At 66.4% G+C, this 112,505-nt stretch carries 105 protein-coding genes, 1 tRNA gene, 1 other RNA gene, 1 pseudogene and 1 riboswitch (2 of these 109 only partly in view); of the genes and pseudogenes, 56 read left to right on the top strand and 52 right to left on the bottom strand.

Translation table 11 applies throughout. From position 1 onward, the window contains the following. The 7 genes in view from uxaC to LFT44_RS02990 are tightly spaced (at most 6 nt apart) and all read right to left on the bottom strand, a layout consistent with a single transcriptional unit that may run on beyond the window. On the bottom strand, positions 1-370 hold the beginning of the coding sequence (gene uxaC, locus LFT44_RS03020) for a glucuronate isomerase (RefSeq protein WP_236801020.1). Its footprint begins 1,034 nt before the window's first position; only the first 370 of its 1,404 coding nucleotides appear in the window; its start codon is at positions 368-370; its stop codon lies beyond the left edge, outside the window. A 2-nt stretch (positions 371-372) separates the two neighbouring features. Next, positions 373-1,278 carry a sugar phosphate isomerase/epimerase family protein gene (locus LFT44_RS03015; protein ID WP_236801019.1) on the bottom strand — a complete coding sequence of 302 codons (906 nt, stop codon included), beginning with the start codon at positions 1,276-1,278 and terminating at the stop codon, positions 373-375. A 4-nt stretch (positions 1,279-1,282) separates the two neighbouring features. Further along, the gene (locus LFT44_RS03010) at positions 1,283-2,443 is read right to left on the bottom strand and encodes a Gfo/Idh/MocA family protein (RefSeq protein WP_236801018.1); all 1,161 of its coding nucleotides are present in this window, start codon (positions 2,441-2,443) and stop codon (positions 1,283-1,285) included. Continuing rightward, positions 2,440-3,288, bottom strand: coding sequence for a sugar phosphate isomerase/epimerase family protein (locus LFT44_RS03005; protein ID WP_236801017.1), 849 nt, complete (start codon positions 3,286-3,288; stop codon positions 2,440-2,442). Before LFT44_RS03005 ends, LFT44_RS03010 begins: the two co-directional genes overlap by 4 nt. Positions 3,289-3,290: 2 nt before the next feature. Further along, positions 3,291-4,214, bottom strand: coding sequence for a carbohydrate ABC transporter permease (locus LFT44_RS03000; RefSeq protein ID WP_236801016.1), 924 nt, complete (start codon positions 4,212-4,214; stop codon positions 3,291-3,293). Next, positions 4,211-5,221 (bottom strand): carbohydrate ABC transporter permease, encoded by a 1,011-nt coding sequence (locus LFT44_RS02995; protein ID WP_236801015.1) that lies wholly within the window; start codon positions 5,219-5,221, stop codon positions 4,211-4,213. The genes LFT44_RS03000 and LFT44_RS02995 overlap by 4 nt, the downstream gene beginning before the upstream one ends. 6 nt (positions 5,222-5,227) lie before the next feature. Beyond that, positions 5,228-6,589: an ABC transporter substrate-binding protein gene (locus tag LFT44_RS02990; RefSeq protein ID WP_236801013.1), complete on the bottom strand. Its 1,362-nt coding sequence runs from the start codon at positions 6,587-6,589 to the stop codon at positions 5,228-5,230. A 220-nt stretch (positions 6,590-6,809) separates the two neighbouring features. Between LFT44_RS02990 and LFT44_RS02985 the strand changes: the two genes are divergently transcribed. Next, positions 6,810-7,862 carry a LacI family DNA-binding transcriptional regulator gene (locus tag LFT44_RS02985; RefSeq protein ID WP_442863762.1) on the top strand — a complete coding sequence of 351 codons (1,053 nt, stop codon included), beginning with the start codon at positions 6,810-6,812 and terminating at the stop codon, positions 7,860-7,862. Between the two features lie 277 nt (positions 7,863-8,139). Continuing rightward, positions 8,140-8,676 carry a hypothetical protein gene (locus LFT44_RS02980; RefSeq protein ID WP_236801011.1) on the top strand — a complete coding sequence of 179 codons (537 nt, stop codon included), beginning with the start codon at positions 8,140-8,142 and terminating at the stop codon, positions 8,674-8,676. A 102-nt stretch (positions 8,677-8,778) separates the two neighbouring features. Here LFT44_RS02980 and LFT44_RS02975 read toward each other — a convergent pair whose 3' ends face one another. Both LFT44_RS02975 and LFT44_RS02970 read right to left on the bottom strand, forming a co-directional pair. Next, positions 8,779-9,558, bottom strand: coding sequence for an SDR family NAD(P)-dependent oxidoreductase (locus tag LFT44_RS02975; protein WP_236801010.1), 780 nt, complete (start codon positions 9,556-9,558; stop codon positions 8,779-8,781). A 92-nt stretch (positions 9,559-9,650) separates the two neighbouring features. Then, the gene (locus LFT44_RS02970) at positions 9,651-9,998 is read right to left on the bottom strand and encodes a hypothetical protein (RefSeq protein WP_236801009.1); all 348 of its coding nucleotides are present in this window, start codon (positions 9,996-9,998) and stop codon (positions 9,651-9,653) included. A gap of 213 nt (positions 9,999-10,211) precedes the next feature. On the opposite strand from LFT44_RS02970, the gene LFT44_RS02965 reads away from it, so the two are divergent. Both LFT44_RS02965 and LFT44_RS02960 read left to right on the top strand, forming a co-directional pair. Beyond that, positions 10,212-10,433, top strand: coding sequence for a hypothetical protein (locus LFT44_RS02965; protein WP_236802777.1), 222 nt, complete (start codon positions 10,212-10,214; stop codon positions 10,431-10,433). A gap of 162 nt (positions 10,434-10,595) precedes the next feature. Beyond that, positions 10,596-11,258 carry a DUF4232 domain-containing protein gene (locus tag LFT44_RS02960; RefSeq protein WP_236801008.1) on the top strand — a complete coding sequence of 221 codons (663 nt, stop codon included), beginning with the start codon at positions 10,596-10,598 and terminating at the stop codon, positions 11,256-11,258. A 132-nt stretch (positions 11,259-11,390) separates the two neighbouring features. Here LFT44_RS02960 and LFT44_RS02955 read toward each other — a convergent pair whose 3' ends face one another. Then, the gene (locus tag LFT44_RS02955; protein WP_442863761.1) at positions 11,391-11,864 is read right to left on the bottom strand and encodes a DUF4383 domain-containing protein; all 474 of its coding nucleotides are present in this window, start codon (positions 11,862-11,864) and stop codon (positions 11,391-11,393) included. A 192-nt stretch (positions 11,865-12,056) separates the two neighbouring features. Here LFT44_RS02955 and LFT44_RS02950 point away from each other — a divergent pair, with 192 nt between their 5' ends. From LFT44_RS02950 to LFT44_RS02940, 3 genes are read left to right on the top strand one after another with little or no spacing between them, the layout of a single operon-like run. After that, positions 12,057-13,622, top strand: coding sequence for an FAD-dependent oxidoreductase (locus LFT44_RS02950; protein ID WP_236801007.1), 1,566 nt, complete (start codon positions 12,057-12,059; stop codon positions 13,620-13,622). A 44-nt stretch (positions 13,623-13,666) separates the two neighbouring features. Then, positions 13,667-18,787, top strand: a complete 5,121-nt coding sequence (locus LFT44_RS02945) for a DNA glycosylase AlkZ-like family protein (RefSeq protein ID WP_236801006.1) — start codon at positions 13,667-13,669, stop codon at positions 18,785-18,787. After that, complete coding sequence (locus LFT44_RS02940) at positions 18,780-19,610, top strand: Fpg/Nei family DNA glycosylase (RefSeq protein WP_236801004.1); 831 nt, start codon at positions 18,780-18,782, stop codon at positions 19,608-19,610. The genes LFT44_RS02945 and LFT44_RS02940 overlap by 8 nt, the downstream gene beginning before the upstream one ends. Before the next feature lie 19 nt (positions 19,611-19,629). Here LFT44_RS02940 and yczE read toward each other — a convergent pair whose 3' ends face one another. Next, positions 19,630-20,250: a membrane protein YczE gene (gene yczE, locus LFT44_RS02935; protein WP_236801003.1), complete on the bottom strand. Its 621-nt coding sequence runs from the start codon at positions 20,248-20,250 to the stop codon at positions 19,630-19,632. Positions 20,251-20,310: 60 nt separating this feature from the next. Here yczE and yczR point away from each other — a divergent pair, with 60 nt between their 5' ends. Further along, complete coding sequence (gene yczR / locus LFT44_RS02930; RefSeq protein ID WP_236801002.1) at positions 20,311-21,819, top strand: MocR-like transcription factor YczR; 1,509 nt, start codon at positions 20,311-20,313, stop codon at positions 21,817-21,819. A 155-nt stretch (positions 21,820-21,974) separates the two neighbouring features. Then, a complete protein-coding gene (locus LFT44_RS02925; RefSeq protein WP_236802775.1) occupies positions 21,975-22,943 on the top strand; it encodes an RluA family pseudouridine synthase in 969 nt (322 codons plus the stop codon). A 15-nt stretch (positions 22,944-22,958) separates the two neighbouring features. On the opposite strand, the gene LFT44_RS02920 is transcribed toward LFT44_RS02925, so the two are convergent. After that, on the bottom strand, positions 22,959-23,483 hold the full coding sequence (locus tag LFT44_RS02920; RefSeq protein WP_236801001.1) for an O-acetyl-ADP-ribose deacetylase: 525 nt from the start codon (positions 23,481-23,483) through the stop codon (positions 22,959-22,961). Positions 23,484-23,517: 34 nt separating this feature from the next. On the opposite strand from LFT44_RS02920, the gene LFT44_RS02915 reads away from it, so the two are divergent. Beyond that, a complete protein-coding gene (locus tag LFT44_RS02915) occupies positions 23,518-24,141 on the top strand; it encodes a DedA family protein (RefSeq protein ID WP_236801000.1) in 624 nt (207 codons plus the stop codon). Here the strand turns inward: LFT44_RS02915 and LFT44_RS02910 are convergent. The 4 genes from LFT44_RS02910 to LFT44_RS02895 all read right to left on the bottom strand — a co-directional run bounded on the left by LFT44_RS02910 (position 24,138) and on the right by LFT44_RS02895 (position 28,632). After that, complete coding sequence (locus tag LFT44_RS02910) at positions 24,138-24,443, bottom strand: hypothetical protein (RefSeq protein ID WP_236800999.1); 306 nt, start codon at positions 24,441-24,443, stop codon at positions 24,138-24,140. The two genes, LFT44_RS02915 and LFT44_RS02910, sit on opposite strands and share 4 nt — an antisense overlap. A gap of 34 nt (positions 24,444-24,477) precedes the next feature. Next, positions 24,478-27,285 carry a phosphoenolpyruvate carboxylase gene (ppc, locus tag LFT44_RS02905; protein WP_236800998.1) on the bottom strand — a complete coding sequence of 936 codons (2,808 nt, stop codon included), beginning with the start codon at positions 27,283-27,285 and terminating at the stop codon, positions 24,478-24,480. Positions 27,286-27,364: 79 nt separating this feature from the next. After that, positions 27,365-27,937: a hypothetical protein gene (locus tag LFT44_RS02900; RefSeq protein WP_236800997.1), complete on the bottom strand. Its 573-nt coding sequence runs from the start codon at positions 27,935-27,937 to the stop codon at positions 27,365-27,367. A gap of 8 nt (positions 27,938-27,945) precedes the next feature. Beyond that, positions 27,946-28,632 carry an NADPH-dependent F420 reductase gene (locus LFT44_RS02895; protein WP_236800996.1) on the bottom strand — a complete coding sequence of 229 codons (687 nt, stop codon included), beginning with the start codon at positions 28,630-28,632 and terminating at the stop codon, positions 27,946-27,948. A gap of 103 nt (positions 28,633-28,735) precedes the next feature. On the opposite strand from LFT44_RS02895, the gene LFT44_RS02890 reads away from it, so the two are divergent. Further along, positions 28,736-29,608: a DUF1684 domain-containing protein gene (locus tag LFT44_RS02890; protein WP_236800995.1), complete on the top strand. Its 873-nt coding sequence runs from the start codon at positions 28,736-28,738 to the stop codon at positions 29,606-29,608. Between the two features lie 13 nt (positions 29,609-29,621). Here LFT44_RS02890 and LFT44_RS02885 read toward each other — a convergent pair whose 3' ends face one another. Then, complete coding sequence (locus LFT44_RS02885; protein ID WP_236800994.1) at positions 29,622-30,827, bottom strand: acyl-CoA dehydrogenase family protein; 1,206 nt, start codon at positions 30,825-30,827, stop codon at positions 29,622-29,624. Further along, on the bottom strand, positions 30,824-31,618 hold the full coding sequence (locus tag LFT44_RS02880) for a 3-hydroxyacyl-CoA dehydrogenase (RefSeq protein ID WP_236800993.1): 795 nt from the start codon (positions 31,616-31,618) through the stop codon (positions 30,824-30,826). Before LFT44_RS02880 ends, LFT44_RS02885 begins: the two co-directional genes overlap by 4 nt. A gap of 144 nt (positions 31,619-31,762) precedes the next feature. Between LFT44_RS02880 and LFT44_RS02875 the strand changes: the two genes are divergently transcribed. After that, positions 31,763-33,043 carry a glycoside hydrolase family 76 protein gene (locus LFT44_RS02875; RefSeq protein WP_236800992.1) on the top strand — a complete coding sequence of 427 codons (1,281 nt, stop codon included), beginning with the start codon at positions 31,763-31,765 and terminating at the stop codon, positions 33,041-33,043. Here the strand turns inward: LFT44_RS02875 and LFT44_RS02870 are convergent. Further along, complete coding sequence (locus LFT44_RS02870) at positions 33,040-33,642, bottom strand: YdeI/OmpD-associated family protein (protein ID WP_236800990.1); 603 nt, start codon at positions 33,640-33,642, stop codon at positions 33,040-33,042. The two genes, LFT44_RS02875 and LFT44_RS02870, sit on opposite strands and share 4 nt — an antisense overlap. A 106-nt stretch (positions 33,643-33,748) precedes the next feature. Here LFT44_RS02870 and LFT44_RS02865 point away from each other — a divergent pair, with 106 nt between their 5' ends. The 7 genes from LFT44_RS02865 (at position 33,749) to LFT44_RS02835 (ending at position 40,207) form a co-directional block, all read left to right on the top strand. Further along, positions 33,749-34,495, top strand: a complete 747-nt coding sequence (locus tag LFT44_RS02865) for a VOC family protein (protein WP_236800988.1) — start codon at positions 33,749-33,751, stop codon at positions 34,493-34,495. Between the two features lie 9 nt (positions 34,496-34,504). Continuing rightward, positions 34,505-35,044 (top strand): NUDIX hydrolase family protein, encoded by a 540-nt coding sequence (locus tag LFT44_RS02860; protein ID WP_236800987.1) that lies wholly within the window; start codon positions 34,505-34,507, stop codon positions 35,042-35,044. 88 nt (positions 35,045-35,132) lie between these two features. Further along, on the top strand, positions 35,133-36,164 hold the full coding sequence (locus tag LFT44_RS02855) for a DUF6707 family protein (protein ID WP_236800985.1): 1,032 nt from the start codon (positions 35,133-35,135) through the stop codon (positions 36,162-36,164). Positions 36,165-36,236: 72 nt separating this feature from the next. Next, a complete protein-coding gene (locus LFT44_RS02850) occupies positions 36,237-36,965 on the top strand; it encodes an SRPBCC family protein (RefSeq protein ID WP_236800984.1) in 729 nt (242 codons plus the stop codon). A 70-nt stretch (positions 36,966-37,035) separates the two neighbouring features. Then, a complete protein-coding gene (tgt, locus tag LFT44_RS02845) occupies positions 37,036-38,322 on the top strand; it encodes a tRNA guanosine(34) transglycosylase Tgt (RefSeq protein WP_236800983.1) in 1,287 nt (428 codons plus the stop codon). A 35-nt stretch (positions 38,323-38,357) separates the two neighbouring features. Next, positions 38,358-39,116 carry a dienelactone hydrolase family protein gene (locus LFT44_RS02840; RefSeq protein WP_236800982.1) on the top strand — a complete coding sequence of 253 codons (759 nt, stop codon included), beginning with the start codon at positions 38,358-38,360 and terminating at the stop codon, positions 39,114-39,116. 155 nt (positions 39,117-39,271) lie between these two features. Beyond that, positions 39,272-40,207: a hypothetical protein gene (locus LFT44_RS02835; protein WP_236800981.1), complete on the top strand. Its 936-nt coding sequence runs from the start codon at positions 39,272-39,274 to the stop codon at positions 40,205-40,207. A 121-nt stretch (positions 40,208-40,328) separates the two neighbouring features. Here LFT44_RS02835 and LFT44_RS02830 read toward each other — a convergent pair whose 3' ends face one another. Continuing rightward, on the bottom strand, positions 40,329-41,090 hold the full coding sequence (locus LFT44_RS02830; RefSeq protein ID WP_236800980.1) for a queuosine precursor transporter: 762 nt from the start codon (positions 41,088-41,090) through the stop codon (positions 40,329-40,331). Positions 41,091-41,286: 196 nt separating this feature from the next. On the opposite strand from LFT44_RS02830, the gene LFT44_RS02825 reads away from it, so the two are divergent. The 3 genes from LFT44_RS02825 (at position 41,287) to LFT44_RS02815 (ending at position 43,841) form a co-directional block, all read left to right on the top strand. Then, on the top strand, positions 41,287-41,943 hold the full coding sequence (locus tag LFT44_RS02825; protein ID WP_236800979.1) for a TetR/AcrR family transcriptional regulator: 657 nt from the start codon (positions 41,287-41,289) through the stop codon (positions 41,941-41,943). Between the two features lie 26 nt (positions 41,944-41,969). Next, on the top strand, positions 41,970-42,881 hold the full coding sequence (locus tag LFT44_RS02820) for a TIGR01777 family oxidoreductase (RefSeq protein WP_236800977.1): 912 nt from the start codon (positions 41,970-41,972) through the stop codon (positions 42,879-42,881). Between the two features lie 102 nt (positions 42,882-42,983). Further along, positions 42,984-43,841 carry a hydroxymethylpyrimidine/phosphomethylpyrimidine kinase gene (locus LFT44_RS02815; protein WP_236800976.1) on the top strand — a complete coding sequence of 286 codons (858 nt, stop codon included), beginning with the start codon at positions 42,984-42,986 and terminating at the stop codon, positions 43,839-43,841. 110 nt (positions 43,842-43,951) lie between these two features. Here LFT44_RS02815 and LFT44_RS02810 read toward each other — a convergent pair whose 3' ends face one another. Together LFT44_RS02810 and LFT44_RS02805 are read right to left on the bottom strand one after the other, a co-directional pair. Next, positions 43,952-45,700, bottom strand: coding sequence for a pyruvate dehydrogenase (locus tag LFT44_RS02810; protein ID WP_236800975.1), 1,749 nt, complete (start codon positions 45,698-45,700; stop codon positions 43,952-43,954). Positions 45,701-45,887: 187 nt separating this feature from the next. After that, positions 45,888-47,279, bottom strand: a complete 1,392-nt coding sequence (locus tag LFT44_RS02805; protein WP_236800974.1) for an MFS transporter — start codon at positions 47,277-47,279, stop codon at positions 45,888-45,890. A gap of 239 nt (positions 47,280-47,518) precedes the next feature. Here LFT44_RS02805 and LFT44_RS02800 point away from each other — a divergent pair, with 239 nt between their 5' ends. From LFT44_RS02800 to LFT44_RS02790, 3 genes are all read left to right on the top strand, one after another. Further along, a complete protein-coding gene (locus LFT44_RS02800; protein WP_236800973.1) occupies positions 47,519-48,190 on the top strand; it encodes a response regulator transcription factor in 672 nt (223 codons plus the stop codon). Beyond that, the gene (locus LFT44_RS02795; RefSeq protein WP_236800972.1) at positions 48,187-49,638 is read left to right on the top strand and encodes a sensor histidine kinase; all 1,452 of its coding nucleotides are present in this window, start codon (positions 48,187-48,189) and stop codon (positions 49,636-49,638) included. Before LFT44_RS02800 ends, LFT44_RS02795 begins: the two co-directional genes overlap by 4 nt. Before the next feature lie 73 nt (positions 49,639-49,711). After that, positions 49,712-50,665 (top strand): TAXI family TRAP transporter solute-binding subunit, encoded by a 954-nt coding sequence (locus tag LFT44_RS02790; RefSeq protein ID WP_236802774.1) that lies wholly within the window; start codon positions 49,712-49,714, stop codon positions 50,663-50,665. Positions 50,666-50,904: 239 nt separating this feature from the next. Here the strand turns inward: LFT44_RS02790 and LFT44_RS02785 are convergent, their stop codons facing one another. Next, entirely contained in the window at positions 50,905-52,416 is a 1,512-nt protein-coding gene (locus tag LFT44_RS02785) for a helix-turn-helix transcriptional regulator (RefSeq protein ID WP_236800970.1), read from the bottom strand. A gap of 149 nt (positions 52,417-52,565) precedes the next feature. Here LFT44_RS02785 and aceA point away from each other — a divergent pair, with 149 nt between their 5' ends. After that, complete coding sequence (aceA, locus tag LFT44_RS02780) at positions 52,566-53,882, top strand: isocitrate lyase (RefSeq protein ID WP_236800968.1); 1,317 nt, start codon at positions 52,566-52,568, stop codon at positions 53,880-53,882. A 250-nt stretch (positions 53,883-54,132) separates the two neighbouring features. Beyond that, positions 54,133-55,785: a malate synthase A gene (gene aceB, locus LFT44_RS02775; RefSeq protein ID WP_236800967.1), complete on the top strand. Its 1,653-nt coding sequence runs from the start codon at positions 54,133-54,135 to the stop codon at positions 55,783-55,785. Positions 55,786-55,983: 198 nt separating this feature from the next. On the opposite strand, the gene LFT44_RS02770 is transcribed toward aceB, so the two are convergent. Continuing rightward, the gene (locus LFT44_RS02770; protein ID WP_236800966.1) at positions 55,984-57,177 is read right to left on the bottom strand and encodes an MFS transporter; all 1,194 of its coding nucleotides are present in this window, start codon (positions 57,175-57,177) and stop codon (positions 55,984-55,986) included. A gap of 143 nt (positions 57,178-57,320) precedes the next feature. Here LFT44_RS02770 and LFT44_RS02765 point away from each other — a divergent pair, with 143 nt between their 5' ends. Together LFT44_RS02765 and LFT44_RS02760 are read left to right on the top strand one after the other, a co-directional pair. Beyond that, positions 57,321-58,280: a D-2-hydroxyacid dehydrogenase family protein gene (locus LFT44_RS02765; RefSeq protein ID WP_236800965.1), complete on the top strand. Its 960-nt coding sequence runs from the start codon at positions 57,321-57,323 to the stop codon at positions 58,278-58,280. Between the two features lie 14 nt (positions 58,281-58,294). Continuing rightward, positions 58,295-58,828, top strand: coding sequence for a GNAT family N-acetyltransferase (locus LFT44_RS02760; RefSeq protein WP_236800964.1), 534 nt, complete (start codon positions 58,295-58,297; stop codon positions 58,826-58,828). Positions 58,829-58,835: 7 nt separating this feature from the next. Here LFT44_RS02760 and LFT44_RS02755 read toward each other — a convergent pair whose 3' ends face one another. Together LFT44_RS02755 and LFT44_RS02750 are read right to left on the bottom strand one after the other, a co-directional pair. Beyond that, positions 58,836-61,016 carry an amylo-alpha-1,6-glucosidase gene (locus LFT44_RS02755; protein ID WP_236800963.1) on the bottom strand — a complete coding sequence of 727 codons (2,181 nt, stop codon included), beginning with the start codon at positions 61,014-61,016 and terminating at the stop codon, positions 58,836-58,838. 58 nt (positions 61,017-61,074) lie between these two features. Continuing rightward, entirely contained in the window at positions 61,075-62,136 is a 1,062-nt protein-coding gene (locus LFT44_RS02750) for a glycosyltransferase family 4 protein (RefSeq protein WP_236800962.1), read from the bottom strand. 224 nt (positions 62,137-62,360) lie between these two features. Here LFT44_RS02750 and LFT44_RS02745 point away from each other — a divergent pair, with 224 nt between their 5' ends. Then, positions 62,361-63,059 (top strand): DsbA family oxidoreductase, encoded by a 699-nt coding sequence (locus LFT44_RS02745; RefSeq protein WP_236800960.1) that lies wholly within the window; start codon positions 62,361-62,363, stop codon positions 63,057-63,059. Positions 63,060-63,094: 35 nt separating this feature from the next. After that, the gene (locus LFT44_RS02740; RefSeq protein WP_236800959.1) at positions 63,095-63,745 is read left to right on the top strand and encodes a TetR/AcrR family transcriptional regulator; all 651 of its coding nucleotides are present in this window, start codon (positions 63,095-63,097) and stop codon (positions 63,743-63,745) included. Between the two features lie 46 nt (positions 63,746-63,791). On the opposite strand, the gene LFT44_RS02735 is transcribed toward LFT44_RS02740, so the two are convergent. Then, positions 63,792-64,454, bottom strand: coding sequence for a LytR C-terminal domain-containing protein (locus LFT44_RS02735; RefSeq protein WP_236800958.1), 663 nt, complete (start codon positions 64,452-64,454; stop codon positions 63,792-63,794). Continuing rightward, positions 64,447-64,746, bottom strand: a complete 300-nt coding sequence (locus LFT44_RS02730) for a type II toxin-antitoxin system VapB family antitoxin (RefSeq protein ID WP_181422479.1) — start codon at positions 64,744-64,746, stop codon at positions 64,447-64,449. The genes LFT44_RS02735 and LFT44_RS02730 overlap by 8 nt, the downstream gene beginning before the upstream one ends. Positions 64,747-64,889: 143 nt before the next feature. Between LFT44_RS02730 and LFT44_RS02725 the strand changes: the two are divergent. Together LFT44_RS02725 and LFT44_RS02720 are read left to right on the top strand one after the other, a co-directional pair. Beyond that, a pseudogene (locus LFT44_RS02725) lies at positions 64,890-65,820 on the top strand (hypothetical protein). A gap of 94 nt (positions 65,821-65,914) precedes the next feature. Next, positions 65,915-67,540: a stealth family protein gene (locus tag LFT44_RS02720; RefSeq protein ID WP_373462145.1), complete on the top strand. Its 1,626-nt coding sequence runs from the start codon at positions 65,915-65,917 to the stop codon at positions 67,538-67,540. Between the two features lie 64 nt (positions 67,541-67,604). Here LFT44_RS02720 and LFT44_RS02715 read toward each other — a convergent pair whose 3' ends face one another. From LFT44_RS02715 to LFT44_RS02705, 3 genes are all read right to left on the bottom strand, one after another. Next, positions 67,605-68,534 (bottom strand): phosphodiesterase, encoded by a 930-nt coding sequence (locus tag LFT44_RS02715; protein WP_236800956.1) that lies wholly within the window; start codon positions 68,532-68,534, stop codon positions 67,605-67,607. 159 nt (positions 68,535-68,693) lie between these two features. After that, positions 68,694-69,188, bottom strand: a complete 495-nt coding sequence (locus tag LFT44_RS02710; RefSeq protein WP_236800955.1) for a glutathione peroxidase — start codon at positions 69,186-69,188, stop codon at positions 68,694-68,696. Between the two features lie 70 nt (positions 69,189-69,258). Continuing rightward, positions 69,259-70,974: a M23 family metallopeptidase gene (locus LFT44_RS02705; protein ID WP_236800954.1), complete on the bottom strand. Its 1,716-nt coding sequence runs from the start codon at positions 70,972-70,974 to the stop codon at positions 69,259-69,261. Positions 70,975-71,162: 188 nt separating this feature from the next. Between LFT44_RS02705 and LFT44_RS02700 the strand changes: the two genes are divergently transcribed. Further along, entirely contained in the window at positions 71,163-72,098 is a 936-nt protein-coding gene (locus tag LFT44_RS02700; protein WP_236800953.1) for an oxygenase MpaB family protein, read from the top strand. Positions 72,099-72,212: 114 nt separating this feature from the next. On the opposite strand, the gene LFT44_RS02695 is transcribed toward LFT44_RS02700, so the two are convergent. Then, a tRNA-Ser gene (locus LFT44_RS02695) sits at positions 72,213-72,297 on the bottom strand. Between the two features lie 331 nt (positions 72,298-72,628). On the opposite strand from LFT44_RS02695, the gene LFT44_RS02690 reads away from it, so the two are divergent. From LFT44_RS02690 to LFT44_RS02670, 5 genes are all read left to right on the top strand, one after another. Next, positions 72,629-72,952 carry a hypothetical protein gene (locus LFT44_RS02690; RefSeq protein WP_236800952.1) on the top strand — a complete coding sequence of 108 codons (324 nt, stop codon included), beginning with the start codon at positions 72,629-72,631 and terminating at the stop codon, positions 72,950-72,952. Positions 72,953-72,997: 45 nt separating this feature from the next. Beyond that, positions 72,998-73,094, top strand: an RNA gene (gene ffs / locus LFT44_RS02685) — signal recognition particle sRNA small type. A 21-nt stretch (positions 73,095-73,115) separates the two neighbouring features. Then, positions 73,116-76,643, top strand: coding sequence for a DNA polymerase III subunit gamma and tau (locus LFT44_RS02680; RefSeq protein WP_442863760.1), 3,528 nt, complete (start codon positions 73,116-73,118; stop codon positions 76,641-76,643). Positions 76,644-76,719: 76 nt separating this feature from the next. After that, positions 76,720-77,319 (top strand): recombination mediator RecR, encoded by a 600-nt coding sequence (gene recR, locus LFT44_RS02675; RefSeq protein ID WP_236800949.1) that lies wholly within the window; start codon positions 76,720-76,722, stop codon positions 77,317-77,319. Positions 77,320-77,530: 211 nt separating this feature from the next. After that, positions 77,531-78,889 carry an aspartate kinase gene (locus LFT44_RS02670; RefSeq protein ID WP_236800948.1) on the top strand — a complete coding sequence of 453 codons (1,359 nt, stop codon included), beginning with the start codon at positions 77,531-77,533 and terminating at the stop codon, positions 78,887-78,889. A gap of 111 nt (positions 78,890-79,000) precedes the next feature. Here the strand turns inward: LFT44_RS02670 and LFT44_RS02665 are convergent, their stop codons facing one another. Together LFT44_RS02665 and LFT44_RS02660 are read right to left on the bottom strand one after the other, a co-directional pair. Next, complete coding sequence (locus LFT44_RS02665; protein ID WP_236800947.1) at positions 79,001-79,216, bottom strand: hypothetical protein; 216 nt, start codon at positions 79,214-79,216, stop codon at positions 79,001-79,003. Positions 79,217-79,333: 117 nt separating this feature from the next. After that, a complete protein-coding gene (locus tag LFT44_RS02660; protein ID WP_236800946.1) occupies positions 79,334-79,576 on the bottom strand; it encodes a hypothetical protein in 243 nt (80 codons plus the stop codon). A gap of 77 nt (positions 79,577-79,653) precedes the next feature. Here LFT44_RS02660 and LFT44_RS02655 point away from each other — a divergent pair, with 77 nt between their 5' ends. The 4 genes from LFT44_RS02655 to LFT44_RS02640 all read left to right on the top strand — a co-directional run bounded on the left by LFT44_RS02655 (position 79,654) and on the right by LFT44_RS02640 (position 82,035). Continuing rightward, positions 79,654-80,139, top strand: a complete 486-nt coding sequence (locus tag LFT44_RS02655) for a MarR family winged helix-turn-helix transcriptional regulator (RefSeq protein ID WP_236800945.1) — start codon at positions 79,654-79,656, stop codon at positions 80,137-80,139. An 87-nt stretch (positions 80,140-80,226) separates the two neighbouring features. Continuing rightward, positions 80,227-80,796, top strand: a complete 570-nt coding sequence (locus tag LFT44_RS02650; RefSeq protein ID WP_236800944.1) for an SSI family serine proteinase inhibitor — start codon at positions 80,227-80,229, stop codon at positions 80,794-80,796. Beyond that, a complete protein-coding gene (locus LFT44_RS02645; RefSeq protein WP_236800942.1) occupies positions 80,753-81,706 on the top strand; it encodes a 3-methyladenine DNA glycosylase in 954 nt (317 codons plus the stop codon). Before LFT44_RS02650 ends, LFT44_RS02645 begins: the two co-directional genes overlap by 44 nt. Next, a complete protein-coding gene (locus LFT44_RS02640; RefSeq protein ID WP_236800941.1) occupies positions 81,703-82,035 on the top strand; it encodes a serine protease inhibitor in 333 nt (110 codons plus the stop codon). The genes LFT44_RS02645 and LFT44_RS02640 overlap by 4 nt, the downstream gene beginning before the upstream one ends. Positions 82,036-82,124: 89 nt before the next feature. On the opposite strand, the gene LFT44_RS02635 is transcribed toward LFT44_RS02640, so the two are convergent. Both LFT44_RS02635 and LFT44_RS02630 read right to left on the bottom strand, forming a co-directional pair. After that, positions 82,125-85,232, bottom strand: coding sequence for a S8 family serine peptidase (locus tag LFT44_RS02635; RefSeq protein ID WP_442863779.1), 3,108 nt, complete (start codon positions 85,230-85,232; stop codon positions 82,125-82,127). Positions 85,233-85,505: 273 nt separating this feature from the next. Then, complete coding sequence (locus tag LFT44_RS02630) at positions 85,506-85,691, bottom strand: hypothetical protein (RefSeq protein WP_236800939.1); 186 nt, start codon at positions 85,689-85,691, stop codon at positions 85,506-85,508. A gap of 271 nt (positions 85,692-85,962) precedes the next feature. On the opposite strand from LFT44_RS02630, the gene purS reads away from it, so the two are divergent. From purS to purL, 3 genes are read left to right on the top strand one after another with little or no spacing between them, the layout of a single operon-like run. After that, positions 85,963-86,214: a phosphoribosylformylglycinamidine synthase subunit PurS gene (gene purS, locus LFT44_RS02625; protein ID WP_015935902.1), complete on the top strand. Its 252-nt coding sequence runs from the start codon at positions 85,963-85,965 to the stop codon at positions 86,212-86,214. A gap of 1 nt (position 86,215) precedes the next feature. Further along, positions 86,216-86,989 carry a phosphoribosylformylglycinamidine synthase subunit PurQ gene (purQ, locus tag LFT44_RS02620; RefSeq protein ID WP_236800938.1) on the top strand — a complete coding sequence of 258 codons (774 nt, stop codon included), beginning with the start codon at positions 86,216-86,218 and terminating at the stop codon, positions 86,987-86,989. Further along, positions 86,986-89,295 (top strand): phosphoribosylformylglycinamidine synthase subunit PurL, encoded by a 2,310-nt coding sequence (gene purL / locus LFT44_RS02615; RefSeq protein WP_236800937.1) that lies wholly within the window; start codon positions 86,986-86,988, stop codon positions 89,293-89,295. Before purQ ends, purL begins: the two co-directional genes overlap by 4 nt. A 70-nt stretch (positions 89,296-89,365) precedes the next feature. On the opposite strand, the gene LFT44_RS02610 is transcribed toward purL, so the two are convergent. The 5 genes from LFT44_RS02610 to LFT44_RS02590 form a co-directional block, all read right to left on the bottom strand. Further along, positions 89,366-90,307, bottom strand: a complete 942-nt coding sequence (locus LFT44_RS02610; protein ID WP_236800936.1) for a hypothetical protein — start codon at positions 90,305-90,307, stop codon at positions 89,366-89,368. Positions 90,308-90,430: 123 nt separating this feature from the next. After that, positions 90,431-90,724, bottom strand: coding sequence for a DUF503 domain-containing protein (locus LFT44_RS02605; protein ID WP_236800935.1), 294 nt, complete (start codon positions 90,722-90,724; stop codon positions 90,431-90,433). Positions 90,725-90,801: 77 nt separating this feature from the next. After that, positions 90,802-91,119, bottom strand: coding sequence for a putative quinol monooxygenase (locus tag LFT44_RS02600; protein ID WP_236800933.1), 318 nt, complete (start codon positions 91,117-91,119; stop codon positions 90,802-90,804). After that, on the bottom strand, positions 91,116-91,670 hold the full coding sequence (locus LFT44_RS02595; RefSeq protein ID WP_236800931.1) for a DUF1990 family protein: 555 nt from the start codon (positions 91,668-91,670) through the stop codon (positions 91,116-91,118). Before LFT44_RS02595 ends, LFT44_RS02600 begins: the two co-directional genes overlap by 4 nt. Next, positions 91,663-92,076 (bottom strand): MmcQ/YjbR family DNA-binding protein, encoded by a 414-nt coding sequence (locus tag LFT44_RS02590; RefSeq protein ID WP_236800929.1) that lies wholly within the window; start codon positions 92,074-92,076, stop codon positions 91,663-91,665. Before LFT44_RS02590 ends, LFT44_RS02595 begins: the two co-directional genes overlap by 8 nt. Positions 92,077-92,121: 45 nt before the next feature. Between LFT44_RS02590 and LFT44_RS02585 the strand changes: the two genes are divergently transcribed. Then, the gene (locus LFT44_RS02585) at positions 92,122-93,156 is read left to right on the top strand and encodes an isopenicillin N synthase family dioxygenase (RefSeq protein WP_236800927.1); all 1,035 of its coding nucleotides are present in this window, start codon (positions 92,122-92,124) and stop codon (positions 93,154-93,156) included. A gap of 27 nt (positions 93,157-93,183) precedes the next feature. On the opposite strand, the gene LFT44_RS02580 is transcribed toward LFT44_RS02585, so the two are convergent. Continuing rightward, positions 93,184-93,609: a CoA-binding protein gene (locus LFT44_RS02580; RefSeq protein WP_236800926.1), complete on the bottom strand. Its 426-nt coding sequence runs from the start codon at positions 93,607-93,609 to the stop codon at positions 93,184-93,186. Positions 93,610-93,928: 319 nt separating this feature from the next. Between LFT44_RS02580 and LFT44_RS02575 the strand changes: the two genes are divergently transcribed. From LFT44_RS02575 to LFT44_RS02545, 7 genes are all read left to right on the top strand, one after another. Then, positions 93,929-94,744 carry an ABC transporter ATP-binding protein gene (locus tag LFT44_RS02575; RefSeq protein ID WP_236800925.1) on the top strand — a complete coding sequence of 272 codons (816 nt, stop codon included), beginning with the start codon at positions 93,929-93,931 and terminating at the stop codon, positions 94,742-94,744. A 159-nt stretch (positions 94,745-94,903) separates the two neighbouring features. After that, positions 94,904-95,956 carry an aliphatic sulfonate ABC transporter substrate-binding protein gene (locus LFT44_RS02570; protein WP_236800924.1) on the top strand — a complete coding sequence of 351 codons (1,053 nt, stop codon included), beginning with the start codon at positions 94,904-94,906 and terminating at the stop codon, positions 95,954-95,956. Beyond that, entirely contained in the window at positions 95,956-96,858 is a 903-nt protein-coding gene (locus LFT44_RS02565) for an ABC transporter permease (protein WP_236800923.1), read from the top strand. Before LFT44_RS02570 ends, LFT44_RS02565 begins: the two co-directional genes overlap by 1 nt. Further along, positions 96,849-98,849: an acetate--CoA ligase gene (gene acs, locus LFT44_RS02560; protein WP_236800922.1), complete on the top strand. Its 2,001-nt coding sequence runs from the start codon at positions 96,849-96,851 to the stop codon at positions 98,847-98,849. The genes LFT44_RS02565 and acs overlap by 10 nt, the downstream gene beginning before the upstream one ends. Continuing rightward, entirely contained in the window at positions 98,846-100,093 is a 1,248-nt protein-coding gene (gene sfnG, locus LFT44_RS02555; RefSeq protein ID WP_236800920.1) for a dimethylsulfone monooxygenase SfnG, read from the top strand. The genes acs and sfnG overlap by 4 nt, the downstream gene beginning before the upstream one ends. Next, positions 100,093-101,439, top strand: coding sequence for an O-acetylhomoserine aminocarboxypropyltransferase/cysteine synthase family protein (locus LFT44_RS02550; protein ID WP_236800918.1), 1,347 nt, complete (start codon positions 100,093-100,095; stop codon positions 101,437-101,439). The genes sfnG and LFT44_RS02550 overlap by 1 nt, the downstream gene beginning before the upstream one ends. Beyond that, positions 101,436-101,930, top strand: a complete 495-nt coding sequence (locus LFT44_RS02545) for a CoA-binding protein (RefSeq protein ID WP_236800916.1) — start codon at positions 101,436-101,438, stop codon at positions 101,928-101,930. The genes LFT44_RS02550 and LFT44_RS02545 overlap by 4 nt, the downstream gene beginning before the upstream one ends. A gap of 61 nt (positions 101,931-101,991) precedes the next feature. On the opposite strand, the gene LFT44_RS02540 is transcribed toward LFT44_RS02545, so the two are convergent. The 5 genes from LFT44_RS02540 to LFT44_RS02520 all read right to left on the bottom strand — a co-directional run bounded on the left by LFT44_RS02540 (position 101,992) and on the right by LFT44_RS02520 (position 106,948). After that, entirely contained in the window at positions 101,992-102,939 is a 948-nt protein-coding gene (locus LFT44_RS02540) for a hypothetical protein (RefSeq protein ID WP_236800915.1), read from the bottom strand. Then, positions 102,936-103,487 (bottom strand): RNA polymerase sigma factor, encoded by a 552-nt coding sequence (locus LFT44_RS02535; RefSeq protein WP_236800914.1) that lies wholly within the window; start codon positions 103,485-103,487, stop codon positions 102,936-102,938. The genes LFT44_RS02540 and LFT44_RS02535 overlap by 4 nt, the downstream gene beginning before the upstream one ends. Positions 103,488-103,769: 282 nt before the next feature. Further along, positions 103,770-104,156 (bottom strand): YegP family protein, encoded by a 387-nt coding sequence (locus LFT44_RS02530; RefSeq protein ID WP_236800913.1) that lies wholly within the window; start codon positions 104,154-104,156, stop codon positions 103,770-103,772. Between the two features lie 172 nt (positions 104,157-104,328). Then, a complete protein-coding gene (locus tag LFT44_RS02525; RefSeq protein ID WP_142131297.1) occupies positions 104,329-105,618 on the bottom strand; it encodes an adenylosuccinate synthase in 1,290 nt (429 codons plus the stop codon). Between the two features lie 247 nt (positions 105,619-105,865). Further along, positions 105,866-106,948, bottom strand: coding sequence for a M14 family zinc carboxypeptidase (locus tag LFT44_RS02520; protein WP_236800912.1), 1,083 nt, complete (start codon positions 106,946-106,948; stop codon positions 105,866-105,868). Between the two features lie 216 nt (positions 106,949-107,164). Then, positions 107,165-107,269, top strand: a riboswitch (SAM riboswitch). A 13-nt stretch (positions 107,270-107,282) separates the two neighbouring features. On the opposite strand from LFT44_RS02520, the gene LFT44_RS02515 reads away from it, so the two are divergent. Together LFT44_RS02515 and LFT44_RS02510 are read left to right on the top strand one after the other, a co-directional pair. Then, positions 107,283-108,491 carry a cobalamin-independent methionine synthase II family protein gene (locus LFT44_RS02515; RefSeq protein WP_236800911.1) on the top strand — a complete coding sequence of 403 codons (1,209 nt, stop codon included), beginning with the start codon at positions 107,283-107,285 and terminating at the stop codon, positions 108,489-108,491. 204 nt (positions 108,492-108,695) lie between these two features. Further along, complete coding sequence (locus tag LFT44_RS02510) at positions 108,696-109,325, top strand: uracil-DNA glycosylase (RefSeq protein WP_236800910.1); 630 nt, start codon at positions 108,696-108,698, stop codon at positions 109,323-109,325. Between the two features lie 11 nt (positions 109,326-109,336). Here the strand turns inward: LFT44_RS02510 and LFT44_RS02505 are convergent, their stop codons facing one another. The 5 genes from LFT44_RS02505 to LFT44_RS02485 all read right to left on the bottom strand — a co-directional run. Continuing rightward, positions 109,337-109,477 (bottom strand): hypothetical protein, encoded by a 141-nt coding sequence (locus LFT44_RS02505; RefSeq protein ID WP_236800908.1) that lies wholly within the window; start codon positions 109,475-109,477, stop codon positions 109,337-109,339. Positions 109,478-109,633: 156 nt separating this feature from the next. Beyond that, positions 109,634-110,056, bottom strand: a complete 423-nt coding sequence (locus LFT44_RS02500) for a DUF3151 domain-containing protein (protein WP_236800906.1) — start codon at positions 110,054-110,056, stop codon at positions 109,634-109,636. After that, the gene (gene fbaA, locus LFT44_RS02495) at positions 110,057-111,076 is read right to left on the bottom strand and encodes a class II fructose-bisphosphate aldolase (RefSeq protein WP_236800904.1); all 1,020 of its coding nucleotides are present in this window, start codon (positions 111,074-111,076) and stop codon (positions 110,057-110,059) included. 409 nt (positions 111,077-111,485) lie between these two features. Next, positions 111,486-112,097, bottom strand: coding sequence for a hypothetical protein (locus LFT44_RS02490; protein WP_236800902.1), 612 nt, complete (start codon positions 112,095-112,097; stop codon positions 111,486-111,488). Positions 112,098-112,331: 234 nt separating this feature from the next. Further along, on the bottom strand, positions 112,332-112,505 hold the end of the coding sequence (locus LFT44_RS02485; RefSeq protein WP_236800901.1) for a TrmH family RNA methyltransferase. Its footprint extends 486 nt past the window's final position; the window shows 174 of its 660 coding nt (coding positions 487-660); its start codon lies beyond the right edge, outside the window; it ends in the stop codon at positions 112,332-112,334.

Genomic DNA, 112,505 nt, shown 5'->3' with positions numbered 1-112,505 from the left:
CCAGGCCAAAGACGTGGGCAAACTCCTGCCGGATCCAGTAGCCGGACGCCGTTCCTTCAAAGTTGGGCCACGCCTCGCAGAAGTGGCGCCAGACCTCCCGTGAATCAGCAGGCTGATTGCCGAGCCCCAACTGGTCCATAGGCACCCCGCCGGCGTGGATCAGCCTGGTGACGTAATGGTCCGGGGTGACCAGGAGCGCGGCGGGATCGGGAAAGGGCGTGTTCTGCTCGATGACTGCCGCATCCACATGCCCATGCGGGGAGATGATGGGCAGCCCTTCCACTTTCTTGAAGAGCGACCGCGCGATGTCCCGGACCCCGGGATCGGCCGGCAGCAGCCGGTCCGGGTGGTCCGCTATTGGCTGTGCCATGGTCAACGCCTTCCTGCCGCGACGGAGAGCCCTGCCAGGGCCGCCGTGGAACGCAGGTAATCGAGGTTGTCCGCGGTCCGTTCGGCTAGCGGGAGTTCGCTGGAGAAGTCCTCCACGGTCACCCACCCGTCATAGCCAAAGGCCGCGAGCGCCTTGAAGTACTGGAGGACACTGCCCTGCCCTGACCGGAGCGGAGCCCACTCGTTGCGGTAGACAGCCGCGCCGGACTCGTCGATTTCTCCGCTGTTGACCCACAGCGCGTTCTTGACGTGGACGTGCGCCAGGTAGTCGCCCAGGAGTTCGAAGGCGGGGAGGTAGTCCTCCTGGCCTTCGATAAGCAGGTTGCCCAGGTCATGGATGACGCCCACGTGCTGCGGATCCAGTCCGTCCAGCAGCCGCAGGGCGGAGGATGCCGAAGCGGTGATGGTCCGGTGGTGGAGTTCCACCAGCGCCTTCACTCCATGGTGTGCTGCCCGCTCGGCGATCCATTCAAAGTCACGCCGGGCTGCCGCGAAGAGCTCCGGGTAGGGCGTGCCGCTGGCCGGTTCGTTGCCCCAGGCTGCCGTCCCGAGCGGAAGCGTGGTGACACGAACCTTTTCCGCGCCCAGCTTGGCCGTGGCTGCCAGCATCCGGTCCACGTCAGCGTGGTTGTCACACCGGGCGTACCCTCCGATGCCGGAGAACTCCAGGCCGGCCCCGCTGGTGAGGGTGGCGAGCCGGTCCAGGTGGTCCTCCATGCCGGTGAGCGGGATGGTGGCCCTGTTGCCGGCCCAGAAGCCTGGCGCATCTGCTTCTGCCTGGTCGGTGATGCGCCATTCGACGCCGTCCCAGCCCTGGTCGGCGAGGTGCTTCACTGCCTCTTCGGGAGCCCATTCGGGGGTTGATGCCGTAAATACTGAAAACTTCATGGTGTCAGGCGCTTTCTGCCGCACTGCCGGTGCGGACTTCAAGGTCGTTGTACTTGCCTGCAAGGACGTCGTCGAAGAGGACGGGCTGGCCGAGGGTGGCCGAAACGTAGACGGAGCGCACGGCCGCGAGCGCGTTGACCGCGTCACTGACGGTGACGCCCGGCTGCCGGCCGCCGGCGATGGCGGCAAGAATGTCCCGGTACTGGCGGACGTGCCCGGCGGGGTACGTGGTGGGGTCCGCGGCTTTGTAGTCCTCCACCGGGTACTTGGCCAGTTCCTGTTCGGCCTGGTTGCCGCCGCCCTGGAGGCCCATGTCCGCGGACTCGCCGCCGGCGTCCTTGCTGTGGAAGTACTGCAGCCGGTCGTTGTCCACCACGGCGGATCCTTCGGATCCCATGAGCTGGACGCGGACAGTCAGCCCGGGGTAGGCGGCCGTGGTGGCGTGCAGGACTGCCAGTCCGCCGTTTTCGAAGGTGACGGTGGCTACGGCGGTGTCCTCCACTTCGATCCGTTCATGGGCCAGCAGGGCGGTGTGCGCGTGGATCTCCACGGGGCGCCCCATGAACCAGAGGAGCAGGTCAACGGTGTGCACGCCCTGGTTCATCAACGCACCGCCGCCGTCCATGGCCCACGTGCCGCGCCAGTCGCCGGAGTCGTAGTAGCCCTGGCTGCGCCACCATGCCACCGATGCGATGGCTGAGGTGAGCCGGCCGAAACGTCCCTTGGCGATAGCGTCCGCCACAGCCACGCTTGACTGGTCGAACCGGTGCTGGCTGATGACCGAGGCAACGACTCCCTTTTCCGCGGCTTCCTTTGCGGCGGCCTCGATTTCCTGGGCCCGGGTGAGGTCCACGTCGAGGGGCTTTTCGATCACCACGTGCTTGCCGGCGGCCAGGACCTCCAGTCCCTGCTGGATGTGAAGGCCGCTGGGCGTTGCCAATGCGACAAGGTCAATGTCCTGCGCAGCAAAGGCCTCCGCCTGCGAGGTGTACAGCGCGGGCCGTTCCCCGCTCTGCTTCTCGATGAAATCGGCAAGCGCTTCGGCTGCCGCCGGAATGGCGTCGACGAGGGCGACGATCCGGGCCTCCGGGAAGGACTGGAGGGCTACGGCGTGGGTGCGGCCGATGACGCCGCATCCAGTAATGGCTACGTTCAAGGTGCTCATGCGGTCTGGACTCCTGCGTCTGCGGTGACTTTTGCGAAGGCTCGGGCTGCGATGCCGAAGGCGGTGGGGCCGGAGAACCCGCCCAGCCCATGGGCGCCCGCAAGGTGCGGTTCAAGGGAGGCGAAGCCCTGGTACCCGTCGGCTTTGAGTGCTTCCACGGTCCTGAGCAGGTCACCGTCTCCCTCGCCGGCCGGCGTGACGTGGCCGTTCTCGAACAGTGCATCCTTGACCTGCAGGTATTCCAGGTACGGGCGCAGTTTCGTGTATGCCTCGTCGAAGGGCTTGACCCCCACCTGGACGAAGTTTGCCGCGTCCCAGGCAACCTTCAGGGCGGGCGAGTTGACGGTCTCGATGATGTCCAGGACCCGGTCCGGAACATCCCCGAAGATGTCCTTCTCGTTCTCGTGCAGGAGGATCACACCCGCTTCCTCCGCCACATCGGCGAGGGCCCGCATGCGCTCCATGACAGCGTCGCGGATGCTTTCCACCTGCACGGACTCGCCGTAGTAGAAGGAGAAGATGCGGATGTACCTGGCGTCCAGGACCTTGGCCGCATTCACGGCACGGCGCAGCCGCTCCACTTCGTGCTCCACCGGGAGGCTGACGTCCACCTTGCCAATCGGGGAAGCGATGGCCGAAACCTTCATGCCCTTCTCCGACAGCAGGGACGCGAGGGCCTGGAGCTGATCGTCGCTGAGGTCCACGATGTTGGTGCCCCACGCGCTGCGGACCTCGATGTGGTTGGCGCCGAGGGCCTGCAGCACTGCGATCTGGACTGCGGGGTCGTCGTCGATCTCGTCGCCGAAGCCTGACAGCTGCCAGGTGACCTGGGTGGTCGAAACCATGGTTATTTAACTCCTCCGGCGGTCAGCCCGCCTACTAGGTAACGCTGGAAAATCAGGTAGAGAATGACCACCGGTGCGGCGCACACCAGGGCTGCCGCCATCATCTGGCCGTAGAAGGGAATGGCGCCGCCTTCCTGGGAAGCACCAAAGATTTGAAGTGCGACGGCGGCCGTCTGGCTTTCGGGGCGCGTCATCACCGAGGCGAACAGCACGTCGTTCCAGCCGAGCAGGAACGCGAAGATGCCGGAGACAACGATGCCGGGCCAGCTGAGCGGCAGGATGATGCGGAAAAGGACTCCGACGTTGGACGCGCCGTCGATCCTTGCTGCTTCTTCGAGTTCCTTGGGGAGCCCGCGGAGATAGGTGACCATCACCCAGGTGGAGAACGGCATGGCGAACGTCAGGTAGGTGACGAAGAGGCCCCACTGGGTTCCGATGACCTGGATCCCCAGATAGGTGGCGGCCGAGGAAAACAGGACGAAGACCGGCAGCACCATCAGGGTGCCGGGCACGGACTGCAGGGCCAGCAGGCCACGGAGGATGGTCAGCCGGCCGCGGAAGGTGTAGCGGACCAGTACGAAAGCGGTGGAGATGGACATCGCGGCGGAAACCACAGCGGTTGCGCCCGCCACCAACACACTGTTGGTAAGGCCGGTGGCCAGGCCCACGCTGGTCCAGATCTTTGAGTAGTTCTCGAATGTGACTGTCGATGGCCAGAACTCGCCGTTGGCCACGCCGATGTCCGAGTTCACCGAGGCCAGGAAGATGTACAGCACCGGGATCAGGACCAGGGCGCCCAGGAACACCAGGACGAAAATCAGCAGCGGGGTCGGGAGCAGCCGCAGCACCTCGTGCTGCCGGTGCGAGCCCGGACGGTCGATGTCAGAGGCTGGGGCACTCCGCCGGGTGGCTGTCGTGGTGCTCATTTCTTTGCTCCAGGTGTTTCGGCGTCGTCAAGCTTGACGGCACGGAGGTAGACGAACAGCGGAATGGCGATGAGCACCAGGGAGATGAAGGCCATGGCGGCGCTCAGGCCAAAGCGGAAGCTCTGGAAGCTGGTGACGTAGGTCAGGATGGGCAGGACTTCGACGTCGGCCGGGGCCGGAACGCCGAACAGCACGAACGGAAGGGTGAAGTTGTTGATGTGGTGCAGCATCCCGATCAGGAAGGCCAGCGACAGCGGGCCTTTCAGGTAGGGGAAGATCACGTACCGCAGCTTGTTCCACCACAGTGCCCCGTCCAGGGCCGAAGCTTCATGTACTTCGTGGTCCACGGACTGGAGGCCAGACAGCGCCAACAGGTAGATGAACGGCCAGGAGGCCCATATCTGGACCAGGACCAGTGTCCAAAAGGTCTGCGGCCCGTTGAGCCACAGCCCGACGTGAATGCCCACGGTGGCCAGGGCCTCGTCCACGATTCCGCCGGGCTGGAGCATGGTCCGCCAGACGGTGGCCACCACGAAGGATGGGAGGACGTACGGGATGAGGAAGATCGAGCGGATCACTGCCCGGCCCTTGAACGCGTTCTGCGTGGCAACCGCGGCGGCAATGCCCAGCGGCAGCGTCACCACCATGGCCAGCAGCGAGTAGCTGACACTGAGCCAGACGGCGTGCAGCAGCGGCGAAGCTGTAATCGCTTCAACGAAGTTTTCCACTCCGATGATCGGCGCGCTGATCCATTTCCGCAGGGTGTACTGGTCCAGGTTGAGGACCGACATGTAGATGCCCAGCAGGAGCGGTACCACGATGATGATGATCATCAGGGTGCCGCCGGGGATAAGCATCCAGAGGGGGCGGTTTCGTTCGCTCAGGCCTTTGCGGCGCAGTCCGCCCTCGTGGCCGTGCTGCTGCCCGGAATCGGGGACGTTTTGGGGCGCCCGGCCCGCGGCGGTATCTGCCGCGGGCCGGACTTCATGTGAGGCGTCGGTTGACATCAGAACTTATCCTTTGGAGGCCCGGTCCAGGGATGCCTGGCCCTTGTTCTGGGCGTCCTTGATCCTTTGTTCGAGGGCGGCCTCGTCCACCTTGCCGGCGGCCAGGTCAGGAACGGACTGGACGGTGACGTTGAGCAGTCCCAGCTGGATGTCGCCCCAGGCACCGGTGAACGGCGTTGCCTTGGATTTGGCAGCGGCATCGGCCAGCGGCTTCAGTTTGGGATCCGTCAGGCTGGCAAGCGCCTCGGCGTTCGCGGGCAGGTCACCGAAGGTCTTCTGGTAGTTCAGCTGCTCTTCCTTGGACGTGATCAGCTTGATGTACGCGAAGGCCAGGTCCTTCTGCTTGGAGTAGTCAGCCACCACCAGGTTGTCGCCGGACAGGATGCTGGCGGCATCGCCGTCGGACTTGGACTGGGTCTCACCCGGTGCGATGGTGGGCATCAGGGTGTATTCGTACTTGCCCGCAACTGCGGACTTGTCGAGGGTGGGGATGGAGCTGGACGTGGTCATCATCAGGTAGCCGGCCTTGCCGCTGGCGAAGGCCGCCACAGCGTTGCTGTTGCTCCAGCCCACGGACGCGGGGTCAACAACCTTGTCCTGGGTCAACCAGCCGAAGTAGGTCTGGTAGGCCTTCTTGACCGTGGGGTCATCCATTCTCAGCTTGTTGCCGTCCACCAGCGGGTTGCCGGCCTGCACGGACATGGCCCAGATGAACTTCCAGGGATCGTAGTTGTCCTTGTAGCCGGTGGCGATGCCGTAGGTGTCGCCGTTGGTCATCTTCTTGGCCTGGGCTGCCAGCTCATCCCAGCTGGTGGCGGGCTTGTCGATGCCTGCCGCTGCCAGCAGGTCCTTGTTGTAGGCCATGACGAAGGGCCGGCTGACGAACGGGATGCCGGCCAGGTGGTCCTTGTCCGGGCCCGAAATGCCCAGGGCGGCCTGGTTGAAGCGATCCTTGCCGCCAACTTTCTTCCAGTCGTCATCGGAGAGGGTGACAAACGCCTTGGTGGCGTAGGCCGTGGGGGTGAATGTTGTGCCAAGTCCGTAGATATCCGGGCCCTGGCCCGATACCACCGACGTCTGGATGCGGGTGAGCTCATCGTTGGCCGAAGCGAAGGTTTCAAACTTTACGTCCGCGCCGGTCTCAGCCTTGAACTTGGCCGCTATATCGCTCTGCCACTGCTTCTGCTGCTCGGGGTACTGGCTCAGGACGCCCACCAGGACGTTGAGCGTCTTGCCCGTACCGTCCACCTTCCCATCGGCGTTGGTGGAGCCGCCCCCTCCGGAACCGGAGCCTGATCCGCAACCGGTCAGGGCGAGTGCTGCAGCCGTGACAATCGCCGCGAGCCCAGTAGTCGATTTAAACCTCATTGTTTTTCTCCTCTAGGACACCCGCATGGCCACATCCGTCCTGTGGCGGAAATCACTGCAGGCGACTCGAAAGCCAGTCTAGGAAGACGGCAAGCCGGTGGCAAGCGGTTGCCAAAAGTTGCCATAAATGCTCAGATAGGTGCATCAGGCATCCAGCGGCGAGTAGCCTTGGAGGCCCCACTTGGCCGGCGATTCCGGTCCGCGAGGAAAGGCCACAGCGATGGCAGACCCGACAATGAAGGCGTCACGCCAAGCCAGTCCTGACGTGGGCGCACAGCGGGACCGGCCGCCCACCATCCGCGACGTTGCCGAGCTCGCAGGGGTCGCCACCTCCACCGTGTCACGTGCCCTGGCCCGGCCGGACCGCGTGAATCCCCGCACCCGGGTGCGGATCGAGGAAGCGGCAGCGGAACTCAACTACGTCCCCAGTTCCCAAGCGCGTGGGCTCAGTTCGGGCCGGACCAATGCAGTGGCAGTGCTGGTTCCCGACATCACCAACCCGTTCTACTTCGACATCATCCGGGGCACGCAGCACCAACTCAAGGCCGCCGGCGTCACCCAGCTCCTGGTGGACACCGAGGAGTCAAGCGAGATGGAGCTGGACGCGCTGCATAAGATGCGGAAATCCGCGGACGGGTTCATCCTTGCTGCTTCCCGCCTGTCGGACGCCCAGTTGGCCGAGGTCTCACAGTCGCAGCCCCTGGTGACCTTCAACCGTGCTTCCACCAGCGCTCCGACCGTGATGATCGATACGCCCTCCGCCATCATCCAGGCACTGGAGCACTTGGCCTCGCTGGGCCATCACAAGGTTTGCTACGTCGCAGGCCCACCAACCTCATGGTCCAACCAGATGCGGTGGAAGGTCTTCGAGGAGGATGCGACCAAGCGTGGAATGGAAGTGCACCGCATTGGCCCCTACACCCCGAAGACTACTTCGGGGGCTGCTGCTGCCGATGCAGCGGTCAGGACCGGTGCAACGGCCTGCATCGTCTTCAACGACCTGCTGGCCATCGGCATGTTGCAGCGCCTGCAGGCCCGTGGCATCCGCGTCCCTCAAGACATGAGCATTATCGGATCGGACGATATCTTCGGCGCCGACTTCTGCAACCCACCACTGACCACCATCTCCAGCCCCATCGAACAGGCGGGCAGGGTGGCGGTGTCCATGCTCCTGGCACAGCTCAACCCGTTGTCAGGAAACGCCACCCGCCAACTGGCTGTCATGCCCACCCATCTCACTATCCGGGAGTCCACGGGCCCCGCGCCGGCGTAGCCCCCGCATGGCGGCGTACATCCGTGGGTACCCCGGTGGTGTCTCCGCAGGACGTTCGAGGGGAAACCCATTACCCGGGCGTAGCCTACCGGCTCCTTTTGGCGCCAGCGCATACTTGAAGCACCACTCAGGCCAATGGACAAGGAATCGTCCCAACCGCACCCTCACCGGCAGTCCCGGGGATCCTGCCGGCCTCCTGGCGAAGGGTGGAGACCATTTCCATCGCTTCGCCCTTGAACAGAAACAGATTCGGTCTCGAAAGGGCTGAAGACCAACAATGAACCGCACCAAAATGGGGCTGCTGTCCGTCGCCTCCGCTGCCGCGCTTGCCGTGGGCCTTGCTCCCGGCACAGCGCTGGCACACGGCGGATCCGGGCACGGGAACCCGGACCACAGCGACGACTGGCGGAGCAATGACGATCAGCGCCGGCTCGTCAGGACCCTGCGCCACGTCACCGACGACTACCGCTGGCTGGAAAATGCCGAAGCAGACGGCTACCGCAAAATCACTGAATGCATCGACAAAAGCGGGGTGGGGGCGATGGGCTTCCACTACGCCAAGCAGGAACTGATCGATGACAAGACCCAGGCCCGGAAACCCGAGGTGCTGGTGTACATGCCCGATGAGGACGGGCGGTATGAACTGGTGGCAGCCGAGTTCCTCTCGACCGCGGCGGAACGTCCTGAGCTCGCCGGACTCGATTTCGAGGACGGACCGTTCCCCGGCTCGTACGCACTCCACGCATGGATTTGGCGGGACAACCCCGACGGCATGTTCGCTTCCTACAACCCGGACCTCACCTGCCCAAAGTAGGTCCGTCGCGCCCGGAATAGGGAAAAGGCGGGCGTACGACGCCGGGAGCCACCCGCCGTCGTACGCCCGCCTCAAGCCGCCAGGCAGCTTAGCCGGCGTCAGCTACAACGCCGACCACCCGCCGTCGGAGGCAAGGATTGCACCGTTGACGTTGGTGCCGTCGTCGCTGAGCAGGAACGTGATCGACGCCGCGAGCTGCGCGGCAGTGGCCGGTGCTGGGATGTTGGCCTGCATCAGCGGGCCAAGGCGCTCGGCCGCCAACTGCGAACCCCAGTTGGCCACGATGTTGGTGATGGTGGCGCCAGGTGCCACAGCATTGAAGCGGAGCCCCTTGGGCCCGTACATCACTGCCGAATTCCTGGTCAACCCATTCACAGCGTGCTTGGACGCAGTGTAGGCCGCGCCGGCTGCTGAGCCCCGCAAGCCGGCTTCGGAGGACACGTTGACCACAGAACCCGTCCCGGCATCGAGCATCAGCGGCAGCACCGCCCGGGTCAGCCGCATCAGGGCGGTGACGTTGATGCGGAACACACGCTCCCAGGTCTCGTCATCCACGTCGTGGATCGGCGCGAAGTTGTCCATGATGCCGGCAACGTTCGCCAGCGCATCCACCCGGCCACCCGCGGCGCGAACCACCGCTGCCACCGTTTCCTCCGTGGAGATGTCCCCCGCCACCGGGACCAGGTCCAGTCCGGCGTTCTGCTCCACGAGCTCGTCCAGCCGCTCCTTGCTGATATCGGCGGCTATCACCCGCCCGCCCTCTTTTGCCACCCGCAGCGCGGTTGCCTTCCCGATGCCCGAGCCTGCACCGGTGACGATGACGGTCTTGCCTGCGAAGCGGCCCTGCGTGACCACTTCCTGCCATGAAGCCTCGTTGCCCATGAGTTTCCTTCCAAAGTGCAAGCGGAATGCCCACGCCCAGGGCGGTGAAGGGCGGCATCCCCGGGATGCCGCCCTTCATTTCTGCTGAAAGGCTAGAGCTTGTCAGTCCTGTCTTCGCCACCCTTGTGGCCGGCTCCGCGCAGGTTTTCCTGGACCTTCCCGAACAGGTCCTTGATGGTGGACTCCGCGTTGGAAATGACGTCCACGGGAACGAAGACCTCATGGGTCACCGGCAGGTCGTATTCATCCCTCAGGTGCGTGCCGTTTCCCACGCCCGTCAGGGACAGGTAGACCATGGCCTCAGTCCGGGCAATGCCTGCGAGCTTGCCGAACACGACGGTGAACTCATTCGGCTGGAAACTGATGGTCTGCCCGATGTGGCTGCGGCCCAGTTCACCCGCGGGAACGGCCTTCTCCGACTGGCTTCCGGTGTAGTCCATGAACTTCTCCTTCGATCGCCAACACGTACGCAGGCAGTCTAACCCTGGCCCCTTCACCCCGTCACAGGCTCTGCTGGAGCCGTGCACAAAGTCCAGCCTGCGCTGGTGGCCATTCCTCCATTGAGCCCGGCAGTGGCGCCGCTGTTTGATGACATCACCGGGCGGCAACGGCCGCGCCGGCCGGACCCCCTCAAAGGAAAAACCGTGACTTCAATGACGAGCCGCGTTAAGAGCCCGATAAAGAGCCCTGTCCGCTGGGACACCGTCGAGAACGGCGATGCAGTGGAAGTCAGGCACAATGGACGCACCGTGTTCAGCGGTCTGGTGGACGCCAGGACCGACGACGGCGATGTGGTGTGGGTGACAGCTCCTGCGGGCGGCCGGCGCCTGTTCCACATTGCAGACGGCTTCGACCTGGCGGGAGTGCCGGCATGACGGACTGCCCGGAGGACTGCCACTACTGCACCGGCCCCGAGACCGACTGACCGGCACCCAGGGACGTGTTTGATGCCCGGATCATCACGATCCGGGCATCAAATTGCCGCTACTGCAGGTGGCATCGTTGACGCGGGCAACAGGTACCGCGAAGGTGGTGCCATGAGGTCTCAGAAAATTTCCCAGGGGTTGGTTATAACGACGGCGGCTGCAGCGGCAGCACTGTTGCTCACCGCGTGCGGTCCAAGCCAGCCGCAGTCCCAGACGACGACGTCGCCCTCGCCCTCGCCCTCGGGCAGCGGGCAGGCCAGCCAGTCAGCCACACCGTCGGCCACCACGCAGTCTTCGGCGCCGCCCACGTCCACGCCGTCCTCCCCGGCTCCCGCCACCACTGCCGCAGGCGCACCCGGCCTGTGCAAGGCAGCCGGCCTCACCGCCGCCACCGACGCTTCCGGCGGCGGCGCCGCGGGCAGCGTCTACATGAAGCTGAACCTCACCAACAAGGGCTCCGAACCCTGCATCCTCAGGGGCTTCCCCGGCGTTTCCCTGGTGGCGGACGCCGCCGGGGAACCGATCGGCGCCCCGGCGACGCGGGACGACTCCGCCGGTGTGGTGGACGTCCTGCTGGCTCCCGGCCAGACCGGCACAGCAGTGCTGCGCTACACGCAGGCCCTTAACTACCAGGGCTGCTCGCCCGTGGACGCCGCCGGCTACCGGATCTACCCGCCGGAGGACACCGACTCGCTGTTCATCCCGCAGCCCACAACGGCCTGCAGCAACGCAGACATTGCCCTGCTCTCCATCGGAGCATTCCAGCCCGCCTGACCCGCAAACCATTCCGTCAATGACTGAAGGCGGCCCGGCTATCAAGCCGGGCCGCCTTCAGTAGTCCTGGGCCGCCGTCGGAGGTTTCCACCCCGACGGCGGTCCTGTTCAGTTATCGGCAGTGCAGTGTGGTTACCGGGCTGCCGTGCTGGTGCGGCCTGTGCGCGCCGTCCCGCGGGACAGCGCCACGCCCAGGCCGATCATGGCGACTCCGAGGACGAAGTGAAGCCAGTTGTCAGCACTGTTGACCGGCACGAAATTGGCTCCGCTGTCCTGGCCGATGAGCAGGCCGTAGAGCCACAGCACCAGATAGATGGCGCCGCCGACCACCAGGTAGTTCTTCGACGCTGCCGCAGCGCGGGCCATGGCGATGCCCGCGATGCCGAAGAGCAGGTGGACGATGTTGTGCAGGATCGAAACCTGGAAGATGCCCAGCAGCAGGGCGCCGGACCCGTGTCCAGCGAACCCCAGGGACTCGTAGTTGGAAGTGATGCCCGGGATGAACCCGAGGACCCCCACCAGAAGGAACACCACGCCTACGGCAAGGGTGGCTTTTTGGATGTTGGTCCGGCCTACGGTGCGACCGCCGGAATTCATGGTTGTCATGATGTCTCCTGCTTGTGTCGTTGGTGCATTACTGGCTGCCGGGCGATGCACGACCATTGGTGCTCGACCGTAGACTTAACCCCCGACATCGTAAGTATACTTAGCAAATCCGCCGCGGATAGTAAGGGTCAGTAACAGACCCATCACAAATTGGCCTGTGAAGGCCTTGGACCGGAGGCAGGTTGGACCCGCATGACGTCGATTTGGCTGGACCGCAGGCAACCTTTCACATCTGACCCGTTCGAACCCGACACGAGGTACGACACAGTGGTGGCCGGCGCCGGCCTCACCGGTTTGGTCGCGGCGCTGCTGCTGGCCCGCTCCGGGCAGAGTGTGCTGGTGCTTGAGGCCCGCCACCCCGGCGCCGTGACCACCGGCAACACCACAGCAAAAGTGACCCTGCTGCAGGGAACGTTCCTGTCCCGGCTCGCCCGCCAATACTCCCAAAAACAAGTGCAGGCGTACGTTGACGGAAACCGGGAAGGGCAGGCATGGCTGCTGCGCTACCTCGAGGAACAGGGCGTGCCCTTCCAGCGCCGTGACGCCTACACCTACGCCGCCTCCGCCCAGGGCACCGAAAAGCTGCGGGAAGAGATCAGCGCCGCTACCACCGCCGGGCTGGACGTGGACTACGTCCGCGACGCCGGCCTGCCCTTTCCGGTACACGGTGCCGTGCGCATGCGGAACCAAGCCCAGATCAACCCGATGGACGTCCTTGACGCACTGGTGGCGGACATCCGTAGCCGGGGCGGACGGGTCGTCAGCGGCGTTCGCCTCCGGGACGTCACCGGTGACTCCCCATCCGCCGTCCGGACTGACCGGGGCAGCGTCAGGGCGGACAAAGTGGTCCTGGCAACCGGCATCCCCGTCCTGGACCGCGGCCTGTATTTCGCCAAGCTGAAGCCAAGCCGCTCCTACGCGGCCGCACTCCAGCTGCAGGAGGACCAGGCACCTCCGCCCGGAATGTACATCTCCGTTGAGCAGCCCACCCACTCCCTCCGCGACTACGAAGTGGACGGCAGGAACCTGCTGCTGGTGGGCGGCCACGGCCACCAGGTAGGCCGCACAGAGTCCGAAAAGGCACACCTCACCGGCCTGCTGGACTGGGCCGGGCAGCATTACCCCGGCGCCGTGACCACCCACACATGGTCGGCGCAGGACTACATGCCCACCAACCTCATGCCGTTCTTCGGCAAACTCCCCCGCGGCAAGGGCCAGATCTACTTCGGCACCGGGTACAACAAGTGGGGAATGACCAATGCCGTAGCCGCCGCACTGGGCATCTCCGCGGACATCCTCGGTGGCCAGGTGCCTTGGGCGGACACCATCCACCACCGCATCACGTCGCCTGCAGGTGCGCTCTCCGCCGTCACGCTCAACGCCGGCGTGGCTGCCAGGATGGCCACGGATTGGGGAAAGGTGACCGCGGAGGGCCGGAAAATCGACGGCCTGAAACGGGGTAGGGACCAGGCTCCGGCGCCTGTGGCAACTGGTCCGTCCGCTGCCGCCACCCCGCCGGAAGGGCAGGGCAAGGTCTACCGTGACGGCAACCGCCCGGTAGCAGTTTCCACCGTGGACGGAAGCACCTGCCGTCTGTCCGCAGTCTGCACCCACTTGGGCGGCATCCTGCACTGGAATGACAACGAACGAACGTGGGACTGCCCGCTGCACGGCTCCCGCTTCACCAACGAGGGCAAGCTCCTCGAGGGCCCCGCCACCAAGGATCTGCAGCAGGCCGGAACCCAGGCGCAACCCTGATCCATCGGGAGTTGAGTGTCAGTGGCTTGGGGCATGATGGAGGCATGAACCAGGAACAGCGTCCTGCCGGCAGCCGTGCTTCCGGCGCAGCTGCACCCATGGGCCAGTTCAGCCGGCCCACCCGGGAGTGGTTCCTGGGCGCCTTTTCCGAGCCAACTCCCGCACAGGCCGGGGCCTGGAACGCTATTTCCTCCGGCTCGCACGCGCTGGTGGTTGCCCCCACCGGCTCCGGTAAGACGCTCGCCGCCTTCCTCTGGGCACTCGACCGGCTCCTGGCGTCTGCGTCCCAGGCCCCTGAATCGCCGGCAGCTGAGGCGCCCGCCAAAGGCAAACGGGCCCGTCCGCCCAAACGCAAGACCCGCGTCCTCTACATTTCGCCCCTTAAGGCTTTGGGCGTGGACGTTGAACGGAACCTGCGGTCACCGCTGATCGGGATCACCCAGACAGCCAAGCGGCTGGGACTTCCCGCGCCGCTGATCACGGTGGGGGTCCGGTCCGGGGATACGCCTGCCGCGGACCGCCGCGCACTTTTGAGCAGTCCGCCGGACATCCTCATCACCACTCCCGAGTCCCTGTTCCTCATGCTCACCTCCAAGGCCCGGGAGACCCTTGCCGAGGTGGACACCATCATCATTGACGAGGTCCACGCCGTGGCCGGCACCAAGCGCGGTGCACACCTCGCTGTCTCGCTGGAGCGGCTTGACGCGCTGCTGCCCAAACCCGCACAGCGCATCGGACTCTCCGCCACGGTGGAACCCAAGGAACTCGTGGCCCAGTTCCTTGCCGGTTCGGCCCCCGTGGAAATCGTGGCCCCGCCCGCCAGGAAGAACTGGGACCTGACGGTCTCCGTACCCGTGGAGGACATGTCGGACCTGCAGGGTGCCGCGGGAGCGTTTGATTCCGGGCCGGCCTCCGGGCTCCAGCCGCAGGCATCCATCTGGCCGCATGTGGAGGAGAAGATCGTCGACCTGGTGCTGGCAAACCAGTCCACCATTGTCTTCGCCAACTCCCGGCGCCTGGCAGAGCGCCTGACGGCCCGGCTCAACGAAATCTACGCCGAACGCCAGCTGATTGCGGTGGGCGGCGGCTGGGACGATCCCACTCCGGAAGGGCACGCTGGTGCCTCCGGCACCCAGGAGGCAACGGCGTCGGGCGTTCCCGCGTCAACCGCCACGCCGGCCCACATGATGGCCCAGGCCGGAAGCTCCGCGGGGGCGGACCCCGTCCTGGCGCGCGCCCACCACGGTTCCGTCTCCAAGGACCAGCGCGCACTCATCGAGGACGACCTGAAGTCCGGGCGGTTGCGCTGTGTGGTGGCGACATCATCCCTGGAACTTGGCATTGACATGGGTGCAGTGGACCTGGTGGTGCAGGTGGAGTCGCCGCCTTCGGTGGCCAGCGGGCTGCAGCGGGTGGGCCGGGCCGGACACCAGGTGGGTGAGATCTCCCAGGGCGTCCTTTTCCCCAAGCACCGGGCAGACCTTGTCCACACCGCCATCACCGTGGAGCGAATGCTGAACGGCAAGATCGAACGGCTCAGCATCCCGGCCAACCCACTGGACATCCTGGCCCAGCAGACCGTGGCCGCCACCGCCCTGGGCAGCATCGATGTGGAGGAATGGTTCAGCACCGTCCGGCGCTCGGCCCCTTTTGCCTCGCTTCCCCGCTCAGCGTTCGAGGCCACGCTGGATCTTCTGGCGGGCCGCTACCCGTCCGATGAGTTCGCTGAACTGCGGCCTAGGATCATCTGGGACCGCAACGCCGGCACCATCGAGGGCCGGCCCGGCGCCCAGCGCCTGGCAGTCACGTCAGGCGGCACCATCCCGGACCGCGGCTTGTTCGGTGTCTACATCATCGGCACCGAGCAGGAAGGCGTGGCTTCCCCTGCGGAGGACGGAAAACCGGCCCGCGCTCCGAAAGGCGGCCGGCGCGTGGGCGAACTGGACGAAGAAATGGTCTACGAGTCCCGCGTGGGCGACGTCTTCGCACTGGGTGCCACCAGCTGGAAGATCGAGGACATCACGCACGACCGTGTCCTGGTCTCCCCCGCCTTCGGGCAGCCCGGCAAGCTTCCGTTCTGGAAGGGTGACTCCCTGGGGCGGCCAGTGGACCTGGGCCGTGCGCTGGGCGCCTTTGTCCGCGAGCTCTCGGCCTCCGACGCTGGCCCCGCCGCCGAACGCTGCAAGGCCAGCGGGCTGGACGACTTCGCGGCGAACAACCTCATCCAGTACCTCACCGAGCAAAAACAGGCCACGGAGGTGGTCCCCAGCGACACCACCCTGGTGGTGGAGCGGTTCCACGACGAACTCGGCGACTGGCGCGTGATCCTGCACAGCCCCTTTGGCATGCCGGTGCACGCGCCGTGGGCACTGGCTGTGGGGCAACGGCTCCACCAGCGCTACGGGCTGGACGGCTCGGCGATGGCGGCCGACGACGGGATCGTGCTGCGGGTGCCCATGATGGAAGACGAGCCGCCCGGCGCCGAGCTGTTCCTCTTTGATCCCGAGGAACTGGAACAGATCGTCACAGCGGAGGTGGGTGGCAGCGCCCTGTTCGCGTCGCGGTTCCGGGAATGTGCGGCCCGCGCGCTCCTGCTGCCCAGGCAGACCCCAGGCAAACGCCAGCCCCTGTGGCAGCAGCGCCAGCGGTCGGCCCAGCTGCTGGACGTGGCCCGGAAGTACCCCACGTTCCCCATCGTCCTGGAAACGGTGCGCGAATGCCTGCAGGACGTCTACGATTTGCCCGCTTTGAAGGACATCGCCGCGTCCGTGGAACGGCGGGAACTGCGGATCCTGCAGACCACCACGCAGCAGCCCTCACCGTTCGCCAAGTCCCTGCTCTTCGGCTACGTGGCGCAGTTCCTCTACGAGGGCGATTCTCCGCTCGCGGAACGGCGCGCCGCCGCCCTGGCCCTGGACTCCACCCTCCTGAACGAGCTGCTGGGCCGCGTGGAGCTGCGCGAACTCCTGGATGCCAAGGTCATCGAAGCCACCGAGCGTGAGTTGCAGCGCCTGGCGCCGGACCGCAGGGCACGCGGGATGGAAGGCGTCGCGGACCTGCTGCGGCTGCTGGGTCCGCTGGCCCCTGAAGAAACCGCGGCGCGGTTGCAGGGCGGCGTCCCGGCGGTCGAATCTGTTGGTGAACCTGCCGAAACCGGGGCCGTCGAGGCCGGGCAGTTCGAAACCGGGCACGTCGAAACCGGGCACGTCGAAACCGCAGCCCCTGAAACCCCGGCCGCCACCGTGGCAGAAGCGGCAGCGCACCTCGCCGCCCTCCAGCGCTCCAACCGCGCCATCAAGGTCAACATCGGCGGGGTTGAGCGTTTCGCCGCTGTAGAAGATGCAGCGCGTCTGCGGGATGCCATCGGCGTTCCGTTGCCCATGGGTGTGCCGTTGGCGTTCATCGAACCGGTTGCCGATCCCCTGGGCGATCTTGTCTCCCGGTACGCACGCACGCATGGTCCCTTCACTGCTGCCGAAGCAGCCGCCCGGCTGGGCCTGGGCGTGGCCGTGGTGGGAACCGCGCTGAAACGGCTGGCAGCGGACGGCCGCGTGGTGGAGGGTGAATTCCGGCCACATGTCACCTCGACGGCAGCCGCACTTGCAGAGTCAGCGTTGGATGAACCTGCACTTCCTGAATCAGCGCCGGTTGATGAACCAGCGCAGCCAACTGACGAGATCGCTTCGCCCGCTGAGGCGCCCGCGCCGGATGTCCCGCACTCCATTGCCAGTGAATGGTGCGACGCCGAGGTGCTGCGCAAGCTCCGCCGTCGTTCACTGGCTGCCCTGCGGGCGGAAGTGGAGCCTGTGGATGCCGCTGCCTACGGACGCTTCCTGCCCGCGTGGCAGCATGTCAGGACGCCAGGCGGTGGCCGCGGCCAGCCCTCGCTGCGCGGACTGGACGGCATCATCACGGCCATTGACCAGCTCTCGGGGGTGCCCGTCCCGGCGTCGGCGTGGGAGCCCCTGGTGTTGGCCACCCGCGTGTCCAACTACCAGCCCGCCATGCTGGACGAACTCATGGCCGCCGGTGAAGTGCTCTGGTCCGGCGCAGGCCCCCTGCCCGGCAACGACGGCTGGATCAGCCTGCACCTGGCGGACTCAGCTGAGCTGACGCTCAACCCCGCACCTGAGTTCGAGCCGGGGGACGCGGGCCGGCGGCTCCTGGACCATCTGCGCAACAACGGCGGCGGATACTTCTTCCGGCAACTGACGGAGGTGGCCGGCGGCATGGACGCCGTCCTGAGCGACCAAGAGGTGGTGGCAGCACTCTGGGATCTGGCGTGGGCAGGGAGGATCACCGGCGACACCTTCGCCCCCGTCCGCGCCCTGATCGCCGGTGGCCACACCGCGCACCGGCAGGTAGCCCGTGCCCCGCGTGCCAGGGCGCCTCGGCTGAGCCGCCTGGGCCGTTCCCATGGCACCGGCCTCATGGGCTCCCCCGGACTGGCCGGCGGGCGGTACGGACCGCAGGGTACCGCCTCTCCGCCCACCGCGGCAGGCCGCTGGTCAGCGCTTCCGGAGCCTGAACTCGATCCCACTATCCATGCCCGCGCCACCGCCGAACTCCTGCTGGACCGTTACGGCGTGGTGACCAGGGGTTCGGTCATGGCGGAACAGATCATGGGCGGCTTCGGACTCATGTATAAGGTGCTGGCGCGGCTCGAGGAAGCAGGCCGGTGCCGCCGCGGCTACTTCATCGAGCAACTGGGCGCCGCCCAGTTCGCGGTTCCCGCCACCGTGGACCGGCTCCGCTCCTACTCCGAGGACAACCAACTGGCCAAGGCCGAACCCGTGGCCCTGGCCCTCGCCGCCACCGATCCCGCCAACCCCTACGGTGCCGCCCTGCCCTGGCCCGCGCTGCAGGAGGACGCCGGCACGGGGCACCGGCCGGGCCGGAAAGCGGGGGCGCTGGTGGTGCTGGTGGACGGCGCGCTGGTCCTCTACGTGGAGCGCGGCGGAAAGACCCTGCTGGCCTTCACCGAGGACGACGCCGTGCTGGCGGCAGCGGCTGCCGCGCTGGTGGGGGTGGTGACCCGCGGAGCGGTGGACAAGCTGTTCATGGAGAAGGTAAACGGTCACGACCTCCTGGACACCCCGGTCGCTGCTGCCCTGAGCTCGGCAGGCGCCTACTCCACCCCGAAGGGACTGAGGATCCGTGCCTGAGGGCGATTCCGTCTGGCGGGCCGCCCACCAACTGCATGAGGCCCTGGCGGGACAGACTTTAATTGCGTCGGATTTCCGCGTGCCCCGGTTCGCCACGCTGAACCTGGCCGGCTGGACCGTGGAGGAGGTTGTCCCCCGCGGCAAGCACCTGCTGATGCGGGTGGTCAGCCCGGAAGACAAAAGACTGACCATCCATTCGCACCTGAAGATGGAAGGCGCGTGGCAGGTCTATCCGCCCGGCGGCAGGTGGCGGAAACCAGGCTTTACCGCCAGGTGCGTGCTGCGGACGGCAGTGGCAGACGCCGTCGGCTTTTCGCTTGGCATCGTGGAGGTGGTGGCAACCGCTAACGAGGACGCCATCGTCGGCTTCCTCGGCCCGGACCTCCTGGGCCCGGACTGGGACCTGGACGAGGCAGAACGCCGCATCCGCTCCCGCCCTGAAGTCCCCATCGGAGTAGCGCTCCTGGACCAGCGGAACCTCGCGGGCATCGGCAACATCTACCGCTGCGAAGCGTGCTTCCTTTCAGGGGTGCATCCTGCTACGCCTGTCTCCGAGGTGCCGGACGTCCGGACCATGATGACCGACGCCAAGCAGCTTTTGGAGGTCAACCTGGGCCCGGGACGCCGGGTCACCATCCTCAACACCCGTGGCATGCCGGTGGGCAGGATGGCCGGCAGGCCCGGCTACTGGGTGTATGGCCGGGAACGCCAGCCGTGCCTGAAGTGCGGTACACCCATCCGGCGAGGACTTCTGGGCAAGCCCAATGGCGAAGAGGAACGAGACATCTACTTCTGCCCGAAATGCCAGCCTGCGCCTGGCTGACGTTCTGCGTTCGAAGCAGTCAACAGTTCGCCGCGCTGCTTTCCCTGCTGGTCTTCCGCGGTGCGGGATTCACGGTGAAGCGCGGCAGCAGCACGTGCACCAGGGGGCCAATGGCCAGCGCGTACACCACCGTTCCCACGCCCACCGAACCGCCCAGCAGCCAGCCGGCCGCCAGCACGGTCACCTCGATGAGCGTGCGGGACATCCTTACGGTCCATCCGGTCCGGCGGGCCAGGCCAGTCATGAGACCGTCACGGGCACCCGGCCCAAAGCCGGCGCCGATGTAACAGGCCGAGGCGATGGCGTTTACCAGTACGGCCCCCGCGAGGAGCACAATCTGGACGGCCAGGTGGGACACCGGTGGGAGCAGTGCCAGGCCGATGTCCGCGAAGACGCCGACCAGGATGGCGTTGCACAAAGTCCCGAACCCAGGCATCTGCCGCAACGGGATCCACAGCAACAACACCAGGAAACTTACGATGATGACCACCAGGCCAATACTGACCCCGGTGCGGTTGGCCAGCCCCTGGTGGAAGACGTCCCACGGATCCAGGCCCAGGCCGGCGCGGATGAACATGGCCAGGGAGATGCCGTACAAGGCGAGGCCGGTGAAGAGCTGGATCAGTCTGCGGGTCATCATGCAACCATGTTCGCAACTAACTGGCATTTGTTTACATATCCAGTCTGAGATACTGGCTACATGGCCGCCGCCCTTACCGCCCTCGCCTTATCCCGCCTCCTTGGCCCTTGGAACAGCGGAACGGGACCGGCCTACCGTGAACTGGCCGACGTGGTGCGGCTGCTCATCCTGGATGGTCGGATACCGCTCGATACTGCCCTGCCCAGTGAGCGTTCGCTGTGCGATGCCCTGGCAGTCAGCCGCACCACGGTGACCGCGGCCTACGCCTCCCTCCGCGAGCAGGGGTTCCTCAGCAGCGGGCAAGGGAGCCGGGGCAAGACCCGCATTCCCGAACTGACTCCGTTCGGCCCGGCACTCTTCGGTCCCCAGCCGCCGTCCGCCGTCCCCCCGGCGCCAGGGCTCACCGCACCCGGGCTCACTGCGCCCGGGCTGGCTGCGCCTGGGGGACTTATCGACCTGGCATATTCCGCGCTGCCCGCGAGTGGCGAGGTGGTGCACCGGGCCTTTGCCGCGGCCCTGACCGAGCTTCCCGCCCTGCTCCCCGGCTTCGGGTACGACGCCCTGGGACTGCTGCCGCTGCGCCAAGCGGTGGCGGACCGGTATTCAACAGCCGGAGTGCCGACCCACCCAGGCCAGATCATGGTGACGTCCGGCGCCCAGCACGCCCTGACCATCATCATCCGCACCCTCGCCGACCGGCAGGACCGCATCCTGGTGGAGCACCCGAGCTACCCCCATGCGCTGGATGCCGTCCGCTCGGCCCGGTGCAGGCCGGTACCGGTGTCGTTCGCGGAGTCCGGCTGGGACCTGCCGGCACTGGAATCCGCCATGGCGCAGCAACAGCCAAAACTTGCATACGTGGTCCCGGACTTCCACAACCCCACGGGCATGATCATGCCTGATGCCCAGCGCCGCCGACTGGCCCGCGCCGCCGCGGCGGCCGGAACCGTGCTGGTGGCGGATGAGACGCTCCGGGACCTCAACCTCGACGGCGTTGCCACAACTCCCCTTGCCGGGTTCAGCAGCTCCGTTGTGTCCATCGGATCGCTGAGCAAGTCCCACTGGGGCGGCTTGCGGACCGGTTGGATCCGGGCATCGGAACCGATGATCCAGCGCTTCGCCGCAGCCCGCACCACCCTGGACCTTGGCGGCCCCGTCATGGAGCAACTGGCCGCTGCCCACCTGGTCCGGGCCCTGGAAGAACCACTGCCCGCACTGCTGCAGACGCTGCGCCGCAACCGCTCCGCACTGCTCGGCCTCCTCGCGGAGCACCTCCCGACGTGGCAGGTGACGCCGCCTCCCGGCGGCCTGTCCGTGTGGTGCAGGCTTCCCGGACCCATCAGCACGGCGCTTACCGTGCTGGCGCCGGACTTTGGCATCAGGCTGGCGGCAGGCCCCCGGTTCGGGATCGGCGGCGCATTCGAACGCAACCTGCGGCTGCCCTTCACGCTCCCGCCGGCGAAGCTGGAGACCGCGGTGCTGGCCCTGCGGGCCGCCCAGGACAAACTCGACGCCGCACCCCAGCTTCGGCGCTCACTGACCCAGGCGCCCGCCGTCGCCATCGCCTGATCCGGGAACAACTTCCCCACGGAGGTCGCCGGAACGGTGCGGGAACCCCGGGAACGGTACGGCGTCCCCGCACCGTTCCGGCGGTTTGGGGAGGCACCGGTCACGGGAGCCTTCAAAGGAAGGACAATATTCGGCACCGGTAGAATGGACCGGTGATGCAATCCCCCCTCCCCGTGCGCGACGGCGTCAACGCCACCCGCCTGCGGCTTCCGGACGAGGGGCCGTGGGACACTGCGATGGACTACATGATGCACCGGTGGGGCCACATCGATCCGCAGGGCATCGAGGACCGGTTCGACGCCGGCGAGATCGTGGGCGAGGGCGGCGTGCCCCTGACCCGGCACACCAAGCTGGAGGACCACACCTTCATCTGGTACTACCGGACGCTGCCCCCGGAAACCCGCCTGCCGGTGGAGCTCAGCATCCTGCACCAGGACGAGCACCTGCTGGTGGTGGACAAACCACATTTCCTGCCCACCACGCCGGGCGGCACCTACATCCAGGAGTCCGCCCTGGTCCGGCTGCGCAACCAGCTGGACCTGCCGGACCTGATCCCCATGCATCGGCTGGACCGCATGACCGCCGGCGTCCTGCTCTTCTCCACCAATCCGCTAACGCGCGGCAAGTACCAGGTGCTGTTCGAGAAACGGCAGGTGCAGAAAGAGTACGAGTGCGTTTCCGCCGCCGAGCCCGCGCCGGGATACCCCGCCGTCGAATTTCCCGTGGTGGTCCGGAACCGGATGACCAAGTCCCGCAGCTACCTGCTGGCCGAAGTCGTCGACGGCGAGCCGAACGCTGAAACCAGGATTGAGCGGCTGGAAACGTTCGACGGCGGCACGGCTATGGGTGCGGCCGGAACCTCGGCTGCCCACCGCCTGGCACGGTATCGGCTGGAACCGCACACCGGCAAGACCCACCAACTGCGCGTCCACATGGCTTCCCTGGGACTGGGGATCGTCAACGACGCCTTCTACCCGGACCTGCTGGACAAGGCCCCGGACGACTACGCCAAGCCGCTCCAACTCCTGGCCCGCGGCATCCGTTTCGTGGACCCTATCTCGGGGGAGCCCGTGGAGTACCGCAGCGGCCTGGAGCTCAGCGAAGCGGTCCGGGCACATCCCTAAACTTCTGGCCCGTCCTTAAACCCCGAGCACTTCCCTAAACACGGCCTCGACCCCGGCGGTGTGCAGTACGAACTCCACCAGCTCCAGACCGCTGTCCGGGTGCGAGGACCGGAACCCTGCCACAGCGTCCTGCGCTGCCTGCGCCACAGCCGCCGCGCTCCACCCGTAGGCTCCGGCTCCCACCGCGGGAAAGGCCATCGCCTGCGCACCCAAAGTGTCGGCCAGCCGCAGGCTTTCGCTGAAGCAGGACACCAGGAGCGCACGGTTGGTCTGGCCCGCATGCCGGTTGGGCCCCACTGTGTGCACCACCCAGCGGGCGGGCAGCCGGAACGCGGGGGTCGCCACGGCGGCGCCGGTTTGGAGGCCGTGCGGCAACGCGCTTTCCCGCAGTTCCCTGCACGCTGCCAGCAGCTCCGGCCCGGCAGCCCGGTGCAGCGCTCCGTCCACTCCCCCGCCGCCGAGCAGTGACGCGTTGGCGGCGTTCACCACCACGTCCACCCGCCGCTGCGTAATGTCGCCCTGCAGAACAGAGATCCGCATGCCGCCAGTTTCCCAAGTGCGGTACGTTGTGGCAATGGACTTCGGCAGCATCGACAGCTGGGGAGCGACCTTCTATTTATGGGTCGTCCCGATGGTGATCGGCGACGCCATTTTTCCGCCCATCCCGTCCGAAATGGTGGTGATTACCGGCGGCGCGCTGTCCGCGGACGGTCGGGCCAACGTGTTCCTGGTGCTGGTGCTCGCAGCCGTGGCGTCCTGGCTGGGTGACATGGTGGTGTTCCATCTCTTCCGGCGTCGCCTCAGCCATGTGCTGGACCGCTGGAAGTGGGGCCGGCGCGTCCATGCCGGCATTCATTCGGCACTGGCCAAGGCGGGGCGGTCCTCCACCTACGGAACCATCATCGGCGCCCGGTTCATCCCCGGCGGCCGGCTTGCCACTTCGGCGGCGTCCGGCGTGGCCAACGTTTCGGTCCGGGGCTTCGGCCTGTGCGCCGGTCTGGGAGCGGTCCTGTGGGCGTGCTGGCTGGTGGGCCTGGGGTACTTCACCGGTTCAACCACCAAGCTGCCGTTCTGGGCCAGCTCCCTCATCGGCGTGGCGCTGGGCCTGGTGATCGGCGCCGTCGTGGGCATCATCGTCACCCGCCGGCGCGGCAACCGCTCGCCGGTGGAGGACGAGCCCATCCCCGACGCAGGCTAGACGGGCAGCCACTTGCCGCGGCTGCGCCGCAGCACGCTCAGTGCACCCGTCAGCGCAACGCGTTCGACGGCGTCGCGCATCATGGCTGCCGATTCCACCGCCTGGCGGTTCTCGCCGCTGTATTCACTCGCCTCCACGAGGAAGCGCAGGTTCAGCTGCGGCACGCCTCCGGCGAGCTGGAGCTGGTGCGCCTCCACATGGTGCCGGGTACCCAGCGCCTCCACCGCCGCGTCCATGACGGACTCCGGCGGATTGCCCGGCCGAAGCCCGGTGATCTTGAGGCGGGTCTGGAAGGAAGGCATGCCCTCCACCCTATCCAAACGCCGGGTTGGAGGGTTACCCGGTGTTGCGGAGGCCGGCTGCCACGCCGTTGACGGTGATGAGCATGGCCCGCTGGAGGCGTTCGTCGGGTTCGGCCCCGCTGATTTCGGATTCTGTCCGGATGCGGCGCAGCAGTTCCACCTGCAGGTAGCTGATGGGGTCCAGGTACTGGTCGCGGATTTCCAGGGAGCGCTTCAGGGTTGGCTGCGCGTCCAGGAGGATGTCCTCGCCGGTGAGCTTTCGCACCTCGGCCACGGTGAGCTCGTACTCCTCGCGGATGGTCCGGAAGAGGTGGTGGAGTTCCTCCGGGACCAGGGTGGACACGTAGTAGCCGGCGATGTCCATGTCCGTCTTCGCAAGTGTCATCTCCACGTTGGACAGCACGGAGCGGAAGAAGTGCCAGTGGTCCATCATTTCCACCAGCTGGGCGGAGTGGCCGGCCTCGCGGGCGGCCTTGAGACCGGATCCCACACCGAACCAGCCCGGCACGATCTGCCGGGACTGGGTCCAGCCGAACACCCACGGGATGGCGCGCAGGCCGCCCAGGCCGGAACCCGAATCCGGGCGCTTGGACGGGCGGGAACCGATGTTCAGGGAACCCAGCTGCTCTACAGGCGTGGAGGCCATGAAGTAGGCGGGCAGGTCGGGATGGTCGATCAGCTTCCGGTACCGGTCAAAGGCGGCGTCCGAGATCACCTCCATGACGTGCCCGTAGCGTTCCCGCTGGTCCTCTGAGGTGCGCGGGTCACGGTGCAGGGCGGACCCCTGGAGCACAGCGGCCAGCGACAGCTCCAGGTTTTCGCGGGCGAGCTCCGGCAGGGAGTACTTGTCGGAGATGACTTCACCCTGCTCGGTGAACTTGATCTCGCCTTCCAGGACACCGTTGGGCTGGGCCAGGATGGCATCGTAGGTGGGTCCGCCGCCGCGGCCTACGGAACCGCCGCGGCCGTGGAACAGGCGTACGCGGACACCGTGCTTGGCGGCGATATCACGCAGCTTCCGCTGGGTCTTGTGGATTTCCCACTGGCTGGTCATCACACCGGATTCCTTGTTGGAGTCCGAGTAGCCCAGCATCACTTCCTGGACGTCCCCGCGCAGCCGCACCAGTTCGCGGTATGAGGGATCGGAGAGCAACTGGTCAATGATCTCGGCGGAGGCCCGCAGTTCCTCCACGGTCTCCAGCAGCGGCGCGAAGCCGAGCTTGGCGTAGGGCTTGTCACCGAAAAGGTTGATGAGTCCGGCCTCGCGGGCCAGTACGGCGGCGGCCAGGACGTCGTCGGCACCGCGGGTCATGGAGATGATGTAGGTCTCGATGACGTCCGGGCCGTACAGGCGCAGGGCGCGGCGGATCTCCCGGAAGACGTCGTACGTGCCGTCGGCGGCACCGTCGAGCTTGATGGGGTGGCCGGACAGCGGACGGCGGGAGGCCAGCTCGGAGCCAAGCACCTCAAAGCGTTCCTCGCGGCTCAGCTCGGCGTAGCGCAGCCCAGGGCCGCCGATCCGGTCCATCAACTGCCCCACGGCGTCGTGGTGGTGGTCTGCATGCTCGCGGATGTCCAGCGTGGCCAGGTGCAGGCCGAAGGAGGCGATGGCGCGGCGCACCCGGGCCAGGGAACCGTCGGCAGCCAGCGCTGCGGAGTGGTTGCGGAGCGACAGCTCCAGCAGGTGCAGGTCTGCCAGCAGTTCGTCCGTGCCGCTGTAGTCACGGCCGTGTTCGTGGTTGGAGTTCGCAGCCACGCGTTTGCCGGTGTTGATGAGCTTGGCCTTGATGCAGGTGAGCTTGAGCCGGTAGGGCTCCTGGGCGTTCAGCTCCAGGACGCGCTTGTCCAGGCCGGGGAGCTTCTGCAGGTCCTCGTCGATGGACTTCAGCAGCGATTCGTCCGCGCCTGCCAGTGCAGTGGAGTTGGAGAGGATGGAGATCAGTTCGTCGATCATCCCAATGCTGATCCGGATGGCACTCTGGTTCTGGATCTGCAGGATTTCCCGGGTCACGGCCGCGGTGACGTTCGGGTTGCCGTCGCGGTCACCGCCGATCCAGGAGCCGAACCGGATGGGGGCGTCCTTGGAGGCAAGGGTGACGCCGTGCTCGCCCAACAGCTCTGAGAGTTCGGACAGCATTTCGGGCATGGCATCGGTGAGGATGCCGCCCAGGTAGTAAATGGCGTTCCGGGCCTCATCGACCGGGGTGGGGCGGACCTGGCGCAGCTCATCCGTCTGCCACATCTGGTCGATGATCTCCGCCAGCTGCCGGTCCTGCCGGCGCCGGGCCGTGGACCCTTCCGCGGTGGACTGGGACAGGACGTCGGAGAGCTTGCGGATCTTGTCCAGGACCGAGCGGCGGGAGGCTTCGGTGGGGTGTGCCGTGAAGATGGGGCGCACATCCAGGCCGTTGACCACTTCCTGCAGGACGTCGGGTCCGGCCTGCGCGGCGATGTCCGCCACGGTCTTGGCCAGCCAGCCGTCCTTTTCGGCGCGGGTCCGCAGGCCGCGGACGCGGTGGACCTGTTCTGCGGCGTTGGCCAGGTGGAAGTAGAACGCGAAGGCACGGACCAGGTCGGTTGCCTGCTCGATGGGCAGGGAGCCGAGGAGTTCACGGACCTGGGCAACGACGTCGTGCGCGCTCCAGGGACCGGTGGCGTGCGCACCGCCCCGCGCCGCTTCCTTGGATTCCTTGGTCAGGAGCCGGACCTGCTCCACGAGGTCCAGGAGCTCCGGCCCGTGCTGGCGGACCAGGGACTCGCCCAGCAGCGTGGAGACGCGCCGGACGTCCGCGCGCAGTTCGGAGGCAAGATCGGTTTCGGGGGGTGTTGCAGTGTGAGCCATTGAAACAATCTTTCGAGGGGTTCGGACTTGGCTCGTACACTGCGCTGGATACTGTGAGCCACGTTACTAGCTAAAGATGCTACCCCCGCTCCTGCGCGGCAGTGGAATCCGTCTCAAAAGATGTCGTGATACCCACGTGGCGTTTGACGGCTTCGAGTTCCCTGCGTAGTTTTTCCACCTCGTCCTGCCATGCGACAGCCTCGGCCTTCCGGCGGCGTGCAAGCCGGGCCTGCACTGCTGCGGCTGCCAGCGCCAGCGGGACGGAAACGGCCAGCGCCCAGCCTGCGGCCGCGAAGAAGCCCAGTGCAACAGGCAGTGCGGCCTGGAAGTCGATGAAGTCGTTGACGCTGCCGGCCATTCCGGCCATCGCTCTCTCAAGGGGCTCCAGGAACTGGCCCACCACAGGGGTCCCGGACAGCGACGGCGGAGCGAGCTTGGCCTGCGCATCCCCGCCCCAGCGGCCGTCCGCCAGGTGGTTCAGGACGTAGATGCCGGCACCGACGTTGACTGCCATAAAGACGACGACGGCGGCGAGCGCCGCGAGGTCCACCCGCCTTCGCCGCCACACCAGCACGCCCGCGCCGGCAGCCGCGGCTGCTATCCAGGTGAGCGCCGCCAGCCACTCCCGATTCACTCCGCCAAGGATGTCCACCTCCCCATTCAAACCCGGCGGACGACTTTGAAGTTGAAATCAGGGGTCCCCAGCGCGCCGAACAACCGCAGCCAGAGCGGCAGCACCATCTCGGCGCCGCGGGCCGTGGTGATGTCGCCCAGGTCGATGATGTCCCGGTGGCCCAGCGATTCCAGCAGGCCGGTGACAACCTTTTTGGCTTCGGCGTCGTCGCCGGAGACGAACACTGAATGGTCTCCGTCCGCCAGCCGGCGCGGGTCCACCATCAGTCCGGCATTCATGGTGTTGAGCGTCTTCACCACCCTGGCCAGGGGAAACGCCTGTTGGATCCGCTCAGCCAGGCTTTCCGTGTTGACCGGGTTCAGCACCGGCGGCATCCCCTGCGAGAAGTCGAGCGGGTTGGACACGTCCACCAGGACTTTTCCCGCCAGCCGTGCGGCGCCTGCCGCGCCCAGGGCCGCAAGGGATGCGGCGCCGTTCGTGGCATTGACCACCAGCTCACTGTCACCCGCAGCGTCCGCGAAGGTGCCCAGCAGGATATCGCCGTGCCCTGCCTGCCATTCCTTGAATGGCGGCCCGCCCATGGGATCCGGGCTGGTCCGGCCGGCGGTTTCGACAGGATCCCGCGTGCCCAAAACCACCTGGTGCCCCAACGCGCTGAACGCGGCTGCCAGCGTGCGCCCTACTGTGCCCGTGCCAAGAACTGCGATCTTCATGGCAGAACGCTACTCTCCGCACCACATGGAACAAGAGGACTTGGTACGGAATGAACACGCCATTCATGCGGTTGTAGCGGGAGCACACGCAACGGAAGGAACCATGGCCACCACCCCAGCCGCCCCAACTTCAACTGCCGCAGCACCAACTGCCACCGCCCCAGCCGCGAAAGTGGAGCGCTGGCATCGTTTCCGCACCAACCGGGACAAGGCCATGGCCTCGCCCCATGGCTGGCTCACCCTCACCTCCTTCCAGTGGCTCGGGGACTCCCCCGCCGCCGTCGACCTCGCCCCGGGGTTGTGGTCCACTGACGCAAAGGGCACGACGGCGTTCCTCACCGCGGTCCCTTCAGACGGGCTCACGCTGGTGGAGACGGGCGAACGGGTGGACGGCACCGTGTCCGCCGTCCTCGCGGACGAGGAGTCGCTGATGTGGGTGCAGTTCGGCGGCCCGGACGGGGACCAGGTGGTGGTGGAACTGGCCATGCGCGGCGGGCGGTACGCCATCCGCACCCGGGACAACACCTCACCGGTCTTCACGGAATTCGACGCCGTCCCCACTTACCCCTACAACCCGGAATGGGAAGTGACGGGCCGGTTTGAGCCCTACCCTGCGCCGGTGGACGTACCGATCGGCACCGCGAACCCATTGGTGGACGGCGTGCACCGCAGCGTGGGCGAGGTAGTCTTCAGCCTGCCCGGCAGCAGCCACGAGTTCCGGCTGCAGGCGGAGGAAGAGAAACTCGGCGCCCTGACCGTCACGTTCCACGACGAAACCAACGGGGACACCACAGGTGACTGGCGGAAGCTTTCCCTCTCCAGGCCGCGGCCCGACGGTTCCGTGGTCCTCGATTTCAACCGGGTCATCAACTACCCCAGCGCCTTCACCCCCTTCGGCACCTGCCCCATGCCCGTGAAGAACAACAGCCTGGACGTGCGGGTGGAGGCCGGCGAGAAGCAGCCCTATCCCGCCTAGCGCCGGGGGAAGCTCAGGAAATGGCCGAAATGCCCGTGATGGCCCGGCCCACGATCAGGGTGTTGACCTCGAATGACCCCTCGTAGGTGTAGATGGCCTCTGCGTCGGCGAAGATCTTGGCCATCCGGTAGTCGGTGACGATGCCGTTTCCGCCCAAAATCGACCGGCCCAGCGCCACGGTTTCGCGCATCCGGGCACTGAGGTAGGACTTGGCCAGGGCCACCTGCGGCATGTCGGCGGCGTCCTGGTCCTGCAGCCTGGCGATCCCGGCCATCATGGACATGCTGGCCACCGCGTTGCCCAGCATGGTCACCAGCTGCTGCTGGATCAGCTGGAAATGGGCCAGCGGCCGGCCGAACTGGTGGCGTTCCACCGCGTACTGCCGGGCAACGTCGAACGCTGCCAGCTGCTGGCCCACCGCTTGCCAGGCCACCATGATCCGGGAGCTGCGGAGCAGTTCCTTGGTGTCCACGAAGCTGTTGATGCGGGCAAAGCGGTCCGCTTCCGGCACCAGGACGTCGCGGAACTCAATGTTCGCGTTCTGCACCGTGCGCAGGGCGATCTTGTTCTCGATCCTGCTCCGGCTGACCCCCGGCAAAGTGGCGTCGACAATGAAGCCCCGGACCGCGCCGTCCGCCTCGTCCCGGGCCCATACCAGCATGTAGTCGCAGAACGTCCCGTTGCCGATCCAGCGCTTGGCACCGTTGAGCACCCAGGCGTCGCCGTCGTCGTCCGCTTCTCCTGTCATCGACGAAACCCGCCTGGCACGCGTCTCCATGCCGCCGGCCACGTCGGACCCGTGCAGGGGTTCGGTGAGCGCGAAGGCACCGGTGGTGCGCAACTCCGACGCGTCAGCGAGCAACCGCTCCTTCTGGTCCTCGGTGCCGAAGGTGTGGAGGGATTCCACAAAGAGGTCGTGATGGACCAGGAAGAAGGTGGCCAGGGATGTGTCCACCCGGGTTATCTCCGCGATGACCAGTCCGGCGAAGAGGTGGCTGTAGCCGCGGTGCACGGGCGTGCTCAGTTCCAGGGCGGCCAGCTTGGGCAGGATGTGCGCCGGAAACTCGGCCTTGTTCCACCAGTCCCCGGCGTAAGGGGCAACCTCGGCCGCCAGGAAGTCCCGCAGCTCGGCCAGCTTGTTCCGTTCGGCCTGGCCCAGCATCGATTCCACCGCGAAGAAGTCCGCGGCCGGCAACAGCGAAAGGTCCGGGGCGCTCATTTCGGTCCCATCCTGATGGCACCGTCCAAGCGGATGGTTTCGCCGTTCAACATGGCATTGTCCACCATGTGCGCCACCAGGTTGGCGTATTCCTCCGGCTTGCCCAGCCGGGAAGGGTGCGGGACCTGGGCGCCGAGTGAATCCTGCGCTTCCTGCGGCAGCCCGGCCATCATGGGTGTCTCGAAGATGCCCGGAGCAATGGTGACCACCCTGACCAGCGATCGCGCCAGCTCCCGGGCGATGGGCAAGGTCATCGCCGCCACCGCACCCTTGGACGCGGAGTAGGCGGGCTGGCCGATCTGCCCGTCGAAAGCCGCCACGGAGGCCGTGTTGATGATGACACCGCGTTCGGGGCCGCCCAGCGGGGTGGCGGCGGGCTCGGTGGCCACCATGGCTTCGGCGGCCAGCCGCAGGACGTTGAACGTGCCCACCAGGTTCACCTGGATGACGCGGCTGAATGTGTCCAGGGGCAGCACGCCGTCGCGTCCCAGCACCTTGCCGGGGGTGGCGATCCCGGCGCAGTTCACCACGATCCGGAGCGGGCCCAGCCCCGCGGCGGTCCCGACGGCGGCCCGCACGTCAGCCTCGCTGGTCACGTCCGCCGGGGCGAAGACGGCGGATTGGCCGGCTTCGGCGCGGCCGTTGAGTTCGTCCGCCATTGCCTGCCCGTTCGAGGACGGCAGGTCGACGAGCACCACCGAGGCGCCGCCGTCGAACAATCTCCGTGCGGTGGCCGCTCCCAGCCCGGACGCACCGCCTGTCACCAGTGCGACGCTGCCTTTGATGTCCATACATCCTCCTTGATGCGTGTCCCCATGCCGCGGCGCGGCCTCGAGCAACAGTTAATGAATGTTAACTGAAATCGCCCGGGGCCGCACCCTTCGCACAGGCCCCGCTGCCTTGGCCTCCCCGTCGGCACGGTTAGGGTGGACGGCATGACGTCCAGCAGCACCTCCATGACCGCCTGGCCAGACAGGGCAAACCATGCGGCCCGCTCCGTCACCGCCCTGTTCGGCCACAAGCTGCTGTTCCTCCCCGGCACCCACCTGGGTGCGGTGCTGTGGCAGGGCAGGCACCCGGACCGGCAGGCCCAGCAGGAACAACAGGATCAAGCCGCCCATTTGGGCAGCCGGTGGTCCGCGTTGCTCCGGCGGGCCCGGCCTGCCGCCGCTATGGCGCTCCCGTGGCACTACTGGTGGCAGGCGCATTACGTGGACTGCCTGGTGGACACCGGCAGGAGGGAACTGGGTAGCGGAGCGACCCCCGCGGCCCGGTTCGACGGCCCGGACCGGCCCAGCGCAGGCCACCTGGCCTCGCGGCTGGTGACGGGCATCAGGCTCCGCAACGCCCTGACCTTTGTGAACAGCTATTACGACGACATGGCCTGGCTTGCCCTGGCCACCCTGCGGCTGGACCGGCTGGCCGAGGAGACACGGCGCCCCGGCCGCCGCCGCAACGCCAAAGTCCGCGCGTCGCTGGCGCTGCAGTTCGACGCGGCCTGCACCGACGACCTGGGCGGCGGCACGTTCTGGAGCAAGAAGCGGGACTTCAAGAACACCCCCGCCACGGCGCCGGTGGCACTGTTCTATGCCCGCACGGGCCAGCCGATCAAGGCACAGGCGCTGCTGGACTGGCTGGATGCAACCCTGTTCGACGCCGGGCAGGGCCTCTACCTGGACGGCGTCCGCCTCAACCCGGCCGGCGACGTGGTGGTGGAACGGGCGGTGTACACCTACAACCAGGGCCCGGTGCTGGGCGCGCTCCTGGAGCTGGGCGGCGAAGCGAACCTGGCCAGGGCGGCCGTCCTGGTGGACGCGGTGGAGCGGCTGCTGACGGTTCCTGCCGGCCCGGACGGCAGTTCAGCCCAGCGCTCGGTGCTCCGCTGCGAGGGAACCGGCGACGGCGGCCTCTTCACCGGGATCCTCTGCCGTTACCTGGCCCTTGCCGCAGCGGATACCCGGCTTCCCCAGGCCACCCGTGCCACGGCCGCCCGGTTGGTGACGGACACTGCTGAGGCGTTCTGGTCCGGCCGCCGCCCTGTTGGCCCCAGCGAGGCCAATGCGCGGCTGCAGGGCAGGAGCATTTTCTCGGTGCATGCGGCCCAACCGGCGGCCGCGACGTATCCGCCGGGGGCCGCCGTCGAGCTCGCCACCCAACTGCAGGCATGGATGGCGCTGGAGGCTGCCGCGGCCGTAACCGCCGCAGGCCTCCCCTAGTCCAGCCCGGCGGGCCGCCTCTTCTGCGGATAGGGCGTCTCACCGCGGGCCAGCATCTCAACGAAACCGGCGATCCTGCGCTCCCGCGTTGCGGCCTGCTTCGCCGAGTTGGTCCGGTACACCAGGGAGAACAGGTTGGTTTTGGTGAGCACATCGAACATCGCCTGGGCGGCCGGGTTTGCAGCGATGGCGGCGGCCAGGTCCTCGGGAACCTGCACATCGGCCTGCCCGCCGTAGGCCGCTTCCCAGCGGCCGTCCGCCTTGGCCGCCTCCACTGCCGCCCGGCCGGCGTCGGTCATCTTGCCGGCCTCTTCCAGCCGGGCGACGTGCCCCACGTTCCGTGCGGACCAGATGCTGCGGGGGCGGCGCGGGGTCATCCGCTGGAACACGCTTTCGTCATCGCGGCGCCGGCCCTGACCGTCAATCCAGCCGAAGCACAGTGCCTCGTCCAGTGCGGCCGCGTAGTCCAGGCCCGTCACCGTCCCGCCCTTCTTGTGCAGGACCAGCCACACGCCCGGGCTGGTGCTGTGGTTTTCCTCCAGCCAGGCGCGCCAGGCAGCGGCATCCGGCACCAGCAATTCCTCAAGGTCATCGGCCATGGCCTAATTCTGCCTGTGGAATGGCAGGTCACAAGCCCCGTGTGCACCGGATCTTCAGGTGGCATTATGGCCCTACAGACCGTCCCCCAGCCCGAAGGACAACGCCATGCTTCGAGTCCGCCCCGTCCACTTCACCTCACGCACTGACTCCTGGAAGCAGTTCCTCACCGCTCTGGGGATGGTGCAGACAGAGGACGACGGCGGCTGGCAGGTTTTCGATTCCGCGTCGGGCCGGCTGGCGCTCCACGGGGCGGAGGCCGGGTCCGGGCAGGACGGCCACACCGTATTCGCGGTGGAGGTGGGCGACGTCGCCGAATTCGCGCGCCGCACCAACCTGTCCGCGCAGGAAGAGGATGGAGTGCAGGGGGAAGGAACGCGGCCTGCTGAGCTGGTCACGGCGGCCCACGGCGAAACGTGCCGGATCAGCGCCCCCGACGGCTTCAGTTTCATGGCCGACAAAGCAGCCCACGCCGCCCAGTGCGCTGACGCCGACCCCGCCCTGGCCGTCGTCGCGGTCTGGTACACGGCGGACCCGGAGGGAGCCGTCCGCACGCTGCTGCATGTGGGCGCCCGCCCCCGTCCCGTCCCCGACAACGACGAAACCGCGGACTTCACGGCCAAGAACGGCGGCGTCCTCCTGGTGCGTCCGGCAGCAGGGGCACCCCGCTCGGGTTTGGGCTTTGAATACGACGCCGGCCTGGAACCGTTGCGGGACCGGCTCACCGCGGCCGGTTTCACCGCCAGCCTCACCGAGGAGGCGTTCGGAAGCACCCTCCACGTGGCTAATCCCGACGCGGGCAGCCCCAACGCGCCCGCCACGGTGTGGATCTCCCAGCGACGCCCCATGGGGTAGAACTTAAGCATGAACGTGCGCACACCTGACCCGAATCCCGGCTGGCTCTCTGAAGAAGACCTCTTTGAGGCGCGGGGGCGGCTGCCCATGGTGTACGTGGAAGCCGTACCGGTCAGGCTGGATCCGCTGGGGTACGTCAACGAGGTGGGCACGCTGCTGCAGGCGGATTCGGACGGGACCATGGTGCGTTCCCTGGTGTCCGGCCGGGTCATCTACCGCGAAACCATCCGCGCCGCCCTGTTGCGCCACATGGAAAAGGACCTGGGTCCGCTGGCGTTCCCGCAGCTGCCGTTGAGCCCCGTGCCGTTCACGGTGGCCGAATACTTCCCCGCGCCCTCCCAGACAGGGTTCACGGACGAGCGGCAACACGCCGTGTCGCTGGCCTACGTCATCCCGGTGACGGGCGAGTGCGAGCCCCGCCAGGACGCCCTGGAACTGACCTGGATGACCCCCGAGGAAGTCCTCAGCCCGGGCGTCCAGATGGAATTTTCCGGCGGCCGCGGCGGCCTCATCCGGCAGGCCCTGGCGTTCGCAGGCGTGGGCTTCTAGGCACCCCGCCGGGACGTGGGGGTCCCCGGTTTTAGGCGCCCGCCTTTGTAGACTGTAGGGCGGACCGCAAGAGAACTTAAGGACTCCCATGACCGAATCACCAGCCGCCAGGCACCACAGTGAACAGCAGGCTGGATCTCTGACCACCGGCAGCCACATCCTCCTCCCCGACGGCCGGCGCACTGCCGAAATCGACCAGGTGGAGCTTGAGCACGACGACTTCGGCTCCCCGGCACTGGTGCTGGCAAGCCTTTCCGGCGGCGGAACGCTGCGGGTGGCCATCGGCACCATGGTCACGGTGGTGGACGGAGCGCACGACGACGTCACACAGCTTCCGCTGTCGGCAAACCTTCCGGAGCCCACCCCGCCGGCGGAAGCCGCCGCGCCCAAGGACGGACGGCAGGAGCAGCCCGGCGCCGGAACCGGGCCGATCGCCGTTTCCCCCGCCGTCGTCGTGCCTCCCCTCCCGCCGCTGCCGCCCGCGGTGACCGGGCCCAGCGAGGAGGAACTCGCGCTCATCCCGGCCCCTTCCGGCACCCCCGAGTCCGTGGTGGAAGCCGCCGCCGAGGCGCACCCGGACGCAGAGGGCGTCCTGCTCCTGACCGACCGGCTGTCCAAGGGCGTGAACTTCAAGTCCGGAAGCTGCCTGAAGGACCTCAGCGACCTGGCGCACGAACTGTTTATCACCCTGAAGGACGCCGACGGCGCACTGTCCGTGGCGGACCTTTTGACCGTGCTGCCCTATGACGGGAACCCGGGCCGGTGGACCTCTGTGGAGGCGTCCCTGGCGCTGGCCAGCTACATCTGCCGGCAGGACGGCCAGGACAAACGCGCTGAGGTGTACGAGAAGCTGATCCGCACGCCGGAGAACCAGGAAACGGACCCGTTCAAGGCGCGGATGGCCGCCAAGGTGCGGCAGCGCTCGCTCAACGAGCCCAACCTGTACGACAAGGAAATCTTCCGCTCCATCGATAACTCCAACCATGACGCCGAGCGCGAATGGCGGCTGCTGCGGCTGGAGTCCCTGCTCTTCCTGCGGGCGCACGGCGGCTCGGAAACCATCGGGATGTCGGAGCTGGAACGGCGCATCAGCAACGAGCTGGAGGCCGTCCGCTCCTGAGCTTCCGGGCATCTGCCTGACGGGGGAAATTGCCCCTACCCGGGGCAGTTTCCGGGGCGTACATTCGGGGCTATGACCAACAATCTCAGCGTAGTGATCAACGCCGACGCGCCGCAGGTCTGGACCATGCTGCGTGAACCGTCCAAGGTGGCCCAGTGGCATGGCTGGCAGTCCGAGGACCTCGAGTCCGAGATTAAGGAGATCTACTTCTCCAGCGACGTGCAGGAAGCACCGGACCACACCAGCCTTACCGTGCACGGCGGGGACACGTTTGAGCTCCACCCGGAGGCCGGTGGAACCCGGGTCAGTGTCACCCGCTCCGCCGTGGACCATGACTCCGAGTGGGCTGCCTGGGACGAGGACATCACGCAGGGCTGGCTGACGTTCCTGCAGCAGCTCCGCTTCGCCCTGGAACGGCACCCGCACGGCAAGCGGCATACCCTGTTCCTGCACTTGACCGAGGGAAACGGCTCAGCCATCGAGAAGCTGGGGCTCGCCGACCTCCCGGCGGCGGGTGAGCCGTACCAGGTGACGCTGGGCACGGGCGAGGAGATCAGCGGCAAGGTCTGGTACCGCACCAGCCACCAGGTGGGCCTCACGGTGCACAGCTACGCGGAGCACGGCGAGGGGCTACTGGTGGTCGCCGACCACCCGGCCATCAAGGACGTCCGCGCGGAGGGGGAGGGCTCGCTGATTGTCGTTTCCACCTACGACCTTGGGGCAGGGGCTTTCGACGCCATCCGGCAGTCCTGGGATTCCTGGCGGGCTTCGAACTACCCGGCATCGGAACCGGCCAGCTGAGCTAACCGGTCCCGGGGTTTACTGGGGCCGGGTTTACTGGCGCCGTGCGCTTTGCTGGCACACTGGTACGGTGCCAGCCAACCCTGCCTTCGCCCTGCCGGATACCCGTTCACAGTTTTCCTTCACGGTGGGCACGCGCCTGGCGGAGTCCTGCCCACCCTCCCAGGCGCAGGAGGCCGAAAACGGCGGGGAGTTCCTGGGCCGCACCGGCACCATCACCACCCCGCACGGTGAGATCCAGACGCCGGCGTTCATCGCCGTCGGGACCAAGGCAACGGTGAAGTCCGTCCTCCCGGAATCCATGGCGGACCTTGGCGCGCAGGCACTGCTGGCCAACGCCTACCACCTCTACCTGCAGCCGGGACCTGACATCCTTGACGAAGCCGGCGGCCTCGGCGCATTCATGAACTGGCCCGGCCCCACATTCACGGACTCCGGCGGATTCCAGGTGATGAGCCTGGGCTCCGGGTTCAAGAAGGTCATCGACATGAAGTCCGTGGACGCCTCCGGCCCGGATGACGCCGTAGCCCCCGGCAAGGAACGCCTGGCACACATCGACGATGACGGGGTCTGGTTCAAGTCCCACCTGAACGGGGACCGGCACCGGTTCTCCCCCGAGATTTCCATGCAGGTCCAGCACCAGATCGGCGCGGACATCATGTTCGCGTTCGACGAGCTCACCACGCTGCAGAACTCTCGGCGGTATCAGGAGGAGTCGCTGGAGCGGACCCGGCTCTGGGCGGAGCGGTGCCTTGAGGAGCACTTCCGCCTGACGGAGGAACGGGCCGGCAAGCCGTACCAGGCGTTGTTCGGCGTGATCCAGGGCGCCCAGTACGAGGACCTGCGCCGAAAGGCGTGCCGTGATCTGGGCGCCATGCCGTTCGACGGGTTCGGGATCGGCGGGGCGCTGGAGAAGGAAAACCTCGGCACCATCGTGCGCTGGTGCAATGAGGAACTGCCGGAGGACAAGCCGCGGCACCTGCTGGGCATCTCCGAGCCGGACGACATCTTCACCGCCATCGAAAACGGCGCCGACACCTTCGACTGCGTCTCCCCCACCCGCGTGGCCCGCAACTCCGCCTTCTACACCCCGGAGGGCCGGTTCAACCTCTCCGGAGCCAAGTACAAACGCGATTTCGGCCCGCTCCAGGAGGGCTGTGACTGCTACGCCTGCGCCAACTACTCCCGCGCCTACATCCACCACCTGTTCAAGGCCAAGGAAATGGTGTCCGCCACCCTCATCTCCATCCACAACGAGCGGTTCGTGGTGAAAATGGTGGACGATGCCCGGCTGGCCATCGAGTCCGGCACGTTCTTCGACTTCAAGGCCGAGACCCTGGGCCGGTACTACTCCTGAGAGCCGCTTCCGGGTGCCTCCGGTAGGGTGGCCCCATGCCTATCGAATCCATCGAAATCCCTGCCGCTGACGGTGCCGCCGAGGCCTTGGTAGCCCGCCCGACCAACGGAACCGGCCCTTTCCCGGGCGTCATCTTCTACATGGATGCCTTCGGCCTGCGTCCCCGAATCCAGGAGATGGCCCAGCGCATCGCCGACTGGGGCTACGTGGTGCTGGCACCCAACGTTTTCTACCGGGAAGGAACGGCTGGGGAGCTGGCCCCCGCCGGGAACATGACCAGCCAGGAAGGCCGGGAGGCAGCCGGCAAGGCCGCCTTCCCCAGGGTGGGCCGGCTGACCTCGGACAAGGCGCTGCCGGACATCGACGCCTGGGTTTCCGCGCTCCGGGAGCTCGACGGCGTTGCACCCGGCCCCATCGGAACCACCGGCTACTGCATGGGGGCCCGGCTCGCCGTCCGCACTGCCACCTCCCACCCCAACCAGGTGGCAGCGTGCGGCGGCTTCCACGCGGGCGGCCTCGTCACCGACGAGCCGGACAGCCCGCACCTGGGGCTCAAGGACGCAAGGGCCCGGTTCGTCTTCGGCCATGCGGACCACGACCGGAGCATGGCCCCGGAGGCCGTCGCGCAGCTGGGTGAAACGCTCAAGAAAGCGGGTCTGGAGGCGTCCAATGAAATCTACGAGGGCGCCCCGCACGGCTACACCATGGCGGACACCTCGGCCTTCCACCCGGAAGCCACCGAGCGGCACTTCACGGAACTGCGGGCGCTGCTGGACGGTGCGCTGAAGGGCTAGGCCGGCGCCCGCCGTCGAACTCGCCGGAAAGCTGCCGGATCGCCGGAACGTTGCGGCGAGTTCGACGGGTTCCGGCGAGCCCGCGCCGCAGGACGTTTTACACATAACGACGGCGGCGCCTTCCGGCGGTGCCGCAGCGGCAGGATCCTGTGGGGATGACACCACAGCCAGTCCGCCTCCTTGCACTTCCGAGCACCGGCAACCTGTGGCGAACGGGGCAACTGCACGAGGAGGGCCTCAACGGACGGGCCATCAAGACCCTGGTGCTCAACCGGAAGCTTGTCCGCCTTCGCCACGGCTGCTACATCCGCGCCGAGCTCTGGGATAAGCAGTCGCGGCCTGTTCGCAGCAGGCAGTTGATTCACGCCCATGCCCATGGGACGCTGACCACCTCACGGGGCGGCTATGTGTACAGCCACACATCGGCGGCCCGGCTGCACGGTTTGTATCTATGGGATGTCGATAACCTGATCCACCTTCTACTGCCAGGAAACCCCTCAAGCGAGCGGCTCGGTAAGGATGTCTGCGGCCATACCCGGCCCTGGACCGAGGCGGAGGTGGTGATTCGCGGCGGCCTCCGGGTGACCTCGCTTGAGCGGACGGCAGTGGATTGCGCCATGATGCTGACCTACCGCCAGGCGCTCGTGCTGATGGACCACGCCCTCCGGCTCGGTGCAGACAAAGCGCTGATGGAAAGCATGGCTGACGGCCTGCAGGGACGCCGCGGGATCCGTACCCTCCGGCTCGCACTCACCCAAGCAGAACCACGGTCGGAGTCAGCCGGTGAGACGCTCACCCGCGAACTCCTGACACGGCTGAAGCTTCCGCTGCCGGAGCCCCAAGTCCCCGTAGCCACGGGGGCAGGCCAGTACCGCCTGGATTTCGCCTGGAAGGAAAAGAAGGTGGCCCTCGAATTCGACGGGAAAACCAAGTACTTCGATTACAAGCCGACGCCCGAGGTGCTGTTCCAGGAACGGCAGCGGGAGAATGCACTCACCGAGAACGGCTGGACCTTCCTGCGCGTGAAATGGGCCGACCTCTTCCGCGAACAGGAGTTCAAAGCCCGTGTCCTAGCCGCACTCCAACGGTAGCCCGGCCGCCCCAGGGCCAAAATCGCCGGAACGGGACCAGGTCGCCGGTTCCTTCCGGCGATCCCGCACCGTTCCGGCGTCCCGGAACCAGACAGCCGGAACGCACGACGCCGGGCGGCAGCTACGCGGCGTTCGTCACCGCTGCCGCGGGCGGGGTTGCGAGGCCGTAACTGGGTTCGCGCCTCTTGACCCAGTTGATGGCCAGCGAGGTAACGGGGACGAAAAGGAACTCAACCAAAGTCTTGTACACGAACCCCACAAGCACGTAGTTCACGAAGCTGCCGAAGTCAGTGATGCCGATGACGGACGCGGCGATGCTGCAGAAGATCAGCGTGTCCACGAATTCCCCAGCGCCGGAGGAGCCCATGAGCCTGGCCCACAGGGACTTCTCACCGGTGCGTGCCTTCATGCGCACCAGGATCCAGGAGTTAATCGTCTGCCCGGCCAGGAAGGCGAGCAGCGAGGCGAGGACGATCTGCGGCACAGGGCCCAGGGCGCCTTCCAAGGCGGACTGCTTCGCGGCTCCGTACTCGTCGTCGAAGCCGGGCAGCGCAATGACCACCCAGTAGCAGAGCGAGGCGAAGACGGACATCGCAAAGGTCGTGAGAATGGCCTTGCGGGCCACCTTGAAGCCATAGACCTCACTGATGACGTCGCCCAGGATGTATGCGAGGGGGAAGAGGAAAAAGCCACCGTCGGTGACGATGGGGCCGAAGGCGACGCCCTTGGATGCTCCTATGTTGGAGAGGATCAACACCACGGCCATGGTCGCCAGCATGATCCCAAAGTAGGGCGAACCGATGGCGGCGAAGCTGGCACCTTGGTGGGCCGGCCGCGGGAGGGCGGCATCGGGCATGGCACTGTGGCCGGAAGAAGAAGACATGACGGTGTCCGTTCGGGAGTGGTTGGCCGGCGACCAGCTGTGGACCGCCGGTTGTATTAGCACTCGGGCAATTCTCGCATCGCCTTGAACGGGATCGCTCCTTGGCGCAGGCAGACCAATTCCCGTGGACGTTTGAACATGTTCAACTACTTGTGGCACACTGTTTTTGAACACGTTCAGGAATTTGGAGGCGCCGGTGGCAGCCAAGGGCGAACACACCAGGCAGCGGGTGGCGGACACCGCACTGCGCATGTTCCGCGAGATCGGCTTCGAGAAGACCACCATGCGGGCCATCGCTGCAGAGGCGGGCGTTTCCGTTGGCAATGCCTACTACTACTTCTCGTCCAAGGATGATCTGGTCCACGAGTTGTACCTCCAAGTGCAGGCCGAACACGCCGCGCGGGCAGCCGAATTGCTGGACGCCGCCGCCGGGTTCGCGGACCGCCTGAAAACCACTCTGCACGCGGGCCTGGACGTCATGGCGCCCTACCATGCTTTCGGCGCGGACTTCGTGGCCACCGCCATCCGGCCCACATCGCCGGTGAACCCCTTCTCGGCGGACTCAACGCCCGCGCGGGAGGCAGCGCTGGATATCTTCAGGCGCACGGTGGACGGGTCCAGCCCCGCCGTACCGAAGAAGCTGCGGGCCGAGCTGCCTGAACTGCTGTGGCTTTGCTACATGGGGATCACCCTCTTTTGGGTCTACGACTCCTCGGAAGGCCAGCGGCGGACCCGGAAGCTGGTGGACGGCGCAGCGCCGCTCATTGCCCGCGGCCTCTCACTGGCCCGCATTCCGGGTGTCAGCAAGGTGCTTGACGACGTCCTCGACTTGAGCGGCAGCATCCGCGACTAGGACAGAAGCGAACATTGGGGGAAGAGATGAACAGTGCAAAGACAGTCGTAGTGGCCGGCGCCTCCGGCTTCATTGGCACCTATCTTTGCAGGCGTTTCCGCGAGAACGGCTGGACGGTGCGGACCATAGGACGCAACGGAGCAGGTGGTTCCACAGCCGCATGGGATGACGACGCCGGCATGGCCCGGGTGCTCAACGGCGCCGACTTGGTGGTGAACCTCGCCGGACGCTCTGTCTCGTGCCGCTACAACCAGCGGAACAAGAAAATCATTCTGGACTCGCGGGTGGCCACCACCCGGGCACTGGGGCGGGCCATCGCGCAATGCCAGGTCCCGCCGCCCACCTGGCTGAATGCCAGCACCGGCACCATCTACCGGGATGCACGCGACCGTCCCCAGTCCGAGGCCGGCGGCGACCTTGGTTCCGGCTTCTCCGTGGACGTCGCAAGGGCCTGGGAAGCGGCCCTCACCGCAGCGGACACTCCGGGAACCCGGAAGATCCCGCTGAGGATCGCCATCGTGCTGGGCCGGGGCGGCGGTGCACTGAGGCCATTCGCCAACCTCGCGCGACTGGGCCTGGGCGGGCATATGGGCGACGGCCGGCAGAAGTTCAGCTGGGTCCACGTGGAGGACCTGTACCGCAGCATCCTCTTCCTGCACGCACGGACCGACATCACCGGGCCCGTCAATATAGCCTCACCGGACGTCGTCACTAACCAGGAAATGATGCGCCTGGTGCGCCGGGCCTATGGCGCGCGTTTCGGGCTGCCCACCCCTGCCTGGCTCCTCCGGGCGGGCGCCGTCCTGATTTACACGGAGACCGAACTGGTCCTGAAAAGCCGCTGGGTCCAGCCGCAGAAACTTCTTGACGCCGGATTTGCCTACAGCCAGCCGGAGCTGGGCAGGGCGCTCCTGCAGATCGCCAAGGGGACAGCCTGACGGTCAAATAATGAACCGCTTGGACCGCTGAACACTCGCTCATCACAGCCGCTCTACGCCCCTACATGGATAGCGTCCGACGCCGGGTGGCAGGATGGGGGCATGACTTCCGTATCCCCTGACGCAACGCTGTCCGCGGACGCCCCCGCCGTCGTCCTCACCATCGCAGGCTCCGAGGCCACCGGCGGCGCCGGCGCCCAGGCTGACCTGAAGACCTTCCAGGAGCTGGGTGTCTTCGGCATCGCCAACCTCACCTGCATCGTGTCCTTCGACCCGAAGGACAGCTGGAACCACCGCTTCGTGCCGGTGGACCAGCAGGTGATTGCCGACCAGCTGGAGGCGACGACGGCGGCCTACGGTCCGGCGTCGGGCGCCCCTTCGGCTTTGGACACGGTGAAGATCGGCATGCTGGGCAGCCCGGCCACCATCAGCACGGTGGCCAATGCGCTGCAGGAGAACAGCTTTGCCAATGTTGTCCTGGACCCGGTGCTGATCTGCAAGGGCCAGGAGCCCGGTCACGCGCTGGACACGGACCAGGCCCTGAAAGCGCAGATCCTGCCGCTTGCCACCTTCGTCACGCCCAACCACTTCGAGGCGGAATCGCTCTCCGGCCTGGAGATCACCGACGTTGAATCCCTCAAGGCCGCTGCCGTCCGCATCCACGAGCTCAGCGGAGCGGCCGTGCTGGCCAAGGGCGGGGTGCGGCTGGAAGGCCCGGACGCCGTGGACGTGTTCTACGACGGCGAAACCCTCGAAGTCCTCAGCGCGCCGAAGGTGGGCGAGGTGGCCGTGTCCGGCGCCGGTTGCTCGCTGGCCGCCGCCGTCACGGCCGAGCTTGCCAAGGGCGCCAGCCCGCTGGAGGCAGCCCGGACCGCCAAGGAGTTCGTGACCGCCGGCATCCGCAACCGGGTTGCCTCCGGCGCCCCCTTCGATGCCCTGTGGCAGGGCGGCGCCCGCTAGCTCCACAAAACGCGCCATCAGCTTTCGCACGAAAACCTGGAACGCCCCTGCAATCAGTGCAGGGGCGTTCCGGCTCTAAGGGCGCTGCGTGATGGCGTGTGGAAAGGAGGTTAACGCCGGGGAATGTTCCGGAGGTTGCTGCGGGCCATGCTGACGGCCTCGCCGGCGCCGCGGTTGAGGACCACCTTGGACATGGCGGTGGCGAACCCGATCACCTGCGATCCGGAGATCTTCGGCGGAATGGACAGCGCGTTGGGGTCGGTGATGAGCTCCACCAGCGACGGGCCGGGGTGCGCAAACGCCTCCCGGTAGGCCGCCTCGATCTGGCCTGGATCGGTAACCCGGACGGAGTGGAAACCCAGCGCCTGTGCCACGGCCGCATAGTTGGCGTCCGGCACATCCACGCCAAAGTCGGGCAGCCCGTCCACCAGCATCTCCAGTTTCACCATGCCCAGGGTGGAGTTGTTGAACACCACCACATTGACCGGCAGCTTGTAGGCGGCGGCGGTGATGAGTTCGCCCAGCAGCATGGACAGGCCTCCGTCGCCGGACACCGAAATGACCTGGCGCCCCGGGTACGCCAGCTGCGCGCCGATGGCGTGCGGGAGGGCGTTAGCCATGGAGCCGTGCAGGAAGGAACCTATCAGCCGTCGGGTGCCCAGCGGGTTGATGTAGCGTGCAGTCCAGACGTTGCACATGCCGGTGTCCGCGGTGAAGATGGCATCCTCGGCGGCCACCTGGTCCAGCAACGACGCCGCGTACTCGGGATGGATGGGCTGCTTCTTCTCCACCTTGCGCGTGTAGGCGCCCACGGCCTTGTTCATCAGCCGGTCATGCTTCTTGAGCATCTGGTCAAGGAACCGGCGGCTCTTCTTGGCCTTCACCAGCGGGATCAGCGCGCGAAGCGTGGGGAGCACGTCGCCGTGCACGGCAATATCGACGTCGGTCCGCCGGCCCAGCCGCTGCGCCGCCCGGTCCACCTGTGCGGTGCGGGTGTCCGGCAGGAACTGGTCGTACGGGAAGTCCGTGCCCAGGAGGATCAGCAGGTCTGCGTCCTCGATGCCCTCTGCCGCCGCCCCGTAGCCAAGGAGGCCCGTCATGCCGATGTCGAACGGATTGTCGTACTGGACAAAATCCTTGCCGCGCAGCGAGTGCCCCACCGGTGCTTTGGCCAGCTCGGCGAGCGCCATCAGCTCACTGTGCGCGCCCTCCACGCCCGCCCCGGCAAAGATGGCCACCTTGCCGGCGTCGTTGATGGCGTCCGCGAGCGCCTGCACGCTGGCGGGGTCCGGGACCAGGGTTGCCGGCCGGAAGGTGGCCGGCGCGGGAGTCGGGCCTACTGCTTCCAGGCCCGCGATGTCACCGGGAAGGGTCACGACGGCGACTCCGCCCAGACCCAGCGCGTGCTGGATGGCGCTGTGCATCACCCGCGGCGCCTGCTCGGCAGTGCTGACCAGTTCGGAGTAGACCGAGCACTCGTTAAAAAGCCGGTCCGGGTGGGTCTCCTGGAAGAAGCTGCTGCCGATCTGCTTGCTGGGGATGTGCGAGGCGATGGCCAGCACGGGGGCACCGGAACGGTTGGCGTCGTAGAGGCCATTGATCAGGTGCAGGTTTCCGGGGCCGCAGGAACCCGCACACACGGCCAGCCTGCCGGTGAGCTGTGCTTCGGCGGCAGCGGCGAGGGCGGCGGCCTCCTCATGCCGGACGTGGATCCAGTCGATGCCGCCCTTCGCGGAGCCTCCCGTCTGGCGGACGGCGTCCACGATCGGGTTGAGGCTGTCACCCACGATCCCGTAAATCCGCTGCACACCGGCAGCCTGGAGTTGTTCGATGAGTTGGGTGGCAAGTTCCTTGGCCATAGGTGCAGACTCCCGCGATTGTGGTGGTGTTCTGACATGGCCCAATATAGTCCGCCCACCTCAGCGGGCACTTCGGAACAGGTATTCAGCAGCAGCAAGCCGAAACAAAAGGAGGCGTACGACGGCGGCCGGGCAGCCGCCGTCGTACGCCTCCTTGGGAGACGGGCACCCTTGGGTGCCTTCCGGACTAAACGCCGAGGGCGTCCTTGTCCTTGCCGCCTTGGGGTGCCTGTTCCCAGGCGTGGCCCTGCTCGTCGTCCAGGTGCGTTGTCTTCTTGTTCTTCAGCGCGAAGATGTAAACCACCAGCGAGATGGCGATGGCCACCGTGACGTAGGTGAAGAACAGGTCCTCCCGCTCCGCCTTCTGGAAGGCCGCGCCGATCAGCGGCACGGTGCCGCCGAACAGCGAGTTGGCGATCGCGTAGCCCAGGCCCACGCCCAGGGCGCGGATGGAGGCCGGGAAGAGCTCCGCCTTCACCAGGGCGTTGATGGAGGTGTAGCCGCCCACGATCACCAGGCCGCCCATCATGAGCAGGAACGCGGTGAACGGATCCTTGGTGCCGGCCAGGGTGGACAGCAGCGGCCAGGTGAACAGCACGCCGGTGATGCCGAACCAAAGCAGCAGGGGTTTGCGGCCCACCTTGTCTGAGATGATGCCGTAGACGGGCTGGAGCAGCATGAAGATGAACAGGGCCCAGAAGTTGATCACGGAGGTGTCGGTCTTGGCGATGCCGGACGTATCGTTCATGAACTTCAGGATGAAGTTGGTGTAGGTGTAGAACGCCACGGTGCCGCCCAGGGTGATGCCGATGCAGACCAGCAGCGGCTTCCAGTAGCCGGTGAAAAGCAGCTTCATGGTGCCCGGCTGCGCCTGGCCCGGCTTCGCGGGGGCCTTGGCGGCGTTGATCTGTTCGGCGGAAACCGTCTCTTCCATGGAGCGGCGCAGCCACAGCACGACGAGGGCCGCGACGCCGCCGATGGCGAACGGAATGCGCCAGCCCCACTCGTTCAGGTCGCCCTTGGGCATGACGTTCTGCAGGATTACCAGGACCAGCAGGGCCAGCATCTGGCCGCCCACCAGCGTGACGTATTGGAAGCTGGAGAAGAACCCGCGGCGCTTGGTGGTGGCAGCCTCGGACATGTAGGTGGCGCTGGTGCCGTACTCACCGCCCACGGAGAAGCCCTGGATCACACGGATGATCACCAGCAGGATCATGGCCCACAGGCCGATGACGTCCTGGGTGGGCAGCACGGCGATGGCGAAGGAGCCCGCGGACATCAGGGTGACACTGAGCGTCAGTGCAGCCTTCCGGCCGTGGCGGTCCGCGTACCGCCCGAAGAACCAGGCGCCGATGGGCCGCATGAGGAACGACGTCGAGAAGACGGCCATCGCTTCGAGGCCCGCCTGGAGTTCATCCTTGGAATTGAAGAAGTGCGCTTGGAAGTAGGCTGCGAAGACCGTGTAGACGTAGAGGTCGTACCATTCCACAAGGTTGCCGGCGGACCCCTTCAGGATGTTGCCCACGGCCCGCCGGGTCTGGGCGGCCTCCGATACGGGCGCGGTTTGTTGGGTGCTCATCGGTGAGTTCCTCCTTGTGGTGACGTGCGTCCTCCAACGCCGGAGGGCCTCATCAACGGTATGGGTGATCCACCGCACAGCCAACGTGGCAGGGCATTTCCTAACACTTCCTTAGGTTTTGCCTGGCCCGCCTTCCCGCCCTGCCTGCCGGCCGCCGTCGGGCATAACCGTTCCTTAGGCGGTAATCTCCAAAGGCGGGGGATGAACCGGACACTGCACAAACAGCAAGGAAAATGGCTATGGACGTGCTGATCGTCGAGGACGACGACGCCATGGCCGGCGCCCTTACCGCCGCCGTCGAAAGCGCCGGGCACCACCCGCAGCGGCTCGCCCGGGGCGCGGACGCACTGCTGTCGCACCGGAACTTCCAGGTGATTCTCCTGGACCTGGGCCTGCCGGACATGGACGGACTGGAGGTCCTGCGCAAGCTCCGGCAGGTCACCGATGTGCCCATCCTGATCCTGACTGCCCGCGACGACGAACGCAGCGTGGTGCTCGGGCTCCGTTCCGGCGCGGACGACTATCTGGTCAAGCCGGTCAAGCTGGTGGAACTGCTGGCCCGGATCGAGGCGGTGACCCGGCGGGCGGGGCGCGCGGGCGGCACCCCGCAGGAAGACATCATCGTGCTGGACGACCTCGCCATCGACTTCAACCGGCACGCGGCTTCCAAGGGCGGGCTGCCCCTGCCCCTCACCGCCACGGAATTCGAACTCCTGGCCCTGCTGGCACGGCACGCCGGTTCGGTGGTCACCCGCGAACAAATCCTGGACGCACTGTGGGGCGATGCCTTCCTGGCATCATCCCGGTCCCTGGACGTCCACCTCACAGGGCTGCGGGCCAAACTGCAGAAGCCCGGCTTCATCATCAACGTTCGCGGCGTGGGCTACCGGGTGGAGGCGGCCGGCGCATGAGGCTGCGGGTCCTGGGTGTGCTCAGCGTGCTCTGCCTGGTGGTGGTCTTCCTCATTTCGGGCACCATCCTCACGTCGGCATCCCGTGAGTTGACCCAGGAGCTGCAGATCAACCGGGCGGCCTCGCTGAACCGGCTGGCGCAGGTGGCCTTCGATGCGGCGGGCGACGGAGACACTGTGCGGCTGCAGCGGGAAATGGACACGTACTCCGGGCTTTACGGCGAGGGCATTGTGGTCCGGGTGCAGGCGGCGACCCTGGCCTCCGGGGGCCTGTCCGCCGACCGGGCGGACGTGCAGAACGCCTTGTCCCTTGCCCGGCTGAACGTGAGCGGCACGTCCCTGGAACCGCTTGAACCCTTCGCCTCCGGCTCCCGCGTCATCTTCCGGCCCTTCGGCAGTGCCAGCCAAGTCCTGGGCGCCGTGGTCCTGGACGTCCATGCGGACACGGCACAGCAGAAGCTTCGTGAGCGCTGGCTTGGGGTGGGCGTCGCCGCAGTGGCGCTGGCCACCATTCTCCTGGTGGGGGCTGCCCGCGTCACCGGCTGGGTCCTGCGGCCAGTCCTCCGCCTGGATTCGGCAGTGCATGAGCTGGAGCGGACCGGGCGCATGGAACGCCTCCCGGAGGACGGGCCACCGGAGCTGCGGGAATTGAGCCGTTCCTTCACCGCGATGGCCAGGACCGTGAGCGCCAGCATGGCGGCGCAGCGCCAGCTGATCGCGGATACCTCGCACCAGCTCCGGAATCCGGTGGGGGCGCTCCGGCTGCGGCTGGACCTGCTGCAGCTCGAGCTCAAGACGGCCCGCGAACACGATGCTGCCGAGCGTGCCGTGGCGGAGCTGGACCGGGTGGAGGAGATCCTGGACGGGGTCCTGAAGCTTGCGGCCGCGGAGCACCGGGCGTCCGAAGGGTACCTCCGGGCTGCCGGTAGTACGCCGCAGCAGCCGCCTGCCCAGCCGGTGGATCCATATCCCGTGCTTCAGGGGGAGATCGAGCGGGCAGCGCCGCTGGCGGAACAGGCAGGCTCCACGTTGGCCCTTTCCGACCCGCCGCAGCCGCCGGTGCTGGTTGCCTGCCATCCGGCGGAGCTGGCCCAGATGGCAGGCGAGCTTCTCAACAACGCCATCAAGTACGCGCCCGGCGCGACGGTCACGGGGGCCGTCCGGCGGGAACAGGACGTGGTGGTTGTGGAAATTTCCGACGACGGGCCGGGGCTTTCCGCCGCAGAGCGCGCCTCTGCTGCCACCCGGTTCTGGCGGTCCCCGCGGCACTCTTCCGTTCCCGGGACCGGGCTGGGCATGACGATCGTGGGCGAGCTTGCCGCAGCCAACGGCGGACGGCTGGTCCTGGCCGAAGGCACTCCGCAGGGGTTGTCAGCGCGGATCGAATTTCCCGTGCTACCGGCTGGGCGGGTGGACCCTTCGTCCGAAGGAAGTGGTACGCGTGCCTGACCCTGGTGCTTCTGGTTCCCCGGGCACGGCTGGCTCCCCCGGCTTCCCTGGCCCCTTCCCGCCCCGACGGTCCGTGCTGAAGTCAGCCCTCGCCGTCGGACTCGGAGCGTTGCTGCCGCCCTCCCTCGTTGCCTGTACCGGCGGGGACCGGCCCGAGACCCTGGTGGTGGCCGGCGGCGAACCGGGCGGGTTCTACCTGGAGTTCTCAACGTTGCTGGCCGCCGCGCTGGAGCGCCACGGCGTTGCCGCGCACGCGCGGGCGGTGGCCACGGGCGGAAGCCTGGACAATATCGCCGAACTGCAGGCCGGGCGGGCCGCCTTTGCCGTAGCCCTGGCCGACGCCGCCGTCCAGCCGGGCGCTGGAGCGGAGATCGCCGCCATTGGGAAGGTGTACGAAAACTACGTCCACTGCGTGGTGCGGAAGGACAGCGGCATCCGGGACATCTCCGGGTTGGCAGGACGCCGGGTTGCGGTTGGCCAGCCGGGATCGGGCACGTCCCTGACCACTCCCCGGCTGCTCCAGGCAGCAGGCCTGGGCACCTCGGCGGATGCCGCTGCGCCCGCTGCCGGGACTGCCGCCGTCGAGAACCTTGGCCTCAATGACGGGATCGCCGCCCTTAAAGCTGGAACGGTTGATGCCCTGTTCTGGTCCGGCGGGGTTCCCACGGCTGCCATCGCGACGGCCCAGCAGGAGGTGGCACTTGGACTGCTGGACTTGTCGGGTCTGCTGCCGGAACTGCGCCGACGATATGGCGGCATGTACGACCGCGTCCTGATCCCGGAAGGCAGCTATCCCGGTGTTCCGGCAGTGTGGACGGTGGGAGCACCCAACTTGCTCCTGTGCCGCCGGGACCTGGACAACGCCACCGTGGAGCGGACGGTGCAGCTGCTGGTGCACAACGCCGGGGAGCTGATTCCGCAGTCAACCCTGGGCGTTCAGTTCCTTAGCGCGGAGAGCCTCATCAACACCGCCGGCGTCCCCCTGCACCCCGCCGCCGCGGACGCGTACCGGACGCTGCACGGCTAGCTGGGACGCCCGCTCACCTTTGGCAGGAAACCCTCAAACGCCCGCTCACCTTTCGCAGGAAATCCTCCAACGCCCGCTCACTTATGACGGCTTAAACCCCAACGCCCGCTCACCTTTCGCAGCACAAGCCACGACGCGCCATCACTTTCCTCAAGAAAGTGATGGCGCGTCGTGAAGAAGGCTGCAAGATCTGATGGCGCGTCGTGAAGAAACCGGCAAGATCTCATGGGGCGTTTCTGCTAACTCCCCGAGTGGGCCTGCAGGAAGCTGTACACCTCGGTCTCGTCCACGCCGGGAAAGGCTCCGGGAGGCATCGCAGCCAGCAGATGCGAGTGGGCACGTGCCGACGGCCAGGCGTTGCCTGCCCACTGGTTGGTCAGTTCGGCCGGCGGCCGCTTGCAGCAGGTGGGGTCGGGGCAGTTGGAGGTGGCGCGGGCGCTGGTTTCGCGGCCACGGAACCACTTCACGTGCTGGTACGGCACCCCGATGCTGAGCGAGAATTCACCGCTGGGGGAACGCTCAGTGCGCGCGGTGCACCAGTAGGTCCCGGACGGCGTATCGGTGTACTGGCTGTAGGCACTGAACTTGTCGGGCACATCGAAGACTGCCCGTGACGTCCAGGCCTTGCACGACGGCTGCCCCTCGATGGCGCCGGTGTGGTCCTGGGGGAAGTTCACACCGTCATTCTCGTAGGCCTTGTAGATGATGCCGCTTTGGTGTGTCTTCTGGAAGTGCGTGGTGATGCCCAGGTGCTTCGTGGCCAGGTTGGTGAAGCGGTGCGCCGCGGTCTCGTAGGAAACGGCGAAGGCATCCCGGATGTCTTCCACCGCGATTTCCTTGGCCGCCTTGGCTTTCTGCAGAAATTCGACGGTGGCCTGCTCGGGCAGCAATAGTGCGGCGGCGAAATAGTTGGTGGCCACCCGCTGCGCAAGGAAGTCGCCGTAGTTCTTGGGCGTCTCGTGGCCCAGGACGTAGTGCCCCAGCGCCTGCAGCAACACCGAGCGGGGGTCATGGTCCTGCCGCTGGCTCTGCGTCAGGTAAATTTTGCGGTTCTTCAAATCCGTCACTGAACGGGTGGAATGCGGCAGATCCCCCACGTGGTGCAGGGTGAAACCGAGGTGCGCGGCGATATCCGCAATGACGTGCTGGCTCAGCGGACCGGTGGTGTAGCCCACCTCCTTGAGGACCTTTTGTGCCTCGGCCTCGTACTCAGGAAAGTAGTTGCCCCGTTCCCGCATCATCGCCCGCAGCTCACCATTGGCGCGGCGTGCCTCCTCGGGGGTGGCCACCTGCTCATTCATCTTGCGTTCCAGCTCATGCAGCAGCCCCACCTGGGCCTCCAGGACATCCAGCGGCAGCCGCGAGCTGATGCGGATCTTGGGCAGGTCCAGGGACTCGTACAGCGGCCCCCGCTGGTACCGTTCCAGCTCGATCTCAAGGGCGGCCCGGCGGCTGGGTGGCTCAGCGCCGAGCAGCTGGTCGATGGTGACGTTCAGCGCTGCAGCAAGGTGCTGGAGCAGCGTCAGCTTGGGCTCGCGCTTGCCGTTTTCAATCAGGCTTAGCTGGCTGGGCGCGGTGCCGACGGCGGCGCTCAGGTCATCGAGCGTGAGCCCGGCTTGTTTGCGCAGATGGCGGACCCGGCGGCCCAGGGCGATAACGTCCAGTTCCGCTGCGGCGGTGGACGGAGGCTGGGAAACGTCTCTGTTCCAACTTGAAGGCGACATTTCTGAAGAATACGTGAAGAAGTGCATTTCTTTCCACCACTTTCATCTAGAAAGGGGGTTGAAAGTGCTGAAAAGTAGTTGTCACGGAAAGAAACACCGCGCCGGATAAGCCGGTGGGAGCCTCAACGACGCGGCTCCCACCTACTCCATCCGGAGCTCAATCAAGGAGATCAACGATGACTGCAGCATTTGAGCCCACCCAGCAGACGCCCGAAGAGCAGGCCGCCGCCCTGGAGCTCGAGTGGGCCGCCAACCCCCGCTGGGAAGGTGTGACCCGGGACTACTCAGCTTCCGACGTCGTCCGCCTCCGCGGCCGCGTCTCCGAAGAGCACACCCTGGCCCGGCGGGGTTCGGAGAAGCTGTGGAAGCAGCTCACCGAAGAGCAGAAGACCGGCGGCTACACCAACGCCCTGGGCGCCCTCACCGGCAACCAGGCCGTGCAGCAGGTCAAGGCCGGCCTCCGCGCCATCTACCTCTCCGGCTGGCAGGTTGCAGCGGACGCCAACAACTCGGGCCACACCTACCCGGACCAGTCCCTCTACCCGGCCAACTCGGTCCCCACAGTGGTCCGTCGCATCAACAACGCTCTGCTCCGTGCCGACCAGATCGAGTTCTCCGAGGGCATCCAGACCGTTGAGGACTGGCTGGTCCCGATCGTTGCAGACGCCGAGGCCGGCTTCGGCGGCCCGCTGAACGCGTACGAGCTCATGAAGTCCATGATCCAGGCCGGCGCCTCAGGTGTTCACTGGGAAGACCAGCTGGCATCCGAAAAGAAGTGCGGCCACTTGGGCGGCAAGGTGCTCATCCCCACCCAGCAGCACGTCCGCACCCTGAACGCCGCCCGCCTGGCCGCCGACGTCGCCGGCACCCCCACCGTCGTCATCGCCCGCACCGACGCCGAGGCAGCCACCCTCATCACCTCCGACGTCGACGAGCGGGACCAGGAATTCATCACCGGCGAGCGCACCGCGGAGGGCTTCTACAAGGTCCGCAACGGCATCGAACCCTGCATCGCCCGTGCCAAGGCCTACGCCCCGTACTCCGACCTCATCTGGATGGAAACGGGCACCCCGGACCTGGAACTGGCCCGCAAGTTCGCCGAATCGGTCAAGGCCGAGTTCCCGGACCAGATGCTTTCCTACAACTGCTCGCCGTCCTTCAACTGGCGCAAGCACCTGGACGACGACACCATCGCCAAGTTCCAGCGCGAGCTCGGCGCCATGGGCTTCACGTTCCAGTTCATCACCCTGGCCGGCTTCCACGCCCTGAACTACTCGATGTTCGACCTCGCCCACGGCTACGCCCGGGAAGGCATGAGCGCCTACGTCGAACTCCAGGAGAAGGAATTCGCCTCCGAGTCCCGCGGCTACACCGCAACCAAGCACCAGCGCGAAGTCGGCACCGGCTACTTCGACAGCATCTCCACGGCGCTCAACCCGAACGCCTCCACCCTCGCATTGGTCGGATCGACCGAAGAGGGCCAGTTCCACTAATTTTCGCCCAAGGTGAGCCATTCGCCTCGCTCACCGAAGAGGCACGACGGCGGCACGCGCCTGAGCGTGACGTCGCCTGGCCGGGATGGGGAATCCGGAAGCGTGCGTAAAGGGGCCCTGTCCCCGGCGTCGACCGAGCTTTGCGAGGTCTTACGCCGGGGATGGGGATAGCACGCGGAGGATTTCCGATCCCGGCCCACCCAGGTAAGTCCCGCCGTCGAACTTCCCTTTTGTCTTTAAGGAGACTGAGATGAACAGCTTCACCGATAGCTTCACGATCAATGGCATTACCCTGACCGCGCAGCCGATTTGCCGGCAGGACGAAGTACTTACCCCGGACGCTCTGACGTTCATCGCGAAGCTGCACCGGGCCACTGCCAGCCGCCGGCAGGAGCTGCTGCAGGCACGGCGCACGCGGCGGGCTGACATCGCTGCCGGCGCCGATCCGCGGTTCCTCCGGGAGACCGAGCACATCCGGAATGACCCGTCCTGGCGGGTCGCTCCCCCGGCACCTGGCCTCGAGGACCGCCGGGTGGAAATCACGGGCCCTGTGGACAAGAAGATGACCATCAACGCCCTGAACTCCGGCGCCAAGGTGTGGCTCGCGGACATGGAGGACTCCTCCACCCCGACATGGCGCAACGTCATCAAGGGCCAGCTGAACCTCACCGATGCGCTGGAGCGCCGGATCGACTTCACCAGCGAAGAGGGCAAGGAATACAAGCTCCGCCCGGCGGGCGACCTGCCCACCATCGTGGTCCGGCCCCGCGGCTGGCACCTGCCGGAGAAGCACATGCTGATCGACGGCCAGCCGGTCGCCGGCGGCATCGTGGACTTCGGCTTGTTCTTCTTCCACAACGCACGCCGCCTCCTGGCCCAGGGCAAGGGCCCGTACTTTTACCTGCCCAAGATCGAGAACCACCTCGAAGCCCGGCTGTGGAACGACATCTTCATCCTGGCCCAGGACCTGCTCGGCATCCCGCAGGGCACCATCCGCGCAACGGTGCTGATCGAAACCATCACCGCCGCGTTCGAAATGGAGGAGATCCTCTACGAGCTGCGCGACCACGCCGCGGGCCTGAACGCCGGCCGCTGGGACTACATCTTCTCCATCATCAAGAACTTCCGCACCCGCGGCCCCCGCTTCGTGATGCCGGACCGCAGCCAGGTGACCATGACGGCCCCCTTCATGCGCGCCTACACCGAACAGCTGGTCCGGGCCTGCCACAAGCGCGGCGCCATGGCCATCGGCGGTATGGCTGCAGCCGTGCCCAACCGCAAGGACCCCGAAGCCAACGCCAACGCCCTCGAGAAGGTCCGCGCTGACAAGACCCGCGAGGCCAACGATGGCTTCGACGGCTCCTGGGTGGCCCACCCGGACCTGGTGCCCATCTGCCGTGAGGTGTTCGACGGCGTCCTCGGCGACCGCCCCAACCAGCTCGGCAAGCTCCGCGAGGACGTCACCCCTGACGACCGTGCCCTCATCGATATTGCTTCCCTGCACGGCACCATCACCGAACAGGGCATCCGGAACAACATCGAAGTGGGGATCCGCTACATCGAGTCCTGGCTGCGCGGCAATGGCGCGGTGGCCATCCACAACCTCATGGAAGACGCCGCCACCGCCGAGATCTCCCGGTCCCAGCTGTGGCAGTGGATCTATGCCCGGGCCATCACGGACCACGGCGAGATCGTCAGCCACGAGTGGGTGGAGGAACTCCTGGACGAGGAATTCGCCCGGCTGGAACGCTTCGACGGCGACCGGTTCGAGGACGCCCGCGACATCTTCGAAGAGGTCACCCTGGCCACCGAGTTCCCGTCCTTCCTCACGCTTCCCGCCTATGCCCGCTACCTGACCGAGGCCCGCGAGAAGGCAACGGTTGAGGAGCTGGCTGCGGCCTGACACTCAAGAAACTTCCGTTTGCCGGGCCGGCACGCCCTTCGCAACAGGCCCCCCCGAAATCCGGGGCGCCGGTCCGGCAACGGAGCACCACAGTCACCTCCGCGAGATGGCGTTTAACGGCAATGTTCCAAGGAAACATTGCGCTCAAATGGCATCTCGCGTGAGGTGTTTAAAGAAGACCGACGGCGGCACCTCGCCTTAGCGGCCTTTAGGCACCTTCCGCACAGAGAGGGTGGTGCTGACGAAGAAGGTCAGCACCGAAACCAGGATGACCAGCAACGCGGGGGTCCACGACTTCGCGCTGTCGTGCACGAAGCCCACCAGCGGCGGGGCCACCGCTCCGAGGCAGTAGCCCAGGCCCTGGACGGTGGCGGACATCCGCCCGGCGGAGGCTTGATCGCGGGCCAGCTTGATGATGGCGATGAAGATCAGCGTGATGCCGCCGCCCTGGGCGATGCCGCCGGACGTTGACCACAGCCACCACAACTGCGGCGCGAGAAGCAGCCCCACCGGAACGGGAAGCCACAAGGCACCCAGGGTGACCGCCACCGCCGTCGTGCTCATATATTTGGCTGCAAATGGCACGCCGAGCCCGCCCACTATGGCGAGGATCTGGAAGATCGAGGAGGCGGCTCCGGCCTCTGCGGCGCTCATGCCCAGCTCGTCGTGCAGGTAGCTGGGCAGCCACGCCGTGACTCCGTAGTAGGAGAACGCCTGGCCACCGAACCCGGCCGTAAGCCCGAACGTGATCCAGCCGGAACCCCCCACCCTCGCGAGTGGCGCGTCCCCGCCATCCTCAGCCTCAGCCAGGAATGCCGTCCGCGGTCCCACCGCCAGGACCCACACCACCACGGCGGCGACGGCCAGGACGGCAACACTGGCCAAGGCAACTCTCCACCCCGTCGCGGCCGCAAGCGGAGCCATGATGACCGAGGTCAGGAAGGACCCGATGTTCAGCGCGGCGGTGTAGATTCCCATGGCCGTCCCCTGCCGCCGCGGAGCGAAATCGCGGCGGATGATCAGCGGCACCGCGATGTTGCCCACCGTGATGGCCACGCCAAGGACCACCGTGCCGGCCACCACCAGCACCGGGCCCCCGGCGGAGCGCACCAGCACGCCGGCCAGGACTCCCAGGATGGTCAGCGTAACGGCGAACTCGGCACCGAATTTCCGGGCCGCAAGGGACGCCAAGGGAGCCGCGAGCGAGAAGCAGAGGACGGGGATGCTGGTCAGCAGCCCCAGCATGACCGGCGAAAAATGCAGTTCCGCCTGCATGAGGTCCACCAGGGGTGCGACGGCGACGAAAGGGCCGCGGAGGTTCAGCGCAAGCAGGCCGATGCAGGCCAGCAGGACCCAGCTTTTCGGAATGCGGGACAGGACGCGGCCGCTCACAGGGACAAAATCGGGAATGGGCGAGGATTCATCACTCCCATTGCTATCATGCCCGGCGTTGCTGGAGTTTTAGGCGCCCTCCCGGCCGGCGCTGCCATACGATGAACGTGACCCAAGGACGCAGCAAACTGGGAAGGACACCCATGACGCACCGCTTGGCCATCCTCGACGACTACCAGGACGTAGCCCACGGCTTCGCCGACTTCGCGGCCTTGGAGGCGGAGGGGGTCACCGTGACCTCCTACCGCGAGCCTTTCGCTTCCCGGGACGCCCTGGTTTCGGCGCTGGCGGACACCACCATGGTGATTGCGATGCGTGAGCGGACGGCGTTCCCGCGCGAGGTGTTTGAGAAGCTTCCAGGGCTTGAGCTGCTGGTCACCACCGGAATGGCGAACGCCGCCATCGACGTGGCAGCCGCGGCCGAGCACGGAGTAACGGTGTGCGGCACGCCCGGTTCGCCCACGGCAGCGCCGGAACTGACCTGGGCCCTGCTGCTGGCCATCGCCCGGCACCTTCCAGCGGAGGAGAACTCCCTCCGGGCCGGAACGTGGCAGTCGACTGTTGGTGTGGAGCTGGCCGGAAAGACGCTGGGGATCGTGGGGCTGGGCAAGATCGGACGGCGGGTGGCCACCTACGGGCAGGCCTTCGGCATGGATGTGGTGGCGTGGAGCCAGAATCTCACTGCGGACGCGGCCAAGGAGGCCGGTGCCCGGCTGGTGTCCAAGGAGGAGCTCTTCACGGTTGCCGACGTGGCCACCCTCCACCTGCGGCTCTCCCCACGCTCGGAGAACACGGTGGGCGAGGCAGAGCTGCGGCTGCTGGGGCCTGACGGCATCCTGGTGAACACCGCCCGCGGGCCGCTCGTGGATCAGGAGTCGCTGATCAAAGCGCTGAATGAGGGGTGGATCCGGGGCGCCGCCTTGGACGTCTTCGACCAGGAACCCCTGCAGGCCGGGCACCCGCTCCTGGCTGCGCCCAACACCGTGCTCTCCCCCCACCTGGGCTACGTCACCCAGGAAAGCTACCGACAGTTTTACGGCGGCGCCCTTGAGGACATCACCGCCTGGCTGGCCGGCTCCCCCATCCGAACCATCACCGCCTGACCCGGAAGAACAGCATGACCCACACCATCCGCAGGGCAACAGCGGACGACGCCGGCGCGTTGGCTGCGCTGGCGGCCGTCACCTTTCCGCTGGCCTGCCCGCCGTCGTCGTCACCTGCCGACATTGCCGCCCACCTGGCCAACACGCTGAGCGAGGAACACTTCAAGGGGTACCTTGCGGACCCGGACACCACCGTCCTGGTCGTCGATGCCGACGGCCAGCTCAATGGCTACAGCCTGCTGGTGGACCGGCCCGCAACGGATCCCGATGTGGCCTCTGTCCTGACCCTGCTGCCGTCCGTGGAAATCAGCAAGTGCTACGTCCACCCGGACTACCACGGCCTGGGCGCGGCCGCCGAACTCATGCACGCCAGCCTCCAGGCCGCTGCAGCATGCGGCGGTTCCGGAACCTGGTTGGGCGTGAACAGCCAGAACGCCCGAGCCATCCGGTTCTACGAAAAATCCGGTTTCCGCAAGGTGGGCACCAAGTCGTTCCGGCTGGGCAGCACTGTTGAACATGACTTTGTGCTGGAGCGCTCCCTGCCCTGACCCTGGTTCAACTGCCCGGCTGGTTCTGCCCCTGGCGCACGGAACTGCCGGCAAAACCGTTAGGCGGGTAGGCCAGCGGCGGGCGGGGCTCGGTCAGGAGTCTGAGTCCCGGCGGAAGCCCATCGATACTGCCCTTGGTTCCGGCGGCGCTGATGGTCACCCTGCTGGAGTCCAGCATGACGTTTTCGGCCCGGAACGATCCCACGACTTCGGGCAGGATGGGTGCCAGGTGCACCACGTCGCGGGTGAAGACGGGGTCGAACCGGAGCAGGATCCGGGCGAGCTGGACGGGCGCAGCGGCCGCCCAGGCCTGCGGGGAGCATGCTGTGGGATAGGGCACCGGGCTGGGGAATTCCCCGCGGTCGAAGCCGCAGAACAGTTCCGGCAGCCGACCGTCGAAGTGCGCAGCGGCGTCGAAGATCCCCAGGGCTACCCGCTTGGCCTCGTCCACGAACCCGTACCGCATCAGGCCGGTGGCCACCAGCGCCGTATCATGCGGCCAGACCGAGCCGTTGTGGTAGCTGACGGGGTTGTAGGCGCCCATGTCCGAGGCCAGGGTGCGGATCCCCCAGCCGGTGAACATCTGCGGGGACATCAGGTGCTCCATCACGGACTCGGCTTTGTCCTGGTCCACGATGCCGGTCCAGAGGCAGTGTCCGATGTTGGACGTCAGGGCGTCGACCGGCCGCTTGTCCTTGTCCAGCGCCACGGCGAAGTAGCCCTTATCCGGCAGCCAGAACTTCTTGTTGAACTCCTCCTTGAATGCCGCGGCCTTATCGGCCCAGTGCAGTTCCAGGGCCGGGTCACCGCTCCAATGGGCCAGCAGTGACCTGCCCAGGTAGGCCGAGTACACGTATGCCTGGACCTCACACAGGGCGATCGGCGCTTCAGCGATGGTGCCATCGGCGAAGTTGATGCCGTCCCAGGAGTCCTTCCAGCCCTGGTTGACCAGGCCGTGGTCGTTGGCGCGGAGGTATTCGACGAACCCATCGCCGTCCCGGTCGCCGTATTTTTCGATCCAGTCCAGCGCACGGTCGGCATGTGCCAGCAGTGGCTGGATCTTGTCCCGGGAGAGTCCCCAACGGCTCAGCTCGCCGAGGACAGCCACGAAGAGTGGCGTTGCATCTGCCGTCCCGTAATAGGCCGTGCCGCCGAGCGAAAGACCTGCTGTCACGCCGAGCCGGACCTCGTGCGGGATCCGCCCGGGTTCCTCCTCCGAGTCCGGGTCCACCTTCTTTCCCTGGATCCCGGCAAGGGTCTGCAGCGTGCCCAGGGCGAGGTTTGGGTTGACCATGAGGCTCATGTAGGAGGTCAGCAGCGAGTCCCGCCCAAACAGCGCCATGAACCACGGCGCACCGGCAGCAACCGCTGCCCGCTCCGGATGGTGGGCGTCGAAGATGCGCAGGGCACCAAGATCACTCTGGCTCCGGTTGAGCAGGTTTTGGAGGCTGGCGTCCTCGATGCTGATCCTGGGGAGGGCTTCCTCCCAGGCCAGGTGCCGGCGCACACCCTCGCGGTGGTGCGGCAGTTGTCCTTCCGTGAATGGCTCTTCCGGCGCTTCTCCGTTCACCAGCGGCACCACAATCACACTGGTGGCCCATTTTCCCCGGGCGGGGACGGTCACCCGGAAGCGCAGGCCCTCGGTGGTAACCTCCGCGTCCCGGGCCCCGATCGCAGAGCCGCGCTGCTGGCCATGGCGCGCCGCCTCGATGACAAGCCTGCCCCCTGAAACGGTCCGGGTGGTGTCATCCGCCCCCGTGGTTCGTCCACCTTTTACGTCGAACAGGTCGGCCTGGTCAGCATCGACAAGGAGCTCGATGTCGCATTCCACGGGCTCGGCGGCATAATTTTCCAGCGTGATGTCGTCCTGCAGACCCGGGCCGATGTGCCGCACCTGCCGGACAACCAGTGGACTGTCGAATTTTCCGCCGGGCCACTTCGCCCGCCCTACGAAGGTGGCCTGGAAGGGGTGGGGCCGTTGGGCTGAAAGCGGTTCGCGCAGCGAGCCGTTGACGCGCAGTATCCAGCGGGACACGATGCGGGTGTCCTGGTAGAACGCTCCGTTCGTGCCGGCGTCGGCGCTGATGTCGCCGCTGGCTGCGGAGATACAGAACGAAGATCCTTCCAGGACCGTAACCGCGCCTGAATCGGACCCGGTCGCCTCTATGTCTTCGTTCCAAGCGGTCATGGAAAGACTCCCTTCTGAAGGGGAAGCTGCCCCGGGGATCGGGAAAGCAGTTCTGCCCCTATCGATTCTGGTGCAAGCGGGTACCGTGTGGAACCCCTGGTGGCATGCGTCCCTCAATCAGGTCACCGAAGAGTTCCAGGTGTTGGGCCACCATCCGTTGGGCACTGAATTTGTCCTCAACGGATTTGCGGCAACCAGCCCGGTCCAGGGCGGCAGCAGCGGGAATGAAGCCTGCCAGTTCCTCTGTCGTTCCGAGGAACCCGGTGCGCCCGTGCTTCACGATTTCCGGGGCGGAGCCGATGTACGTCCCCACCACGGGCGTACCGGTGGCCAGGGCTTCGATCATCACCAGCCCGAAAGGTTCGGCCCACTGGATGGGGTTCAGGAAGGCTGCTGCCTCCCCCATCAGCCGGTATTTGGCGGCGTCGTCCACCTCGCCCACGAAGTCCTCGTTGGGACCCAGCATTGGTTCAATAACTTCCCGGAAGTAGCGGATTTCGTCCGGCTCCCGCATTTTGACCGCGATCTTCAGGTGCATCCCGGCCTGCCGGGCGATGGTGATGGCCTCAACAAGGCCCTTGTCCGGGCACGAGCGGCCCAGGAAGCACAGGTAGCCGCCGCTTCCGGACCCAACCGGTACGGCCGAAAGGTCCATGCCATGATGGATCACGCGGGTCACGGGAACCGTGGGTGCGTGTGATGCCTGGTCCCTTGAAATGGCAATGACAGCGCCCTTCCGGGCAACGGCGCGATAGATGTCTGCCGCCTGCTCGTGGATGGGCCCGTGGATAGTGGTCGCCACCGGCACCCCTGCCGGCCGGTGCAGGTAGAGGGGCCCAATGAAGGTGTGGTCGTGGATGACGTCCACGTCCTGCAGCCCCTCATAGGCCCTGATTACATGGCTCAACTCCGACATGGTGGTACCCAGTCCGCCGTAGTCTGCCGGACGCATTCCGGGAACGAGCGGCACGGGACACGCGCTCTCCGTCGGCGCCGCCAGTAACACCTCATGACCTGCGGCCATGAAGCCGCGGGCAAGGGTGTCAACTACTCTTTCAGTGCCCCCGTACATTACGGGGGGAACGGGAATCCAAGGTCCCGAAACCAGTCCAATCCGCATTCCTGGCCTCCCAGGTGATACAGGCCGGGCTCCCCAGCTGGCCGGGCGAAACTTCCACCGGGACAATTTCGTATTCCGCGGTGCTTTCCACTTCGAAAGGGCCCGCTGCTCGACGCCTCTGCTCCGACTATCTACCCAGCAGCGGCTCCAAGACAAGACCCAGTGTGCTGAATGTCATACCGCCGGCCCGGAATGGCGCCCGCGGTACGCGGGTTGTGAGAAACATGAAGATTGAGATCTGGTCGGACGTCGCGTGCCCGTGGTGCTTTATCGGCAAGCGACGGTTCGAAGCTGCCCTGGCTGCATTTCCCCACCGCGACGCCGTTGACGTGGTGTGGCGGAGCTACCAGCTGGATCCCACGCTGCCGGAACACTACGACGGCACCGAACTGGAGTACCTGAGCAGCCGCAAGGGCATGCCGGCCCAGCAGGTCTCCCAAATGTTCGAGCACGTGGCCCAGCAGGCAAAGGGCGAAGGCCTGTACTACCGGTTCGACAAGGTGGTGGTGGCCAACAGCTTCACCGCCCACCGCCTGATCCACCTGGCCGCGGCACACGGCAAGCAGGATGCGGCGAAGGAACGCCTGCTCAGCGATCACTTCGAGCACGGCAAGGACATCGGCAGCCGGGAGTATCTGACCGCCCTCGGCAGGGACCTGGGCTTGCCGGCTCCCGAGGTGGATGAGCTGTTCACCACGGACAAGTACTCGGACGAGGTCCGGTTCGATTTCCAGGAGGCCCGTGGCCTGGGCATCAGCGGGGTCCCGTTCTTCGTAATCGACCGCAAGTTCGGGTTGTCCGGAGCCCAGCCCACGGAGACGTTCACCGCCGCCCTGAACCAGGCCTGGCAGGAAGCGAATCCTCTGGTCCTGGTCAATTCCACGGAAGCTGAAGCCTGCGGTCCGGACGGCTGCGCCGTCTAGCGCACTTTACTGACACATAGCGGTAAAGTGTCCGCATGCCCAGGATTTCAGCGGCCAGCAATACCGAACAACGCGCGGAGACCCAGCGCCGCATCCTCACCGCTTTCGGCGAGCTACTGTTCACCCATGGCCTTCCAGGGCTGACCATGACTGATGTTGCGCGCCATGCAGGCATTGGCAGGACCGCCGTCTACAACTACTTCGCGGACATCGAAGAGCTCCTGATCTCCTACGCCCTCGATGAGACCGAGAAGTTCCTCTCCGACCTGCGCGACGCGCTGGAGCGCCTGGAGAACCCGGTGGAACGGCTGGCCCTGTACGTCCGCGCCCAGGTGGTTGACCTCAGCCGCCGCCACCTCCCGCCGGGACCTGCCATGGGTGCCGTACTGTCGCCGTCGTCCTTTGCCAAGCTTTCCGACCACGTGGGTGAGCTCAGCGTCCTGCTCCAGGGCATCCTGCGGGACGGCATGGAGCAGGGCTACCTGCCGGTGGCCGATGTGGGCCAGCAGTCACAGCTGATCCTGGGCACCCTGTCCTCCAGCGCGGCGAGGGGCAGCGACGAGCCCGCCGAACTGGAGGCCCGGGTGGCCCGGACCGTGCGGTTCATCCAGTTGGGCGCAGGTGCAAGGTTCGACGACGAGGGGCGGCCCATTCGGGTGGCGCAGCTTCCGGCGGTGGCCAGTTAGCAAGCAGCCACCAGGTGCGGGGCCCAAGAAATCAGGGGCAAAATGATCAGGCCGCAGGGGTGACGGGCAGCTTGTCCGGGTCGGCTATGCGCCGGCTTTCCCTGGGGCAGCTGAGCTGGCCCGGCGTCTGGTCCACCAGCTCCGGCGAGACGAGCGCCTTGTAGTCCTGCGCCAGGATCACGTCAACGCTGGCGTCGGTCCTGCCGTCCTGGAAATAGTCCGACCCCTGGAGATTGCGCTGCACCGTGAAAGCCGCGGCTTGTCCGGCCGCACCTGACACCACCGCAGCCACGCCCCGGTAGCCGGCGTTGACGTTCGCTACGTTCCCCACCACGAACTTCCGGGCCAGGAACTCGTCCGCCACGGAGCGGGCGAGCCCGGCCCGGCTGGTGGAGTTCAGGACATTGAGGCTGACTTTGTCGTTGGGCGTGTAATCGAAGGTCGAGGCGGGGCAGGACGATACCGGCGTCGGGGCCGGTTCGGCGGCAGGAATTTTCAGCCGGCCATTGATGATGGCCATGGCAAGGATGATGCCGGCCGCGATCAGGCCGATCAGCAGAACCAGCACCACGCCGTGCAAAACGCGGCGGCGCACCCGGGCGGTCTCATCGGCGTCCTTGGCCGCCTCCAGGGCGGCGCGCAGCTCCGGGCCGGAAACAACATGGTGGCCATGCAGGACGCCGGGGTCCTGCGGCCGCTTCCTAGCCATCGAGCACCAGGACCCTGGCGTGGATTGCAGTGCGCTGGTGCAGTGCGGTCCGGACGGCGCGGTGCAGCCCGTCCTCCAGGTACAACGTGCCCTGGTACTGCACGACGTGAGGGAAAAGGTCACCAAAGAAGGTGGAGTCCTCTGCCAGCAGCGCTTCCAGGTCCAGGGTGCGCTTGGTGGTCACCAATTCGTCCAGCCTGACGGGCCGCGGCGGCAGGGATGCCCACTGTTTCGGAGTGTTGTAACCATGGTCGGGGTAAGGGCGGCCCTCGCCCACAGCTTTGAATATCACCATGCCACAGTAGGCACCGCAGTGCGCCAGCGAAAGTAGCAGGGCTGGCAGGTGCCAGGTTGTAGCCAAACAGTGACAAAACGCCACGTCCGCGCGCTTGGTGCCTGCGCAGGCACCGCCGGCCTTGCTGAGACAATGGAGCCATGACAGCAACCGAGTCCCCCGCCGTACCCGCGCCCGGAATCCGACTGCCGTCCCCACCGCCGCTGGCGCTCCTGCTGGATGTGGACGGACCGGTGGCCAGCCCGGTGACCCGGAACGTCAAGCCGGACATCATCCGTGACCTGGTGGCCCTCGCCGCGGCAGGGATCCCCGTCATCTTCAACACCGGCCGCTCCGACGCCTTCATCCGCGAGCAGGTGATGGAGCCGATGATCGCGGCAGGCATCCCGGCAGGCACCGTCATCCACGCCATCTGCGAAAAGGGGGCGGTCTGGTTCAGCTACACCTCCGCCGGGCCGGGTCCCATCCACGTGGACCGGGAGCTGGCCGTGCCGGCAGCGTACGGCGAGGACATCCGCCGGCTGGTGGCAGAGGACTATGCGGCTCACATGTTCTTTGATGAGACCAAGCGCGCCATGGTGTCTGTGGAGCAGCACATCGATGTACCCAGCGCCGACTACCTGGCCGAGCAGAAGCTGTTCGACGCCGAGGCCATGGAGCTTATGGCGCGCCACGGGCTGGGCGTTGTCCGCCTGGACCACCACGTCCCCCATTTCCGACGACGAGGTGGACTACCGCGTCGATCCCACCATCATCTCCACGGACATCGAGTCCGTGCGCCTGGGGAAGGACCTGGGCGCCAGCCGGGCGGTGGAGCTGCTTGCCGCCCAGGGCATCACGCCGCAGGCGTGGCGGACCGTGGGTGACTCGCGCACCGACTACGCCATGGCCGACTGGCTGCACCACAATGACCACGCCGTGAAGCACGTCGACGTGCGTCCTGCCGACGGCGTACCCAACAAGCCCTACCCGGTACTCACGGCGGAGGACCTGGGGCTGGAAGCCACGGTTATCCATGACGACGCCGGCGGCGCCTTCCTGCGCGCATGGCGCGAGGCGCTGGACGACTGAGCCCCTGCCGGGCTACCGTCCGACGGTGACTGCGGGGCCCCGACGGCGCCCCGGAACATGCAGTTACTCCGGCAGGACTATCATGCAGGTAAGAATGCCCACTTCCAGAAGCGCGGAGATAACCATTACAGAAGCACCGGTCCAGGACGAGGTCTACTACGGCGGCCAGGCGTCCGTGGAGGAACAATTTCACGCCGAGATCACATCACGGGCGGCGGAGCAGCGGCTCAGCCACCGGACTGACGTCATCCGGCACAAGGGCCGCTACGCCCTGACCAATGACACCAGGACCCCTTATCAGGCCATGGTGGAAGACCTGCTGTTCCTGCGCAATGTCCTGGCGAACGCCGACCTCTCCTACCTCCTGGTCCGCGGCAACAACGACCGCCCTGTGCTGGCCGTGGACTGGAAGGACCGGAAGAAGCTCCGCGCCGCGCTGGTGGAGGCCTGCCGCGATGAGCCCTTCTACTCCATGACGGTGGATGCCAAGAAGAAGACCTCCGTCCTGGTGGCAGACGGCGAACTGTCCCCCAGCCGGCAGGCACGAATTTTTCGCTTGTACCGGCCCCGGGTGGAGCCGGTGGGCGGTTTTGAGTTCGGCGCCTCCGCCGGCGTCCAGATCGAGCTGTGGTCCTTCGAGGGGGAACAGCTGATCCTCCCCATTGAGAACTCCCTGACCCGCAGGACGCTGCTGCGCCAGGATGCAGTTCGCGGGACTGTTGAGCGTTACGGCCACACCTGGCCCACCATCGAGAACATGTTCGCCGACCATGCAAGCGACATCAGCTTCGACATCGACATTGTTTTCTCGTGGGTGGATGGCAGTTCCCCGGAATACATCGCCGCCCGCCGCGCCCAGCAGAAGGGGCACGTGCTGGGCGAAGGTGATGAACACGAGGCACGGTTCCGGCAGATCGACGAACTCAAGTACGCCCTGCGGTCCGTGTACATGTTTGCGCCCTGGATCCGCCGTATTTTCATTGCCACCGACTCCCCCGCACCTGCCTGGCTGGCGGACCATCCGTCCGTCACCATTGTCCGCAGTGAAGAATTCTTCGCCGATCCCTCCGTGCTGCCCACCCACAACTCACAGGCTGTGGAATGCCAGCTGCACCACATCGAGGGGCTGTCCGAGCACTTCCTGTACTCCAATGACGACATGTTCTTTGGCCGCCCAGTGAGCCCCGACATGTTTTTCACTCCCGGCGGGATCACCAAGTTCATCGAGGCGGAAACCCGGATTGGACTGGGCGAGAACGACGCCGAGCGCAGCGGCTTCGAAAATGCTGCCCGGGTGAACCGCAAGCTCCTGTGGAACCGGTTTGGCCGTATCACCACCCGGCACCTCGAGCACACGGCCGCGCCCCTGCGGCGCAGCCTGGTGGAGCAGATGGAGCAGGAGTTCCCGGAGGAGTTCCGCAAGACGGCGGCCAGCCGGTTCCGTGCGGCGGACAACATCTCCGTGACCAACTCGTTCTACCACTACTACGCCCTGCTCACCGGCCGGGCCGTCACCCAGACAGCGGCCAAGGTGCGCTACGTGGACACCACCATGCGCGCGGGACTGAAGTACCTGCCCAAGCTGCTCGCCAAGCGGAACATGGACTTCTTCTGCCTGAACGATGGCAGTTTCCCTGAAGTCAGTGCCGATGAGCGCGCCGAAGTGGTGACGAACTTCCTGGAGCGTTATTTCCCCATCAAGGCACCCTGGGAAAAGTAGCCGGGCGGTCAGGGCGCAGGTGCCGGCCCGCACACGTGGGGCCGGCACCCAGGCATCGGCGGCCCTAGCGCCGAATAGGGCTTCCAAGCCTGGCGCTGCCGCGCTGCTTGGTGGTTTCCGGGATCCGGATGCCGGCCGCTTCCAGCCGCCGGGCGGTCTCTTCCGGTGACACGTACTCGCCGACAGTGGGCGAGCTGCCCAGCGGGACCACAGAATGCACGATGGTGTGCTCGTAGACATGGACCAGGTTGAAGGCCTGGCCGCCATCCCGCCCGCGGGTGGCTCCCGCCGGAACGTTGAGGTCCTGCGTATAGCAGGAGGCGGACGCGACCGAGACGGGAACGCCGGCAAAGCCCGCCGTGGTGGAGTAGTGAAGGTGCCCGGCCAGGATGGTGCGGACATCAGAGTTGCGCACCACTGCGGCCAACGACGCCTGGTCCCGCAGTTCCACCAGCACCGAAAGATCCAGCACGGATGGGACCGGGGGGTGGTGGAGGGCCAGGATGGTGCCGTCCGGTGCGGGGGTTTCCAACTGCCGGGCCAGCCACTCCAGTTGGGCGGCACTCAATTCGCCGTGGTGGAAGCCCGGGACGGTGGTGTCCAGCGTGATGACGCGCAGCCCATTAATGAAGTAGCTGTGGTCCACCGGCTCATCCGTGCCGGGTTGGTCCAGCAGGCCTTGGCGGAAATTGGCCCGATCATCGTGGTTGCCCATAGCCCAAATAACCTGGGCGCCAAGCTCCCTGCAGGCGGGCTCGACGATGGCGCGCAGCTTCACGTAGGCCTGGGGATCGCCCTTGTCGGCGAGGTCGCCCGTAAAGATCACGGCTTCGGGCCTGGCGCCGGACGCTTTGACTTCGTCGAAGAGCTGGATGAGCCTGGCTTCGCTGTCGACGGTTCCGTAGAGGGGTTCTGGACCTCCCAACAGGTGGGGATCGCTCAGGTGGAGTAGGAAGTGGCGCGGCCGGGGATGTTCGGCCTCGATGTGCTCCATTGCTACCTCTATGGTCGGTGGGAAGCCGTTCTTCCCTTGTACCCTTCAGTAATATTTATCCAATCAGACATTTGGCAAACATGGGGTAAATTGCCGTCGTTGATGTGGAAAAAGTTACAAGAACTGCGCTTTTGCGTGGGCAAACCGCCGGGCCACCTTTTATCCGAGCGCATGCTCGATTGCCTCGATGATCTCTGCGGAGTCCGGCTCGATCGTGGGGGCGAACCGGGCCACTACGTCCCCCTCGCGGCTGACCAGGAACTTCTCGAAATTCCACTTCACCAGCCCCGGCAGCAGGCCGGTCCGGAACTTGGTGAGCTCGCCGTAGAGCAAGTGCTGCTTCCTGCCGCGGACATCAGTCTTGGCCGTCAGGGGGAACGTAACGCCGAAATTCCGTTCGCAAAAGTCAGCGATTTCGTCGTCTGTACCGGGCTCCTGCCCCGCGAACTGGTTGCACGGGACGCCCAGGACCTCGAAACCCCGGTCCCGGAACTTGGCGTAGAGAGCTTCGAGGCCGGCGTATTGGCGGGTGAAGCCACAGTTGGAGGCGACATTGACCACCAAAACTACTTTTCCCTTGAACTGCCCGAAACTCGTCCTGGTGCCGTCGTTGAGAATCAACGGGATCGGATACAGGGGGCGCGGGCTGCGCATCAGCGAAGGATTGTTCATATGGGGAGTTCGATGCCGTGCCCCCGATGTACGGGTCAGGAATGAAATTTCCTTAGGCGGGCGGCGTTGTTGGTGCAGGTCCAGTCAACGAGGGCGTGGGGCTTGGCGCAGGCGCCACCGTCGTCGGCGCCGGCTCAGGTGCGGGCGCCGTTGGCAGGGGTTCGCTTGGCTGCGGTGCCGGTGCCGGTTCCGGCGGCGGCGGAACAGGTTCGATGGGCGCCGGTTCGATGGGCGCCGGCTCGATGGGCGCCGGCTCGATGGGCGCCGGCTCGATAGGCGCGGGCTCGATAGGTGCAGGTTCGATGGGCGCAGGTTCGATGGGCGCGGGCTCGATAGGCGCGGGCTCGATAGGTGCGGGCTCGATGGGGGCAGGTTCGGTGGGCAATGGAACAGGATCCGTGGGTGCCGGCTCGGACGGGGCCGGCTCACTCGGTACCGGTTCGATGGGCGCAGGCTCAGTCGGCGCAGGCTCGATCGGGCCCGGTTCATCCGGCGCCGGAACAGGTTCGGACGGGGCAGGCTCACTCGGTACCGGCTCAGTCGGCGCAGGCTCAGTAGGCGTAGGAGTCGGGTTGGCTGGCTCTGCGGGCGACGGCGACGGCGACGGCGACGGCGACGGACTCGGCGAAGTGGGCGACGGCGCCGGGGCTGGCTCAGCAGCCGGCGGTCCGCTGGGTGCCGGGCCGGACGAAGGCGGCACGGCACCTCCGGAAGGTTCGGGCGGTGGCGGGGCCGACGTCGTCCTTTGCGCGCTGGGAGGCGGGAGAACAATACCCGTAGGTTCGGACGGCAGCGGGTTCGGAACACGTGGCAGGAGCGGCGGGAATGGCGACGGGAGCAGCCCGGCCGCGGGCGATCCATCGCCCGGGTCCACTTGGAGGGGAATGGTCCAGCTGATCGTGCCGGTGGAGGTCCCCTGCCCCGGCGCGAACGACACCATGTCGGCCGGAACCTGGCCCAGCGCGCGGAGCTGGAGGAAGCTCCACCGCAGGGGGTTGGTGTAGCGGCCGTTGAGGATGGCCTCAAAATGCAGGTGGCAGCCCGTGGACCATCCCGTGGTGCCCACGCGTGCAAGAACCTGGCCCACCTTCACCGTGTCGCCGGTACGCACGCCGATGGACTCAAGGTGGTTGTAGGTGGTGATGAGGCCGTCGCCGTGGTCGATCTCTATCCGGTTGCCGCCGCCCCAAGGATGCCAGCCCGCGGCCCGCACAACACCTGAATCAGCGGCGTAGACGGGCGTGCCACAGGCCGCTGCGTAGTCCTGGCCCAAATGGAAGTCCCCCGCTGTCCCGCTGAGCGGGCTGACCCGGAGACCGTAAGGCGAACTGGCGTCAAGGGACTGGAGCGGTGACATCAGGAAGCCGGCCAACGGCCTGCCTGCGCCGGCGGGTCCCAAGGTCAGGGCCCCCGGTCCCACCTGGTCGGCGCCTCCAATCGAGGTGTGCGGGAACGCCAGGGTGACCTGCGGATCGGACAGGATGGCAGGCGGAAGTGCGCCCGCAACAACCTGGTCCGATGCCGGCGGAGCTGATTGCCGTTGCACCTTTTGGCCCGTGCCGGCGTCCGGGGTTCCGAAGGGAGCGGCAACACCCGGATTGACTCCGGCAGGCGCCACGGACCCTGCCAGCTGTCCCGGTTCTGCGGCGGAAAGGTTGACGGCGTAAACAGACGCGGCCATCACACCTGCAGCGGCGGCGGCGCGGGCAACGGGGGGAAACGTTCGCTGCTCCGGCTTCCTGCTGCCGGACACGGATTTCTTCGCCAATTGACTGACTCCACGACGTGGCCTGCCGCACGTTGTCTCGACGGTATGTCCCATGGGACCACAGGACCTCACAGGTGGAAACCCCGGGCCGGGGCATTACGGGTTTTTTATCGGGCCTTAGGGGGATGCGGATCTGCGCTTGAAGCCATGAGCACTGCTGTCCGGGCCGGAATGGGCAACAATGGTTCATGCGCAATGTCCTTCGTACATGGCGGGACGAAGTCAAAAAGACCTTTTCAGGCAAGGCCGACGCCCCGCCGGAGTGGTCGCTGCGCCTGGCCGAAGGCGACGACGCCGGCTACCACCTGCCCGGTTCAGCGGTCTGGGCTGTACACGGCTCCATGACGCCCATCGTGGGAGGCATCCGCACGCTGCTGATGCAGTCGCTGCATCCGGGCGCCTTGGCGGGCGTTCACGAGCACTCCAACTTCCGTGATGACCCCCTGCGCCGGCTGGCCAACACCATCCGCTGGATCTTCACGGTGACGTACGGATCCACTGCGGCGGCGGAGGAGGCAACACGGCGTGTCCGCCACCTCCACGAGCCGGTCCAGGGCAGCTACCAGGACAACAACGGCGGCCAGCGCACCTACAGTGCCAACGATCCGGCACTCGCCGGCTGGATCCACATCGCCTTCACGGACGGCTTCCTCGCAGCCCACAAGACCTGGGGCGGCCCCATTCCCGGCGGCGCCGACGCCTACGTCCGGGAGTGGGCACAAGCGGGCCGGATGATGGGGGTGGAAAACCCGCCGACGACTGAAGCGGAGATGCGCAGCCAACTGGACAGGTGGTACGCGCAGGGCCAGCTGAGGGCAGACGGACGGGTGGAGGAAACCGTGCAGTTCCTCCGCAACGCTCCGCTCCATCCCCTGCTGAGGCCCGGTTACCGCATCCTGTTTGCCGGCGCCGTATACAGCCTGGAACCCCGGTACCGCGAGATGCTGGGGCTTTCTGTACCACGGCTGGGCCCCTTTCCCCTTCCGGTGAGGCTGGCCACGAAGGTGGTGCTCGGCGTCGTACACCTCGCCCTGGGCGGCATTGGCCGGCGCATGGGTCCGAGTGAAATCGCCGCGAGGCAGCGCCTGACACGGCTCGGGGAGCCGTCGGCGGACCTGGCGTAAGCGAGCCTTCGCCGACAAGGCCGGCGACATGAAAAAGCCAGGGAAAAGAGTGCCGACGACGGCGAAAAGCAAGAACCCGGCCCCAACGTTTGCTGGGGCCGGGTTCTTGACCGGCGGAGAATGGGGGATTTGAACCCCCGAGGGCGTTAACCCAACACGCGTTCCAGGCGTGCGCCATAGGCCGCTAGGCGAATTCTCCATCTGCTTCTGAATCAAAAGCAGGTACCAGATTACCTGAACTTTTCCGCATCGCCCAATTGGCCCGTCCGGAGCAGCTTTGGGGCGTCGGCGTCCGCACACCGCGGAGACTTCTGTCGGCGTCTTTAATCTGAAAATGGACGCCCCCAATGCGCCCATTCCCTGGTGCACCGTTGAGCTGCCGGGTCCGTCCCGTCCAACCAGGCCACGCAGCTCACAACCTTGAGATTGCCCCAATCGGTGTACGTTCCAATGATCGCGGCTGCGGCGGGGATAAGCAATGGAATGCGCGAAGTGTCCGGCCCCTTGCGGCATCGGGCAGGATAGGGGCCATGGCAGAGCTGCATGCACTGGTGGTTTACGTCCCCACGTCCCACACCCGGGAGGTTCTGGATGCCATCGGCGACGCTGGAGCTGGCCGCGTGGGCAATTACTCCCACTGCTCTTTCGTCACGCCGGGGACCGGGAGGTTCACACCGCAAGAAGGCGCCCGGCCCTTCCTTGGACGGCCAGGCACCCCTGAAATAGTTGCCGAGGAACGCATCGAGTGCGTGATCGAAGAGCAGGTGCTGGCCGCCGTCGTGGCTGCTTTGCGTGCCGCGCACCCGTACGAGGAGCCCGCCTTCATGACCTGGCGCGTGGAAGGCTGGCGGTGACGGGAACCCGATTCGAGTCGGGCCACATGTTCGGGTAAAGTATCTGACGGCCCCTCATGTGGCGTCATCCTGTTGAACTCCCCCAGGACCGGAAGGTAGCAAGGGTAGACGGGCTCTGGCGGGTGCATGGGGGGTCTTTACTATTCCCCCACAGGGCGGCATGATGTCAGCCCGGATTGGTAGGGTTTTCTCTGTGACAGTTACTACCGCCCTGTACCGCAGATACCGTCCCGACTCGTTCGCTGACGTTATCGGGCAGGAGCACGTCACCGAGCCGCTCATGACGGCTTTGCGGAAGAACCGGGTCAACCACGCCTACCTTTTTTCCGGCCCCAGGGGCTGCGGAAAGACCACGTCCGCCCGCATCCTGGCCCGCTGCCTCAACTGCGCCCAGGGTCCCACCGACACCCCCTGCGGAACCTGCCCCAGCTGCATCGAGCTGGCACGTGGCGGCTCCGGCTCCCTCGACGTCATCGAGATCGACGCCGCGAGCCATGGTGGCGTCGACGACGCACGGGACCTCCGCGAGCGGGCCACCTTCGCCCCCGTACGCGACCGCTACAAGATCTTCATCATCGACGAAGCCCACATGGTCACCTCTGCCGGGTTCAACGCCCTGCTGAAGATCGTGGAAGAGCCGCCGGAACACATCAAGTTCATCTTCGCCACCACGGAGCCGGACAAGGTCATCGGCACCATCCGGTCCCGGACCCATCACTACCCGTTCCGGTTGGTGCCGCCTGAGCCGCTGATGGCGTACCTCGAGCTCCTGTGCCGCCAAGAAAACGTCCCCGTTGCCCCGGGCGTGCTGTCACTGGTCATCCGGGCCGGCGGCGGCTCCGTCCGTGACTCGCTCTCCGTCCTGGACCAGCTCATGGCAGGCGCAGGGCCCAACGGCCTCGACTATGAACTCGCCGTCGCGCTGCTGGGGTACACCCACGCCTCACTGCTGGACGACGTCGTGGAGGCCATCGCCGCCTCCGATTCCGCCACCGTCTTCCGCGCCGTGGACCGGGTCATCCAGACCGGCCACGATCCTCGCCGGTTCGTGGAGGACCTGCTGGAGCGATTCCGCGACCTGATCATTGTCCAGGCAATGCCCGAAAGCGCCCACGCCATCCTTCGCGGGATGCCGGCCGACCAGATCGCACGGCTGCAGAACCAGGCCCACAACCTCGGCGCCGCGGAACTTTCCCGCGCCGCAGATGTCACCAATACCGCTTTGACGGAGATGACCGGTGCCACGTCGCCGCGGCTGCACCTGGAACTGCTGTGTGCCCGGATCCTGCTGCCCAGCTCTGAGCAGAACGAACGCGGCATGGCTGCACGGATCGACCGCGTGGAGCGGCGGCTGAACTACGCAGGAAACGACGTCGGAGCTCCCGCCGACGCAGCCCCGGCAGTACCAGCAGCCGCAGTTCAGGCAGGCCCGACAGAGGCAGCAACGGCGGCAGCCCCTGCTGGAACTCCTGCCGCGGCTTCCGGCACGTCATCAGCCGGCCCCCGCCCTGCCCCGGAGCAAGCCAGCCCTGAAGCGGGCCGCGAGCAGGCGCCGACCAGCCCTGCCGCGCAGCCGGCCCAGGAGCCGACCATTCCGTCCATGCCCGCTGCGTCTGCCGCACCCGCGGCCGGCAGCCAGAGCCCTCCCGCCGCCGAAGCACCGCGGAGCCCGCTTACACCACCAAGGGTCAGCACCAGCGACTGGCCTGTGGAAGAACCCGCCCGGGCCCGGACACAGCAGGGCCCCGGGACTGCAGTTTCCAACCACCCAGTGCCGGAGGCGAACGCTTCGCCGCATGCAGGCCCAGCGTCCGAGCCACAGGATCACCGGGCGGCACCCGGGCAGGCTTCCAATGCGCCCGCCACGCCCCAGGCCCCGGGCAACCAGGCACCCGCGCCGCAGCAGGCTGCACCGGGCAGGACAGCGCCCTCCGGTCCCCCGGCCATGGGTGATGTGGAGGTCCTCCGCAGGGCGTGGCCCGACGTCCTCCAGGCACTGTCCAAGATCAAGCGCAGCACCTGGGCGCTGGTTGAGCCCAATGCGCAGGTAAGCGCGTTCGACGGCAGCGTCCTCACCTTGGCTTTCACCACGTCCGGACTTGCAGGCGCCTTCGGCCGGGCAGACCACTCCGACAACCTTCGCCAGGCCATCCACAGGACCGTTGGCCTTGACTGCCAGATCCACGCCGTTGCCGGTGGCGCCAGCCAGGCGAGCTCTGAGCCAAACCCAAAAGTGCCCGCCAGCCCGGTGGTTCCGGCCACTTCAGCTGACATTGCCTGGGGTCTGGCTCCTGCGCCGGCCCAATCGGCCTCACCGGCACAGGCCCCTGCCTCGCCCGTCCAACCGGCGTCACCGGCACAGGCCCCTGCCTCGCCCGTCCAACCGGCCTCACCGGCACAGGCCCCTGCCTCAACGTTCCAGCAGGCGCCGGCCCCTTCGACCACGTCCAGGACCGCCCCCGGAACTCCGGACGGCCCGGCAGCCCAACCAAGTGAACGTTCCGGTGGTTCCCCCACTGCCGGTACCTCCGCCATTAGCGGAAGTTCCGGGAGCTCTGCCGTTGCCGCCAGCCCGGCAACGGCCGCACCGAAGGGCACGCCCGCTGCGGGCGACATCGCTGAAACAGATCCGCCACAGGGTGTGAACGGCCGCGGCCAGCAGGCCCCTGAACCCGTCCAGGCGGCGGCCGGGAGGCCGGAAACCCCACGTGGCGCCTCCGGCCCTTACCCCGGCCAGTCCCCGCACTCGTCAACCGGCGGTGACTACTCCTACTCCGATGATGACTGGGGACCGCCCCGGGACGAGGACGCTCCCCCGCTGGACGAGGAACCTCCCATGGACTGGGAGCCCTCCGGGGGTCCTGCCAACCGCAGCGCCCCGTCCTCCCCTGCACCCGGCGGCCGCCCGCCTGCCGACGGCCAGGGGGCTGGTACGCGGGCCCACGGAAGTTCGGCCGTCGCTCCGCGCGCGGACAGTGCCGCCCCCCAGTCCGCGAACCCCTCCGCTGAGCCGGCCGGCGTGCCGCACGATCCATGGACGCGGGCCGTGGAGCAGGCTCCCGGCGTCTGGGTTGTGGGAGACAAGAGCAACGTGGGTGCCAAACCCGTAGCCGCCTCCGGCAGCGACAACATCGGAGCACAGGCCACCGTTCCGCACTACGCGCCGGCAACGGCCCAGGTGCCGCCCTCGATTCCCGTGGCCCCGCTGCCTGCTGCCACGCCAGGGCACGGCTGGGATCCGGGGTCAGTTTCCGGCAACGGCCACCCGGCCTCCGCCACGGAAAGCTACCAGGCGTCGTCACCGGAGCCCGCCCCGGTACCCGAATACGCCATGGCCTCCGCTGCGCCCGCCACGGTTTCGCCAGCCACTGTTGCACCCGCCACTGTTACACCCGCTGCACCGGCGCGCCCACAAGCGCCTGCAACTGCCCCGGCCGCCGGAAGAACCGAAACACGGCAAAGCCTGTACCAGCGGCTTTCAAGCAGTCCGGAAGCTGAGGCCGGTCGTGCCAAGGCGCCCGCCAGGGCAACCGCCGCTCCCAGTGCCTATGTCCAGGACATCCCAAGCGCCGATGACGAAACCATTGAGGAGTCGGGTGTGTTCGGCCGGGCGGCTGTGGAGCGCATCCTGGGTGGCAAGCTGATTGAAGAGCGGTCCCTGGACGGCAGCCCTGTTCCGCCACGCTATTGACCCTGGGCAAGGCTGCCCCGGCAGCCACAACCCGTGACCGATCCACCCGCATCCATACCAATCTGAAGAGGGAAACGTGTACGAAGGTGCTGTCCAGGAGCTGATCGATGAGCTCGGACGCCTTCCGGGGGTGGGACCCAAGTCCGCGCAGCGGCTGGCGTTCCACATCCTTGAAGCTGATCCCCAGGACATGAAGCGATTGGTGGAGGCCATCACCACCGTCAAGGAACGGGTCAAGTTCTGCACGGTCTGCGGCAACGTCACGGAGCAGGAGCTGTGCAACATCTGCCGCGACCCGCGCCGTGATCCCGCTGTAATCTGCGTGGTGGAGGAGTCCAAGGACGTGCTGGCAGTGGAGCGCACCCGGTCGTTCCGCGGCCGGTACCACGTGCTGGGCGGCGCCATCAATCCCATTGCCGGTGTGGGACCGGACCAACTGCGGATCCGCGAACTGCTCACCCGTTTGAACGACGGCGAGATCCAGGAAGTCATCATCGCCACCGACCCCAACCTCGAGGGTGAGGCAACAGCCACGTACCTGGCCCGCATGCTGAAGACCATCGGCATTGCCGTCACCCGCCTTGCCTCCGGCCTACCCGTGGGCGGCGACCTGGAATACGCCGACGAGGTCACTTTGGGCCGGGCGTTCGAAGGCCGCCGCAACGCCCTGGGCTGACGCACCGGGCCGCCATCCGCCGTCGTACATCATCCAACCTGGAGCCGCCGCCTTCCCGAGCCGACGCCACCATGTGCCGTGGCCGGTATGTGGTCACAATTAAACGTCCCTCCGGGCACGGCGATAAACTGTCCCAAGGAATGCCGCGCCCACCCGGCGCCCGGGCCGCCTGGCCTCCCAGAACTCCAATTGACCCAACGAAGGTACGCGCATGAGTACGCCCACCACCGAAGTGCACAACGCAACACAGCCGCAGGCAGCTCCCGCCGCCGGCGCGGTGACCAAGCAGCTCATTGTGCAGAAATTCGGCGGCTCCTCCGTTGCGGACGCTGCAGGGATTAAGCGCGTCGCCGCCCGGGTGGTGGCTGCCCAGCAGGCCGGCAACGAGGTAGTGGTGGTTGTCTCGGCAATGGGCGACACCACCGACGAACTCCTTGACCTCGCCGCCGAGGTCACCGACTCCGCGCCCGCCCGCGAAATGGACATGCTCCTTTCGGCCGGCGAACGCATCTCCATGGCGCTGCTGGCCATGGCCATCAACAAGCTCGGCGCCTCCGCCCAGTCCTTCACCGGGTCCCAGGCGGGCATGATCACCGACGGAATCCACGGCAAGGCCCGGATTATCGACGTCGACCCGCACCGTATCCGCACCGCCCTGGACAAGGGCAACATCGCCATCGTGGCCGGCTTCCAGGGGATGAGCCGCACCACCCACGAGATCACCACCTTGGGCCGTGGCGGCTCCGACACCACCGCAGTGGCGCTGGCCGCAGCCCTTGAAGCTGATGTCTGCGAGATCTACACCGACGTGGACGGCATCTTCACCGCCGACCCGCGTGTTGTCCCGTCGGCGCAGAAGATCGACACCATCTCCAGCGAAGAGATGCTGGAGCTCGCTGCCTCGGGCGCCAAGATCCTCCACCTGCGGTGCGTTGAGTACGCGCGCCGGTTCGGTGTGCCGCTGCACGTCCGTTCCTCATTCAGCCAGCATGAAGGCACCTGGGTCATCCCCAGCGCCGACGACAAGATCACCACTCAAGAGGGAGTTGCCTTGGAGCAGCCAATCATCTCCGGCGTTGCGCACGACCGTTCCGAAGCGAAGGTCACCGTAGTCGGCGTCCCCGATATCCCCGGCAAGGCCGCCGCGATCTTCCAGGTCATCGCCGACGCGCACTCGAACATCGATATGATCGTGCAGAACGTCTCCACCCACGGCACCGGCAAGACCGACATCTCCTTCACGCTTCCCATCATTGAAGGCGCCGACGCCCTGGCTGCCCTTCACGCCGCGCAGGACCAGATCGGTTTCGAGGCCATCGAATACAACGAGAAGATCGGCAAGCTGTCCCTGATCGGCGCCGGCATGCGGTCCCACCCGGGCGTTTCCGCCACCTTCTTCAAGGCGCTGTCCGATGCCGGCATCAACATCAACATGATCTCCACGTCCGAAATCCGGATCTCCGTGGTGACCCACGCCGACCTGCTCGACGAGGCCGTGCGCGTCATCCACAAAGCGTTCGGACTCGATACCGAAAGCGAAGCCACGGTCTACGGCGGCACCGGCCGCTAGAGCCGCGCCGGCAAAAAGCCGGGCTGCCTTCCCTGGGTTTGCCAAGGGGAAGGCAGCCCGGCTTTTTGGTGCTCTGGGCTTCCAGGTATCAGCGGAGCGTGCCGGGAAGAATCAGCTCCCGCGTTCCAGGTCTTCGCGGCGCACGGCGTAGTGGTGTCCGTTGGAGTCGGTTTCGACCACGAAGTGCGTAAGTTCCTCTTCGGAGGCCTGTTCGAATTCATCGTGCTTGTGCACCACCGGCGCATCGGTATCCAGTCGGGTGGCGGGACCGAAGACGAAGCGGAGCCTCTCAGTCAGGCTCATGAAGCCGCTGAGGACATGTGCCACTGTATCCACCCCCTTCCCGAGCCTCGGGCGAAAGTGCAGCCGGCTCCGGCGGGAGCCAGTGCCCTTATTTTAAGCCCGGGCAGTAAAAAAGGCGCCGGAGTCGACGGCGCGGAACTTCTAGCGCAGGGAGCGGTCTTCAGGGTTCTTTGGGACGACGTAGGTGCTGCCGTCCGCCCTGGTGATGGTTTCCCATTGCTGGGTCTCCGCCTGGCGCTGGGCAAGCAGCCTGCGGTTCTCTTCAGTCATGTCGTGCCCCAGGGCGGTGCGGCTGGCGGGTCCGAAGACTGCCCGCAGCTTTCCTGTGACGCGCATGAAGCGCTGGGAGGCGTTGCCCTTGTCCGCGGACTTGTTCCTACCCATGAAGAAGTTCCTTCCACTCACCCTCTACCTCCATTAAATGTACACTAATGATTAGTGCACTAACAGTTGGAGGGGCCATGACCGCCACAACGGCGACGGAAGCAATAGCGACAGACGCGGCAGCGGCAGGGGTCCAAGAGGAAGACCTGCTGCTGGAACACCAGCTCTGCTTTGCCCTCACGGTGGCTGCCCGGAGCGTGGTGGGGGCCTATAAACCGGTACTGGAAAAGCTCAACCTCACCCATCCGCAGTACCTGGTGATGCTCTGCCTGTGGGAAGACAGCCCACGGACAGTGCGGAACATCAGTGAGGCGCTCGCGCAGGAACCGGCCACCATTTCTCCACTGCTCCGCCGGCTGGAAGCAGCGGATCTGATCACACGGCGGCGGGCCGAGGGGAACGAGCGTGCACTCGCCGTCGAACTGACTCCCAAGGGGGCGGCCCTGCGGGAACAGGCACTGCAGGTCCCGGGAACCATGATGGAACGGCTGGGGCTCACCCGCGAACAGGTCACTGAACTGCATGCCTCGATGATGGGGCTCATCGCTGCCACCTCGCAGTGACCCCAGTCGAACCGAGCGAGGTCCTGCCGGGGACTGCCGACACCCGGTCAAGCGACTAGAATTACGGGACGAACGAGAGGTGGACTGATGCGCAATATTCGGACACTCGCAGTCTTCCTGGCCGTGACCGCTGGGCTGGTCTCCGGTTGCAGTGGTACCCCTGACAGCGGCACGTCCGCGTCCACAGCACCTTCGACCAATCCGGGCAGCTCCTCCAGTTCTGCCGCTGGCTCTGCCACCCCCTCCCCTGACACTGAAACCTCGGTAGCGGCCCCTGCCCCCGCCACTTCGCGGCCAAGCGCCGGACCGGGGCAGGGGAACGCCGAACTGGCAATCACCGTGGTGCCGTCCCAGGGCGCAGCGGAGCTCGACTACACCCTGGTCTGCAGCTCGGGGACGCCGGCCGCGGAAAGCAGCCATCCCAATGCCGCTGCCGCCTGTGCGGCGATCAAGGCAAATCCGGACATCCTGGCGCCGTCGAAACCGTCCGGCGCCCAGGCCTGCACGCAGCAGTACGGCGGCCCGCAGAAGGCGACCATTACGGGTGTGGTGGACGGTGTCGCCGTCGATTCATCCTTCGCCCGGACCAACGGATGTGAAATCAGTGCGTGGGATGCCGCGAAGGACGTTTTGGGCGCGGCCGGTGGAGCCTCTTAAGCTCCTGGCGGCGGACTGTGCGCGGGACAGGGAGGAGGCCCACGTGCAGCGTGTCAGCCGCTATGCCGATCCCTACCTGGCCCGCCGGTCCGCCGGGCAAAAACATCCCGTGGAGGATTTCCTCTTCACCTACTACACCCAAAAACCGGGCCAGCTGAAGCGCTGGCACCCAGGTGCCGGTACGGTCCTCACCGGCAGCCAGGCCTCCACACGGGTTGGCTGGAAGCATTACCGGAAGCTCGACGACGGCGAGCTCGCCTCCCTGGGGCTGGCTGCAGGCAGCACCGCGGTCACCTTCGACCGGAGCGCCTTCCTCGACGACCGCCGGGAAGCAGTGGCCTTTGCCGGCATCATCCTTCGCGGCACTGCCGCCAGGCCCGCCCAGTTTGGCTGCTTCGGCCTGCACGAGTGGGCCATGGTCTACCGCCAGGATAAGTTCGACCTCCGGCACGAGTACCTGCAGCTCCGTCTCGGAGCGGCCGGCACCGACAAGGTGGTGGAGGACAACAGGATCCGCTGCACCCACTTCGACGCGTTCCGCTTCTACACTCCGGACGCCATCCCGCTCAATGAACATTCCCCCAGCCGGGAAACCCAGCGGCACCTGGAGCAACCGGGCTGCCTCCACGCCAATATGGACCTTTACAAGTGGGCCTACAAACTACTGCCTGCACTGTCCAGCGAGCTGGTCATGGACTGCTTTGAACTGTCATGGCGAATCAGGGCCATGGACATGCAGGCGTCCCCCTACGATTTGGCCGACTGGGGGTACCCTGCCATTGCCATCGAGACGCCCCAGGGCAAAGCCGCCTACGTCGAGCACCAGCGGGCATTTGCAGCGGAAGCGGGGACCCTGCGGAACAGGCTCGCGGCGGAGCTTGGGGCCACGGCAGAAGGGGTATCCCGGTGATCGATTTGACCATCAGCATCCAGGAGGACCCGGAAGCTCCCGAACACGTATTCCGCCTGCTGGCCAACGATGGCCACCCCGATCCAGGGACCACCCTGCCGGATCCAGGGGCGGCCCTGGCAGCCGTGGAGCGCTTCGGCGAGGACATCTTCTTCCCCAAGCCCGGACCGCCCAAGCTGTGCACCCAGCAGTACGGCGGCCCGCAGGTAGCCGTGGTCACCGGGACATTCCGGGGGCGCAGCGTGCACTCCACCTTCACCCGCACAGATGGGTGCGAAATCGCACGTTGGAAAGCCATGGCCCCTTTGCTGGGCGGCACGGCCACCTAGCTACCCCGGCAACGGAAGAAGCCGCGGGAACGGAAAAAGGTCCCGGGCGGCCTGACGACCACCCGGGACCTCCCCCCATGTCTACCCGGTCAGGTGGCGGGTACCGCCTGGGCCAGGCCAAGCTGGGGAGCCCCGGCGGGGGCCGGGGCAGAGCCGGCTCCCACCTGGACGTTCACCCAGGTCTTGATGCCGTTGCTGCCAAGGCTCAGCCGTGAGAGGTAGGAGCCTTCCGCGAGTCCAGTCCAGTTCAGCGTGGCCGAGGTGGCGGTTCCGTTCGGTGCCACGATGGGGTTCGGGTTCACCGTAAGGTTCCCCGCGTCACCGGCGAAGCTCACCGCCTGCACCGAAGCAGTGGCCGGCCCGTTGTCCGGTGTGGCGTACAGGTTGGCCACCACGTAGTAGGTTCCGGCACGCGGCGATTCGATGTCCAGGAATTCACTGGCAGACGCCGTGGCCACCTGGGTGGCCGTCAGCCCGCCGGAACCGTTGGGTGTGTAGACCACCATGTCCCAGTCGACGTCGTTCGACTGCGCCTGGATGCCCAGCCGGGCAAACGAGGCGCCCGCGGGCACCTTCACCTGGAGCAGGGCGTTGTGCGCGTCATTGGTCGGCGCGTACTCGCCCGGCGTCTTGGTGACGGCGGTCTGGCTCAGCGGTGCAAGGCCCTCCACGCCTACGGCGATGGGGCTGTCCGAACCGGACACCAGTTCCATGGTGCCGCTGCCGGTGCCGGTGGGGGAGCTGAACGAGAACGAAGGGGCAATCTGGGCATCAACCGGGCGGACTGCGATCGGTGAGCTCACCGTCCGCGGCCCCTTCCAGGTGAGGCTTCCGGTGCTGAACTTGCCCACGGGTGCACTGACGTTGCGGATGGTCACGGTCACTTCGCGGGTCTGGCCCGCCTTGGCGAAGTTCAGGGCCTTGGGTTCCACATTGACGTTGAAGCCAGGCATGTTCACCTCGGGCCGGTACATGCCCGGCACCAGCGCAGTCAGCTTGCGCTTCACTTGGACCTCCCCCACCAGACTGCCCAAGGCAATGGAGGGAACGTTGAGGTCGCGGGCAGCGATGGAGCCTGCCTGCGGAGCACCGGTGTCCACGCCCTGGCCGTTGAGGAAGCCGAGCCAGTCCTGGATGCCGGAGTCGTACACCAGGCCTGGGTCGAGGACCCTGGTGGAATCGATGTGCCCGGCACCGCCCTGGAACGGGTCGGTGTTGGGCGAGCCATCGGCATTGACCAGCGGGTACGCCGTGGTCATCATGGCGGACTTGACCATGGCGGGGGTCCACTTGGGCTGCTTGCCCAGGACCAGGGCGCCGAAACCGGCGATGTGGGGTGCGGCCATCGAAGTGCCGGACATGAATCCGAACTGGTCACCGTGGTTGCCGATGGTGGAGACCCCGGCCAGGACGTTGACGCCCGGCGCGGAGATGTCCGGCTTCAGCAGGTCACCGCCTGAGGCGAGGGTGGGTCCGCGTGACGAGAAGCCTGCGATCTGGGGCGCCGGAGCCGGGGGCAGACCCGTCAGGTCGCCCTTGACCAGGCTGACGGTCAGCGCCGGGTTGGCTTCCAGCTTGGACTTCAGTTCCAGGCTCTTGGGGGCGTTGACGTGGACCGTGGGGATGACGTGGTTGTCCGCGTCCTCGGAGCTGCTGGTGAGGTTCACCAGGATCATGCCCACGCCGCCCTTGTCCATAACCTCCTTGCTCTTGGCAGTCCGGTCCACCACGCCGCGGTCGCAGACCACGACCTTTCCGGCCACCTTTGCGGCGTCAAGGGTTCCCGGACCGCACAGGTTGGGATTCGCGGCGCCGGGAGCGGCGGCTGCAGCGGCGACAATAACGGGCTTGTCAGCCACCTCGGACTTCATGATGGAGGCGCCGCGGTACAGCGAGCCGTCGGATACCTTGACTGTGCCCTGCAGGTCGCTGGGGAAGGTGGAAGCGGCCACCGTGGTCAGCCACGGCGACGCGTGGTTCACGGTGGAGGCCGTGGGGCCGGAGTTTCCAGCGGAAGCCGAGACGAAAATTCCTGCGGCTGCAGCGTTCAGGAAGGCCAGCGCGACAGGATCGGTGGTGCTGTTGTTGTTTCCTGAAATGGAGTAGTTCAGGACGTCGACGCCGTCCTTGATGGCTGCTTCCACAGCCTCAACCGAAGCCGAGGAGTAGCAGCCGCCGGTGTCCGGATTGGTGTCCTCCCAGCAGACCTTGTACACGGAGACCTTGGCGGCCGGGGCAACACCTGAACTCTTGCCGAAGCTGGCCCCGTCAATGACCTGCTCGATGTTGGCGTTGCCGGCTGCCGTGGTGGCGGTGTGGGTGCCGTGGCTGCCGACGTCCACGGGGGAGATCTGCTCTTCCGGGGCCCGGTTCCCCGGTGCAACGTACTGAAGGAAGGAATCGGCGAAGTATCGGGCACCGATGACCTTGGAGTTGCAGAGCGATCCGTCGAAGCCTGCCCCGGTCCCCTCACCCTTTTGGCATTCACCCTCGAAGGTGGTGCCGTCTGCCTTGAGCATGGCGATCTTGCCGTCAGCGGTGCGATAGGGAACACCGACCTGCGGGCTGCCCTGCAGCGGCTTCAGCGCTTCGCCCTGCAGGAAGGGGTTGTCGGGTGCGTAGCCGGAGTCGATGACGCCCACCACCACGCCCTTGCCGGCGTTGGCTTGTCCACCGAACTGCGTGGCCCAGGAACCATCGGGACCGGTGAGCTTGAGGAAGTCGGTGGTGGTGTAGTCCGGCTTGTTTTCAACATCCGGTGCGACCACCAGGACGCGACTGTCCTTGGACAACGCCGAAGCCTGCGCCGCGGTCAGCTCCGCACTGAACCCGTTCAGGGCTGCGGTGTACTGCTTGGCCGGAGTGACTCCCTGGGCGGCCGCAACATCACGCTGCTGCTTACGCAGGTGGGCGTCGTAGGCCTTGTAGTTGGGGCTGCCGGCGTCGAGCTTCCTGCCTTGCTGGGGCTTGGTTGCACCCAGCCCGGCAGTTCCCCCTTCATACGCGGCAGCAGCGGGTCCGGCCAGCACCACGATGTACCGGCCGTCCTTGAACTGACTGTCCTTTGCGCTGGAGGAAGCATTGCCCCCTCCCTGGCCGCCAGGGGCCGCCGAAGCGGGGCCCACAGCCAGCGAGCTGAGGATAAGGGGCAACCCGACGGCCAGCGCGGCCGCCTTCCGGAGTCCCCCAGCCCGCAAGGGGCTCTTTCCAGTTGATTTCACGTGCAACCCTTTCACGATGTGCCGCCCAGACTTGGTGGGCGCCCCCGAACGACTGGCACTGCAGAGGGAATTACAGGTTTTGTAATTTGCTGAGACCAGACTGTTCACAGAGTACAGACTGAGAGCGGGATATGACATAGAGCACATTTGAAAAATTTTCGCTTGTCACACGCGTTGTACTGCCAGTCCCTGCGCGTGAAAAAGGGCGCCCCGAAGGACGCCCTGACGAGTTAGGAGCCGGGAGGCGGACTAGTGGCGCGGAGTCCGCACCACCTCGCTGATCCACTGCCTGGTCTTTTCATCCACCGGGCCGGCCATCCGCGTCTCGCGGGCCAATCTGTCCGCCTTGATCTTCTGGAAGACCATCCTGCCCAGGCCGGCGAACACCGCCGCGGCAACCACGGGCAACAACACGGACTTTGAATTCTCAGCCATCCAGCAATCCTAATGAAGGCCTTCGGGCAACTCCAGACCACCCTTGGCCGCGGAGCGGGATCCGGCGCCCCACGCGGCGTTCCTGCCCCCCCCAATCCGCCGAATACAAAGGGACGCGCCCGGGCCGGTAGAATGATAGGGCAAGCTCGCGGAGCGCCCGACCTCATGGTGAACCAATGCAGGTGACCCCTTGTCCCCAACACCCTGGTACGGCGTGAGACGGCACCACTCCGCTGCGCCCTTACCCAAGCTCACGCACAGGAGTTACCGGATGCCCCGGATCGTTGTTGACGTCATGCCCAAGCCCGAGATTCTGGACCCGCAGGGGAAGGCAATCGTTGGCGCTCTCCCCCGGCTGGGCTTCACCAGTTTCAGCTCTGTCCGCCAGGGCAAGCGCTTCGAACTGACGGTCGACGGCGAGGTGACCGAGGAAATCCTGGCCCAGGCCCGCGATGCCGCAGAAACCCTCCTGTCCAACCCCGTGATCGAAGACGTCGTCAACGTCGAGGTCGTCGAGGCCTGAGATGAGTGAACTTCCCCTGATCGGCGAGGCTGTCGCCGTCGCGGCGGAGCCGCGCCTCGCTGGCGCCCGGATCGGCGTCGTTACCTTCCCCGGCACCCTGGACGACCGGGATGCTGCCCGCGCCGTCCGCCTGGCCGGTGCCACCGCCGTCGAACTTTGGCATGGCGACGCCGAACTTGGCGACGTGGACGCCGTCATCATCCCCGGTGGATTCTCCTATGGCGACTACCTCCGGGCCGGCGCCATTGCCCGCTTCGCACCGCTGATGTCAAAGATCATCGACGCCGCAAACTCTGACGCCAAGCTGCCCGTCCTCGGCATCTGCAACGGATTCCAGATCCTCACCGAGTCGCACCTGCTGCCCGGTTCGATGATCAAGAACGACCACCTGAAATTCCTCTGCCGCGACCAGGTACTCCGCGTGGAGAACAGCAACACGGCCTGGACCCTGGATTACCAGGCGGGGCAGGAAATCACCATCCCGCTGAAGAACCAGGACGGCCAGTACATCGCGGATGAGGAGACGCTGGACGCCCTTGAGGCCGAGGGCCGCGTGGTGTTCCGTTACGTCGGCTTCAACCCGAACGGGTCCCGCCGCGACATCGCCGGCATCTCCAACGCGGCCGGCAACGTGGTGGGCCTCATGCCGCACCCCGAACACGCCGTGGAGCCGGGCTTCGGCCCCGAGTCGCTCGATGGCATCGGTGGTTCCGACACCGATGGCCTGGGCTTCTTCACCTCCGTACTGAACAAGATTGTGGGAGGCGACAAGTGACCACCGAAACCACCAAGAAGTTCAATATCGACACCGTCGAGAACGCTGCCAAGACCCCGGACACCGAGCTGCCCTGGGCCGAGCTGGGCCTGAAGCAGAACGAGTTCGACGAGATCGTCAAGGTCCTGGGCCGCCGCCCCACCGGCGCCGAGCTGGCCATGTACTCCGTCATGTGGAGCGAGCACTGCTCGTACAAGTCCTCCAAGAACCACCTGCGCCAGTTCGGCCAGAAGGTCACCGAGGAAATGAAGAAAGACATGCTGGTGGGCATCGGCGAAAACGCCGGCGTGACCAACCTGGGGGACGGCTGGGCCGTGACCTTCAAGATCGAATCGCACAACTCGCCGTCGTTCGTTGAGCCCTACCAGGGTGCCGCGACCGGCATCGGCGGAATCGTCCGCGACATCATCTCCATGGGTGCCCGCCCCGTGGCCGTCATGGATCCGCTGCGCTTCGGCGCCATCGACCACCCGGATACCGCCCGCGTCATGCATGGAGCCGTGGCCGGAATCGGCGGCTACGGCAACTCCCTGGGCCTGCCCAACATCGGCGGCGAGATGGTGTTCGACTCCGTCTACCAGGGCAACCCGCTGGTCAACGCCCTGGCCGTGGGCGTCATGCGCCATGAGGACATCCGCCTGGCCAACGCGTCAGGCAAGGGCAACAAGGTGGTCCTGTTCGGTGCCCGCACGGGTGGCGACGGGATTGGCGGCGCGTCCGTTCTGGCCTCCGAGTCCTTCGACGACACCAAGCCGTCCAAGCGTCCCGCCGTCCAGGTGGGCGACCCGTTCGCCGAGAAGGTCCTCATTGAGTGCTGCCTGGAGCTCTTCAAGGGCTCCTTGGTGGAGGGTATCCAGGACCTGGGCGCGGCAGGCATCTCCTGCGCCACGTCAGAACTCGCATCCAATGGCGACGGCGGCATGCAGGTGGAACTGACCTCCGTCCTGCTGCGCGACCCCACGCTGACCCCGGGCGAGATCCTGATGTCCGAGTCGCAGGAACGCATGATGGCCGTGGTTACCCCGGAGAACGTGGAAGCGTTCGAGGCCGTCATGGACAAGTGGGCCGTGGAGTACTCCTGGCTGGGCGAGGTGACGGACACCGGCCGCCTCATCATCACCTGGGAAGGCGACGTGATTGTCGACGTCGATCCCCGCACCGTGGCGCACGACGGCCCGGTCTACGACCGCCCCTACGCCCGCCCCGAGTGGCAGGACGCCGTCCAGGCCGACACCTTCACCGGTTCAGTGCAGGACGCCGGCCGCCCGGCGGCTCCGGCTGAACTCGCCAAGGCCGTCACGGAGCTCGTGGCATCGCCGAACATGTGCTCCAAGTCCTGGATCACCAACCAGTACGACCGGTACGTGGGCGGCAACACCTCCATGGCATTCCCGGATGACGCCGGCGTGGTCCGCGTCGATGAGGAAACCGGGTTGGGCGTAGCCCTGGCCACCGACGCCAACGGCCGCTACACCTACCTGGATCCGTACCACGGCGCGCAGCTGGCGCTGGCCGAGGCGTACCGGAACGTTGCCACCGCGGGCGCCATCCCCATGGCCGTCAGCGACTGCCTGAACTTCGGCTCCCCTGAGGACCCGGACGTCATGTGGCAGCTGGCCGAAGCCATCCGCGGCCTGTCCGACGCCTGCATGGTGCTGGGCATCCCGGTCACCGGCGGCAACGTCTCGCTGTACAACCAGACAGGCACCACGCCCATCCACCCCTCCCCCGTGGTGGCAGTCCTGGGCAAGCTCGACGACGTCGCGCGCCGCACGCCGTCAGGCTGGCGCGAGGACGGCCAGGCCATCTACCTGCTGGGCACCACGGGTGCCGAGCTGGATGGTTCCGAATGGGCCAACATGCGCGGCCACCTGGGCGGCCAGCCGCCGAAGGTCGACCTCGAGGCCGAGCGCGCACTGGGTGAGATCCTGATCAATGCATCCCGCGACGGCATGATCGACGCCGCGCACGACCTGTCCGAAGGCGGCCTCGCGGCCGCCCTCGTGGAGTCCTCGCTGCGCTACGGCGTCGGTGCCCGGATCGCCCTGCAGGACATCATGGACCGGGACGGCGTGGACCTGTTCACGGCGCTCTTCTCCGAGTCCCAGGGCCGTGCCGTTGTAGGGGTTCCCCGCTCCGAGGAAGTCCGCTTCACGGACATGTGCACCGCCCGCGGCTTCGCCCACGCCCGCATCGGCGTGGTGGACGCCGCCAGCGGCAAACTGGAGATCAACGGTGTGGAGGGCCTGTCCCTGGACGCCCTCCGCGAAGCCCACGAAGGGACCCTGCCGAAGTACTTCGGCTGATCCCCACCCATCGACTGCTGCGTACTTGTCGTTTTGAACCGTCAGAACGACAAGTACGCAGCAATCGTTTTTAAGAGCCCCTTCGCCAGCCTGCCTGGGCCAGGGCGACCAGGACTTTGGCTGCGGCCGGCTTCGCATCGTTGACCATGTGCCGCTTGGAGATCCTGACCTCCGTCCACCCCAACGCGGCGTACCGTTCGGAGCGCGTTATGTCCCTGGCGATCTGGCATTCCTCGCCGTGGTGGTCGCCCTCGTACTCGATTCCGATCCTGTATTTGCGGTAGGAAAGGTCAGGCTCGTGATGCCTGCTGCCGTCCTCGGCAATGATCGGGACATTCAACTCGGGTTCGGGTAGGCCCGCGCGGACAATCGCGAGCCGGAGCAAGCTTTCCTGCGGTGAGTCCGATCCGACCCGAACGAGCGCCAGAGCTTCTTTCGCCTTCCGGATTCCCCGCTTTCCCCGGTGCCTGTCGATCGTCCGTTGCAGGTCCCTTATGCTGCACAGGGGCATGTCCCGGTCCTCAAACTCCGGCCTGGGCACGCGGACGCAGCTGTCCCCCATCGCCACGAGCTCGTCAACGGACAGCAGCTCGGCCATGTCGAGCCAGGTACGCGCCGGCGTCGTGACCGGAATGCCGTCACTTCTGATGATTTCGTCCTCATACACCTTCATGCGGTGCACGATGACGTGGGGCCTGTCCAGGTGGGCTGCGCCCTCTGGACGGATGAGGTGGTAGACGTCAGAGGTGTGGTCCTGGCGCCGCTGCGGCAGCGAATGGAGCTCTGCGGCCGTAACATGCGAGGCAGCACAAAGCTGGTTGACCTCAATGAATGGCCGGACCCGCGCGCCCAACGAAAGTCCCGCCGTCGTACCTTCCATCCGGATTCCCCGGCCGAAGCGCTCCAACGAATCGTGCCGCCAACGCCGCGGTGACAGGCCCGCATAAGCAGCGTCTGCAAAGGTGAAGGGGCGGCCGCGGAGTTCCTCCGGTAATGAGCGTGGCGTCTTCATCGGTCCATGACACCAGAACCAGGATTAGTGCCGCAGAAGTTATCCACACCCTTCATCGATTGCTGAGCAGGTGTCGTTTTGGCGCGTGAAAACGACAAATGCTCAGCAATCGATGGGGTGGGATCAGTCCTCGCTGTGCAGTTCCCGCTGGCGGACGCTGAGCAGCTCAATCTCCGGGCGGCCCGCCACGAAGCGTTCGACGGCGGACAGCACCTCCACGAGGTGCGCGCGGTCGGCTGCCACAAGCCCCGCACCAAGCTGCGTGCGCCGGTACTGGCTGTGGTCCCCCACCTCGGCCACTGAAATTTCGAAACGCCGCTTGAGTTCGGCCACGAGCGGCCGGACCACGGAACGTTTCTCCTTCAGGCTGTGCACGTCGCCAAGGAGGATGTCGAATTCGATCCAGCCGATCCACATGGCTTCATGCTATCGATTGCTCCGTATTTGTCGTTTGGGTGGCCCAAAACGACACATACGGAGCAATCGATGGGGGTTTAGATGGTGAGTTCGCCCATCAGGTCCCAGCCTTCGCCGTCGAGCTGGCGGCTGATGATCCTGGGCGTCTCGGCGAGGGCCTGGGGCATGTCAGCCATGGCCTTCTTGAAGTGGTCGCTGTTCACGTGGTCACCGGCGGCGTCGTCTTTGAAGGCTTCCACGAGGACGTATTCATTGGGATCGTCCAGGCTTCGGGACCAGTCGAACCAGAGGTTGCCGGGCTCCTGCCGCGTTTCCTTGGTGAAATCAGCTACGAGATCGGGCCAGCGCTCCGCCCACTCGGGCTTGACCTTGAATTTTACGACGATAAAGATCACTGGGATTTTCCTTCCGCGGCGAGACTGCGTGCTCCTTCAATGTACCGGGAAGTAACGTAGCGCTGCGTCGCCCGGGTGACCGGGCCGCCGGCGGCATAGAACCAGTTGGAGGGCTTGCTGAAGGCCCGGATCCTCAACCACACCTCGCCTTGGTTGTTGATCTCCACCTCAAACGATTCCTCCCCGCGGGCCGGGTGTCCTGGCAGCGTCCCGTATCCGAAGCCGGCGGACTGGGGAACACCGTCAGGGGCCGGCTCGTGGACCCACACCACCTGGCAGGGTGCGGGCAGACGGAAGGATCCGACGCCGAATCCGCTCACCACGCGGGCCCCGGCCACGGCCCGCGGCGAATCTGCGCGGACCCGAAGTCCTGCCCGCCGCTGCAGTTCCCAGCCCAGGATGCCGTCCGCCACGCGCCGGTAAACGTCCAGCCCGCTGCCCAGCCGTGCTTCCTCAAGGACGCGGTCATAACCTTCGGGCGCCCTGCCCTGCTCGGTGCCACCCATCCCCGGGTACCCGAGCTCGCCCGGCACCCGTCCCTCTTCACTCATTGCCGCCTGCCCTCCCGAGGCGTGCCCACCCCAGTTGCTCCTGTTGCTTCCGGCTCAAGCCTGCCACCACCAGGTCATACGAGTCCTCCACCATGTCCCGGACCATGCCGTCCGGCAGCGAGCCGTCAAGGCGGACGCCGTTCCAGTGGGTCTTGTTCATGTGCCACGCGCCGGTGATCGCGGGGTGCACTGCGCGCAGCTGGACGGCCAGGGCCGGTTCGCACTTCAGGTTCACATAGAAGTCGGCCTGGTCCATGGATGACAGGGCAAACAATTTGGCCTCGTGGCGGGCCCCGCCGGCGATGTGCGCACGCACCTTGAACACCGCGGTCTCCGGACCAAACGGATAATCCTCAAAGGCGCCTGGAAAGCTCAGGCAGATTTCCCGCAGGGCAGTTGGGTCCATAAAGGAAGCCTATAAAGCAGGCCTGCACGGTGCTAGTGTGCGAGGATGGCACGTGACCAGGGAGCAATACCTGTTCTGGATTTGAGTTCCGCACGGCAGCCTTACGGGGCTTTCCGCCCTGAGTTTATTGAGCAGTTGCGGCATGCCACCCACGATGTTGGGTTCTTCCAAATCACCGGATACGGCGGCCGGCCCGGCCAAGCCGAAGAACTCCTGGACCTGATCCGGCGCTTCTTCGACCTGCCGCTTGAGGAACGGATGAAGCTGGACAACCGCCTCTCCCCGCACTTCCGCGGTTACACCCGCATGGGCACGGAGGTGACCCAGGGCCGGGCAGACGCCCGTGAGCAAATTGACTATTCACCGGAGCGGGAGCCGGTCAGGGATTATCCGGACGACCAGCCCTACTGGCTGCTGCAGGGACCCAACCTGTGGCCGGATGAAACCCTGCCAGAGCTGAAGACTGCCGCCATGGAGTGGGCGGACCTGATGTCCGGGGTGGGGATGGAGCTGCTGCGGGCCATTGCTGTTTCCCTGCAGCTGCCCGAGGACTACTTCGACGAGCCCTTCCGGGATTCACCGGCATGGATGGGCAAGCTGGTGCACTACGTGGGCGGTGTGGTGGAGGCCGCCGGAGACCAAGGCGTGGGCTCGCATGCGGACTACGGCTTCGTGACCCTCCTGCTGCAGGATGAGGTGGGCGGCCTTGAAGTGCTGCCGCCCGGAACCACCGAGTGGCTGCCGGTGGAACCCCTCGCCGGAGCCCTGGTGGTGAACCTTGGCGAGATGCTCGAAGTCGCCACCGAGGGGTACCTGGCAGCGACCATCCACCGCGTGCAGGCGCCCCCGCCGGGCGTTGACCGCTACTCGGTGCCGTTCTTCTGGTCGCCGGGACTGGACGCGGTGATCGACCCCGTGCCGCTGGCCCCGGAATTGAAAGCAGCCGCCCGGGGGATCACCGACGATCCCGCCAACCCGCTTCTGGCGTCCTTCGGCATGAACATGCTCAAGGGCAGGATGCGGGCGCACCCGGACGTCACCGAGCAGCACTATCCGGAGTTGCTGCGGCGCCAGGGTTGATGGCCACCTACGCTGGGACTCCGGACGTTAGAGGCTGTACTTCCACGCGAGCTGTGCGGGGCAGGCATTCATGACAACGTCCAGCCCCGCGGCCTTGGCGCGCTCCGCCGCTGCCTCGTCGATAACCCCCAGCTGGAGCCAAACAGCTTTCGCCCCCGCGGCAATAGCCTGGTCCACCACGCTGCCCACCTTCTGTGAGTTCACGAAGCAATCCACGACGTCGATGGGCCGCTTTTCCGCCGGAATGTCACCGAGGGTGCGGTACCCGGTTTCGCCGTGGACAGCGTCGCCGGGCAGGTTCACCGGGATGATTTCCTTGCCCAGCCTGTCGCGAATGAACAGCGACACATCATAGGCGGCCCGCCACTCATTGGTACTCAGGCCAACGATGGCCCAACGCCCCTTGGTTCGCATGAGGCGTTCGATGACTGCAGGATCGTTCGTGTGGCCCATGGGATTAGCCTACGCTCTGCCCGGAGTAGCAGCCTGGATCGAATAAAAGAATGATCCTTCTCCGAACATGCGGCTGTGAACGAATATTACGCACCTAAACGCGAGAGTTTGCTCTCGACGATTCAGTGCGCTGTAGTGGTTCTTGACCATCCCGAGCGGCCGAGAGACCTGGATCGATGACGCCGCAGCAACCCTGGTCGCCGGACGCTCCCCAACAGCCCCGGCGATAGCAAGGATTGCAGCCGTGGGTACCGGAACTGACCACTCCGGCGAGGCTGCCTCCGTAGGGTGCTACTGCCAGGACCGATGGAGTGATCCTATGACCGCAGTTTTGTCGTCCCGGCCTGCCGGGACGAACCCCGCCCATGCGCCTGCCCTCCCCGTATCGTTCAGGAACCTGCGCCGCACTTTCGGGGCCGGCACCGCAGCCCACACCGTCCTCCGGGACGTGACCTTCGATGTGGCAGCCGGAGAAGTGCTGGCCATCCTGGGACCCTCGGGTTGCGGAAAGTCCACGCTCCTGCGCGCCACGGCAGGCCTGGACTTCCCGAGCGCCGGTTCCGTCGTCATTGAGGACACCCCGGTCCACGGCATCGATCCCCGGTGCGCCTTCGCCTTCCAGGAACCCCGGCTGCTGCCCTGGCACACCCTGCAGGCCAACGTGGCCATCGGCCTGCCCACCGGATGCAGTGCCAAGGAAGGCAAGGCAAAGGTAGCCCGCCTGCTGGAACTGGTGGGGCTGGAGAAATTCGCCAAGCACCGCCCCCGCGAGGTGTCCGGCGGCATGGCGCAGCGCGCCTCCCTGGCAAGGGCACTGGCCCGGAATCCCGGCGTCCTGCTGCTTGATGAACCCTTCGGGGCCCTGGATGCCCTCACCCGGATCAAGATGCAGGACTTGCTCCTGGACATCCACCGGGCAGAGCCCACCACCGTCCTGCTGGTCACCCACGACGTGGATGAAGCCCTGCAGCTCGCAGACCGAATCATCGTCCTCGGCCCCGACTCCGCCGGGCAGGGTGCAACCATCGTCAGGACCGTCCAGGTGCCCGGCAGCCGGCCACGTGAACGCGCCTCAGCCGAACTCGCCCTCATGCGCAGCTCACTCCTGGAAACGCTGGGCGTCGACGGGCACTGAAGGCTCCTGACGAGGAGCCGCTGGCACCCCTAAAGCCTTCACCTGCCCCCGGTGGCCCACGCCGCCGTCGGACCTTACCGCCTGGCGGGCGCAGCCTGGCCTCCCCCGTTCCACACCGCACAATTCCGCACCGTTCCATCCCGCTTTCGAAGGAAACCAATGCCGCACGCATCGCCCATCTCCCGCCGTTCAGTCCTTGGCGCAGCAGCCCTGGCCGTCTCCACGGTCCTGGCACTCACCGGATGCGTAGCTGGGGAAGGTTCCTCCGGCAGCGCGGCCGCAGCCGGCAGCAGCAAGGGCGGCGGCACCCTGAACATCGACTTCGCCACCTACAACCCGCTGAGCCTGGTCATCAAGAAGCAGGGGTGGCTCGAGGCCAGCCTCAAGGACCAGGGCGTCACCGTGAACTGGGTACAGTCCGCCGGGTCCAACAAAGCGAACGAGGCGCTGCGTTCCGGCGCGATCGACGTCGGTTCCACCGCCGGCTCCGCCGCCCTCCTGGCCCGGGCCAACGGCTCCGAAATCAAGACCATCGACATCTTCTCGCAGCCCGAGTGGGCGGCCCTGGTCGCACCGGCCGGCTCAGACATCAAGTCCGTGGCCGACCTCAAGGGCAAGTCCATCGCCGCCACCAAGGGCACCGACCCCTACTTCTTCCTCCTGCAGTCACTGGAGCAGGCCGGACTGAAGCCCGGCGACGTGACGGTCCAGAACCTGCAGCACGCCGACGGCCGCACCGCCTTGGAGAACGGCTCGGTCCAGGCCTGGTCCGGGCTGGACCCGATCATGGCGGGAGCGGAGCAGAAGGGTGCCAAGCTCTTCTACCGCAACCTGGACTTCAACACCTACGGCTTCCTCAACGCCACCGAATCCTTCCTGAAGAACAAGCCGGAACTGGCACAGGCCGTGGTAAACGCCTACGAAAAGGCCCGCGCCTGGGCCGCACAGAACCCGGACCAGACCGCCCAGATCCTGGCCGACGTGGCCGGTCTGGACCTCCCCGTGGCCAAGACCGTGGTCCTGGAGCGCAGCAACCTGGACGTCAACCCGGCACCGGGTGACGCCCAGCGCAAAGTACTGGAGAAGATCGGCCCCACCTTCGTGGAGACCGGCGACGTCAAGACGCAGAAGCAGATTGACGACGCCGTGGCCTCCCTTCTCGACGACTCGCTGGTGAAGAAGGCTGACCCGTCAGCCATCAAGGCCTCCTGATGAGCTACCCAGGAGAGCCATACACCACCGGCGCAAGTGTTGCGGATGGACGTGCTGCAGCCGCCACCGCAACCTCGGCAGACGCCGCCCAGCCGGGCGCCGCCACGGCACCCGCTCCGGCACCGGGATGGTCTCCCGCCGGAGTCCTTTCCAGGAACTGGGCGCGTCTGCCCCTTGGCCTGATCATTCCGGCGGCCCTGCTGGCAGCGTGGCAACTTGCCTCCACCAGCGGGATGTTCACCGTGGTCCAGCTCCCCCCGCCGGCCATGGTGCTGTCCGCTGCGGGCGAGCTCGTGGACCGCGGTGAGCTGTGGACCCACATCGCTATCTCCACCCAACGGGTCCTGATCGGATTCCTGGTGGGCGCAGCCCTGGGCCTGGTCCTCGGCGCAACCGTGGGACTTTCCAAAATCGCCGACGCCCTGCTGGCACCCATCATCGGCGCACTCCGGGCAGTACCCTCGCTGGCCTGGGTGCCGCTGCTGATCCTGTGGATGAAGATCGGCGAGGACTCCAAGGTCACGCTCATCATCATCGGCGCCTTCTTCCCGGTGTTCACCACCGTCTCCCTGGCGCTGCGCCACGTGGACCGCAACCTGGTGGAGGCCGCCCGGGCCTTCGGGCTCAAGGGGATCCGGCTGCTGACCACCGTGCAGCTGCCCGCCGTCGTCCCCGCCGTGTTCTCCGGCCTGCGCCTGGCCCTTGCCCAGGCATGGCTGTTCCTGGTGGCGGCTGAGCTGATCGCGTCCTCCATGGGACTGGGCTTCCTCTTGATCGACTCGCAGAACAACGGCCGCACAGACCGTCTGCTCCTGGCCATCGTGATGCTGGCCGTGATTGGAAAGATTACCGACGCCCTGCTGGGCCTGGCCGAAAAATGGGCGGTGAAACGATGGGCGTGAGCACCACCGAAACGTTGGACCAGAGCACTGGGGTGCACCCGGACAACGTTGCTTTCTGGGAGCAGCAGGCGCTGCGCCTGGACTGGGACACCCGCTGGCACACCGCTCACCGCTGGGTCCCGGCAGACCCGGAGGCGGGCCGCGGCCCGGAGATCACGTGGTTCGAGGGCGGCAAGCTCAACGTGGCCGCCAACTGCGTGGACCGCCACGTGGCGGCAGGCCGGGGCAACAAGGTGGCACTCCACTTCGAAGGGGAGCCGGGCGACCGCCGGTCCATCACCTACGCCGAACTCCAGCGCGAGGTGTCCAAGGCAGCCAACGCGCTCCTGGCCCTAGGCATCACCAAGAGCGACCGCGTAGTCATCTACCTCCCCGTCATCCCCGAAACCATCATCATCACCCTGGCCGTGGCCCGCATCGGCGCCATCCACTCCCTGGTCTTCGGCGGCTTCTCCGCGGAGGCACTGAAGTTCCGGGTGGAGGACACCCGCGCCAAGCTGTTGGTGACCACTGACGGCCAGTTCCGGCGCGGCACAGCCGTTCCCGTCAAGGACAACGCCGACGCCGCGGTAGCCGGCGAGAACGCGATCGAACACGTCCTGGTGGTCAACCGCACCACCCCGGCCGCCGACCTGGCAACCGTCCCCATGACCGAGGGCCGCGACCTTTGGTGGCACGACGTCGTCGACACCGCCGCGGACGTCCACGAGCCGGAGGCCTTCGACGCCGAGACGCCGCTGTTCATCATGTACACCTCCGGCACCACCGGCAAACCCAAGGGCCTGGTGCATACCTCCGGCGGTTACCTCACGCAGGCGTCCTGGAGCTTCGAGCACCTGTTCAGCAACCCGGACCCGACCCTCCGGGATGAGGACGTGCACTGGTGCACCGCCGACCTCGCCTGGGTCACCGCCCACACGTATGAGATCTACGGCCCGCTGTCCAACGGCGTCACCCAGGTGATCTTCGAGGGCACGCCCAACACTCCCCATCCGGGCCGGCACTTCGAGATCATCGAGCGCTACGGCGTGACGCAGTACTACACCGCGCCCACGCTGGTCCGTTCCCTGATGGGCTGGTTCCCCGACGGCGTGCCGGACACCTACGACCTCTCCTCCATCCGCCTGCTGGGCACCGTGGGCGAGGCTGTCAATCCCGAGGCCTGGCGTTGGCTGCGGGAGAACGTGGGCGCGGGCACAGCGCCGGTTGTGGACACCTGGTGGCAGTCCGAGACCGGCGCCACCATTCTCTCCCCCGCCCCCACGGACACCAGCTTCAAGCCGGGTTGCGCGGCCCGTCCGCTGCCCGGCGTCAGCACCAGGATCGTGGACGACGGCGGCGCCACCGTTGCGCCGGGCGTCCAGGGGTACATCGTGGTTGACTCCCCCGGGCCCGCCATCGCGCGGACCGTCTGGGGGAACGCGCGCCGCTACTTCGATTCCTACTGGAGCAAGTACGCGGACCAGGGCTGGTTCCTGGCCGGCGACGGCGCCAAGTACGATTCCGACGGCGACATCTGGATCCTGGGCCGGGTGGATGACACCCTCAACGTCTCAGGCCACCTGCTCTCCACTATCGAGATCGAGTCCGCCCTGGTCTCGCACCCGGACGTGGTGGAGGCAGGCGTCTGCCCGGTGGCGGACCCGAAGACCGGCCATGCCGTGGTCGCCTTCGTCGTCCCCACCCGCCCCCTCCCCTCGCAAGCTCGGGCAGGGAACCCTGCGGGCGTGGGCCCATCCAGCGCCGCCGCCTTCGCTGAGGACCTCCGCAACCACGTTGCAAAGGAGATCGGCCCCATCGCCAAGCCGCGTGACGTCGTCGTGGTCCCTGACGTCCCCAAGACGCGCAGCGGCAAGATCATGCGCCGGCTGCTTACCCAGCTGTTCGAAGGAACACCGCTGGGCGACACCACCTCACTCCAGAACGAGCCGGCCATCGCCGGCATCCAGGAAGTCCTGCAGCAGCGGGCCCTACCGAAGGAAGAATCATGACAGACATCAGCAACGTCGCACGTCTCTCCGAACCGCTCAAGTTCGCCTACTGGGTGCCCAATGTCTCCGGCGGCCTGGTGGTATCCACCATCGAACAGCGCACCGGCTGGGACTTCGACTACAACAAGAAGCTGGCGCGCATCGCCGAGGAGTCCGGGTTCGAGTACGCCCTGACCCAGACCCGCTACGCCGCCTCCTACGGAGCGGACAAGCAGCACGAGGCCACCTCGTTCAGCCTGGCCCTGCTCGCCGCCACGGAGCGCCTCAAGGTGATCGCCGCCGTCCACCCGGGCATGTGGCACCCCGGTGTCCTGGCGAAGTACATCATCACCGCGGACCACATCTCCAACGGCCGCGCTGCTGTCAACATCGTTTCCGGCTGGCTGAAGAGCGAGTTCACCAACTTTGGCCTGGAGTGGCTGGAACACGACGAGCGCTACGTCCGCACCGAGGAATTCATCAACGTCCTGCGCGGCCTGTGGACCGAGCAGGAGTACAGCCAGTCCGGCAAGTACTACAACATCACCGACTTCACCCTGAACCCCGCCCCGGTCAACGTTCCCGGCCGCGCCCACCCCGAGATCTTCTTCGGCGGCAATTCGACGGCGGCCCAGGCCACCGCGGGCCGGGTGGCGGACTGGTACTTCTCCAACGGCAAGGACCTGGAGGGTTTCAAGGAGAACATCGCCGGTGTTGTCGCCTCGGCCGGCGAGGCCCGGCGCGGCACCGAAGGGCAGCTCGCCGCTCCGAGGTTCGGCCTGAACGGTTTCGTTATTGCCCGCGACTCCGAGAAGGAGGCCCGGGACACCCTGCGCGAGATCGTCGAGAAGGCACACAAGCCCGCCGTCCAGGGGTTCCGCGACGCGGTGCAGGAGGCCGGGGCGTCCACCAAGGACGGCAAAGGCATGTGGGCCGACTCCACGTTTGAGGACCTGATCCAGTACAACGACGGGTTCAAGACCCAGCTGATCGGTACCCCGGAGCAGATCGCCGAGCGGATCGTCGAGTACAAGAAGATCGGCGTGAACCTCTTCCTCACCTGCTACCTGCACTTCCAGGAGGAGGTGGCGGCGTTCGGCCGGGACATCCTGCCGATCGTCCGCGAACTGGAAGCGGACCTGGCCCGCAAGAACGGCACCGAGCTCGTCCCCACCCGCCCCCTAACCTCGCAAGCTCGGCCAGGGAACCCTGCGGGCGTGGGCCCATCCAGCACCCCGGTTGCTGCCGAGGCGGTGGCTGTCTAATGGCTGAGCGTACTTTCGGTTTCCGCACCCGCGCCCTGCACGCCGGCGGCACCCCGGACGCCGAGCACGGCGCCCGCGCGGTCCCCATTTACCAGACCACGTCCTTCGTCTTCAAGGACACCAACGACGCCGCCAACCTGTTCGCCCTGCAGAAGTACGGCAACATCTACTCCCGCATCGGCAACCCCACGGTGGCGGCGTTCGAGGAGCGCATCGCGTCCCTGGAAGGCGGCATCGGAGCGGTAGCGACGTCGTCAGGCATGGCCGCGGAGTTCATCACCTTCGCCGCGCTCACCCAGGCGGGCGACCACATCGTGGCCGCCTCCCAGCTGTACGGCGGCACGGTGACACAGCTGGACGTGACCCTGCGCCGGTTCGGCGTGGACACCACGTTCGTCCCCGGCACGGACCCGGCGGACTATGCCGCGGCTGTCCAGGACAACACCAAGGCGATCTTCGTCGAGGTGGTGGCCAACCCGTCGTCGGAAGTCCAGGACCTTGCCGCCCTGGCCAAGGTGGCGCACGACGCCGGCATCCCCCTAGTGGTCGACGCCACCTTGAGCACGCCGTACCTCGTGCGGCCCATCGAGCACGGCGCCGACATCGTGATCCACTCCGCCACGAAGTTCCTGGGCGGCCACGGCACCACGCTCGGCGGCGTGGTGGTGGAAAGCGGCCGCTTCAACTGGGGCAACGGCAAGTTCCCCACCATGACCGAGCCCGTGGCTTCCTACGGAAACGTCTCCTGGTGGGGCAACTTCGGCGAGTACGGCTTCCTCACCAAGCTCCGCTCGGAGCAGCTGCGCGACATCGGCCCTGCCCTGTCGCCGCAGTCGGCGTTCCAGCTGCTCCAGGGCGTCGAAACCCTGCCGCAGCGGCTCGACGAGCACTTGAAGAACGCCCAGGCCGTGGCCGAGTGGCTGGAAAACGATGACCGGGTGGCCTATGTCAACTACTCCGGGCTGCCGTCGCACCCACACTTCGAACGGGCGCGGAAGTACCTGCCGCACGGCCCCGGCTCGGTCTTCTCCTTTGGAGTCAAGGGCGGGCGCGCTGCCGGCCAGAAGTTCATCGAGTCGCTGCAGCTGGCCTCGCACCTTGCCAACGTGGGTGACTCCCGTACCCTGGTGATCCACCCCGGCTCCACCACCCACCAGCAGCTCAGCGCGGCACAGCTGGAATCCGCCGGCGTGCCGGAGGACCTGGTCCGCATCTCCGTGGGCCTGGAGGACATCGAGGACATCCTGTGGGACCTGGACCAGGCACTCACCGAGGCGTCCAAAGCGGTGCCCGGAGCCGTCGCTGAAGAACCCGCAGAAGCCTGCACGATCGGAGCAAACGCATGAGCACCGCCGAACGTACCTGGACGGGCCCGTCAGCACCGGAACGGCTCTCCCTGCTCCGGCAGGCGAAGTCCATCGCGATTGTTGGCGCGTCGGACAAGCCGTCACGGGCCAGCTACTTCGTGGCCACCTACCTGCTGTCATCCACGCGCTACAAGGTGTACTTCGTCAACCCCGTGGTCAAGGAGATCCTGGGACAGCCCACCTACGCGTCGCTGGCGGACCTGCCGGAAAGCCCGGACATCGTTGACGTGTTCCGCAAGCACGACGACCTTCCCGGCGTCCTCGATGAGGCAGTGGCCGCGGGCGCCAAGACGCTCTGGCTGCAGCTGGGGTCCTGGCATGAAGGCGTGGCGGCAGACGCAGAAGCCGCCGGGCTCAACGTGGTGATGGACCGCTGCGTGAAGATCGAACATGCGCGCTTCCATGGCGGGCTCCACCTGGCCGGTTTCGATACTGGCGTGGTTTCCTCCAAGCGCCAGGTCCTGGCGTGAAGCTTCCGCTCGAATGAGAACAGCGGGCCCGTTTCAACGGGCCCGCTGTTCTTTTTAACGGCTATTTGGCCGGGGAGGCGCCCTTCTGGGCGTTGCCCGGGCTTCCGCCCTGTGACTGGCCCTGTGCTGGCTGCCCGGCATTACCAGTGGAGCCTGCCGACTTCTGGGCCCCGGCACCGGCGGTCCCCGGGACCCCGGCCGAGCTGTTGCCTGCCGGCGGTTCAGCTTTCCCCGCTCCTGGCGGGCTTGGCGCTACTGCCGTTCCTTCGGCCCCGGCCGATCCGGCGGTGTCCTTGCCGCCGCCGGCTCCATTGTCCTGTGCAGCTGCCCCCGACGCACCCTTATCCCCGGTCGCACCGCACTTCGCTGTACCTGTTTCGGATTCATGCCTTACCGGGCCGGTGCATGGCGGGAGGTTGGTGCGGCCGGACAGGCCTGCGTGGCCTCGCAGGAGGCGTGACGCCAAATTTGCGGCGTCGGCAGGCCCGGCAGGAGCAGCGGAAGAAGCCGTCTCCCCGTCTGCCGCCATTTTGGGGGCACCGTGACCCGCGCCGGCGGCCCCGGCACCGTCCCCGGTGGCTGACGCGTCAGCGGCGGGCCGGCTCCACGGAACCCACTCCTCCAGCACTTGCTCCATGCTGCTGCCGTCCGGGGTGGTGGTGCCGGCAGCAACTCCGCCAACACCGAGTCCCATCCCGGCAACCAGTACCAGACCGAGCGCCGTGGGGCGATGGCGGCGACGGCGGCGGGCGAGTTCGTCGTGCCGCTGGTCACGGGGCTGCTCGTGCGGCAGCTCAGCAGTCGGCTCATCCGAATCAGGCACTTCAGCCGTTGGCGGCACACCCGCAGCAAGCAAGGCGGCCAGCTCCCCGGTGGGCGCGGGGACGGGCAGCGATGCCATGGTGCCGAGCGAGAGCAGCACGTCACGAAGTTCCGCGTCCTGGCCGCAGCCTGCGTCCTGAAGCACGTCGTCCACAAGGGTGGCGAGGTTATCCGAGGCGGATGTCATGGCGTGAGATACTCCTTCACTGCCTTAAGTTCCCGGAGTTTGAGCAAGGCGCGCCGCTGCAGTTGTTTTACCGCTCCGGCGCTCTTATCCATGGCTTCCGCCGTCTGTTCTATCGAAAGGCCGCCCACCAGCCGAAGCGACAGCACTTCCCGCTGGTCCTGGGGCAGTCCGTCCAGCAGCCCAAGGACTTCCCGGGGCGAGATGCGGTGCAGGGCTTCATTCTCCGCAGAGGTATCTTCGCGCTGATCGAGTTCGGGCTCGAAAGACAGCTTGACTGGAGTCCGGCTTTGGCGGCGGTAGTCATCCACCATCCGGGCGTGGGCAACGGAGAAGATGAACGTACGCAGCCCGGCTTCTCCTCCGTGGACGGTGTTGAGCCTGGGCAGCACCGAAAGGAATACTTCCTGCATGGCGGCCTCCGGATCCTCGACTCCCCGGGCCGTGAGATAGCCCAGTACCTGTGATGCGTATGTCTTGTAGACGAGGCTGAAGGCAGCGGTCCCGGAAACTGGCTGGTCCGGAGCCTCGTCTGTCTGTGCATCGGTCACTGACGTAGTGCTTTCCGTCAAAGAGGGTGTTGGCAAGGCAAGCGCTCAGTACATCCGGAACGCTGGCCCCACTCTACCCTTCGGTAACCACCCCGCCGGAACCGCCACGGCCCCGTGGACGGGCCAGTGCGGGGTCACGCCGGGGGAAGCTACACGTTGGGAAAGACAAAAGAGCCGGTCTGGAACGTGATGGGGGACAGGTTCCAGACCGGCACTTCATAGGGGTAATCGCCGACGCTGCCGGGAGGGTTACGCGTTTTCAAAAAAACTTCCAAAATTTTTTCAACGGACTGCTGCCCTGGTCCACCGCGGGGTGGCCGCCTGCCGCCGGGGCGCCTTCGCCGGCGCGAAAGCATGCACCCTGGCGGGCATGCGCTCTTCGGCGCAAACAGGTGCGACGACGGCAGGCGGCTCAGCGGCACCGGCGGCAGCAGCCGCAGCGGGCGGGATTGCCGGGGTTGCGGCCCCGGGACGGGTCAGGGCTCCCGCGGGGCACAGGTCGGTGACCAGGCCGGTGCCGGCACATTCGCGTACCGCGGCGATCCCGGCTGCCACCGACGCTTTGTCCTCGTAGGGTCCCGAGACCGCGATCACTCCCCCGTCAGCAGCCAGGAGCCGGAACCGGAAGAACAAATCAGCATCAATGAATGCTTCGAATTTTCCAGCCATGACGGTCCTTCCTTGGGCACCAAGGGTATTACCGAGTGTGGCTTCCCCACCATCCGCCTCACAAGACCGGCCGCGTTAAGCCTGTGTAAATTGCTTCCCCACGCCAAAGCAAACGGCCAGCCACCTGCAAAGGTGGCCTGCCGCCGTCGTTATCCTGCGCTCTAAGCGCGGATTAGTCGTTGATGAGGTCGTTCACCACGATGGTCTGGTCCCGGTCCGGGCCCACGCCGATGGCGGAGAAGCGGGTGCCGGAGAGCTTCTCCAGCGCCAGCACGTAGTTCCGGGCGTTCTCCGGCAGGTCCGCAAGGGTGCGGGCGCCGGTGATGTCCTCGGTCCAGCCGTCGAAGTACTCGAAGATGGGCTTGGCGTGGTGGAACTCGGTCTGCGTCATGGGCATCTCATCGTGCCGAACGCCGTCCACGTCGTAGGCCACGCATACGGGGATCTGTTCGATGCCGGTGAGCACGTCCAGCTTGGTCACGAAGTAATCCGTGAAACCGTTCACGCGCGAGGCGTGGCGGGCCAGAACGGCGTCGTACCAGCCGCAGCGGCGCGGGCGCCCGGTGTTGACGCCGAATTCGCCGCCGGTCTTCTGCAGGTACATGCCCATCTCGTCGAAGAGTTCCGTGGGGAAAGGTCCGGCGCCAACGCGGGTGGTGTAGGCCTTGATGATGCCGATGGAGCGCGAAATCCGGGTGGGCCCGATGCCGGAGCCCACCGACGCGCCGCCGGCCGTGGGGTTGGAGGAGGTCACGAACGGGTAGGTGCCGTGGTCCACGTCCAGGAAGGTGGCCTGGCCGCCCTCCATCAACACCACTTTGCCCTCATCCAGGGCGGAGTTCAGGACCAGGGTGCTGTCGATGACCAGAGGGCGGAGCCGCTCGGCATAGGACAGGAAGTACTCCACGATCTCGTCCACCACCACGCTCCGGCGGTTGTAGACCTTGACCAGGAGCTCGTTCTTCTGGCGCAGCGAACCTTCCACCTTCTGGCGGAGGATGGATTCGTCGAAGACGTCCTGGACGCGGATGCCCAGCCGGGCCACCTTGTCCATGTAGGCGGGGCCGATGCCCCGGCCGGTGGTTCCGATGGCACGCTTGCCGAGGAAGCGTTCGGTCACCTTGTCCAGGACTTGGTGGTACGGGGCCACGAGGTGGGCATTGGCGGAGACGCGCAGTTTGGAGGTGTCTGCACCGCGGGCCTGGAGGCCGTCGATTTCCTGGAAGAGGGCCTCGAGGTTTACTACGCAGCCGTTGCCGATGATGGGAACGGCATTGGGGCTGAGGATGCCTGCCGGCAGCAGCTTGAGTTCGTACTTTTCACCGCCCACGACGACGGTGTGCCCGGCGTTGTTGCCGCCGTTGGGCTTGACGACGTAGTCAACACGGCCGCCGAGCAGGTCGGTGGCCTTGCCTTTTCCTTCGTCGCCCCACTGGGCTCCTACGATCACAATTGCTGGCATGGGATCCTCCCCCATTCGTTCGGGCTGCCGGGTTGCCACGAGGTGGCGGGCCATGCAGCACCGTTCATGAGAATGCCCCGAACATACCGGCCTTCACACAGCCGCAGCACGGCACGGCGAAGGAAGAGTTCCGGGGCTCTTACCACCCAAGTTTAGCCGATGGGGCACTTGGTCCTTTGTTGGCCCCGCCGCGGCCCGTCATGCGGGAAGGGCCGCGGCGGGCCTGGTCAGAACCGCCGCCGCGCTGCTATTCGTCCTCAGCCTCCCCGGCGGGCCGGGACGTCTGCTCGGCGAGGGTGTCCCAGAAGGAAATGTCGGCGTCGGCAATCGAACCGTCAGCAATGGCGGCGGCGGTGGACGTCAGCGTGGTGACCGTCTGCTTGATCAGATAGCCGTTGCTGCGCTGGCCCAGTGCGTAGCCGTCCAGGTAGTGGTCGGACATGCCGCGCATCTCGAAGAGCAAGGTGGCAATGCCGTATTCCACGGAGATGCCGTTGCGGCTGATGGTTTCGGCGCTGCCGCCCTGGTATTTGCCCAGGTGGCCCCAACCGGTGGAGTCGACGTTGTTGAAGACCACGGCGCCCAACTGCTTGGACTTTTCGACGACGGCCGGGTCGGCGTTGGGGGTGGTGGGGTACAGGATGGAGCCGGAAACCAGCTTGCCGTCGCGCTCCGCCCGGGTGCCCTGGTGGTGCAGGTCGATCATGTAGTCGATCCGGTACTTGCGCATCACGTTGTTGTGCAGCGCCTGGGTCTCCGGCTGGATCTTGGCCACGTGGTCGCGGTTCAGGTCCACGCCCTCGGCGTTGTAGCGGGTGAGGTGCCGGTCCCCCTTGGCGAGGTAGTTGTCCAGGGAGAAGTTCACGTCCCCCATGGCGCCGTCCGCGTTGAGCATGGGCACCACCAGGATGTTCGCGCCTTTGAGGATGTCCGCCGACTTGCCGGCGCCCAGGTGCTTGATGAACTCCATGGCGCCCTCGGTGGTGAGCTGTTCGTTGCCGTGCTGCTGGGTCAGGTAAAGGATGGTGGGCTTGGCCGGGTCCGAGATGTACTTGACCAGGTGGATGTCGCGGCCCTTGACGGTCTGGCCGATGACTTCCAGTTCCATGGCGGGCTGGCGGGCGTCCTGGTCCTTCAGGAAGGAAACCATCTGGTCATAAGTGGCCAGCTTTGTTGTGGTGATCTGTCCGTTGCCGTCATAGCTGGGGCCCTCGCCCACTGCATTTGCCAGCGGGGCCGGTCCCGCCACGACGGCGAGCGCCAGAACGCCGGAAAGGGCAAGGTTCCTGAGGTTTGCCAGGGGTTTGTTCACGGTGCATGACCTCTTCATTGAGTGCGGTGGTTCTTTGGGTCGAGTGGGTGGCAGCCGCCATGTCCCTCATTCGGCTGTGACAAGAAGCCAACCAAGCTGGACATAATCTGTCAATATACTGGACGAAACCTGTAAGGATGCAAACAGGAGCGCAGAAGTAAAAGAAGGCCTGCCTGGCGCGACACAAAGTGGACCGGACTTGCCCGCGTGGAGCGTCTCGATTTAAGTGGGAGGGAACCATCCGGAGCGGCCGAGAGACCTGGCTCGATGACGCCGCAGCAACCCCGGTCCGGCAGGATTCCTGCCGGCCGAAGGTGCTACTGCCAGGACCGATGGAAAGGAAGATTCCAGCATGTCACTGAACACCGACCACATCCGCGTCACCCACGCCGGTTCCCTGCCCCGCACCCCGGAACTCATCGCGGCGAACGCCGCCAAGGAAGCCGATGGCATCACCCCGGAATTCCTCCAACTGCTTGAGGCCTCCGTGGTGGACGTGGTGCAGCGCCAGAAGGACCTAGGCATCGACATCCCCAACGACGGCGAATACGGACACGCCATGTCCAGTTCCGTGGATTACGGTGCTTGGTGGAACTACTCCTTCGCACGCCTCGGCGGCTTGGAGCCCACCAATGTGGACCGCTGGGCCGAAGCCGGGGTCCGCCGCTCGTCACCCGGCCATGTGGTCCTGACGTCCTTCCCCGACCGCCGGGATCGGCAGGCGTTCAACGAGGCGTACAACGATCCTTCCTCCGGCATCCTCACCCACCGCAAGAGCGTCGCCCAGCCCAAGATCGCCGGGCCCCTGACCTACACCGGCCAGGATCTGGTGGCATCGGATATCAGGAACTTGAAGACCGGACTGGCCGCCGCAGGCCTCTCAGACGGTTTCGTGGCGTCCCTCTCCCCCGGCTCCTGCGCCAGGGTAGCCAACGAGTACTACAAGTCCGACGAGGAACTCGTCTACGCCTGCGCCGACGCCATGCGGGAGGAATACAAGGCGATCATCGACGCCGGGCTCACCGTGCAGCTCGATGACCCGTCCTTGGCCGAGAGCTGGGACCAGATCAACCCCGAGCCCTCCCTGGAGGACTACCTGAAGTTCATCCAACTGCGCATCGAGGCCACCAACTGGGCCCTCCGGGATCTCCCCCAGGAACAGATCCGGCTGCACGTCTGCTGGGGATCCTGGCATGGCCCGCACACCACGGACATCCCCTTCGCGGACATTATCGGCTCCGTGCTGCAGGTCAACGCCGGGGCGTACTCCTTCGAGGCCGCCAACGTGCGCCATGAACACGAATGGCGGGTCTGGGAGGACACCAAGCTGCCCGAGGGCAAGGTCATCATTCCGGGCGTCGTGTCGCATGCCACCAACGTGGTGGAGCACCCTGACCTGGTGGCGGACCGCATCGTGCGTTTCGCCGACGTGGTGGGCCGGGAGAACGTCATTGCCTCCACCGACTGCGGCCTGGGCGGCCGGGTGCACCCGCAGATCGCCTTCGCCAAGCTGGAAGCGCTGGGCGAGGGCGCCCGTCGGGCCACCAACCGGCTCTGGTAATCCGCTTGCCATCCGGGGCGCCGGCTGTTCCTTCCATCACCGGAAAGGGGCGGCCGGCGTTTCGCTTCCCGGGTCTTGCTAAACTGGGGAAGGCCGGCGAGGTCCGGCCCACCCCAACCAACCGCTGCTGATGCGTTTGCGCTTGCCCGCGCCCTCATCTGCCGGCGGCAGCAACGCCAATCCCCGCAGGAGAACCAGCACTTCATGACAGCCCTGGCCCCCGAAACATTCCACGAACAGCTCATGAGCCGCCGCTACGAACCCAGCGTTGCAGCCGTCAACGAACTCTGCGATTCCCTGCGGGAGACCAAACCAGGAACCGTGGTCCCCTACGTCGACCCCATGCACGACGTTGAGGAATGCCGCATCATCAGCCTCTACTCCAACATCGGCGAGGCGGATCCGTCCGGCTTCATCACCGCCGGCGACCAGGACGCCGCAACCCGGATGCTGGGCATCCAGTGGAAGCTGGGCCTGCGCCCCGAGTTCGTGATGCCTTGGAACGTCCACCCCTGGCACGTTCCCGGCGAAGCCAACGGGAAGTTCACCCCGGACCAGGTCCAGGCCGGCCTCAAACCCCTGCTGAAGTTCCTGGCCTTGGTCCCCCGCGCATCGGTCATCGTGGCGCACGGCACCGAAGCCAACCGCCTGGCCAACCTGCTGCTGAAGACCGAGGTTCCCCTGCTGTGGCGCCGCGGCCTGAAGACCTACAAGGTCCGCTCGCTGAGCGGCCGCGCGTTCGCCGGTTCCCCTGCACGCCAGGAGGAGTTCCTCGAGGACATGCGGACGGCGTATGCAGACGCCATGGCCCGGACCGGCATCGCGAAGCCCTGAATCGTCGGCGCTCAGCCTGTGGCATCGGAGTCGGTAAACGAAATTCCCGGTGCCGATTCGTCTTCGGCTTCAACCCAGGTGGTGAAGTCGGCGTACGACATCCAGGAGTAGTAGTCACAGAACCTGAGACACGCTTTTTCCTGCTTTCCCACGCTTCGCGCAGCTCCTCCTTTCTTCCTCTAGCCCTTTGATTCTTTTAACCGAAATCAGGGACGGCGCATTCCAGTCCAGGGACGACGGCGGGCGGTCACCTTTTCGCCAAAAGGTGACCGCCCGCCGTCGTCATATATGGAACCCTCGGTGGGGACTTAGGAGCCTTCGATGGCTGCCTTTGCCTTGGGGTCGGAATCGTTGAGGAACTTCTCGATCCGCTCCGGTTCGTCCGCCTCACCGATGGCGGCCGACGCCCTGCCCAGGGAGTAGAGCGCGCGCAGGAACCCCCGGTTGGGCTCGTGCTCCCACGGGATGGGTCCGACGCCGCGCCAGCCGTTGCGCCGCAGCGCATCCAGGCCGCGGTGATAGCCCACCCGAGAGTAGGCGTAGGAGTCGATGGTGCGCCCCTCCGCCCATGCTTCCTCGGCCAGGATGGCCCACAGCAGCGAGGACGTGGGGTGCCTTTCCACCAGGTCCAGGGCTTCCTGACCGGCCTCCAGCTGTCCGTACACCTCGGTTTCGGCGGGCAGGAGCGTGGGCTCCGGCCCCATCAGGTTCCGGCGGAACTCGTCCGACATCTAGAAGGTCTTTCCGGCCGAGCCGAGCTGCTTGGTGGCTTCCACCACGCGGGCTGCGAGGCCGGCTTCGGCGGAGGCGCCCCAGACACGGGGGTCGTAGGTCTTCTTGTTGCCCACTTCGCCGTCAACCTTCAGGACGCCGTCGTAGTTCTTGAACATGTGGTCCGCCACCGGGCGGGTGTAGGCGTACTGGGTGTCGGTGTCGATGTTCATCTTGATCACGCCGTACGAAACAGCGTCCGCGATTTCCTGGTCCGAGGAGCCGGAGCCGCCGTGGAACACCAGGTCAAACGGGTTCTCCTTGCCGATCTTGGCACCAACCTGGGCCTGGATGTCCTTGAGGATCTCCGGGCGCAGCTTGACGCCGCCGGGCTTGTAGACGCCGTGGACGTTGCCGAAGGTGAGGGCGGTGATGTAGCGGCCGTTCTCGCCGGCGCCCAGGGCATCGATCGTAGCCAGGGCGTCCTCAACCGTGGTGTACAGCTTGTCGTTGATGGCGTTCTCCACGCCGTCTTCCTCGCCGCCGACGGTGCCGATTTCAACCTCGAGGATCATCTTGGCAGCCGCGGTGCGGGCCAGCAGGTCACGGGCGATCCGCAGGTTTTCCTGCAGGGTCTCGGCGGAGCCGTCCCACATGTGGGAGTTGAACAGCGGGTTGCGGCCGGCCTTGACCTCAGCTTCGGAAGCCTCGAGCAGGGGCAGGACGAAGCCGTCCAGCTTGTCCTTGGGGCAGTGGTCCGTGTGCAGGGCGACGTTCACGCCGTAGTTCTTGGCAACCTCGCGGGCAAAAGCCGCGAAACCCAGGGAACCGGCCACCATGTCCTTGGTGGACGCGCCGGACCAGTAGGCCGCACCGCCGGTGGAAACCTGGACGATGCCGTCGGACTCGGCCTCGGCGAAGCCACGGAGGGCTGCGTTAAGCGTCTGCGAGGACGTGACGTTCACGGCCGGGTATGCGAAGCCGCCCGCCTTCGCACGGTCGATCATTTCGGAGTAGATCTCTGGGGTTGCAATGGGCATGCTGGCTCCTCTGCTGAGTTTCGTCTGTGGGTGGAAGACCCTCAAGTAGACCGCTTACGGCTTGGCACCATCCTAGCCATTAGCGGGCCGGGAGTGCTCTGGGTTACGCCCCACCGGCCCACCTACCACCTCCACCCACCCCCGCGAGATGGCACTTGACGGCAATGCCGGGGGCGGGAATTGCCGTCATCTGCCATCTCGCGTCCAGCCGCGGCTCTGCAGCGCCTCCCGCACCTTGCGTACGACGGCGGGCCTGTCACCTTCCAGGTGTTGCTTGCCGATGCGAACTTCAAGCCACCCCAGTGCCAGAGTCCGGTCGTACCGTTCCATGTCCCGCAGGTGCTGCTCCTCCCCTGCGTGGTGCCCGCCGTCGTACTGCAGCGCGATGCCCCACTGCGGATAGGCAGCGTCAGGCCAGAGCGAAGGAAGCCCCCCTTGGTCGAACAGGACGTGGTTCAGGACCGGTTTCCGGCAAGCCGACGTCAATCAGCGCGAGCCGCATGTGTGTTTCCGGGGCGGAGTCGGCGCCTACCCGCACCAATTCGATCGCTTCCCGGGCTGTCTTTATGCCCCGCATGCCCCCATGCCTGCTGATGACGTACCGGAGTGCGTCAAGGCCGCACAGCGCCTCCCTCGGACGCGGAAAGCCGGGCCCGTGGGAGCACACCAAGTAATCTCCAACGGCCACAAGGTCCTGCACGGCCAGCACAGGGGCCAGGTCCAGCCAGGTCCGTGCAGGCGAGGTGACCCTGACGCCGTCGTACTCCGCTACCTCGTCCGGCAGGAAAGACAGCAGATGGCCGACGACGTTGGAGCGGCGTGGAAAGCTGAATCCGCGCCGCCGGGCCAGATGGATCCGCCAGTCGCCGCCCGGCCCTGGCGGCAACGGCGCTCCCCAGACATGTGCGGCAGAGAGGGACGTCAGAGTGGACGTGTCATCAAGGTCTGTGTACGCGCGCAACGCTGCAGCACCGGCGGCACCGGAGTGGGCCGGCATCCGGATGCCCCTCGAAACGGTCACCAGATCCTTCGCCGCGGTTCGCGTGCGCGTGACCCCCGCCTTGTCGGAAGCACGCCGCGAAAAAGTTCCTGTGGTCAAATGCTCTGGAAGGCTGGCCCTGCGCATGCCCCCATTCTGGCGCGTTAGGGAGGCCCCGCAGAGGTTATCCACAGGCTCGCGGACGACGGACCCGCGAGTTGGCACTTAACGGCAATCATCGGCTCCGCGACTGCCGTTAAGTGCCATCTCGCGGGGTTAGGAGACGTGCTGGTTGAAGACGTGCCGGCGGATCCAGGCGTGCATGGCGATCGCGGCGGCGGAGGCGGCGTTGATGGACCGGGTGGAGCCGAACTGTTCGATGGACAGGGTGGCGACGGCGGCGTGGTGGACTTCCGGGGTGAGGCCAGGCCCCTCCTGTCCGAAGACCAG

Origin of the sequence: Arthrobacter sp. FW306-05-C, from assembly GCF_021801725.1 — a bacterium.
Taxonomy (GTDB): domain Bacteria; phylum Actinomycetota; class Actinomycetes; order Actinomycetales; family Micrococcaceae; genus Arthrobacter.
This window is presented reverse-complemented; position numbering and strand designations above follow the sequence as displayed.

Excerpts from the sequence above, each read along its gene's own strand:
- LFT44_RS03015 (WP_236801019.1), bottom strand. The coding sequence starts at position 1,278 with ATGAAGTTTTCAGTATTTACGGCATCAACCCCCGAATGGGCTCCCGAA.
- LFT44_RS03010 (WP_236801018.1), bottom strand. The coding sequence starts at position 2,443 with ATGAGCACCTTGAACGTAGCCATTACTGGATGCGGCGTCATCGGCCGC.
- LFT44_RS03005 (WP_236801017.1), bottom strand. The coding sequence starts at position 3,288 with ATGGTTTCGACCACCCAGGTCACCTGGCAGCTGTCAGGCTTCGGCGAC.
- LFT44_RS03000 (WP_236801016.1), bottom strand. The coding sequence starts at position 4,214 with ATGAGCACCACGACAGCCACCCGGCGGAGTGCCCCAGCCTCTGACATC.
- LFT44_RS02995 (WP_236801015.1), bottom strand. The coding sequence starts at position 5,221 with ATGTCAACCGACGCCTCACATGAAGTCCGGCCCGCGGCAGATACCGCC.
- LFT44_RS02990 (WP_236801013.1), bottom strand. The coding sequence starts at position 6,589 with ATGAGGTTTAAATCGACTACTGGGCTCGCGGCGATTGTCACGGCTGCA.
- LFT44_RS02985 (WP_442863762.1), top strand. The coding sequence starts at position 6,810 with ATGGCAGACCCGACAATGAAGGCGTCACGCCAAGCCAGTCCTGACGTG.
- LFT44_RS02980 (WP_236801011.1), top strand. The coding sequence starts at position 8,140 with ATGAACCGCACCAAAATGGGGCTGCTGTCCGTCGCCTCCGCTGCCGCG.
- LFT44_RS02975 (WP_236801010.1), bottom strand. The coding sequence starts at position 9,558 with ATGGGCAACGAGGCTTCATGGCAGGAAGTGGTCACGCAGGGCCGCTTC.
- LFT44_RS02970 (WP_236801009.1), bottom strand. The coding sequence starts at position 9,998 with ATGGACTACACCGGAAGCCAGTCGGAGAAGGCCGTTCCCGCGGGTGAA.
- LFT44_RS02965 (WP_236802777.1), top strand. The coding sequence starts at position 10,212 with ATGACGAGCCGCGTTAAGAGCCCGATAAAGAGCCCTGTCCGCTGGGAC.
- LFT44_RS02960 (WP_236801008.1), top strand. The coding sequence starts at position 10,596 with ATGAGGTCTCAGAAAATTTCCCAGGGGTTGGTTATAACGACGGCGGCT.
- LFT44_RS02955 (WP_442863761.1), bottom strand. The coding sequence starts at position 11,864 with ATGACAACCATGAATTCCGGCGGTCGCACCGTAGGCCGGACCAACATC.
- LFT44_RS02950 (WP_236801007.1), top strand. The coding sequence starts at position 12,057 with ATGACGTCGATTTGGCTGGACCGCAGGCAACCTTTCACATCTGACCCG.
- LFT44_RS02945 (WP_236801006.1), top strand. The coding sequence starts at position 13,667 with ATGAACCAGGAACAGCGTCCTGCCGGCAGCCGTGCTTCCGGCGCAGCT.
- yczE (WP_236801003.1), bottom strand. The coding sequence starts at position 20,250 with ATGATGACCCGCAGACTGATCCAGCTCTTCACCGGCCTCGCCTTGTAC.
- yczR (WP_236801002.1), top strand. The coding sequence starts at position 20,311 with ATGGCCGCCGCCCTTACCGCCCTCGCCTTATCCCGCCTCCTTGGCCCT.
- LFT44_RS02925 (WP_236802775.1), top strand. The coding sequence starts at position 21,975 with ATGCAATCCCCCCTCCCCGTGCGCGACGGCGTCAACGCCACCCGCCTG.
- LFT44_RS02920 (WP_236801001.1), bottom strand. The coding sequence starts at position 23,483 with ATGCGGATCTCTGTTCTGCAGGGCGACATTACGCAGCGGCGGGTGGAC.
- LFT44_RS02915 (WP_236801000.1), top strand. The coding sequence starts at position 23,518 with ATGGACTTCGGCAGCATCGACAGCTGGGGAGCGACCTTCTATTTATGG.
- LFT44_RS02910 (WP_236800999.1), bottom strand. The coding sequence starts at position 24,443 with ATGCCTTCCTTCCAGACCCGCCTCAAGATCACCGGGCTTCGGCCGGGC.
- ppc (WP_236800998.1), bottom strand. The coding sequence starts at position 27,285 with ATGGCTCACACTGCAACACCCCCCGAAACCGATCTTGCCTCCGAACTG.
- LFT44_RS02895 (WP_236800996.1), bottom strand. The coding sequence starts at position 28,632 with ATGAAGATCGCAGTTCTTGGCACGGGCACAGTAGGGCGCACGCTGGCA.
- LFT44_RS02890 (WP_236800995.1), top strand. The coding sequence starts at position 28,736 with ATGGCCACCACCCCAGCCGCCCCAACTTCAACTGCCGCAGCACCAACT.
- LFT44_RS02885 (WP_236800994.1), bottom strand. The coding sequence starts at position 30,827 with ATGAGCGCCCCGGACCTTTCGCTGTTGCCGGCCGCGGACTTCTTCGCG.
- LFT44_RS02880 (WP_236800993.1), bottom strand. The coding sequence starts at position 31,618 with ATGGACATCAAAGGCAGCGTCGCACTGGTGACAGGCGGTGCGTCCGGG.
- LFT44_RS02875 (WP_236800992.1), top strand. The coding sequence starts at position 31,763 with ATGACGTCCAGCAGCACCTCCATGACCGCCTGGCCAGACAGGGCAAAC.
- LFT44_RS02870 (WP_236800990.1), bottom strand. The coding sequence starts at position 33,642 with ATGGCCGATGACCTTGAGGAATTGCTGGTGCCGGATGCCGCTGCCTGG.
- LFT44_RS02865 (WP_236800988.1), top strand. The coding sequence starts at position 33,749 with ATGCTTCGAGTCCGCCCCGTCCACTTCACCTCACGCACTGACTCCTGG.
- LFT44_RS02860 (WP_236800987.1), top strand. The coding sequence starts at position 34,505 with ATGAACGTGCGCACACCTGACCCGAATCCCGGCTGGCTCTCTGAAGAA.
- LFT44_RS02855 (WP_236800985.1), top strand. The coding sequence starts at position 35,133 with ATGACCGAATCACCAGCCGCCAGGCACCACAGTGAACAGCAGGCTGGA.
- LFT44_RS02850 (WP_236800984.1), top strand. The coding sequence starts at position 36,237 with ATGACCAACAATCTCAGCGTAGTGATCAACGCCGACGCGCCGCAGGTC.
- LFT44_RS02840 (WP_236800982.1), top strand. The coding sequence starts at position 38,358 with ATGCCTATCGAATCCATCGAAATCCCTGCCGCTGACGGTGCCGCCGAG.
- LFT44_RS02835 (WP_236800981.1), top strand. The coding sequence starts at position 39,272 with ATGACACCACAGCCAGTCCGCCTCCTTGCACTTCCGAGCACCGGCAAC.
- LFT44_RS02830 (WP_236800980.1), bottom strand. The coding sequence starts at position 41,090 with ATGTCTTCTTCTTCCGGCCACAGTGCCATGCCCGATGCCGCCCTCCCG.
- LFT44_RS02820 (WP_236800977.1), top strand. The coding sequence starts at position 41,970 with ATGAACAGTGCAAAGACAGTCGTAGTGGCCGGCGCCTCCGGCTTCATT.
- LFT44_RS02815 (WP_236800976.1), top strand. The coding sequence starts at position 42,984 with ATGACTTCCGTATCCCCTGACGCAACGCTGTCCGCGGACGCCCCCGCC.
- LFT44_RS02810 (WP_236800975.1), bottom strand. The coding sequence starts at position 45,700 with ATGGCCAAGGAACTTGCCACCCAACTCATCGAACAACTCCAGGCTGCC.
- LFT44_RS02805 (WP_236800974.1), bottom strand. The coding sequence starts at position 47,279 with ATGAGCACCCAACAAACCGCGCCCGTATCGGAGGCCGCCCAGACCCGG.
- LFT44_RS02800 (WP_236800973.1), top strand. The coding sequence starts at position 47,519 with ATGGACGTGCTGATCGTCGAGGACGACGACGCCATGGCCGGCGCCCTT.
- LFT44_RS02795 (WP_236800972.1), top strand. The coding sequence starts at position 48,187 with ATGAGGCTGCGGGTCCTGGGTGTGCTCAGCGTGCTCTGCCTGGTGGTG.
- LFT44_RS02785 (WP_236800970.1), bottom strand. The coding sequence starts at position 52,416 with ATGCACTTCTTCACGTATTCTTCAGAAATGTCGCCTTCAAGTTGGAAC.
- aceA (WP_236800968.1), top strand. The coding sequence starts at position 52,566 with ATGACTGCAGCATTTGAGCCCACCCAGCAGACGCCCGAAGAGCAGGCC.
- aceB (WP_236800967.1), top strand. The coding sequence starts at position 54,133 with ATGAACAGCTTCACCGATAGCTTCACGATCAATGGCATTACCCTGACC.
- LFT44_RS02765 (WP_236800965.1), top strand. The coding sequence starts at position 57,321 with ATGACGCACCGCTTGGCCATCCTCGACGACTACCAGGACGTAGCCCAC.
- LFT44_RS02760 (WP_236800964.1), top strand. The coding sequence starts at position 58,295 with ATGACCCACACCATCCGCAGGGCAACAGCGGACGACGCCGGCGCGTTG.
- LFT44_RS02755 (WP_236800963.1), bottom strand. The coding sequence starts at position 61,016 with ATGACCGCTTGGAACGAAGACATAGAGGCGACCGGGTCCGATTCAGGC.
- LFT44_RS02750 (WP_236800962.1), bottom strand. The coding sequence starts at position 62,136 with ATGCGGATTGGACTGGTTTCGGGACCTTGGATTCCCGTTCCCCCCGTA.
- LFT44_RS02745 (WP_236800960.1), top strand. The coding sequence starts at position 62,361 with ATGAAGATTGAGATCTGGTCGGACGTCGCGTGCCCGTGGTGCTTTATC.
- LFT44_RS02740 (WP_236800959.1), top strand. The coding sequence starts at position 63,095 with ATGCCCAGGATTTCAGCGGCCAGCAATACCGAACAACGCGCGGAGACC.
- LFT44_RS02735 (WP_236800958.1), bottom strand. The coding sequence starts at position 64,454 with ATGGCTAGGAAGCGGCCGCAGGACCCCGGCGTCCTGCATGGCCACCAT.
- LFT44_RS02720 (WP_373462145.1), top strand. The coding sequence starts at position 65,915 with ATGCCCACTTCCAGAAGCGCGGAGATAACCATTACAGAAGCACCGGTC.
- LFT44_RS02715 (WP_236800956.1), bottom strand. The coding sequence starts at position 68,534 with ATGGAGCACATCGAGGCCGAACATCCCCGGCCGCGCCACTTCCTACTC.
- LFT44_RS02710 (WP_236800955.1), bottom strand. The coding sequence starts at position 69,188 with ATGCGCAGCCCGCGCCCCCTGTATCCGATCCCGTTGATTCTCAACGAC.
- LFT44_RS02700 (WP_236800953.1), top strand. The coding sequence starts at position 71,163 with ATGCGCAATGTCCTTCGTACATGGCGGGACGAAGTCAAAAAGACCTTT.
- LFT44_RS02690 (WP_236800952.1), top strand. The coding sequence starts at position 72,629 with ATGGCAGAGCTGCATGCACTGGTGGTTTACGTCCCCACGTCCCACACC.
- LFT44_RS02680 (WP_442863760.1), top strand. The coding sequence starts at position 73,116 with ATGTCAGCCCGGATTGGTAGGGTTTTCTCTGTGACAGTTACTACCGCC.
- LFT44_RS02670 (WP_236800948.1), top strand. The coding sequence starts at position 77,531 with ATGAGTACGCCCACCACCGAAGTGCACAACGCAACACAGCCGCAGGCA.
- LFT44_RS02660 (WP_236800946.1), bottom strand. The coding sequence starts at position 79,576 with ATGGGTAGGAACAAGTCCGCGGACAAGGGCAACGCCTCCCAGCGCTTC.
- LFT44_RS02655 (WP_236800945.1), top strand. The coding sequence starts at position 79,654 with ATGACCGCCACAACGGCGACGGAAGCAATAGCGACAGACGCGGCAGCG.
- LFT44_RS02650 (WP_236800944.1), top strand. The coding sequence starts at position 80,227 with ATGCGCAATATTCGGACACTCGCAGTCTTCCTGGCCGTGACCGCTGGG.
- LFT44_RS02645 (WP_236800942.1), top strand. The coding sequence starts at position 80,753 with ATGCCGCGAAGGACGTTTTGGGCGCGGCCGGTGGAGCCTCTTAAGCTC.
- LFT44_RS02630 (WP_236800939.1), bottom strand. The coding sequence starts at position 85,691 with ATGGCTGAGAATTCAAAGTCCGTGTTGTTGCCCGTGGTTGCCGCGGCG.
- purS (WP_015935902.1), top strand. The coding sequence starts at position 85,963 with ATGCCCCGGATCGTTGTTGACGTCATGCCCAAGCCCGAGATTCTGGAC.
- purQ (WP_236800938.1), top strand. The coding sequence starts at position 86,216 with ATGAGTGAACTTCCCCTGATCGGCGAGGCTGTCGCCGTCGCGGCGGAG.
- LFT44_RS02610 (WP_236800936.1), bottom strand. The coding sequence starts at position 90,307 with ATGAAGACGCCACGCTCATTACCGGAGGAACTCCGCGGCCGCCCCTTC.
- LFT44_RS02605 (WP_236800935.1), bottom strand. The coding sequence starts at position 90,724 with ATGTGGATCGGCTGGATCGAATTCGACATCCTCCTTGGCGACGTGCAC.
- LFT44_RS02595 (WP_236800931.1), bottom strand. The coding sequence starts at position 91,670 with ATGAGTGAAGAGGGACGGGTGCCGGGCGAGCTCGGGTACCCGGGGATG.
- LFT44_RS02590 (WP_236800929.1), bottom strand. The coding sequence starts at position 92,076 with ATGGACCCAACTGCCCTGCGGGAAATCTGCCTGAGCTTTCCAGGCGCC.
- LFT44_RS02585 (WP_236800927.1), top strand. The coding sequence starts at position 92,122 with ATGGCACGTGACCAGGGAGCAATACCTGTTCTGGATTTGAGTTCCGCA.
- LFT44_RS02580 (WP_236800926.1), bottom strand. The coding sequence starts at position 93,609 with ATGGGCCACACGAACGATCCTGCAGTCATCGAACGCCTCATGCGAACC.
- LFT44_RS02575 (WP_236800925.1), top strand. The coding sequence starts at position 93,929 with ATGACCGCAGTTTTGTCGTCCCGGCCTGCCGGGACGAACCCCGCCCAT.
- LFT44_RS02570 (WP_236800924.1), top strand. The coding sequence starts at position 94,904 with ATGCCGCACGCATCGCCCATCTCCCGCCGTTCAGTCCTTGGCGCAGCA.
- LFT44_RS02565 (WP_236800923.1), top strand. The coding sequence starts at position 95,956 with ATGAGCTACCCAGGAGAGCCATACACCACCGGCGCAAGTGTTGCGGAT.
- acs (WP_236800922.1), top strand. The coding sequence starts at position 96,849 with ATGGGCGTGAGCACCACCGAAACGTTGGACCAGAGCACTGGGGTGCAC.
- sfnG (WP_236800920.1), top strand. The coding sequence starts at position 98,846 with ATGACAGACATCAGCAACGTCGCACGTCTCTCCGAACCGCTCAAGTTC.
- LFT44_RS02550 (WP_236800918.1), top strand. The coding sequence starts at position 100,093 with ATGGCTGAGCGTACTTTCGGTTTCCGCACCCGCGCCCTGCACGCCGGC.
- LFT44_RS02545 (WP_236800916.1), top strand. The coding sequence starts at position 101,436 with ATGAGCACCGCCGAACGTACCTGGACGGGCCCGTCAGCACCGGAACGG.
- LFT44_RS02540 (WP_236800915.1), bottom strand. The coding sequence starts at position 102,939 with ATGACATCCGCCTCGGATAACCTCGCCACCCTTGTGGACGACGTGCTT.
- LFT44_RS02530 (WP_236800913.1), bottom strand. The coding sequence starts at position 104,156 with ATGGCTGGAAAATTCGAAGCATTCATTGATGCTGATTTGTTCTTCCGG.
- LFT44_RS02525 (WP_142131297.1), bottom strand. The coding sequence starts at position 105,618 with ATGCCAGCAATTGTGATCGTAGGAGCCCAGTGGGGCGACGAAGGAAAA.
- LFT44_RS02520 (WP_236800912.1), bottom strand. The coding sequence starts at position 106,948 with ATGAAGAGGTCATGCACCGTGAACAAACCCCTGGCAAACCTCAGGAAC.
- LFT44_RS02515 (WP_236800911.1), top strand. The coding sequence starts at position 107,283 with ATGTCACTGAACACCGACCACATCCGCGTCACCCACGCCGGTTCCCTG.
- LFT44_RS02510 (WP_236800910.1), top strand. The coding sequence starts at position 108,696 with ATGACAGCCCTGGCCCCCGAAACATTCCACGAACAGCTCATGAGCCGC.
- LFT44_RS02500 (WP_236800906.1), bottom strand. The coding sequence starts at position 110,056 with ATGTCGGACGAGTTCCGCCGGAACCTGATGGGGCCGGAGCCCACGCTC.
- fbaA (WP_236800904.1), bottom strand. The coding sequence starts at position 111,076 with ATGCCCATTGCAACCCCAGAGATCTACTCCGAAATGATCGACCGTGCG.